General features: G+C 62.2%; 115 protein-coding genes, 1 tRNA gene and 1 riboswitch. Of the genes, 48 read left to right on the top strand and 68 right to left on the bottom strand.

What is annotated here, in order from left to right; genetic code table 11:
• Window positions 1-73: 73 nt before the first annotated feature.
• The gene (locus E8E68_RS09955; RefSeq protein WP_004577004.1) at window positions 74-367 is read left to right on the top strand and encodes a hypothetical protein; all 294 of its coding nucleotides are present in this window, start codon (window positions 74-76) and stop codon (window positions 365-367) included.
• A 151-nt stretch (window positions 368-518) separates the two neighbouring features.
• On the opposite strand, the gene E8E68_RS09950 is transcribed toward E8E68_RS09955, so the two are convergent.
• The gene (locus tag E8E68_RS09950; protein ID WP_280340930.1) at window positions 519-5,420 is read right to left on the bottom strand and encodes an alpha-2-macroglobulin; all 4,902 of its coding nucleotides are present in this window, start codon (window positions 5,418-5,420) and stop codon (window positions 519-521) included.
• Between the two features lie 151 nt (window positions 5,421-5,571).
• Between E8E68_RS09950 and E8E68_RS09945 the strand changes: the two genes are divergently transcribed.
• From E8E68_RS09945 to E8E68_RS09935, 3 genes are all read left to right on the top strand, one after another.
• Complete coding sequence (locus tag E8E68_RS09945; RefSeq protein ID WP_266032007.1) at window positions 5,572-6,927, top strand: MATE family efflux transporter; 1,356 nt, start codon at window positions 5,572-5,574, stop codon at window positions 6,925-6,927.
• A gap of 96 nt (window positions 6,928-7,023) precedes the next feature.
• Window positions 7,024-7,410 carry a polymorphic toxin type 44 domain-containing protein gene (locus tag E8E68_RS09940; RefSeq protein ID WP_172402827.1) on the top strand — a complete coding sequence of 129 codons (387 nt, stop codon included), beginning with the start codon at window positions 7,024-7,026 and terminating at the stop codon, window positions 7,408-7,410.
• Window positions 7,388-7,819 (top strand): hypothetical protein, encoded by a 432-nt coding sequence (locus E8E68_RS09935; RefSeq protein WP_266032009.1) that lies wholly within the window; start codon window positions 7,388-7,390, stop codon window positions 7,817-7,819. Before E8E68_RS09940 ends, E8E68_RS09935 begins: the two co-directional genes overlap by 23 nt.
• A gap of 35 nt (window positions 7,820-7,854) precedes the next feature.
• Here E8E68_RS09935 and speA read toward each other — a convergent pair whose 3' ends face one another.
• The 4 genes from speA to E8E68_RS09915 form a co-directional block, all read right to left on the bottom strand.
• Window positions 7,855-9,768 carry an arginine decarboxylase gene (gene speA / locus E8E68_RS09930; RefSeq protein ID WP_110748506.1) on the bottom strand — a complete coding sequence of 638 codons (1,914 nt, stop codon included), beginning with the start codon at window positions 9,766-9,768 and terminating at the stop codon, window positions 7,855-7,857.
• Between the two features lie 151 nt (window positions 9,769-9,919).
• On the bottom strand, window positions 9,920-10,291 hold the full coding sequence (locus E8E68_RS09925) for a translation initiation factor Sui1 (protein ID WP_103445820.1): 372 nt from the start codon (window positions 10,289-10,291) through the stop codon (window positions 9,920-9,922).
• Window positions 10,292-10,487: 196 nt separating this feature from the next.
• Window positions 10,488-11,024: an NUDIX hydrolase gene (locus E8E68_RS09920; RefSeq protein ID WP_110748510.1), complete on the bottom strand. Its 537-nt coding sequence runs from the start codon at window positions 11,022-11,024 to the stop codon at window positions 10,488-10,490.
• Between the two features lie 2 nt (window positions 11,025-11,026).
• Window positions 11,027-12,094 (bottom strand): DUF2333 family protein, encoded by a 1,068-nt coding sequence (locus E8E68_RS09915; protein ID WP_110748513.1) that lies wholly within the window; start codon window positions 12,092-12,094, stop codon window positions 11,027-11,029.
• 248 nt (window positions 12,095-12,342) lie between these two features.
• Here E8E68_RS09915 and E8E68_RS09910 point away from each other — a divergent pair, with 248 nt between their 5' ends.
• The 6 genes from E8E68_RS09910 (at window position 12,343) to accC (ending at window position 20,383) form a co-directional block, all read left to right on the top strand.
• Window positions 12,343-13,698 carry a diguanylate cyclase gene (locus tag E8E68_RS09910; protein WP_266032011.1) on the top strand — a complete coding sequence of 452 codons (1,356 nt, stop codon included), beginning with the start codon at window positions 12,343-12,345 and terminating at the stop codon, window positions 13,696-13,698.
• Window positions 13,699-13,882: 184 nt separating this feature from the next.
• Complete coding sequence (locus E8E68_RS09905; protein ID WP_280340912.1) at window positions 13,883-15,844, top strand: methyl-accepting chemotaxis protein; 1,962 nt, start codon at window positions 13,883-13,885, stop codon at window positions 15,842-15,844.
• A gap of 196 nt (window positions 15,845-16,040) precedes the next feature.
• Window positions 16,041-17,813, top strand: a complete 1,773-nt coding sequence (locus E8E68_RS09900) for a protein-disulfide reductase DsbD (protein WP_266032013.1) — start codon at window positions 16,041-16,043, stop codon at window positions 17,811-17,813.
• 179 nt (window positions 17,814-17,992) lie between these two features.
• Window positions 17,993-18,448, top strand: a complete 456-nt coding sequence (gene aroQ, locus E8E68_RS09895) for a type II 3-dehydroquinate dehydratase (protein WP_003255330.1) — start codon at window positions 17,993-17,995, stop codon at window positions 18,446-18,448.
• Window positions 18,449-18,548: 100 nt separating this feature from the next.
• Window positions 18,549-19,010 carry an acetyl-CoA carboxylase biotin carboxyl carrier protein gene (gene accB / locus E8E68_RS09890; RefSeq protein ID WP_110745197.1) on the top strand — a complete coding sequence of 154 codons (462 nt, stop codon included), beginning with the start codon at window positions 18,549-18,551 and terminating at the stop codon, window positions 19,008-19,010.
• 17 nt (window positions 19,011-19,027) lie between these two features.
• Window positions 19,028-20,383, top strand: coding sequence for an acetyl-CoA carboxylase biotin carboxylase subunit (gene accC / locus E8E68_RS09885; RefSeq protein WP_110745198.1), 1,356 nt, complete (start codon window positions 19,028-19,030; stop codon window positions 20,381-20,383).
• Between the two features lie 193 nt (window positions 20,384-20,576).
• Here the strand turns inward: accC and E8E68_RS09880 are convergent, their stop codons facing one another.
• The gene (locus tag E8E68_RS09880) at window positions 20,577-22,430 is read right to left on the bottom strand and encodes a sigma-54-dependent Fis family transcriptional regulator (protein ID WP_280340907.1); all 1,854 of its coding nucleotides are present in this window, start codon (window positions 22,428-22,430) and stop codon (window positions 20,577-20,579) included.
• A gap of 283 nt (window positions 22,431-22,713) precedes the next feature.
• On the opposite strand from E8E68_RS09880, the gene E8E68_RS09875 reads away from it, so the two are divergent.
• From E8E68_RS09875 to E8E68_RS09845, 7 genes are all read left to right on the top strand, one after another.
• Window positions 22,714-23,769 carry an NAD(+)/NADH kinase gene (locus tag E8E68_RS09875; protein ID WP_280340904.1) on the top strand — a complete coding sequence of 352 codons (1,056 nt, stop codon included), beginning with the start codon at window positions 22,714-22,716 and terminating at the stop codon, window positions 23,767-23,769.
• A gap of 22 nt (window positions 23,770-23,791) precedes the next feature.
• Entirely contained in the window at window positions 23,792-24,769 is a 978-nt protein-coding gene (locus E8E68_RS09870) for a thiamine pyrophosphate-dependent dehydrogenase E1 component subunit alpha (protein WP_266032016.1), read from the top strand.
• Between the two features lie 33 nt (window positions 24,770-24,802).
• A complete protein-coding gene (locus E8E68_RS09865; protein ID WP_266032017.1) occupies window positions 24,803-25,825 on the top strand; it encodes an alpha-ketoacid dehydrogenase subunit beta in 1,023 nt (340 codons plus the stop codon).
• A complete protein-coding gene (locus E8E68_RS09860; protein ID WP_280340899.1) occupies window positions 25,822-26,928 on the top strand; it encodes an acetoin dehydrogenase dihydrolipoyllysine-residue acetyltransferase subunit in 1,107 nt (368 codons plus the stop codon). The genes E8E68_RS09865 and E8E68_RS09860 overlap by 4 nt, the downstream gene beginning before the upstream one ends.
• Before the next feature lie 52 nt (window positions 26,929-26,980).
• The gene (locus E8E68_RS09855) at window positions 26,981-28,045 is read left to right on the top strand and encodes a 2,3-butanediol dehydrogenase (RefSeq protein ID WP_266032064.1); all 1,065 of its coding nucleotides are present in this window, start codon (window positions 26,981-26,983) and stop codon (window positions 28,043-28,045) included.
• 212 nt (window positions 28,046-28,257) lie between these two features.
• The gene (locus E8E68_RS09850; protein WP_110745264.1) at window positions 28,258-29,991 is read left to right on the top strand and encodes a C13 family peptidase; all 1,734 of its coding nucleotides are present in this window, start codon (window positions 28,258-28,260) and stop codon (window positions 29,989-29,991) included.
• A gap of 27 nt (window positions 29,992-30,018) precedes the next feature.
• Window positions 30,019-30,663 (top strand): oxidoreductase, encoded by a 645-nt coding sequence (locus E8E68_RS09845; RefSeq protein ID WP_110745204.1) that lies wholly within the window; start codon window positions 30,019-30,021, stop codon window positions 30,661-30,663.
• 45 nt (window positions 30,664-30,708) lie between these two features.
• Here E8E68_RS09845 and E8E68_RS09840 read toward each other — a convergent pair whose 3' ends face one another.
• From E8E68_RS09840 to E8E68_RS09825, 4 genes are all read right to left on the bottom strand, one after another.
• On the bottom strand, window positions 30,709-30,996 hold the full coding sequence (locus tag E8E68_RS09840) for a YceK/YidQ family lipoprotein (RefSeq protein WP_266032019.1): 288 nt from the start codon (window positions 30,994-30,996) through the stop codon (window positions 30,709-30,711).
• Window positions 30,993-31,622 (bottom strand): flavin prenyltransferase UbiX, encoded by a 630-nt coding sequence (ubiX, locus tag E8E68_RS09835; RefSeq protein ID WP_110745206.1) that lies wholly within the window; start codon window positions 31,620-31,622, stop codon window positions 30,993-30,995. Before ubiX ends, E8E68_RS09840 begins: the two co-directional genes overlap by 4 nt.
• Window positions 31,619-32,968 (bottom strand): UDP-N-acetylmuramate:L-alanyl-gamma-D-glutamyl-meso-diaminopimelate ligase, encoded by a 1,350-nt coding sequence (gene mpl, locus E8E68_RS09830; RefSeq protein WP_266032020.1) that lies wholly within the window; start codon window positions 32,966-32,968, stop codon window positions 31,619-31,621. Before mpl ends, ubiX begins: the two co-directional genes overlap by 4 nt.
• Before the next feature lie 66 nt (window positions 32,969-33,034).
• A complete protein-coding gene (locus E8E68_RS09825; protein WP_280340894.1) occupies window positions 33,035-34,966 on the bottom strand; it encodes a sigma-54-dependent Fis family transcriptional regulator in 1,932 nt (643 codons plus the stop codon).
• Window positions 34,967-35,220: 254 nt separating this feature from the next.
• Here E8E68_RS09825 and E8E68_RS09820 point away from each other — a divergent pair, with 254 nt between their 5' ends.
• From E8E68_RS09820 to E8E68_RS09760, 13 genes are all read left to right on the top strand, one after another.
• Complete coding sequence (locus tag E8E68_RS09820; protein ID WP_110745209.1) at window positions 35,221-36,741, top strand: aldehyde dehydrogenase family protein; 1,521 nt, start codon at window positions 35,221-35,223, stop codon at window positions 36,739-36,741.
• Window positions 36,742-36,967: 226 nt separating this feature from the next.
• Entirely contained in the window at window positions 36,968-38,416 is a 1,449-nt protein-coding gene (eat, locus tag E8E68_RS09815) for an ethanolamine permease (protein WP_110745210.1), read from the top strand.
• Window positions 38,417-38,462: 46 nt separating this feature from the next.
• On the top strand, window positions 38,463-39,857 hold the full coding sequence (locus E8E68_RS09810; protein WP_110745211.1) for an ethanolamine ammonia-lyase subunit EutB: 1,395 nt from the start codon (window positions 38,463-38,465) through the stop codon (window positions 39,855-39,857).
• A gap of 8 nt (window positions 39,858-39,865) precedes the next feature.
• Window positions 39,866-40,684: an ethanolamine ammonia-lyase subunit EutC gene (eutC, locus tag E8E68_RS09805; protein ID WP_266032022.1), complete on the top strand. Its 819-nt coding sequence runs from the start codon at window positions 39,866-39,868 to the stop codon at window positions 40,682-40,684.
• A gap of 109 nt (window positions 40,685-40,793) precedes the next feature.
• Window positions 40,794-41,252 (top strand): GNAT family N-acetyltransferase, encoded by a 459-nt coding sequence (locus E8E68_RS09800; protein WP_110745213.1) that lies wholly within the window; start codon window positions 40,794-40,796, stop codon window positions 41,250-41,252.
• Window positions 41,253-41,509: 257 nt separating this feature from the next.
• Window positions 41,510-42,157: a DedA family protein gene (locus E8E68_RS09795; RefSeq protein ID WP_110745214.1), complete on the top strand. Its 648-nt coding sequence runs from the start codon at window positions 41,510-41,512 to the stop codon at window positions 42,155-42,157.
• Between the two features lie 9 nt (window positions 42,158-42,166).
• Window positions 42,167-42,982: a M90 family metallopeptidase gene (locus tag E8E68_RS09790; protein WP_266032023.1), complete on the top strand. Its 816-nt coding sequence runs from the start codon at window positions 42,167-42,169 to the stop codon at window positions 42,980-42,982.
• A gap of 93 nt (window positions 42,983-43,075) precedes the next feature.
• The gene (gene ppa, locus E8E68_RS09785; RefSeq protein WP_003255365.1) at window positions 43,076-43,603 is read left to right on the top strand and encodes an inorganic diphosphatase; all 528 of its coding nucleotides are present in this window, start codon (window positions 43,076-43,078) and stop codon (window positions 43,601-43,603) included.
• 239 nt (window positions 43,604-43,842) lie between these two features.
• Window positions 43,843-44,544: a helix-turn-helix transcriptional regulator gene (locus E8E68_RS09780; protein ID WP_266032024.1), complete on the top strand. Its 702-nt coding sequence runs from the start codon at window positions 43,843-43,845 to the stop codon at window positions 44,542-44,544.
• A gap of 403 nt (window positions 44,545-44,947) precedes the next feature.
• Window positions 44,948-46,669 (top strand): copper resistance system multicopper oxidase, encoded by a 1,722-nt coding sequence (locus E8E68_RS09775; protein ID WP_266032025.1) that lies wholly within the window; start codon window positions 44,948-44,950, stop codon window positions 46,667-46,669.
• 14 nt (window positions 46,670-46,683) lie between these two features.
• On the top strand, window positions 46,684-47,001 hold the full coding sequence (locus tag E8E68_RS09770; RefSeq protein ID WP_110745218.1) for a hypothetical protein: 318 nt from the start codon (window positions 46,684-46,686) through the stop codon (window positions 46,999-47,001).
• Window positions 46,991-47,932 (top strand): copper resistance protein B, encoded by a 942-nt coding sequence (locus E8E68_RS09765; protein WP_280340885.1) that lies wholly within the window; start codon window positions 46,991-46,993, stop codon window positions 47,930-47,932. Before E8E68_RS09770 ends, E8E68_RS09765 begins: the two co-directional genes overlap by 11 nt.
• A gap of 9 nt (window positions 47,933-47,941) precedes the next feature.
• Window positions 47,942-48,595, top strand: a complete 654-nt coding sequence (locus E8E68_RS09760) for a cytochrome c (RefSeq protein ID WP_266032027.1) — start codon at window positions 47,942-47,944, stop codon at window positions 48,593-48,595.
• Between the two features lie 112 nt (window positions 48,596-48,707).
• Here the strand turns inward: E8E68_RS09760 and E8E68_RS09755 are convergent, their stop codons facing one another.
• A complete protein-coding gene (locus tag E8E68_RS09755) occupies window positions 48,708-50,885 on the bottom strand; it encodes a TonB-dependent siderophore receptor (RefSeq protein WP_280340881.1) in 2,178 nt (725 codons plus the stop codon).
• Window positions 50,886-51,066: 181 nt separating this feature from the next.
• Here E8E68_RS09755 and E8E68_RS09750 point away from each other — a divergent pair, with 181 nt between their 5' ends.
• From E8E68_RS09750 to E8E68_RS09740, 3 genes are all read left to right on the top strand, one after another.
• Window positions 51,067-51,759 carry a response regulator transcription factor gene (locus tag E8E68_RS09750; protein WP_266032029.1) on the top strand — a complete coding sequence of 231 codons (693 nt, stop codon included), beginning with the start codon at window positions 51,067-51,069 and terminating at the stop codon, window positions 51,757-51,759.
• Window positions 51,759-53,087: a sensor histidine kinase gene (locus tag E8E68_RS09745; protein ID WP_280340878.1), complete on the top strand. Its 1,329-nt coding sequence runs from the start codon at window positions 51,759-51,761 to the stop codon at window positions 53,085-53,087. The genes E8E68_RS09750 and E8E68_RS09745 overlap by 1 nt, the downstream gene beginning before the upstream one ends.
• A gap of 100 nt (window positions 53,088-53,187) precedes the next feature.
• Complete coding sequence (locus E8E68_RS09740) at window positions 53,188-54,081, top strand: alpha/beta hydrolase (RefSeq protein WP_280340876.1); 894 nt, start codon at window positions 53,188-53,190, stop codon at window positions 54,079-54,081.
• 21 nt (window positions 54,082-54,102) lie between these two features.
• Here the strand turns inward: E8E68_RS09740 and E8E68_RS09735 are convergent, their stop codons facing one another.
• Window positions 54,103-55,083: a zeta toxin family protein gene (locus tag E8E68_RS09735; protein WP_266032032.1), complete on the bottom strand. Its 981-nt coding sequence runs from the start codon at window positions 55,081-55,083 to the stop codon at window positions 54,103-54,105.
• Window positions 55,084-55,233: 150 nt separating this feature from the next.
• Window positions 55,234-55,375, top strand: a riboswitch (FMN riboswitch).
• 80 nt (window positions 55,376-55,455) lie between these two features.
• On the opposite strand from E8E68_RS09735, the gene ribB reads away from it, so the two are divergent.
• From ribB to dxs, 4 genes are all read left to right on the top strand, one after another.
• A complete protein-coding gene (ribB, locus tag E8E68_RS09730; RefSeq protein WP_266032033.1) occupies window positions 55,456-56,106 on the top strand; it encodes a 3,4-dihydroxy-2-butanone-4-phosphate synthase in 651 nt (216 codons plus the stop codon).
• A 263-nt stretch (window positions 56,107-56,369) separates the two neighbouring features.
• Window positions 56,370-56,612 carry an exodeoxyribonuclease VII small subunit gene (locus tag E8E68_RS09725; protein WP_003255380.1) on the top strand — a complete coding sequence of 81 codons (243 nt, stop codon included), beginning with the start codon at window positions 56,370-56,372 and terminating at the stop codon, window positions 56,610-56,612.
• Entirely contained in the window at window positions 56,609-57,496 is an 888-nt protein-coding gene (gene ispA / locus E8E68_RS09720; RefSeq protein ID WP_110745227.1) for a (2E,6E)-farnesyl diphosphate synthase, read from the top strand. Before E8E68_RS09725 ends, ispA begins: the two co-directional genes overlap by 4 nt.
• Window positions 57,497-57,672: 176 nt before the next feature.
• Complete coding sequence (dxs, locus tag E8E68_RS09715; protein ID WP_266032034.1) at window positions 57,673-59,568, top strand: 1-deoxy-D-xylulose-5-phosphate synthase; 1,896 nt, start codon at window positions 57,673-57,675, stop codon at window positions 59,566-59,568.
• 279 nt (window positions 59,569-59,847) lie between these two features.
• Here dxs and E8E68_RS09710 read toward each other — a convergent pair whose 3' ends face one another.
• The 12 genes from E8E68_RS09710 to nrdR form a co-directional block, all read right to left on the bottom strand.
• Window positions 59,848-60,660: a cobalamin-binding protein gene (locus E8E68_RS09710; protein ID WP_280340872.1), complete on the bottom strand. Its 813-nt coding sequence runs from the start codon at window positions 60,658-60,660 to the stop codon at window positions 59,848-59,850.
• Complete coding sequence (locus E8E68_RS09705; protein ID WP_110741770.1) at window positions 60,660-61,079, bottom strand: MFS transporter; 420 nt, start codon at window positions 61,077-61,079, stop codon at window positions 60,660-60,662. The genes E8E68_RS09710 and E8E68_RS09705 overlap by 1 nt, the downstream gene beginning before the upstream one ends.
• Window positions 61,076-61,693: a GTP cyclohydrolase II gene (gene ribA / locus E8E68_RS09700; RefSeq protein WP_003260612.1), complete on the bottom strand. Its 618-nt coding sequence runs from the start codon at window positions 61,691-61,693 to the stop codon at window positions 61,076-61,078. Before ribA ends, E8E68_RS09705 begins: the two co-directional genes overlap by 4 nt.
• 223 nt (window positions 61,694-61,916) lie before the next feature.
• Window positions 61,917-62,660 carry a transporter substrate-binding domain-containing protein gene (locus E8E68_RS09695; protein WP_266032035.1) on the bottom strand — a complete coding sequence of 248 codons (744 nt, stop codon included), beginning with the start codon at window positions 62,658-62,660 and terminating at the stop codon, window positions 61,917-61,919.
• Between the two features lie 16 nt (window positions 62,661-62,676).
• Entirely contained in the window at window positions 62,677-63,180 is a 504-nt protein-coding gene (locus tag E8E68_RS09690; RefSeq protein WP_010951803.1) for a phosphatidylglycerophosphatase A, read from the bottom strand.
• The gene (gene thiL, locus E8E68_RS09685; RefSeq protein WP_266032036.1) at window positions 63,177-64,145 is read right to left on the bottom strand and encodes a thiamine-phosphate kinase; all 969 of its coding nucleotides are present in this window, start codon (window positions 64,143-64,145) and stop codon (window positions 63,177-63,179) included. The genes E8E68_RS09690 and thiL overlap by 4 nt, the downstream gene beginning before the upstream one ends.
• 18 nt (window positions 64,146-64,163) lie before the next feature.
• Window positions 64,164-64,664 carry a transcription antitermination factor NusB gene (nusB, locus tag E8E68_RS09680; protein WP_266032037.1) on the bottom strand — a complete coding sequence of 167 codons (501 nt, stop codon included), beginning with the start codon at window positions 64,662-64,664 and terminating at the stop codon, window positions 64,164-64,166.
• The gene (gene ribE, locus E8E68_RS09675) at window positions 64,661-65,137 is read right to left on the bottom strand and encodes a 6,7-dimethyl-8-ribityllumazine synthase (protein ID WP_003255395.1); all 477 of its coding nucleotides are present in this window, start codon (window positions 65,135-65,137) and stop codon (window positions 64,661-64,663) included. The genes nusB and ribE overlap by 4 nt, the downstream gene beginning before the upstream one ends.
• 91 nt (window positions 65,138-65,228) lie before the next feature.
• Entirely contained in the window at window positions 65,229-66,320 is a 1,092-nt protein-coding gene (gene ribBA, locus E8E68_RS09670) for a bifunctional 3,4-dihydroxy-2-butanone-4-phosphate synthase/GTP cyclohydrolase II (RefSeq protein WP_016484697.1), read from the bottom strand.
• An 18-nt stretch (window positions 66,321-66,338) separates the two neighbouring features.
• A complete protein-coding gene (locus tag E8E68_RS09665; protein ID WP_110745234.1) occupies window positions 66,339-67,004 on the bottom strand; it encodes a riboflavin synthase in 666 nt (221 codons plus the stop codon).
• A gap of 42 nt (window positions 67,005-67,046) precedes the next feature.
• Window positions 67,047-68,177, bottom strand: a complete 1,131-nt coding sequence (gene ribD, locus E8E68_RS09660; RefSeq protein WP_280340864.1) for a bifunctional diaminohydroxyphosphoribosylaminopyrimidine deaminase/5-amino-6-(5-phosphoribosylamino)uracil reductase RibD — start codon at window positions 68,175-68,177, stop codon at window positions 67,047-67,049.
• Window positions 68,178-68,179: 2 nt separating this feature from the next.
• Window positions 68,180-68,644: a transcriptional regulator NrdR gene (gene nrdR, locus E8E68_RS09655; RefSeq protein WP_003255402.1), complete on the bottom strand. Its 465-nt coding sequence runs from the start codon at window positions 68,642-68,644 to the stop codon at window positions 68,180-68,182.
• Window positions 68,645-68,750: 106 nt separating this feature from the next.
• Between nrdR and E8E68_RS09650 the strand changes: the two genes are divergently transcribed.
• Genes E8E68_RS09650 through trxA form a run of 3 tightly spaced genes read left to right on the top strand, consistent with a single transcriptional unit; the run spans window position 68,751 to window position 70,767 of the window.
• Entirely contained in the window at window positions 68,751-69,203 is a 453-nt protein-coding gene (locus E8E68_RS09650) for a YbaY family lipoprotein (protein ID WP_266032039.1), read from the top strand.
• Window positions 69,204-69,863, top strand: a complete 660-nt coding sequence (locus tag E8E68_RS09645) for a 50S ribosomal protein L11 methyltransferase (protein WP_266032040.1) — start codon at window positions 69,204-69,206, stop codon at window positions 69,861-69,863.
• 31 nt (window positions 69,864-69,894) lie between these two features.
• Window positions 69,895-70,767, top strand: coding sequence for a thioredoxin (gene trxA / locus E8E68_RS09640; RefSeq protein WP_266032041.1), 873 nt, complete (start codon window positions 69,895-69,897; stop codon window positions 70,765-70,767).
• 95 nt (window positions 70,768-70,862) lie between these two features.
• Here trxA and E8E68_RS09635 read toward each other — a convergent pair whose 3' ends face one another.
• The gene (locus tag E8E68_RS09635; protein WP_280340862.1) at window positions 70,863-71,207 is read right to left on the bottom strand and encodes a hypothetical protein; all 345 of its coding nucleotides are present in this window, start codon (window positions 71,205-71,207) and stop codon (window positions 70,863-70,865) included.
• A gap of 128 nt (window positions 71,208-71,335) precedes the next feature.
• Here E8E68_RS09635 and E8E68_RS09630 point away from each other — a divergent pair, with 128 nt between their 5' ends.
• The 5 genes from E8E68_RS09630 to E8E68_RS09610 all read left to right on the top strand — a co-directional run bounded on the left by E8E68_RS09630 (window position 71,336) and on the right by E8E68_RS09610 (window position 75,326).
• The gene (locus E8E68_RS09630; RefSeq protein ID WP_266032043.1) at window positions 71,336-71,917 is read left to right on the top strand and encodes a DUF2796 domain-containing protein; all 582 of its coding nucleotides are present in this window, start codon (window positions 71,336-71,338) and stop codon (window positions 71,915-71,917) included.
• A 1-nt stretch (window position 71,918) separates the two neighbouring features.
• Window positions 71,919-72,629 (top strand): ABC transporter ATP-binding protein, encoded by a 711-nt coding sequence (locus tag E8E68_RS09625; protein ID WP_280340860.1) that lies wholly within the window; start codon window positions 71,919-71,921, stop codon window positions 72,627-72,629.
• Window positions 72,629-73,894: an ABC transporter permease gene (locus E8E68_RS09620; protein ID WP_280340858.1), complete on the top strand. Its 1,266-nt coding sequence runs from the start codon at window positions 72,629-72,631 to the stop codon at window positions 73,892-73,894. The genes E8E68_RS09625 and E8E68_RS09620 overlap by 1 nt, the downstream gene beginning before the upstream one ends.
• 126 nt (window positions 73,895-74,020) lie before the next feature.
• Complete coding sequence (locus E8E68_RS09615; RefSeq protein WP_266032046.1) at window positions 74,021-74,533, top strand: DUF3299 domain-containing protein; 513 nt, start codon at window positions 74,021-74,023, stop codon at window positions 74,531-74,533.
• 109 nt (window positions 74,534-74,642) lie between these two features.
• The gene (locus E8E68_RS09610; protein ID WP_016497769.1) at window positions 74,643-75,326 is read left to right on the top strand and encodes an OmpW family outer membrane protein; all 684 of its coding nucleotides are present in this window, start codon (window positions 74,643-74,645) and stop codon (window positions 75,324-75,326) included.
• Between the two features lie 112 nt (window positions 75,327-75,438).
• Here E8E68_RS09610 and E8E68_RS09605 read toward each other — a convergent pair whose 3' ends face one another.
• The 3 genes from E8E68_RS09605 to E8E68_RS09595 all read right to left on the bottom strand — a co-directional run bounded on the left by E8E68_RS09605 (window position 75,439) and on the right by E8E68_RS09595 (window position 78,352).
• Entirely contained in the window at window positions 75,439-76,371 is a 933-nt protein-coding gene (locus tag E8E68_RS09605) for an NAD-dependent epimerase/dehydratase family protein (protein WP_280340856.1), read from the bottom strand.
• Complete coding sequence (locus tag E8E68_RS09600) at window positions 76,364-77,248, bottom strand: sugar nucleotide-binding protein (protein WP_280340854.1); 885 nt, start codon at window positions 77,246-77,248, stop codon at window positions 76,364-76,366. Before E8E68_RS09600 ends, E8E68_RS09605 begins: the two co-directional genes overlap by 8 nt.
• A gap of 294 nt (window positions 77,249-77,542) precedes the next feature.
• Window positions 77,543-78,352 (bottom strand): helix-turn-helix transcriptional regulator, encoded by an 810-nt coding sequence (locus E8E68_RS09595; RefSeq protein ID WP_266032049.1) that lies wholly within the window; start codon window positions 78,350-78,352, stop codon window positions 77,543-77,545.
• A 177-nt stretch (window positions 78,353-78,529) separates the two neighbouring features.
• Here E8E68_RS09595 and E8E68_RS09590 point away from each other — a divergent pair, with 177 nt between their 5' ends.
• Window positions 78,530-79,972 carry a sodium:alanine symporter family protein gene (locus tag E8E68_RS09590; RefSeq protein ID WP_266032050.1) on the top strand — a complete coding sequence of 481 codons (1,443 nt, stop codon included), beginning with the start codon at window positions 78,530-78,532 and terminating at the stop codon, window positions 79,970-79,972.
• 60 nt (window positions 79,973-80,032) lie between these two features.
• On the top strand, window positions 80,033-81,031 hold the full coding sequence (locus E8E68_RS09585; protein WP_280340852.1) for an asparaginase: 999 nt from the start codon (window positions 80,033-80,035) through the stop codon (window positions 81,029-81,031).
• A 33-nt stretch (window positions 81,032-81,064) separates the two neighbouring features.
• On the opposite strand, the gene E8E68_RS09580 is transcribed toward E8E68_RS09585, so the two are convergent.
• From E8E68_RS09580 to E8E68_RS09540, 9 genes are all read right to left on the bottom strand, one after another.
• Window positions 81,065-81,160 (bottom strand) — tRNA-Sec (locus E8E68_RS09580).
• Between the two features lie 6 nt (window positions 81,161-81,166).
• On the bottom strand, window positions 81,167-83,089 hold the full coding sequence (gene selB / locus E8E68_RS09575) for a selenocysteine-specific translation elongation factor (RefSeq protein ID WP_280340849.1): 1,923 nt from the start codon (window positions 83,087-83,089) through the stop codon (window positions 81,167-81,169).
• Complete coding sequence (selA, locus tag E8E68_RS09570; RefSeq protein WP_266032053.1) at window positions 83,086-84,513, bottom strand: L-seryl-tRNA(Sec) selenium transferase; 1,428 nt, start codon at window positions 84,511-84,513, stop codon at window positions 83,086-83,088. Before selA ends, selB begins: the two co-directional genes overlap by 4 nt.
• 157 nt (window positions 84,514-84,670) lie before the next feature.
• Window positions 84,671-85,591: a formate dehydrogenase accessory protein FdhE gene (fdhE, locus tag E8E68_RS09565; RefSeq protein ID WP_266032054.1), complete on the bottom strand. Its 921-nt coding sequence runs from the start codon at window positions 85,589-85,591 to the stop codon at window positions 84,671-84,673.
• A gap of 4 nt (window positions 85,592-85,595) precedes the next feature.
• Complete coding sequence (locus tag E8E68_RS09560; protein ID WP_280340848.1) at window positions 85,596-86,252, bottom strand: formate dehydrogenase subunit gamma; 657 nt, start codon at window positions 86,250-86,252, stop codon at window positions 85,596-85,598.
• On the bottom strand, window positions 86,249-87,199 hold the full coding sequence (gene fdxH / locus E8E68_RS09555; protein ID WP_266032055.1) for a formate dehydrogenase subunit beta: 951 nt from the start codon (window positions 87,197-87,199) through the stop codon (window positions 86,249-86,251). The genes E8E68_RS09560 and fdxH overlap by 4 nt, the downstream gene beginning before the upstream one ends.
• Window positions 87,199-90,267, bottom strand: a complete 3,069-nt coding sequence (gene fdnG / locus E8E68_RS09550) for a formate dehydrogenase-N subunit alpha (RefSeq protein ID WP_266032056.1) — start codon at window positions 90,265-90,267, stop codon at window positions 87,199-87,201. The genes fdxH and fdnG overlap by 1 nt, the downstream gene beginning before the upstream one ends.
• Before the next feature lie 367 nt (window positions 90,268-90,634).
• Window positions 90,635-91,183 carry a single-stranded DNA-binding protein gene (locus tag E8E68_RS09545; RefSeq protein WP_110745256.1) on the bottom strand — a complete coding sequence of 183 codons (549 nt, stop codon included), beginning with the start codon at window positions 91,181-91,183 and terminating at the stop codon, window positions 90,635-90,637.
• 9 nt (window positions 91,184-91,192) lie between these two features.
• Complete coding sequence (locus E8E68_RS09540; RefSeq protein ID WP_280340844.1) at window positions 91,193-92,587, bottom strand: MFS transporter; 1,395 nt, start codon at window positions 92,585-92,587, stop codon at window positions 91,193-91,195.
• A 129-nt stretch (window positions 92,588-92,716) separates the two neighbouring features.
• Here E8E68_RS09540 and uvrA point away from each other — a divergent pair, with 129 nt between their 5' ends.
• Window positions 92,717-95,551, top strand: coding sequence for an excinuclease ABC subunit UvrA (gene uvrA, locus E8E68_RS09535; RefSeq protein WP_266032059.1), 2,835 nt, complete (start codon window positions 92,717-92,719; stop codon window positions 95,549-95,551).
• Window positions 95,552-95,624: 73 nt separating this feature from the next.
• On the opposite strand, the gene bfr is transcribed toward uvrA, so the two are convergent.
• The 31 genes from bfr to tuf form a co-directional block, all read right to left on the bottom strand.
• The gene (gene bfr / locus E8E68_RS09530; protein WP_003255449.1) at window positions 95,625-96,089 is read right to left on the bottom strand and encodes a bacterioferritin; all 465 of its coding nucleotides are present in this window, start codon (window positions 96,087-96,089) and stop codon (window positions 95,625-95,627) included.
• 163 nt (window positions 96,090-96,252) lie between these two features.
• Window positions 96,253-97,692 carry a catalase gene (locus tag E8E68_RS09525; protein ID WP_266032060.1) on the bottom strand — a complete coding sequence of 480 codons (1,440 nt, stop codon included), beginning with the start codon at window positions 97,690-97,692 and terminating at the stop codon, window positions 96,253-96,255.
• 172 nt (window positions 97,693-97,864) lie between these two features.
• Window positions 97,865-98,251, bottom strand: coding sequence for a 50S ribosomal protein L17 (gene rplQ, locus E8E68_RS09520; protein ID WP_003255451.1), 387 nt, complete (start codon window positions 98,249-98,251; stop codon window positions 97,865-97,867).
• Window positions 98,252-98,293: 42 nt separating this feature from the next.
• Window positions 98,294-99,295 (bottom strand): DNA-directed RNA polymerase subunit alpha, encoded by a 1,002-nt coding sequence (rpoA, locus tag E8E68_RS09515; protein ID WP_003255452.1) that lies wholly within the window; start codon window positions 99,293-99,295, stop codon window positions 98,294-98,296.
• Between the two features lie 22 nt (window positions 99,296-99,317).
• Window positions 99,318-99,938 (bottom strand): 30S ribosomal protein S4, encoded by a 621-nt coding sequence (gene rpsD / locus E8E68_RS09510; RefSeq protein ID WP_009681977.1) that lies wholly within the window; start codon window positions 99,936-99,938, stop codon window positions 99,318-99,320.
• Between the two features lie 15 nt (window positions 99,939-99,953).
• Window positions 99,954-100,343: a 30S ribosomal protein S11 gene (rpsK, locus tag E8E68_RS09505; protein ID WP_003255454.1), complete on the bottom strand. Its 390-nt coding sequence runs from the start codon at window positions 100,341-100,343 to the stop codon at window positions 99,954-99,956.
• Window positions 100,344-100,361: 18 nt separating this feature from the next.
• Entirely contained in the window at window positions 100,362-100,718 is a 357-nt protein-coding gene (gene rpsM, locus E8E68_RS09500; RefSeq protein WP_003255457.1) for a 30S ribosomal protein S13, read from the bottom strand.
• Window positions 100,719-100,849: 131 nt separating this feature from the next.
• The gene (gene rpmJ, locus E8E68_RS09495; RefSeq protein ID WP_002555468.1) at window positions 100,850-100,966 is read right to left on the bottom strand and encodes a 50S ribosomal protein L36; all 117 of its coding nucleotides are present in this window, start codon (window positions 100,964-100,966) and stop codon (window positions 100,850-100,852) included.
• 28 nt (window positions 100,967-100,994) lie between these two features.
• Complete coding sequence (gene secY, locus E8E68_RS09490; protein WP_003257108.1) at window positions 100,995-102,326, bottom strand: preprotein translocase subunit SecY; 1,332 nt, start codon at window positions 102,324-102,326, stop codon at window positions 100,995-100,997.
• Window positions 102,327-102,761: a 50S ribosomal protein L15 gene (gene rplO, locus E8E68_RS09485; RefSeq protein WP_003255461.1), complete on the bottom strand. Its 435-nt coding sequence runs from the start codon at window positions 102,759-102,761 to the stop codon at window positions 102,327-102,329.
• Between the two features lie 3 nt (window positions 102,762-102,764).
• A complete protein-coding gene (rpmD, locus tag E8E68_RS09480; RefSeq protein WP_003255463.1) occupies window positions 102,765-102,941 on the bottom strand; it encodes a 50S ribosomal protein L30 in 177 nt (58 codons plus the stop codon).
• Between the two features lie 2 nt (window positions 102,942-102,943).
• Window positions 102,944-103,444: a 30S ribosomal protein S5 gene (gene rpsE / locus E8E68_RS09475; protein ID WP_003255465.1), complete on the bottom strand. Its 501-nt coding sequence runs from the start codon at window positions 103,442-103,444 to the stop codon at window positions 102,944-102,946.
• Window positions 103,445-103,447: 3 nt separating this feature from the next.
• The gene (gene rplR / locus E8E68_RS09470) at window positions 103,448-103,798 is read right to left on the bottom strand and encodes a 50S ribosomal protein L18 (protein ID WP_003255467.1); all 351 of its coding nucleotides are present in this window, start codon (window positions 103,796-103,798) and stop codon (window positions 103,448-103,450) included.
• A 10-nt stretch (window positions 103,799-103,808) separates the two neighbouring features.
• Entirely contained in the window at window positions 103,809-104,342 is a 534-nt protein-coding gene (rplF, locus tag E8E68_RS09465; protein ID WP_003255469.1) for a 50S ribosomal protein L6, read from the bottom strand.
• A 12-nt stretch (window positions 104,343-104,354) separates the two neighbouring features.
• Entirely contained in the window at window positions 104,355-104,747 is a 393-nt protein-coding gene (gene rpsH / locus E8E68_RS09460) for a 30S ribosomal protein S8 (RefSeq protein ID WP_019097628.1), read from the bottom strand.
• A gap of 209 nt (window positions 104,748-104,956) precedes the next feature.
• Complete coding sequence (gene rpsN, locus E8E68_RS09455) at window positions 104,957-105,262, bottom strand: 30S ribosomal protein S14 (RefSeq protein WP_009681970.1); 306 nt, start codon at window positions 105,260-105,262, stop codon at window positions 104,957-104,959.
• A 13-nt stretch (window positions 105,263-105,275) separates the two neighbouring features.
• Window positions 105,276-105,815 (bottom strand): 50S ribosomal protein L5, encoded by a 540-nt coding sequence (gene rplE / locus E8E68_RS09450; RefSeq protein WP_003255474.1) that lies wholly within the window; start codon window positions 105,813-105,815, stop codon window positions 105,276-105,278.
• 20 nt (window positions 105,816-105,835) lie between these two features.
• Window positions 105,836-106,150: a 50S ribosomal protein L24 gene (gene rplX, locus E8E68_RS09445; protein ID WP_003255476.1), complete on the bottom strand. Its 315-nt coding sequence runs from the start codon at window positions 106,148-106,150 to the stop codon at window positions 105,836-105,838.
• 11 nt (window positions 106,151-106,161) lie between these two features.
• The gene (gene rplN, locus E8E68_RS09440) at window positions 106,162-106,530 is read right to left on the bottom strand and encodes a 50S ribosomal protein L14 (RefSeq protein ID WP_002555479.1); all 369 of its coding nucleotides are present in this window, start codon (window positions 106,528-106,530) and stop codon (window positions 106,162-106,164) included.
• A 23-nt stretch (window positions 106,531-106,553) separates the two neighbouring features.
• A complete protein-coding gene (gene rpsQ, locus E8E68_RS09435; RefSeq protein ID WP_003255478.1) occupies window positions 106,554-106,820 on the bottom strand; it encodes a 30S ribosomal protein S17 in 267 nt (88 codons plus the stop codon).
• Window positions 106,821-106,822: 2 nt separating this feature from the next.
• Window positions 106,823-107,014 carry a 50S ribosomal protein L29 gene (gene rpmC, locus E8E68_RS09430; protein ID WP_002555481.1) on the bottom strand — a complete coding sequence of 64 codons (192 nt, stop codon included), beginning with the start codon at window positions 107,012-107,014 and terminating at the stop codon, window positions 106,823-106,825.
• A complete protein-coding gene (gene rplP, locus E8E68_RS09425) occupies window positions 107,014-107,427 on the bottom strand; it encodes a 50S ribosomal protein L16 (RefSeq protein WP_003255479.1) in 414 nt (137 codons plus the stop codon). Before rplP ends, rpmC begins: the two co-directional genes overlap by 1 nt.
• 12 nt (window positions 107,428-107,439) lie before the next feature.
• Window positions 107,440-108,126 (bottom strand): 30S ribosomal protein S3, encoded by a 687-nt coding sequence (rpsC, locus tag E8E68_RS09420; protein ID WP_003255481.1) that lies wholly within the window; start codon window positions 108,124-108,126, stop codon window positions 107,440-107,442.
• Between the two features lie 13 nt (window positions 108,127-108,139).
• Complete coding sequence (gene rplV / locus E8E68_RS09415; protein ID WP_003103908.1) at window positions 108,140-108,472, bottom strand: 50S ribosomal protein L22; 333 nt, start codon at window positions 108,470-108,472, stop codon at window positions 108,140-108,142.
• Between the two features lie 11 nt (window positions 108,473-108,483).
• The gene (gene rpsS, locus E8E68_RS09410; protein ID WP_003255482.1) at window positions 108,484-108,759 is read right to left on the bottom strand and encodes a 30S ribosomal protein S19; all 276 of its coding nucleotides are present in this window, start codon (window positions 108,757-108,759) and stop codon (window positions 108,484-108,486) included.
• 16 nt (window positions 108,760-108,775) lie between these two features.
• On the bottom strand, window positions 108,776-109,600 hold the full coding sequence (gene rplB / locus E8E68_RS09405; RefSeq protein ID WP_003255483.1) for a 50S ribosomal protein L2: 825 nt from the start codon (window positions 109,598-109,600) through the stop codon (window positions 108,776-108,778).
• 14 nt (window positions 109,601-109,614) lie between these two features.
• On the bottom strand, window positions 109,615-109,914 hold the full coding sequence (gene rplW, locus E8E68_RS09400; RefSeq protein ID WP_003255484.1) for a 50S ribosomal protein L23: 300 nt from the start codon (window positions 109,912-109,914) through the stop codon (window positions 109,615-109,617).
• Window positions 109,911-110,513, bottom strand: a complete 603-nt coding sequence (gene rplD, locus E8E68_RS09395) for a 50S ribosomal protein L4 (RefSeq protein ID WP_003255485.1) — start codon at window positions 110,511-110,513, stop codon at window positions 109,911-109,913. Before rplD ends, rplW begins: the two co-directional genes overlap by 4 nt.
• Before the next feature lie 12 nt (window positions 110,514-110,525).
• Window positions 110,526-111,161 (bottom strand): 50S ribosomal protein L3, encoded by a 636-nt coding sequence (gene rplC, locus E8E68_RS09390; RefSeq protein ID WP_003255486.1) that lies wholly within the window; start codon window positions 111,159-111,161, stop codon window positions 110,526-110,528.
• Window positions 111,162-111,241: 80 nt separating this feature from the next.
• Window positions 111,242-111,553 carry a 30S ribosomal protein S10 gene (gene rpsJ, locus E8E68_RS09385; protein WP_003186070.1) on the bottom strand — a complete coding sequence of 104 codons (312 nt, stop codon included), beginning with the start codon at window positions 111,551-111,553 and terminating at the stop codon, window positions 111,242-111,244.
• Window positions 111,554-111,694: 141 nt separating this feature from the next.
• The coding region (gene tuf / locus E8E68_RS09380) for an elongation factor Tu (protein WP_125924594.1) at window positions 111,695-112,837 on the bottom strand (1,143 nt) is incomplete at its 5' end.

Raw genomic sequence — 112,837 nt, 5'->3', positions numbered from 1 at the left:
AACCGACCAGGCCAGGTAATGGCCAAAGGCTTTGGGACGACAACCTCGCCGATTTTTTCATCAGGAAGCAACTATGCATGTAGAAGGTTTTTTCGAGTGGCTGGGCCAGGCACTGGGGTCGTTGATCCGCTTCATCGTCGACGCATTGAGCGGGCTGTTCAACCTGCTGGCCAATGCCGGTGGCAACTTCATCGACGGCCTATCGCGCACCTTGGGCATGGACACCTCGCTGCTGAGCATCCTGGCCCTGATCATCGGCCTGATGCTGCTGTACTCGGCAATCCGCGCATTCATGCGCGCCTCGATCATCCTCGGCATCATCTGGCTGGTGCTGGGGCTGTGGGTGATGAGCTGGGTGATCCACTGATCTGCGCGGTCATTGTGGGAGCGGCCTTGCGTCGCGATAGGGCCGCACAGCGGCCCCGACAATTCAAGCGGCGAAGCTGAAACCCTGGGGCTGCTGTGCCGCCCTGTCGCTACGCAAGGCCGATCCCACAGTGTCCGCATAGAGCGGGCCTCTAGCGGGCCTTTACGGTCATCTCCCCTTGCCCATCCCCCACGGCCTGCAGGTTCGGCCGGTACATCGACTCGACCTGCGGCGGCGGCACGCGGTAGGTGCCCGGGGTCACTGCTCGCGCCAGGTACAGCAGGTGGGTGGTGCCATAGCCGTCAAGCTTGAGCGCGGCAACATAACGGTCATCACGGTACTCCTGATGCACCACGCTGGCATTCTGCATCGACTCGCGCCACTCCTTCACCGCACTGCTGGCGTTGCTCAGGCTGGCTGCACTCTGCGCCAGGTTCTGGTTTTCCAGCTCCAGGCCGGCCGGCAGCAAGTCCACCACCAACGCATCCGGCACACGGTCATCGGCCTTGAGCGCAAGGTGTACCAGCACCAGGTCGCCACTGCGCAGGTTGTGCAGGTCCAGCGGCTGACCATTCATGCCCAGGTATTCGCGACGAATCTGCATGCCATTGCCGGCTGCCGCAGGTGCCTGGCGCGGGTAACCGGACAAGGTCAGCTGCTGATAGAGCGTCTCGCTGCCTTGGTTCTGGACGCTCAGCGGTGAAGCCAGCAACGGGCCCTCAAGCTTCATGCCCGCCTCGGCGTTATTGAGCTCGCGCACTTCGCCAGCACTGTCCAGGCGCGCCTGCCACTTGCCTTCTGGCTTGCCCAGCAGGCCACGGCCGGCGAGGAACAGGGCGTTACGCTCCTGGGTCGACAGCCAGCGATTGGCCGCCAGCTCATCCGACAAGGCGAACAAGCGCTGGTCGACTTGGCTGCTGGCCAGGTTGCTTTCCTGCAGCAGCGCCAGGATCAGCGCCTGGTCACGCAGGGCACTGCCATAGTCAGCCATCCAGCCTTTGCCACGGCTGATGCCCAGGCCCGCCTGCAAGGCTTGCTCGGCACGCGGTTTGTCGCCCATCTTGTCCAGCGCCACCGCCAGTTGCACCAATGGCAGGCCGGAGCGGGCATCGGCGCGGCGGTCGAACAGACCACGCAAGGCCCCAAGCGGCGCCTGCTGGCTGCGCGACAGCACCAACGCCGCATAGGCTTGCACGGCAAAGCGGGTGTGATCGGCATTGTCGCTGTAGTCGACTTCGATCAGGTTGCGCTCCTGCAGGTAGCGCAGCAGGCGCTCACTGGCACTCTTCAATGCGTCGGCCGGCACGCCATAACCCTGGTCACGGGCACGCAACAGGAAGTCGGTGACGTAGGCGGTCAGCCAGAACTCTTCTTCACTGTCCGAACTCCACAGGCCAAAGCTGCCGTTGTAGCGTTGCATGCCCAGCAGGTGTTCGATACCCATTTCGATCTTGCGCTTGCGCACATCCGCCGGCTCGCCCTTGATGCCCAGGCGCTTGAGGCTGTCGGCATCGGCATACAACGACGGATAAAGGCCACTGGTGGTTTGCTCCAGGCAACCGTAAGGGTAAGCCTCCAACGCACGGATCTGCTCGGCCAGGTTCAACGGTGGCCGGCTCGACAACGCCAGGCTGGCTTCCAGGCCAGCAGGTTCGAAGGCTGCCAGGTCTGCGTCGGGCAGTGTCCATGGCTGGTCCTTCAAGGCCACGCGGTAGTGCTTGAGCATGGCCGGGTAGGCCGGGCGCACGCCCAGCGTCCACTCGCGCTCGAACGCAGGGGTCGGCTCGTCGGGCAACACCAGGCCGCTGACACGCACGTGCACCTTGCCCTGCCCCAGTCCCCCCTGGGCCTGCACCGGAATCATCAGCGTCGAGCGCTGGCCTTCAGCCAGGGCAACGTTCTGCACAGCGCCGGCAGCCAGGCTCAATTGCCCTTCGGTGGTGACTTCAACGTTCAGTTGCTGGGCGCGGCCCGACAGGTTGGCCAGGTCCAGTGCCAGGCTGGTGCGGTCGCCACCGGCCAGGAAGCGCGGCGCCGAGAGCTCGGCAATCAGCGGCGCGGCGACCACCGTCTTGCCTTCGGCCATGCCGAAGTGCTCCTCGGTCCAGGCCTGGGCCATCAACCGCAGCTCGCCGTTGAAGTCAGGGATGTCGACCGTGGCCTGGCCTTCCCCCTTGTCATCCAGGGTAACCGGCAAGCTCTGCTGGGCGACGATGGTCACCGTGGTGTTGGGCCGTTTGCCCCCCTTGGCCATCGCTGCGTCACCGCCGAACGCCAGGCTGGCCAGGCGGCCCTGCCCTGCTTCGATCAGCTGGCCGTAGATGTCCAGCTGGTCAGCACCGTAAGCCTTGCGCCCGAACAGGCTGGTGAACGGATCGGGGGTTTTGAAATCGGTGATGTTGAGGATGCCCACGTCCACCGCCGAGAACAGCACATGCACCTGTTTGGGCACGCTGCCATCGGCATTGGCGGCTTTCACCTTCACGGTCAAAGGCTGTTTGGGGCGCATTTTATCGGGTGCTTGCAGGCTCACGGCCAGCTTGCGGTCGCTGCGATCCAGCGGCAGGTGCAGTACCCCTACCGACCGCTTGGGCGTGGCATTGGCCTTGCGTTCACCGGGGCGGATCACCAGTGCGCTGATGTACAGGTCGTGGCGAGCCCAGGCCTTGTCCAGCTGCACATCGAAGCTCTTACCCTCGGCAGGCACGTCGATCTCCTGCCACCACAGCGGGCCCTCGCTGGACTCGATCATCAGGTAGCCGCTGCCAGCGGCCGGCGGGGTGACGGTCACCTTGGCCGTGGCGCCGTCGGCGTAGGATGGCTTGTCCAGCGCCAGCTTGACCTGGTCCGGGCGCACCGCACCACCTTCGGCATTGTCCTGGGCGCGGTAGCCGGCCCAGAAGCGCTGGCTGGACACCAGGCCGGTCTGCGGGTCTTCCACCTCGACGCGGTAAGGGCCCCACTCGACCTGGAAGCTCAGCTTGGCCGTGGACCCGGCCTTGACGCTGACGGTTTCCTCGCTTTGGGTCAGGAACTTCTCGTTGTAGGCGTAGCTCCAGCCATCGCTCTGCGAGTAGTTCCAGTAGTAGTCACGGCGCTCGCGCACCAGCCGTACCTTGAGGTCGTTGGCCGCCAGCTTGTTGCCGTCACGGTCGGCCACCAGGAACTCGAATTCCACCGGCCCGTCACTGTCGGTTTCCTCGCCATCGAACAGGCCACGCAGGCCAGGCAGGCGCTCGGCGGGCCAGATCGGCTGCTCCAGCCGGCGGGTGATCGGCCGGCCGCCGGACTCCTGCAAGCTGGCCTGCACGGTCAGTTGCAACGGCGAACGGACCTCGGCCCAACGGCTTTCGATATCGACCACTGCCTTGCCGGCCTGGTCGAGGGTGACTTCGTCCAGTTCCAGGTCCTGATTCAGTTCGGTTTCGGTAACCGAGCCAAACTGGTAGCCCGGCAACGCCGCTACGGCCTCACGCAGCGGGCGCACATAAGCCTGGCCACTCAGGCGGTTGCCCGCAGCCGGGGCACCGTACAAGTACCGGCCATTGACCTGGATACGGGCATTCTCATCCGGCGACAGGGGCTTGCTACTGCCCTTGAGTTCCAGCGCCAGGCGCTCTGGAAGGAAGTCTTCGACGAGGAACTCATAGACCTGCTTGCGCCCGCCGCCAAGGTCGAGCAAGAGCTGCCAGCGACCCGTCGGGGCTTCTGTGGCCAGCTGCAACTGGTACTGGAACAGGCCATTGGCGTCGGCTTCCCAGACGAACTTGCGGCTGACCTGCTCATCTGGGCGGCGCACTTCCACGTTCACTGGCTGGGCCTTGACGGGCTTGCCGTCCTGGTCGCGCAGCAGGCCGTTGAGCAGCACTGTCTCACCCGGGCGATACAGGTCGCGCGGGCCAAAGATGAAGAACTGAAGCGGGTTGGCCTGCGGCCCGGTGATGTCGAATTCGGCCAGGTCCAGTGCCGCGGTGTTCAGGCGCAGCAGGGTGGTGTGCACGCCCTGGGTGGCGATCAGGGTGTCGGCCTTGGGCGTGATCGGCAGTTGGGCGTGGCCCTTGCCATCGGTAGTGGCCTGGGCCAGCAGCTTGCCTTTGTCGTCATGGATTTCCAGGTTGACGCCGTTCATGGCCTTGCCGCCTTCCAGCGCCTGGGCGAACACGTCGAGCCGGTCGCGGTAGCGGTGCGCGGAAACACCAATGTCGCTGAGGGTGAACAGGGTTGCCGGCTGCGAGTAGTCGTAGGTGCCCGAGGCACGCATCACGGCCAGGTACACGCCAGGCTCCTGCAGCGGCTTGATGCCAGCGATCGGCAGCAGCACGGTCTCGCGGGTGTTGCGCGCCGGGTTGAGGTCAAAGCGGCCGCTATAGACCAGCTCGGCCATGTCCAGGGTTTCCTTGGACTGGTAGTAGTACAGGCTGCTGTTACGTCCCCAGCTGGCCAGGAAGCTCGAGAGCATGTCCGGCTTGACCCGGAAGAATTCGACATCGACTTTGTCGACATTCAGGGCGATCACCGGCAGGCCTTCGGCCAGGCGCGTGGGCAGCAGCGAGCCGCGGCTGGCAAAGCCGATGGTCGGCTGCATGTCGCGGGTTTCCAGGCGGGTGACCGATTCGCTGTCCAGTTGCTTGCCGTTGACCGCGAGCAGGCCCTTGTCGACGGTCAGCACCAGCTTGCGCTGGGGCTCCAGGTGGCGCAGGCGCAGCTCCATCTGGTTATCAGAGAGTTCCCAGGCGCCGTCCAGCTTGCCTTTGACCGTATCGACCAAGTGGACCTTGCTGGCCAAGTCCTGCTTGGCATCCAGCGGTGCGGAGAAACTGATCGACAGCGTTGCGGCGCCGTCCAGTTGCACTTCGGATACATCCAGCACTGTGAGCTCGCGCCCTTCGTAGCGCTTGGCGAGCACCGCCGGGTCTTCGCGTTTGGCAGCCGGGGTCTCGGCCGGTACAGTGGCCGCAGGCTTCTCGGCAGGCGCCGGTTTGTCCGGCGTTGAAGAGTCACAGGCACTGAGCAAAGCCAGCGCGCAGGCCAGCAACAATCCTTTGTTGAACATGGAGTAGGAACTCTTTGGCAGCGGGTACTTGAGGGCAGCAACTATAGCTGGCTGCGCGCATGTTCGCGCGATTTGGTTGCCTGGCCGTTACACTGTGGCCCATTGAGAAAAGCTGGGGGCGCTGCGCAGCCCCAGATCCCAAGGACGCCCAATGACCTCTTTGACCACCGACTGGCGCCATCGCCCCACCCACCACAAAGTCTGGGCGCTGGCCGCGCCGATGATCCTGTCCAACATCTCTGTGCCGTTGGTAGCGCTGGTCGACAGCACGGTCATCGGCCACCTCCCCCACGCCCACCAGTTGGGTGCCGTGGCGGTGGGCGCGACGCTATTCACTTTCATGGTCGGCCTGATGGGCTTCCTGCGCATGGGCTCCACCGGCTTCGCAGCCCAGGCCGCTGGCCGTGGGGACGGTGCGGCGTTGCGCCAGGTGCTGGTGCAGGGGCTGCTGCTGGCAGTCGGCTTTGCCTTGCTGATCGGCCTGCTGGCGATTCCCTTCAGCCAACTGGCGCTGCACGCGATGCAGCCAAGTGCCGCGCTGCAGCAATCCACCGAAGACTTTTTCCATACCCGCCTGCTAGGCCTGCCTGCCGCATTGGCCAGCTACGCGCTGGTCGGGTGGTTCCTCGGCACACAAAACGCCAGGGCACCGCTGGCGATTCTGCTGACCACAAACCTGCTGAACATCATCTTGAACCTGTGGTTTGTCCTCGGCCTGGACTGGGGCGTGCTCGGGTCGGCCCGGGCGTCGGTAATTGCCGAATGGAGTGCCGCCCTGCTCGGGCTGGCCCTGACCCGGCCGGCCCTGCGCGCTTACCCCGGGCAGATCGTGTGGCCGGTGCTCAAGCGTTGGCAGGCTTGGCGACCGTTGCTGTCAGTCAACCGCGATATTTTCCTGCGCAGCCTGGCGCTGCAGCTGGTGTTCTTGCTGATTACGGTGCAAGGCGCACGCCTGGGCGAAGCGACCGTGGCGGCCAACGCCCTGTTGCTCAATGGCCTGCTGCTGACGGCCTATGCGCTGGATGGGCTGGCACATGCGGTGGAGGCCTTGTGCGGCCATGCCATTGGTGCCCAAGACCGCGACACCTTGCGCCGCTCGCTGGTGGTTGCTTGTGGCTGGTCACTGATCACCAGCGTGGGGTTTGCCGGGGCGTTTCTCTTGGGTGGGCATCTGTTTATCGACGTGCAGACCAACATAGACAGTGTGCGGGCAGCGGCTTATCCGTACTTGCCGTACCTGGCGTTGCTGCCGTTGATTGCGGTGTGGAGTTACTTGCTGGACGGGCTGTTCATCGGCGCGACCCGGGCGCGGGAGATGCGCAATGCGATGCTGGTTTCGGTGTTGATCGCGCTGCCGGTGGCGGTGGCCATGAGTGGGTTTGGCAACCATGGGCTGTGGTTGGCGTTTCTTGGGTTCATGGGGTTGCGGGCGGTGACATTGGGGTGGGTTGGATGGAAACTAAAACTGGAGGGCAAGTGGGCCAGAGGCCCCGGAAACACAAGATGAAAGATATGCTCGATTGACTGCTTCCAAGCCTCTGGCCGATAAAGGCAGATCCCATGGAGGGGGCTCACACCAACGGCCTATGAGCAAGGAGCCATCATGTACCCTCCACCCGCGCCATCAGGTGTCTCAGTACTTAGCAACATGCACGCTGCAAGCAAAGAGCGTAACTACTTTAAAAATGGCGGCAGTGCTTTTCTAGTGTCGTGGTTCTATTCGAAGGTTCGTAATCGAGGCGAGTGGGACTACAAGCAACAGGGAAGGCAATATGAGGCTTTAGGTAATTTTAATTATGGTGCAACTGGAACTGCTGCTGGCCTTTCGGAGGAATTCCTGTTGAGGGGGGCGGGATGGGCACAAAGCCGCGCGGGGACCAGTAATTCAGCATTTGGATCATGGTGGGGCAGCTCCCCTTATGGCGACGACCCCGAGGATCAGGAATGGATAAAGAAAGGGATCGAATATGCCAAGTCATACGGGTATTAGATGGCTGATTGCTTGCCTGCTTCTGCTTATCCTCGGTCAAACCCTATGGATCTTCTCCAGAGATGCAAGGCCTGTGTTGACCAAGATTGTTTCTGAAACTCCAATTGGTAAGCAGAGTGCCATTTATGAGGTGCTCAGCGATGCTGGTGGGGCGACAGTGCCGCTGACCTACTTGTACTTTGTGGCTGAAAAACAACAGCACGATGATCTGGTCTTGAAGGGCCTTGAAAGGCTGACGCCTTTCCTGGTCACTCGACAATCGGGCGCCGTGCTGCACGTGGAGGGTTTGAAAATAACAGCGCGGACTGAGGAGCAGGTCTACAGCTATTCGAGTACCACTCTTCTCGAAGAGGGTGGCGCAGTATTGCCCATTACAATCGAACTCACCGCGACGGCTCACCGAGAGTGATAGTCAAAGGGGCCGCGCAACGGCCCCTTGGCATTTCAGGAGGAAAGGTAAGAAGACCGGGTCAAGCCCAGGCGCAAGGCATCCAGATACTGGGTTCGCTCACGCGCAGTGATCTTGGCGCTGGCGACCTTGTCGCGGTAATGCGTCATCAACTCCTCCGGCGACAGGTGCACGTAGCGCAGCATGTCTTCGATGGTGTCGTGGGTCTCGATACCGGCGTGGTACACGCTGCCGTCGGCGTTCTGGTAGATGTTCACCGAGTCGGTGTCACCAAACAGGTTGTGCATGTCGCCGAGGATCTCCTGGTAGGCGCCGACCAGGAACACACCCAGCAGGTAGTCCTCACCTTCCTTCACCGCATGCACCGGCATGCTGGTCTCGATGCTCTGCTCGTCGACATACTGGTTGATCTTGCCGTCCGAATCGCAGGTCAAGTCCTGCAGGACCGCACGACGCATCGGCTCTTCGTCCAGGCGGTGCAGCGGGATGATCGGCAGCACCTGGCCGATGGCCCAGGTGTCCGGCAGGCTCTGGAATACCGAGAAGTTGCAGATGTACTTGTCGGCCAGCTTGTCGTTCAGCTCGTCCAGCACCTGGCGGTGCGAACGCTGGCGGGCTTTCAGCGAGTTGTGCAGGCGGCGGCAGACGGCAAAGTAGCACTGCTCGGCCAAGGCTTTCTCGCCCAGGCTGATCTTGCCATCGGCATACTGCGCAGCCACGTCACCCATGTAGTGGGTGGCACGCCAGTAGGTCTCGGTGACCATCTCGATATCGGTCGGGCCAAGCAGGTCGACCAGCCACTGTACGGTTTCGGGCAAGGCTTCCTTGTTTTCGATGGTCGGCACGTCGTCGTTGTGCTTCTCGACGTCGGTCACCTGGATCACCAGCATGGCGTGGTGCGCAGTCAGCGAACGGCCACTCTCCGAGAAGATGTGCGGGTGCGGCAGGCCCTGCGCGTCGCAGAACTCCTTGAGCATGCCCACCACCACACCGGCGTAGTCATCCATGTCGTAGTTGATCGAGCTGGCATTGCGCGAATGGGTACCGTCGTAATCCACGCCCAGGCCGCCACCGACGTCGATGTGGTCCACCGGCAGGCCCAGCGCACGCAGCTCGCCGTAGTAACGGATGGCTTCCTTGAAGCCGTGCTGGTAGTCGGCCAGGTTGGCAATCTGCGAGCCCATGTGGAAGTGCAGCAGGCGGATACCCTGATCCAGGCCCGCATCGCGGAAGCGCTGTACCACCGAAAGCAGCTGCGCAGCCGACAAACCGAACTTGGACTTCTCGCCACCGGTGTCGGCCCACTTGCTCGACGCCAGCGACGATAGGCGCACACGCAGGCCAACCTGCGGTTTCACCTTGAGCTCGGCAGCTTCCTCAATCACCAGAGCCACTTCCGACTCTTTCTCGATGACGATGAATACGTTGTGGCCGAGCTTCTGGCCCATCAGCGCCAGGCGGATGAACTCGCGGTCCTTGTAGCCGTTGCAGACGATGGTGCCGCCTTTCGGGGCCAATGCCAGCACCGCCAGCAACTCAGGCTTGGAGCCGGCTTCCAGGCCAATCGACACGTTTTGCGTGGCGATGATGTTCTCCACCACCGCTTCTTGCTGGTTGACCTTGATCGGGTACAGCGCGGTGTACTGGCTCTGGTACTCCAGGCGCGCGATGTTGGCGTCGAAGGCACCGGTCAGCTGGCGTACACGGTCCTGCAGAATGTCAGGGAAGCGCACCAGCAAGGGCAGCGACAAGCCGCTCTGGCGCAACTCGTCGACTTGTTCGTACAGGTCGATCGGTGCGCTGTCAGGGCCGTTGGGGCGCACTTCGACGCGCCCGGCTTCATTGATGGCGAAATAACCAGCGCCCCAATGGCGGATGCCATAAACACTGCGGCTGTCGGCCACGGTCCATTGGCTACCATCGTCTTTGCGTGTGCGTCGTACGGACATTCAAGTCCCCTATAGATAAGTCGAAGACACTGCCCCACAAGGAGGCGGGCGCAGTGTAAAAGCCAAAAATGACGATTCGTCCGTGCCAGGAATAGACCCCGACCACGGCAACGAGTTTAGAAAGCACTGGGCAAAAAAGCGCGCGGGCGAATCAGCCGCCAGACTTTTTCGCCTTGAAGCCCTGCTTGATCAGCTCGGCGATCAGCAGCTCGACATGGTCGCCCTGGATTTCGATGACCCCATCCTTGAGCGCACCGCCGGTACCACAGCGGCGCTTGAGGGTGGTGGCCAGCTCCTTGAGCTGGTCGAGCGCAAGCGGCACACCCGTGACAGTCGTCACGGTCTTGCCGCCGCGGCCTTTGCTTTCACGGCGCACACGGGCAATGCCATCGCCTTCGGGGATGACCTGCTGCTTGCAGGTGCAGGCATCCACCGGCTGGCCACAGTCGGGGCAATGCCGACCGGCGTCGGTGGAGTAAACGAGACCGCCAAGGGCGGCGAAGGAAGAAGCTTTCTTGGCCACTTTTGTTCCTCGGTGCAGAGGACAAAAACTGGTCGTGCCTTGGGGATGAGGCCGACCGCGAAGCCCCACTCTGGCAGGGGCGGCGCTACTGCTGCAAGACTTGCGGCAGCCCGAAAAGGGCGCGCAGTGTAACGATAAATGCGGCAATTGCTAAGTACAGGATTGCGGCATTTTGCGAATGTTTTGCGACTATGGGTTATCCCAGGCTTGCCTTGTAGCGCTGCAACGCCGCCAAAGAGTCCGGGCAATAGGGTTTTGTCAGGCTTTCGCTCTCAGCCAGCTCCAGGCTGACAAACCGCGCCTCGCTGACCTCTTCCGGCTGCAACCGCAAAGGCGCATCCGAAACCGCCGAATACACCGCACACCACAAGCGGTTATCCGGCTGATCAAAGTAGAACCGTTCATGAAAGCGCAGCTCTACGCCTTCAATCCCCAGCTCCTCAGCCAGCTCACGCGCCGCCGACTCGGTGTACGCCTCACCGGCCGAGACCATGCCGCCCGCCGCCACATCCCAGTACCCTGGGTACAACGCCTTGCTCAAGGTACGTCGGTGCACACACAGCTCGCCGGCACTGTTGAACAGCAGGATGAACGTGCAGCGGCCAATCAGGCCGCGCTCACGCAACTCGGCACGGGGCAAGGCGCCCAGTACCTGATCGGCTTCGTCTACCCAGGTGACCAGTTCACGGTCGGAAGCCGCCCGGTGGGCGGCCTCGTTCGGGCTGATCGCCATCATCAACCCTGCGAAAGCAGCTGGCGCAGGTCGATCACTGCCGCGTTGGCCCGGGAAATGTAGTTGGCCATGACCAACGAGTGGTTGGCCCACATGCCGAAGCCGCTGCCGTTCAGCACCATCGGGCTCCACAGTGGCTCTTGCGAGGCTTCCAGCTCACGGATGATCTGGCGCACGCTGACCGTGGCGTTTTTCTTCGCCAACACGTCGGCAAAGTCCACCTCGATGGCACGCAGCAGATGCGACAGCGCCCAGGCCTGGCCACGGGCTTCGTAGAACACGTTGTCGATCTGCAACCACGGCGTTTCCACCACCTCCTCGTCCACCTGCGGCGCCTGGCCGGCAACCACCGACTCGGTCTTCAGCGTGGTGTTGAGCTTGACCCGGCCAACGCTGGCCGAAAGGCGCTGCGACAGCGAACCCAGGCGGGTGGCGACGTCACCCAGCCAGTTGTTCAGGTTGTCGGCACGGGTGTAGAAGATCGCGCCCTTGTCGCCGGCCGCCAGACGGGTCTGGTAGCGGGTCAGCGACTTGATGCCCTCTTCGAACTCCGACTCGCTCGATGGCAGGATCCAGCTCTTGTTGTCGAAGTTGAAGCGCGGCTCGGCCTTGGCCAGGTCGGCGTCTTCGGTAGACTGCGACTGCGAACGGGCGAAGTCCTTGCGCAAGGCGCGGGACAGGTCACGCACCTGCACCAGCACCCCATATTCCCAGCTCGGCATGTTGTCCATCCACAAGCCTGGCGGGAAGCGGTCGTTGGAGATGTAGCCACCCGGCTTGTTCAACAGGGTACCGGCCACGGTCTTGAGGGTTTCGATGGTGGTATAGCCGACCACCATCTGCTGGCCGCCGTGCTCGGCGGCGGCCTGGGCATTCTGCTGGACCGGGAACAGCGCAGGCTCCTGGCTCCAGTACCAGCCAAGGCCGATGCACACCAGCAAGTACAACCCGATCAGGGTCCCCAGGGCACGGCTCCAAAGGCCGCCAAGGTAGCTACGGGCGGCAGCGCCGCGGCCGTCGACACGCTCGCGGGGCTCGGCTTTGGCCTCGCGGTTTTTCCAGTCCAGCATGGCTTTGTCCTTAATCAGTCACGACGGTTCAGAGGCTTGGACCACAGGCCTGCGCCAGGGTGCCACGGCAAGCCCGTGTGGCTGCACTATAAAGCAGACACTGCCTTACGCATAAGCGACCAATCAGTCAGCAACTGAATATTCGTTCAGAACGCTTTGTTGATGCAGGGCACTCATGCAATGGAAAAGAGCTGCTAGCATAGAGCCATCATTGCCCCTGCATATCCCAACCTACAAGTAGCCAGGACATGAGCCAAGCTGTCGAGCCAAGCACGCATTGCCCCGACCCGCATCTGTCGCGTAGCGGCCTGCGCAAGGACGACCCACTGGATCAGGTCCTGCTACCCGTGCGCAAGCCGGTGTACATCCTGCTGCAGGACCACGAGCGTGCCCAGCGCCTGGCACAGCAACTGGAATTCTTTGGCTTGGTGGTACAGGCACTGCCCAGTGCGGCAGCGTTCTACGCCTCGATCAGCGAGTACCCGCCCTCGGCCATCATCATGGATGTCGACTTCACCGGCGCCGGCCAGGGCTTGCTGGTGGCTGCCAGGGTGCAGCAGGGCCTGGCGCAACCCATCCCGCTGCTTTTTTTCAGCCATCACGAAGCCGACACCCCGACCCGCCTGGCCGCCGTACGTGCCGGTGGCCAGGACTTCCTCACCGGCAGTCTGGAGGCTTCCAGCCTGCTGGAAAAGGTCGAACTGCTGACCAATGCCGCCCAGCATGACCCGCTGCGCGTGCTGATCATCGACGACTCGCGCACCCAGGCGCTGTACACCGAACGGGTGCTGGCCAGTGCCGGCATGCTCACCCGCAGCCTGACCGACCCGATCCGTACCATGGCCGAGCTGGCGGACTTCCAGCCCGACCTGATCATTCTCGACCTGTACATGCCAGCCTGCACCGGCCCCGAGCTGGCCAAGGTGATCCGCCACAGTGACCGCTATGTGAGCGTGCCCATCATCTACCTGTCTGCCGAAGACGACCTGGACAAGCAGCTGGACGCCATGAGCGAAGGCGGCGATGACTTCCTGACCAAACCGTTTCGCTCCCGCCACCTGATCACCACCGTGCGCAACCGCGCCGCCCGCGCCCGCCACCTGAAAGCGCGCATGGTGCGCGACAGCCTGACCGGGCTGTACAACCACACCCACATCCTGCAGCTGCTGGAAGACTGCAGTTTCCGCGCCCGCCGCGAGCAGCAGCCGCTGAGCTTTGCCATGCTCGACATCGACCATTTCAAGAAGATCAACGACCGCCACGGCCACCCCATGGGCGACCGGGTGATCAAAAGCCTTGCGCTGTTTCTCAAGCAGCGTTTGCGCAAGACCGACTTCATTGGCCGTTATGGTGGCGAGGAATTTGCCATTGTCATGCCCAATACCACGCTGGAGGCGGCACACAAGGTCCTGGACGAGATTCGCCGGCGCTTTGCCGAAATTCTGTACCCGGCGCAGCCACGGGATTTGCAATGCACCTTCAGTGCGGGGGTTGTGCAACTGGACGAGGGGCTGGATGTGCTGACCATGGCCAGTGCTGCGGATGAGGCGCTGTACCGGGCCAAGCATGCAGGGCGTAATTGCGTAGTTCGGGTAGAGCCCTGAGATTCGCACTCACTGTGCCGGCCTCTTCGCAGGCGGGGCCGTGAAGAGGCCAGTGCAGATCACACCAATACAGGCACTGTGCCACTTTTTTCTGCCGCCCGCCCTTAGGCGTCATCACCCGGTCACAAAATCGCAATAACTTCAGGCGCCTACCCCCCACTCCCCCCGCAGGAAGTTCGCGGCTATGCGCCTGAAGTGGCTGACCAATTTCAACACCCTGTTGCTGGTGACCGTATGCCTAGCCCTGGGCGCTACCTTGTGGTGGTCGCAGCGGGCCCTGGAGCGCCCCTACCAGATGATGGAACGCTACCTGGGTCTGTCCCAACAGTTCCAGAACCAAGCGGCGGGCAATATCCAGGCGTATCTGGGCAGCGGCGATGCCTTGCGCCATGCCGCCGCCATGGAGGCCAACCAGCGGCTGCAGGCGGCACTGGCCGACTGGCCTGCTGAACTGGCCGACAAGCTGCGCCCCAGCTTGGACAACCTGCACGCCTTCACCGCCAATGAACTGCTGGCCGCCGGTAAACTGGCCGGCGACCCGCAAGCCTTGCTGCTGCAGGCTGAACGGGAACTGGGCGCCAACTTCGAACAACTGGCTGGCTATGCCCGCGACAGCGGCAGCGCCGACGCCAACCGATACTTGCTGCCCTTGCTCGACGCCAGCGTACACCTGGGCCGGTTGTCGCTGGCTCGTGACAAGCTGGTGAGCAGCGGCCGCCCGGAGCTTGCCGACGAGGTAGACCGCGAATTGCAACTGATCCGTACCCAGGCCCAGGTGATCGACGCCCTGCCCTTGCTCGGCGTAACCCGCACTGCTGAATCCGGCGCCGACGACTTCGCCGCCATGATGGGCCTGGAAACCCAAGCCAGCGCCCAGCAGGAAGACATTGCCGTGGGCCTCAAACGTGAATTGCAAAGCCTGCTTGGCCGCTACCCCGCCGAACTGCAACGCACGCGCGAACAGATCGAGCGCCGCGTCGCCCTGGCCACCAGCACCGGCCAGCGCCTGGAGGCAGTGCAGCAGGCCATCGCTGGGTTAGAGCCCGAGGTGCGTGGCCAGCACGCGAAAATCGCTGCTGAGGTGCGCATCATACAGGGCCTGATGATTGGCCTGATCCTGCTCATCGCCTTGTTGATCGACACCTTGCAGCGGCGCCTGGCGCGCACCCTGACCGGCCTGGCCCCAGCCCTCTCGCGCTGGGCCGAGGGCGACTTCGCCCAGCCCATCGCCTTGGGCAAGACCAACCGGGAGTTGCACGATATCCAGGAATCACTCAACCGCCTGCGCCAGTACCTGGTGGAACTGGTCGGCACCATCCGCCACAACGCCGAGCAGGTGGCCGGCAGCAGCCACGCCTTGGCCGGCATGAGCGCCGCCCTGCACGACGGTGCCGAGCGTCAGGCCGGCGATACCGGGCAGATTCGCGATGCTTTGGGTGAGCTGGAGGCGACCATCCAGCAAGTAGCCGGCGATGCCAGCGCCGCCGCCGATGCCAGCCGCGATGCCGGGCGCGCGGTGGAGCAGGGCCAGGCGGTGATCGGCCAGAGCCTCTCCGGTTTGCGTGAGCTGGTCGATGAAGTGCAGGGTAACGCGCGCATGATCGAACAACTGGCAGAGGAGTCGGCAACCATCGGCGGCGTGCTGACGGTGATCCGCTCCATTGCCGAACAGACCAACCTGCTGGCGCTCAACGCTGCGATCGAGGCGGCCCGGGCGGGCGAAATGGGCCGCGGCTTTGCCGTGGTGGCTGATGAGGTGCGTTCGCTGGCGCAGCGCACCACGGGGGCTACCGGCGAGATTCAGGCATTGATAGACCGTTTGCAGCAAGCAGCCAGGGGCTCGGTGACCGGCATGCGCGCGCAGCTTGAGCATGCCGAAGCCACAGCCAGCCGGGCGCAGGCGGCGGATGGGGCGCTGGATGAGATTGTCTGTGCCATCCGCACCATCTCTGACACCGCCGTGCGAATTGCCGATGTCACGGCGCAGCAAAGCGGTGCGGTGAGTGAAATTCGTGACCACAGCGAGCGGATTCATGCGCTGGGTGAGGACAACCTGCAGCGCATTGGCGAAGGGCGTGAGCAAGGCGAGCAGTTGCTGAGCCTGGGCGGTGAGCTGAACCGGGCAGTGCGGGCGTTCAGGGTCTGAGCCGGCGGGTGTTCGCCATGACAGGTGTAGCAGTTGGATGGGGTTCGACGGGATATGTGCTGCGCCTGGGAGATCGAGCGCCACGCGGGCGGCGCTCGATCTCCCAGGCGCCAAACATCTCATGACAAGCCCTAAAGACCCCAACCCACACCAACTCCGCTATCATGCGCAGCACGTTCCACCTCGCGAGTCCGCCATGCGCCGCCTGTTTTTTCTGCTGTTCCTGCTGCTGGCCAGCCCGGCCTTCGCCACGGGCCTGCTCGACAACCGCCCCAGCGCCACCCTTGGCGCCGCTTCGCTGGCCAACAACGCCGACTTCCTGCCGGTACACGAGGCCTTCAAGCTCAACTTGGTCCAGGCCGATGCGCAAACCATCAAGCTGCGCTTCGTTGCCACCGATGGCTACTACCTCTACCGCCATCGCTTCCAGTTCCACACGGAACCGGCCGACATCACCCTGGGCACGCCGAACATCCCCAAGGGTGAGGCCAAGCACGATGAATTCTTCGGCGATGTCGAGGTGTACCACGGCGTGCTCGATATCGAATTGCCACGCAAAGACCCACGCGCCTTCACCCTGCTGGTGGGCTACCAAGGGTGCGCCGACAAGGGCTTGTGCTACCCGCCGGAAACCGCACGCCTGAGTATCGATGGCGAAGGCGTTGCAAACGCGCCAGCCACCCGCGAACACGGCTGGAACTGGAAGTCGCTGCTGCTGTTCTTCCTCGCCGGGGTCGGCCTGACCTTCACCCCTTGCGTCCTGCCAATGTTGCCGATCCTTTCCGGGGTCGTGCTGCGCGGCCAGGTCGGTGGCCTGCGCGGGCTGGCGCTGTCGCTGGCCTATGTGTTGCCGATGGCCGCCAGCTTCGCGGCCCTCGGCGCGCTGATGGGCCTGTTCGGCGCCGGCCTGAACCTGCAGGCGCGCCTGCAATCGGCCTGGGTGCTGGTGCCCTTCGCGTTATTCTTCGTGGTGTTCGCCCTGGCCATGTTCGGTCTGTTTGAACTGAAACTGCCGCAGGCCCTGAGCAACCGCCTGAACAACGTCGCCAACCACACTCGGGGCGGTTCGCTGCTGGGTGCAGCGGTACTTGGCGTGCTCTCCAGCCTGTTGGTTTCGCCATGCGTGTCCGCGCCCCTGGCCGGTGCCCTGCTGTATATCAGCGCCAGCGGCGATGCCCTGGGTGGCGCGCTCAAGCTGTTCGCCCTAGGTTTGGGCATGGGTGCGCCGCTGCTGCTGGTGGCCACCGGCGGCGCGGCCTGGCTGCCCAAAAGCGGCCCATGGATGAACACGGTGAAAAACGCCATTGGCGTACTGCTGCTGGGGCTGGCTATCGGCTTGCTCAGCCGTGTACTGCCAGGCCCTGTGACCTTGCTGCTGGTCGGTTTCCTCGCCGCGGGCGTGGCACTGTTCCTCGGCGCGCTGGAATTCGTCGTCAAGACGGCAGCCCAGCGCCTGGCGCAACTGCTCGGTCTGGCCTTGCTGGTGTACGCGCTGGCTTGCTGGTATGGCGCCCTCACTGGCCAGGGCGATCCACTGCGCCCACTGCCGGGTGCGTCACTGGCCGCCAGCGACAGCCTCCCGACAGCAAAAGCCGATGCCTGGCAGACCATCACCACACCTGATGCTCTGGACGCAGCCCTGGCCCAGGCCAAGGCCACCGGCCAGCCAGTGCTGCTGGACTGGTACGCCGACTGGTGCATCAGCTGCAAGGTGATCGAGCATGAGGTGCTCAATGCACCGCAGGTGCAAACACAGCTGTCCGGCTTCAAACTGCTGCGTTTCGACATCACCGAAAGTAATGCCGAGCAACGCAAGCTGCTCGACCGCTACCAGCTGTTTGGCCCACCTGCTTTGCTGTTCTTTGCTGCGAACGGCAGCGAAATTACCGCTGATCGGGTGATTGGCGAGATAAATGCCGGTGAATTTGCGCAGATTCTGACGCGCGTGCGCGGCAAAGTCGGTCTATAACTTCCCGCGAGCCGGGAAAAATCCTGAAATGAGTGACCAGATTTAATTATTTGGTCACATACTTCGCGCGAATCTCGGTCATCGTGCTGGCTATTGCCGGGAACTGGACACTTGCCGTCGCTTTACGGCACACTCGCCGCGCTGTGTCGAATTGCCCTACAAATCCAAGGAATCCGCAGATGGCAACGCTACTGGTGCTCCACGGCCCCAACCTCAACCTGCTCGGTACTCGCGAGCCTGGCCATTACGGCGCCGTGACCCTGGCCCAGATCAACCAGGACCTGGAGCAACGTGCCCGCGCCGCAGGCCATCATCTGCAATACCTGCAGAGCAATGCCGAATACGAACTGATCGACCGCATTCACGCGGCACGCAATGAGGGTGTGGACTTCATCCTGATCAATCCGGCTGCTTTCACCCACACAAGTGTCGCATTACGTGACGCATTGCTTGCGGTGAGCATCCCATTCATCGAAGTGCACCTGTCCAACGTGCACAAACGCGAACCGTTCCGCCACCACTCCTACTTTTCCGATGTTGCCGTAGGGGTGATCTGCGGTCTGGGCGCCAGCGGTTATCGCTTGGCCCTGGAGTCCGCGCTGGAACAACTGGCTGCCAACGCACAGCCCAAATGATGAAAACCCTGGCCTGAATGGGCCGGGGTTCGAGAGAAACGTTTCAGATACGTTTTTTTGTATTTCGCCCCCTGACCGAACCTTTGGGAGTTGATGATTAATGGATATCCGTAAAGTCAAGAAACTGATCGAGCTGCTGGAAGAGTCTGGCATCGACGAACTGGAGATCAAGGAAGGCGAAGAGTCGGTCCGTATCAGCCGTCACAGCAAGACCCCAGCTGCCCAGCAGTTCTACGCACCGGCGCCTATGGCTGCCGCCCCGGCCGCTGCGCCGGTTGCCGCTGCTGCGCCAGCCGCCGAAGCCGCTGCTGCCGCCCCGGCCCTGAAAGGCACCGTGATCCGTTCGCCAATGGTAGGTACCTTCTACCGCAAGCCTTCGCCGACCTCGCCTAACTTCGCTGAAGTTGGCCAGTCCGTGAAGAAAGGCGACACCCTGTGCATCGTCGAAGCCATGAAGATGATGAACCACATCGAAGCCGATGTTGGCGGTGTCATCGACGCCATCCTGGTAGAAGACGGCCAGCCGGTTGAGTTCGACCAGCCGCTGTTCACCATCGTTTGAATCGCGGAGAGCCAACGATGTCTGGGAAGCTCGAAAAAGTCCTGATCGCCAACCGCGGGGAAATTGCCCTGCGGATCCTGCGTGCCTGCAAAGAGCTGGGCATCAAGACCGTCGCCGTGCACTCCACTGCCGACCGTGAACTGATGCACCTGGGCCTGGCAGACGAATCGGTCTGCATCGGCCCTGCATCGTCGAAGGATTCCTACCTGCACATCCCGGCGATCATCGCTGCCGCCGAAGTGACTGGCGCCACCGCGATTCACCCGGGTTACGGCTTCTTGGCTGAAAACGCCGATTTCGCCGAGCAGGTGGAAAAGTCCGGCTTCGCCTTCATCGGCCCGAAAGCCGACACCATTCGCCTGATGGGCGACAAGGTTTCGGCCAAGGATGCGATGATCAAGTCGGGCGTACCGACCGTGCCGGGCTCCGATGGCCCGCTGCCGGAAGACGAAGAAGTCGCCCTGGCGATTGCCCGTGACGTCGGCTACCCGGTGATCATCAAGGCCGCCGGTGGCGGTGGTGGTCGCGGCATGCGCGTGGTGCACAAGGAAGAGGACCTGATCTCCTCGGCCAAGCTCACCCGTACCGAAGCCGGTGCTGCCTTCGGCAACCCGATGGTTTACCTGGAGAAGTTCCTGACCAACCCACGTCACGTGGAAGTGCAGGTACTGTCCGACGGCCAGGGTAACGCCATTCACCTGGGCGACCGTGACTGCTCGCTGCAGCGTCGTCACCAGAAGGTCCTGGAAGAAGCACCTGCCCCGGGCATCGATGAAAAAGCTCGCCAGGAAGTGTTCAAGCGCTGCGTCGATGCGTGCATCGAGATCGGCTACCGTGGTGCTGGTACTTTCGAGTTCCTGTACGAAAACGGTCGCTTCTACTTCATCGAGATGAACACCCGTGTGCAGGTTGAGCACCCGGTGTCGGAGATGGTCACTGGTATCGACATCGTCAAGGAGATGCTGAGCATCGCCGCTGGCAACAAGCTGTCGTTCCGCCAGGAAGACGTTGTGATCCGTGGTCACTCGCTGGAGTGCCGGATCAACGCCGAAGACCCGAAGAAGTTCATCCCGAGCCCAGGCAAGGTCAAGCACTTCCACGCCCCGGGTGGCAACGGCGTTCGCGTCGATTCGCACCTGTACAGCGGTTACTCGGTTCCGCCGAACTACGACTCGCTGATCGGCAAGCTGATCACCTACGGCAAGGACCGCGACGAAGCCATGGCGCGGATGCGCAATGCCCTGGACGAGATCGTCGTCGACGGCATCAAGACCAACATCCCGCTGCACCGCGACCTGGTGCGTGATGAAGGTTTCTGCAAAGGCGGCGTCAACATTCACTACCTTGAGCACAAACTGGCCAACCAGGACTGATCGTGTAGTGTGATGTACCAGAACCCCGGCCTTGTGCCGGGGTTTTTTATCGCCTGCCTGAATCTGGGGCCGCGTTGCGGCCCTATCGCGACACAAGGCCGCTCCCACAGGTTGCGCGCATGCCTCAGGACTGACGCCGTCCTTGTGGGAGCGGCCTTGCGTCGCGAAAGGGGCGCAGCGCGCCCCCAGGGCTCTACCCCTTCATCCGCGGCATGTCGATGCGATGCTCATGCACTCGCCGATAAAGCGTCGCCCGCGAAATGCCCAATGCCCGCGCCGCATCGGCCGGTTTCCAGCGATGGCGGATCAGCGCGTCCAGCAACAGCTGCCGGGCCGGGCACGACACCCCGCTTTCCGCAGAGCCGACCGCGTCACCGCGCACTTCCTGCGGCAGATCCTGCAGCCGCACCTGCCCGCCCTCGCTCACCGCACAGGCATACCGCAATACCTGCCGTAGCTGGCGCAAATTACCCGGCCAACGATAAACCAGCAGCGCCTGCAGCGCGTCATCCGCCATCACCACCTCCACCCCGCAGGCCGCGGCCTCCTCGGCCAGCAACTGGTGAATCAGGCCCAGTCGGTCATCGCGCTCACGCAAGGGCGGGAGCTCGAAACGGGCATTGGCCAGGCGGAAGTACAAGTCTTCACGAAATCGCCCGTCCGCCACCATCGCCGCCAGATCGCGATGGGTCGCACAGATCACCTGAATATCCACCCGCTCCCGCCGCGCCGCGCCCAGCGGCGCCACCTCACCCTCCGCCAGCACCCGCAACAGGCGGGTCTGCAGGTTCAGCGGCATGTCACCGATTTCGTCGAGGAACAACGTGCCGCCATCGGCCTGCTGCAACAGCCCTTGCATGCCTTTGCTGGAGGCCCCGGTGAAGGCCCCGGCCACATAGCCGAACAGCTCGCTCTCGATCAGGCTTTCCGGAATGGCCGCGCAGTTCAGGGTAACGAACGGGCCATCACAGCGCTGGCTTTGCTGGTGCAGCTGGCGGGCGAATACCTCCTTGCCGGACCCGGTCTCACCCAGCACCAGCACCGCCAGGTTGCAGTCCTTGACCCGGGTGGCCAACCGCAGGTGCTGCTCGATACGGGTGTCCTGGGCCTGACGCACAGGCAGCGTACGCTGGCGTTGCTGCGGTGCGCTGACCCGGCCATACAAACCGCCCAGGCCAGGCAGGCGCTGGGCGGACGACGCGCTCACCCGGCGTAGCTGGTCGATGTCGAACAGTTCGCCAATGTGCTCGGGCAAACGCCCCAGACGCTCTACCAGCCGCTCCCGCGCCAGGCTGTTGATCGCTTGCAGGCGGCCATCGGCATCCCAGGCCAGTAGGTAATCAGGCTGACTTTCCACGTAGCCGGGCGTGCCGTGGGCGCGCATCACCCAATGGCCTTGGGCACTGTGCATGAAGAAGGCGTTTTCGATTTCGCGGGCGGTCTGCTCGACCAACTGGCGGATCAGGTGCTGGCTGCGGCGGTCGTCCGGTGACTGCAAGGCCGAGACATCCACCACCCCAAGCAACTCGCCCTGCGGGTCGAACACCGGCGCCGCCGTGCAGGTCAGGCCGATGAAGGCAGCGCGGAAGTGGTCGCGCTTGTGCACCGTGACCGGCGCCTTGCTGGTCAGCACCGCTGCCACGCCGCAGGTGCCCTCCTCGCCCTCCGACCAGCAGGTGCCGAGGTACAGCCCGGCCTTGCGACAATCGTTGCGGATGGCCGACTCGACCCGGTAATCGATGGTGCGCCCCTGGGCATCGGTCAGCAGCACGCAGTAGTCAGCGCCGCGCACACGTTCGTGCAGGCGTGCCACGGCATCGCTGGCAATGCGAAGGAACAATTCAGCGCGTTCGCGGCATTCGTTGAGCAGGCTTTGGGACAGGATGCGCGGCCCCTGCTGGGAGCCAGGATCGAGGCGGTACAGCTCCATGGAACGGCGCCATGAATCGAGGATCAGCGGCGGCACCGGCGCCTGTGGCAGGCGGTCGGCATTTTTCAGCACCCTGCTGACGCAGTCGACATGGGCTCGGGAGTTCGCGGCAAGCATTCGGGCCCTCCGGTTCTCGTTGCTGTTTTTATCGTTGTGCGGCCATTAAGCGCTTCCCGGCATGCCCCGACAAGCACTGTGTGATTACCGGCCGGCTTGAGACGCTGCGTCTCAGCGTCTCGCCAACCCAGGCCCCGCGCTGGCACCCGGCGTCTCGCCAGCAGCGCAATGAGCACCTGCCTGAGCGCAGCAAAACTGCTCTGGCGCGGCCCTTTCAGCTGCGCCACGAAAAGCTGGCACCGCGCTTGCTCCTGCCCTTGCAAACAAAAATACGAGGTGCGCCATGCCGCTACCCGCCCCGACCGTCGGGATCATTGCCAACCCCGCCTCCGGCCGCGACCTGCGCCGTCTGACAGCCAGCGCCGGGCTGTATTCAAGCACCGACAAGGCCTCGGCGATCCAGCGCCTGCTGGCTGCCTTCGGCGCCACCGGCATCGGCCAGGTGCTGCTGCCCAGCGACATGACCGGCATCGCCGCCGCCGTGCTCAAAGCCAGCCAGGGCCCAGGCGCCCGTGACCAGCACTGGCCGGCCATCGAAATACTCGACCTGCCGCTGACCCAGACCGTAGCCGACACCCGCCTGGCCACCCGACGCATGGTCGAACGCGGCGTGGCGCTGATCGCCGTGCTCGGCGGCGATGGCACCCACAAGGCGGTCGCCGCCGAAGCGGGTGACGTACCGCTGCTCACCCTGTCCACTGGCACCAACAATGCCTTCCCCGAACTGCGCGAGGCCACCAGCGCGGGCCTGGCCGGTGGCCTGCTCGCCAGCGGCCAGGTACCGGCCAGCCTCGGCTTGCGTCGCAACAAGCGCCTGCTGGTGAAAGTGCCGGAGCAACAGCTGGCCGAATGGGCCCTGGTGGAAGTGGCAGTATCACCGCAGCGCTTCATCGGCGCCCGCGCGCTCAGCCGCAGTGAAGACCTTGCTGAAGTATTCGCCTGTTTTGCCGAGCCCCATGCCATTGGCCTGTCAGCCCTCTGCGGCCTGTGGTGCCCGGTATCACGCCAGGACCCGCACGGCACCTGGATACGCCTGAACCCTGGTGCCGAGCAGGCACTGCTCGCACCGCTGGCTCCCGGCCTTCTGCAAGCCTGCGGCGTGACCGCCAGCGGCAGGCTGACACCCGGCGTTGCCCACCGCCTGAGCCTCTCCAGCGGCACCCTGGCCCTGGACGGCGAGCGCGAAATCGAATTTGCCGATCACGACACCCCCACCATCACGCTCGACCCTCAAGGCCCGCTCAGCGTGGACGTCGAGGCTGTACTGGCACACGCCGCCCGTCATCACCTGCTGGCAGTACCCCGCGGCCACCGGCTGCACCCTGCAAACCCGTGTTGAGACAACCCTGGAGAACAACAAGATGTCCAATCAGCTCAGTACTGAACAATTGCTGCATGCCTATGAAGTAATGCGCACCATCCGCGCCTTCGAAGAACGCCTGCATGTGGAGTTCGCCACCGGTGAAATCCCCGGTTTCGTCCACCTGTATGCCGGCGAAGAAGCCTCGGCCGCCGGGGTCATGGCCCACCTGCGCGACAGCGACTGCATCGCCTCGACCCACCGCGGCCATGGCCACTGCATCGCCAAGGGTGTGGACGTGTACGGCATGATGGCCGAGATCTACGGCAAGAAGACCGGCGTGTGCGGTGGCAAGGGCGGCTCGATGCACATTGCCGACCTGGAAAAAGGCATGCTCGGCGCCAACGGCATTGTCGGGGCCGGCGCACCGCTGGTGGCCGGAGCAGCGCTGGCGGCCAAGCTCAAGGGCCGTGACGATGTGTCGGTAGCCTTCTTCGGCGATGGCGCCTCCAACGAAGGCGCGGTGTTCGAGGCCATGAACATGGCGTCGATCATGAACCTGCCGTGCATTTTCGTCGCCGAGAACAACGGCTACGCCGAGGCCACCGCCTCGAACTGGTCGGTGGCCTGCGACCACATTGCCGACCGCGCAGCCGGCTTCGGCATGCCTGGGGTGACCATCGATGGCTTCGACTTCTTTGCCGTGTACGAGGCAGCTGGCGCGGCCATCGAGCGTGCCCGCTCGGGGCAAGGGCCGTCGCTGGTCGAGGTCAAGCTCAGCCGCTACTACGGCCACTTCGAAGGCGATGCGCAAACCTACCGCGCCCCCGATGAGGTGAAGAACCTGCGCGAGTCGCGCGACTGCCTGATGCAGTTCCGCAACAAGACCACCCGTGCCGGCCTGCTCACGGCCGAGCAACTGGACGCCATCGACGCCCGCGTCGAGGACCTGATCGAAGACGCCGTGCGCCGCGCCAAGTCCGATCCCAAGCCACAGCCCGCCGACCTGCTCACCGACGTTTACGTCGCCTACCCCTGAGCCGCGGATTACAAGAACAACAGGAGAACCACCATGGCAAGAAAGATCAGCTACCAGCAGGCCATCAACGAAGCCCTGGCCCAGGAAATGCGCCGCGACGACAGTGTGTTCATCATTGGCGAAGACGTTGCCGGCGGAGCCGGTGCCCCTGGCGAGGATGACGCCTGGGGTGGCGTGCTGGGCGTGACCAAAGGCCTGTATCACCAATTCCCAGGCCGCGTGCTCGACGCGCCGCTGTCGGAAATCGGCTACGTCGGCGCGGCCGTCGGTGCGGCCACACAGGGCCTGCGCCCGGTGTGCGAACTGATGTTCGTCGACTTCGCCGGCTGCTGCCTGGACCAGATCCTCAACCAGGCCGCCAAGTTTCGCTACATGTTCGGCGGCAAGGCAGTCACCCCGCTGGTGATGCGCACCATGTATGGCGCCGGCCTGCGCGCGGCGGCCCAGCATTCGCAAATGCTCACCTCGCTGTGGACGCATATCCCCGGGCTGAAGGTGGTCTGCCCGTCCTCGCCGTACGATGCCAAGGGCTTGCTGATTCAGGCGATCCGCGACAACGACCCGGTGATCTTCTGCGAGCACAAACTGCTGTACAGCATGCAGGGCGAAGTGCCGGAAGAGGTGTACACCGTACCGTTCGGCGAAGCGAACTTCCTGCGCGATGGCGACGACGTGACCCTGGTCACCTACGGGCGCATGGTGCACGTGGCGCTGGAGGCCGCCAACAACCTCGCCCGGCAGGGCATCGACTGTGAAGTGCTGGACCTGCGCACCACCAGCCCGCTGGACGAAGACAGCATCCTGGAAAGCGTGGAAAAGACCGGCCGCCTGGTGGTGATCGACGAAGCCAACCCTCGCTGTTCCATGGCCACCGACATCAGCGCACTGGTGGCGCAAAAGGCCTTCGGCGCGCTGAAAGGCCCGATCGAAATGGTCACCGCGCCGCACACCCCGGTGCCGTTCTCCGACGCCCTGGAAGACCTCTACATCCCAGACGCGGCGAAGGTCGAGGCCGCAGTGCGCAAGGTGATCGAAGCCGCAAGGAGTGCCGCATGAGCCAGATCCATACCCTGACCATGCCCAAGTGGGGCCTGTCGATGACCGAGGGCCGGGTAGACACCTGGCTCAAGCAGGAGGGTGACGAAATCAGCAAGGGTGACGAGGTGCTGGACGTCGAAACCGACAAGATCAGCAGCAGCGTCGAAGCGCCGTTCAGTGGCGTGCTGCGTCGCCGGGTGGCCAAGCCGGATGAAACCCTGCCCGTCGGCGCACTGCTGGCGGTGGTGGTCGAAGGCGAAGCAGAAGAGGCCGAGATCGATGCCGTGGTACAGCGCTTCCAGGCCGAGTTCGTCGCCGAAGGCGGCGCCGACCAGAGCCAGGGGCCGGCCCCTCAGAAGGCGGAAGTCGGCGGGCGCCTGCTGCGCTGGTTCGAGCTGGGTGAAGGCGGCACACCGCTGGTGCTGGTGCACGGGTTTGGCGGTGACCTCAACAACTGGCTGTTCAACCACCCGGCACTGGCTGCCGAGCGGCGGGTCATCGCCCTCGACCTGCCGGGCCACGGCGAGTCGGCCAAGGCCCTGCAGCGGGGCGACCTGGATGAGTTGAGCGAAACCGTGCTCGCCCTGCTCGACCACCTGGACATCGCCAAGGCCCACCTGGCCGGCCATTCCATGGGCGGTGCCGTAAGCCTCAACGTGGCGCGCCTGGCCCCGCAGCGGGTGGTCAGCCTGAGCCTGGTGGCCAGCGCCGGTCTGGGCGAAGCGATCAACGGGCAGTACTTGCAAGGTTTCGTCACCGCGGCCAACCGCAATGCACTCAAACCGCAGATGGTGCAATTGTTTGCCGACCCGGCGCTGGTCACCCGGCAAATGCTGGAGGACATGCTCAAGTTCAAGCGCCTGGAAGGTGTGGACCAGGCCCTGCAGCAGCTGGCAGGGGCGCTCGCCGACGGCGACCGGCAGCGCCACGACTTGCGCGGGGTCCTTGGCAATCACCCGGCACTGGTGGTGTGGGGTGGCAAGGATGCGATCATCCCGGCCAGCCACGCCGAGGGCCTGGAAGCCGAAGTACAGGTGCTGCCAGAGGCCGGCCACATGGTGCAGATGGAGGCGGCCGAACAGGTCAACCAGCAACTGCTCGCATTCCTGCGCAAGCACTAAGCCCTTTTCGTGAGCCTGGAGAACAACAATGAATGACCTGAGCCACACCCACATGCGCGCGGCCGTCTGGCATGGCCGCAACGATATTCGTGTCGAACAGGTACCTTTGCCGGCCGACCCTGCGCCGGGCTGGGTGCAGATCAAGGTGGACTGGTGCGGCATCTGCGGCTCCGACCTGCACGAATATGTTGCCGGCCCGGTGTTCATCCCGGTAGAGGCCCCGCACCCGCTGACCGGCATTCAGGGCCAGTGCATCCTCGGCCACGAATTCTGCGGCCACATCGCCAAGCTTGGCGAAGGCGTGGAAGGCTATGCCGTAGGCGACCCGGTGGCGGCAGACGCGTGCCAGCATTGTGGTACCTGCTATTACTGCACCCATGGCCTGTACAACATCTGCGAACGCCTGGCGTTCACCGGCCTGATGAACAACGGTGCCTTCGCCGAGCTGGTCAACGTGCCCGCCAAACTGCTCTACCGGCTGCCGCAGGGCTTCCCTGCCGAAGCCGGGGCACTGATCGAACCGCTGGCGGTGGGTATGCACGCGGTGAAAAAGGCCGGCAGCCTGCTTGGGCAAACCGTTGTAGTGGTGGGGGCCGGCACCATCGGCCTTTGCACTATCATGTGTGCCAAAGCCGCGGGCGCAGCGCAGGTTATCGCCCTGGAAATGTCCTCAGCACGCAAAGCCAAGGCCAAAGAGGTTGGCGCCAACGTGGTGCTGGACCCCAGCCAGTGCGATGCCCTGGCGGAAATCCGCGCACTGACTGCAGGGCTGGGCGCCGATGTGAGTTTTGAGTGCATCGGCAACAAACATACGGCCAAGCTGGCCATCGACACCATCCGCAAAGCAGGCAAGTGCGTGCTGGTGGGTATTTTCGAAGAGCCCAGCGAGTTCAACTTCTTCGAGCTGGTGTCCACCGAGAAACAGGTGCTGGGGGCGTTGGCGTACAACGGCGAGTTTGCTGACGTGATTGCCTTCATTGCTGATGGTCGGCTGGATATTCGCCCGCTGGTAACCGGCCGGATCGGATTGGAGCAGATTGTCGAGCTGGGCTTCGAGGAACTGGTGAACAACAAAGAGGAGAACGTGAAGATCATCGTTTCACCTGGTGTGCGCTGATTGCACCTTGAAGGTAACGTGGCACCTGTGGGAGCGGGCGGGCCCGCGAAGAAGCAACACGGTCGAGGGCACCGGCTTCGCCGGTGTTCGCGGCTGAAGCCGCTCCTACAGGGCACGCGCAAGGTTCCAAGGCTGTGCGCCGACACAGGGGCTCGCTGTCTCAGGATCCCATTCTGCGTCATACTCGGCAGACCTATTACCCGGTCCTCGCCATGCGTCCACTGCTCCCCATTACCTTGGTCCTGCTGCTCGCCGCCTGTGGCGATGGCGAATCGCTGCTACCGCCAGACGCGCGCCTGCCTGACGGTGGCCGTTACCGGGGGCAGGTGGTCGATGGCCTGCTGCAGGGTGAGGGCCGGATCGACTACCCCAACGGCAGCTGGTACGCCGGCAGCTTCAAGGACGGCCAGTGGCATGGCCAAGGCGAATGGCATGGCCAGAACGGCGAGGTCTACCGCGGCCAATTCGCCGAGGGGCTGTTTCAGGGCCTGGGCGACCTGACCACCCCGGGCAGCCACTACAGCGGCACCTTCCGCCACGGGCGACGCGACGGCGAAGGCACCCTCAAGCAAGCCGACCAGACCTACCGTGGCCAGTTCAAGGACGACCTGTACGAAGGCGCAGGTCAACTGGAGCTGGCCGACGGCAGTCGCTACCAAGGCCTGTTCGCCAAGGGCAAGCCCAACGGTGCCGGGGTGCGCAGCGATGCCAGCGGCAACCAGTTCAGCGGCCACTTCGTCAACGGCCAGCTACAAGGCGCCGGCACCTACGACAGCGTTGATGGCGAGCAGTACATCGGCGAGTTCAAGGACAACCGCCTGGAGGGCCGTGGCCGCTACGAAAACGCCGATGGCGATGTGTGGATCGGTGAATTCAAGGATGGCTCGCTGATCGGCGAAGGTGAACTGCTGGGCAGCGATGGTAGCCATTACAAAGGTGACTTCGTCGACTGGCGCTTTTCAGGCGAGGGTAGCCTGCAACTGGCCGACGGCAGCAAGTACATCGGCGGTTTCTTCAACGATGCCTACCACGGCCGTGGGCGGTTGATTCTGCCAAGCGGCAAGGTAGAAAGCGGCGTGTGGGCCAACGGCGTGCGCGTGCGCGACCACAACGGCAAGCTGCTGCCCGACCCGCTGGACCTGGCCCTGCTCAACCAGGGCCGGCTGCTGGACGAGGCACTGACCCGGGTGCCGCGCTCGGTGCCAGCGATCCAGCTGTACAGCCTGGTGGTCGCTGGCGATGGCCAGCAGAGCGTGTTCCTGCGTGAAGCCGACTACGTCAGCAACATGCTGAAAGTGCGCTTCGGCGCCCGCGGCCAGGTGACCCTGATCAACCACCGTGACCACATGGCTACCCGCCCCATGGCCACCCGCGAGAACCTTACCCGCGCCGCCCAGACCCTGGCCGAGCGCAGCGGCCCTGAAGACCTGGTGTTCATCTATCTGACCAGCCACGGCAGCCAGGACCACCAACTGGTGCTCGACCAGCCGCGCCTGCAACTGGCCGACCTGTCCGCCGATGAACTGGCCACCGCACTGGCGCCGCTGAAGAACCGCGACAAAGTCATTGTCATCTCCGCCTGCTATTCAGGGGGCTATATCGCCCCGCTCAAGGATGACCGTACGCTGATCATGACAGCCGCGCGGGCCGACCGGGTGTCCTTCGGGTGTTCGGAAGAAGCCGATTTCACCTACTTTGGCGATGCCTTGTTTGCCGAAGCCCTTAACCAGACCGACGACCTGAAACAGGCGTTTGAACTGGCGCGTTCCAGCGTTGCCGAAAGAGAACAAAGGGAAGGCTTCGAGGCCTCGGAGCCGCAGCTGTGGGCGCCGCCAGCCGTGCTTGAGCATTGGCAACACCTGCGCCGGCAACAGGCCGAAGAAGCATTGCGTAACGCCTCACAGGCCACTGTGGGAGGTCAGGCAAAAACGCCGACCAGCCACTAGACTTGTGTGTAACAAGGGAGAGACATCATGTATTTGACGCCTCAGCATGTCCTGCTTGCCGGTGCCACCGGCCTCACCGGTGAACACCTGCTCGACCGCCTGCTCAACGAGCCCACCATCAGCCGTGTGCTGGCCCCCACCCGCCGGCCACTGGCCGAACACCCGCACCTGGAAAACCCGGTAGGCGACCCGGCGGTGTTCTTGCCACAGTTGGCCGGCCGGGTCGACATTGCCTACTGCTGCCTGGGCACCACGCTGAAACAGGCCGGTTCCGAATCAGCTTTCCGCGCCGTGGATCTGGACATGGTGGTCGCCTTCAGCAAGCGTGCCCGGGAAATGGGCGCACGGCATCTGCTGGTGGTCAGTGCCGTGGGCGCCGACCCCAAGTCGTCAATTTTCTATAACCGGGTCAAGGGCGAGATGGAAGAAGCGCTCAAGGCTCAGGATTGGCCACAGTTGACCATCGTGCGGCCGTCGTTCCTGCTGGGCGAGCGGATTGAACCGCGGCTCAGTGAACAGCTGGTTTCGCCGTTTTCCAGGTTGATACCCGGGAAATACCGGGGAATCGAGGCTTGTACCTTGGCCCGTGCCCTGTGGCGGCTGGCGCTGGAGGAAGAAGACGGGGTGCGGATTGTAGAGTCGGATGAGTTGCGCAGGCTGGGCAAGATTTAGGCTTCGCTGGTGATGGCCTTTCGGGGGCACGACCGCGAAAGGCCATCACAGGCCGCCGCTAGCCTGGAACCCTATGCCGGCCGCTGTCAGCAAAGACAACGGCAGCAGCAGGGTATCAAGCAACATGCTCCCCGGCAGATCGAGGCGCGGATATGCCGGAGCGTCAGCCCCGTAATGATCCCGCGGGCAACACCCGCCATTGATCACGTACAAATCCAGCCGGGTACCGGCATACACCACCGGTGCGCCAGGCTTGTTGGCATCCAGCGTGCGCACCGTGGCGCAGCCCCCCAGCATCACCAGCGCCAGCAATCCCGCCAGTGCTCGCCTCAATCATCCACCCCGAAGTGATGTTCGCCCCAACGGGGCAACATGTCTTGGGGAATGTTCAGCAGGTTGAGAATGCGCGCCACGACAAAGTCGACCAGGTCGTCGATGGTTTGTGGCTGGTGATAGAAGCCCGGTGCTGCCGGCAGGATCACCGCGCCCATCTGCGAAAGCTTGAGCATGTTCTCGAGATGAATAGTGGAGAACGGCGCTTCGCGCGGTACCAGGATCAGCTGGCGACGTTCCTTGAGCGTAACGTCCGCCGCACGCTCGATCAGGTTGTTGCAGGCACCCGTGGCAATGGCCGACAGGCTACCGGTGGAACAGGGCACCACCACCATCGCTGCCGGGGCGCCCGAGCCTGAGGCTACCGGCGACATCCAGTCTTCCTTGCCATATACACGGATCTGCCCGTCGGCGGCGCCGGTGTATTCGGTAAGAAAGGCCTGCATCGCCTGGGGCTTGGCCGGCAGCACCACGTCGGTCTCGGTGGCCATCACCAGTTGCGCGGCCTTGGAGATCAGAAAGTGCACCTCACGGTCCTCGCGCACCAGGCAATCGAGCAGGCGCAGGCCATACTGGGCGCCCGAGGCGCCCGTCATGGCCAGGGTGATGCGTTCCGGCCCGCTCACTTCAGCGCCTCGGCCAGCTTGCCATGCAGGCCGCCGAAGCCGCCATTGCTCATGATCACCACATGCGTCCCTGGCCGGGCCTGGCCCTTGATCCGCTCGATGATCGCCTCGAGGCTGTCGGCCACGACGCTCGGCACCTTGCATTGCGCGGCGGTGGCGGCGAGGTCCCAGCCCAGGTTGGCCGGTGCGTACCAGATCACCTGGTCAGCGTCGTTGACGCTTTCCGGCAAACCGTCACGGTGAGCGCCGAGCTTCATCGAATTGGAGCGTGGTTCGATCACTGCAATCACCGGCGCCTCGCCAACGCGCTTGCGCAGGCCGTCGAGGGTGGTGGCGATGGCGGTCGGGTGGTGGGCGAAGTCATCGTAAATGGTCACCCCTTGCACTTCGGCGACCTTCTCCATGCGCCGCTTGACGCTCTTGAAGGCGCTGAGGCCAGCAATGCCCATGGCCGGCACCACGCCCACATGGCGCGCTGCTGCCAGGGTTGCCAAGGCGTTGGCGACGTTGTGCTGGCCAGTCAGGGCCCAGTCCACCACGCCTTGCACTTCGCCATCGAACAGCACTTCGAAACGTGAGCCATCGGCACTGAGCAGGCGGGCTTGCCACTGGCCGCCCTCACCGGTGGTCTGCACCGGGGTCCAGCAGCCCATGCCGATCACCCGCTCGAGCGCCTGCTCGGTGGTTGGATGGATGACCAGGCCCTCGCTGGGGATAGTCCGCACCAAGTGGTGGAACTGCCGCTCGATCGATGCCAGATCTGGGAAGATGTCTGCGTGATCGAATTCAAGGTTATTGAGGATCGCAGTGCGCGGGTGGTAGTGCACGAACTTCGAGCGCTTGTCGAAGAAGGCACTGTCGTACTCGTCGGCCTCGACCACGAAGAACGGCGTATCACCCAGGCGGGCCGACACCGAGAAGTTCTGCGGTACGCCGCCAATCAAGAAACCCGGGCTCATACCGGCGTGCTCCAGCACCCAGGCCAGCATGCTGCTGGTGGTGGTCTTGCCGTGGGTACCGGCAACGGCAAGCACCCAGCGGCCTTGCAGCACGTGGTCGGCCAGCCACTGCGGGCCGGAAACATAAGGCAGGCCTTTGTTCAGCACGTATTCAACCGCAGGGTTGCCGCGTGACATGGCGTTACCGATCACCACCAGGTCGGGTGCCGGCTCCAACTGGGCCGGGTCGTAGCCTTGGGTCAGCTCGATGCCCTGGGCTTCGAGCTGGGTGCTCATCGGTGGATAGACGTTGGCATCGGAGCCGGTGACGCGGTGGCCAAGTTCCTTGGCCAGCACCGCCAGCGACCCCATGAAAGTGCCGCAAATACCGAGAATGTGAATATGCATGGTCAACCTCGCAAAACATCGAGGCAGGGTAGCCCAGGGCGCGACAAATCGCACCCGCTGTTTCGCTTAGTCGGCCTTGGTGATGCCGTGTTTGCGCAGTTTTCGATACAAGGTATTGCGGCTGATGCCCAAGTGCTCGGCGACACGGGTGAGGTGCCAGTGTTTTGCCTGTAGGGTCACCATAAGCGCTTCCCGTTCCGCGTCTTGCAAAACCTCACTACCCACCAGTTCACCGGCAGTTCCTAGACCAACGCCCGCGCCCACAAGCTTGGCACTGCTGCGCACTGCGGGGGGTAGATCCGAGAAGCCGATTCGGCAGTCGTCGCAAAGCGCCACCAGCGTACGAAGCACATTGCGCATTTGCCGCACGTTGCCCGGCCAAGCAAAGTCGAGCAGTGCCTGCCGCGCCCTGGGTTCGATGTCGATCCGTTGCCCTTGGGCTTCCTGACGCAGCAGGAAGTCCAGTAATTGCGCCTTGTCACTGCGCTCACGCACTGCCGGCAACGCCACTTCCAGGCCATTCAGGCGGTAATACAAATCTTCGCGGAAGCTACCCTGCTCCACCCGCTCCAGCAGGTCGCGGTGCGTAGCACTGACAATGCGCACATCCACCGCCTGCGGTTCGCCACCGATCGGTACTATCTGACGCTCTTCCAGTACACGCAGCAGGCGGGTTTGCAGGGCTAGCGGCATGTCGCCGATTTCGTCCAGCAGCAAGGTGCCGCCGTCGGCCTGCAGCAACTTGCCACGCATGCCTTCCTTGCGCGCGCCGGTAAAGGTGCCGCCGCGGTAACCGAACAGTTCGCTCTCGATCAGACTCTCCGGGATCGAAGCGCAGTTGATGGCAACGAATGGCTTGCTGCGCCGCTCGCTGGCCTGATGCACGGCCTGGGCGAAGGCCTCCTTGCCGCAGCCGGTCTCGCCGCGCAGCAACAAAGGCACATCGCGTTCGAACACCCGCACACTGCGGCGAAAATCGTTTTGCAGCGCCGGGTCGAGCAGGCACACCAGCGGCTCGACCTCCCGCGCGGGCCGAGGCTGGGCAGCGGGTACCGACCATACCGGCGCCCGTGCCTGCCCCCGCAGGCTGGCGAATACCTGGCGGCCGTCCAGTGTCCGCAGCGGCCAGGCAGTGCTGCCACCAGGCGTGGCGCGGCTGAACAGCTCATCGTGGCTGCAGGCAAAGAAGCGTTCCAAAGGTTTGCCCAGCACGCCACCACGCACGGTGCCCAGCAGGTTCAGTGCGCTCTGGTTGGCCGCACAGATCCGCCCGTCGCCGTCGAACGCCAGCAGCCCCTCGCTGAACAGGCCGACCGACTCGGCCTGCAGGTGAAAACGCAGCAGCCACTGCTGTTCGAAATGGCGCAGGAAGTAGCAGCTCTCGATCATCTTCGCCGACAGGTTGACCAAGGCCATGGTGTGAAACTGGCTTTGCCGGGATACGTCAGGGCGCGCAGAGGAGACGTCGAGCACCGCCAGTAGCTCGCCATGCGGGTCGAACACCGGGCTGGCCGAGCAGGTCAGCCCGGTGTGGCGGCCACGGAAGTGTTCGTTCTGGTGAATGGTCAGCGCCTGGCGCTCGACCAGGCAGGTGCCGATACCGTTGGTGCCCTCTCGCGCCTCGCTCCAGTCGGCGCCCAGCCACAGCCCGGCATGCTCGAAGCTGCGCCGCTCGCTGGGCGCGCTGACGCAGTTGAGGATCACCCCGCGGGCGTCGGTCAGCAGTACCGCATGGCCGGCGCCGGAAAGCTGCTGATGCAAGCTGTTCATTTCATGGTCGGCAATCTGCAGCACCTGGCGCAGGCGCTCGCGGCTTTCCAGCAGGCGCCCGTGCTCAAGTACCACCGGGGCCTCGATCACTGCCGGGTCGAGGTGGTAGTCCTCCAGGCAGCGCAGCCAGGAGCGGGCGATGGACGGGTCACTGCCGCCCTCCCCGGCCCCACCATGGGCAACGCTATGCACCTGCCGGGCATGGCGAGTGAAGTGATTGCTCTGCATTGTTGTAATTCTCCGCAGATAGAGCGTCAGCCCAGCATCCTCCACCCGGGTAGGCTTTGCAATGCACATGCCTGTGACGTGTCGCAAACGGCACAAAATGTCACCCCAGCCGTACCGGCGCCGGCACAGCGACCCTTGATCAGCCTGGTAAAAATGACCCAAGTCATTGATTTGGCTGGCACGGCCAGCGCTGGCCCAACCTTTGCTCTACGCTTTTCAACTCCCCAACAAACACAATAGCCAGGAGACACACCATGCGTTACGCACATCCCGGTACCGAAGGCGCGAAGGTTTCCTTCAAGAACCGCTACGGCAACTACATCGGTGGCGAGTTCGTAGCTCCGGTCAAGGGGCAGTACTTCGAAAATACGTCCCCGGTGAATGGCAAACTGATCGCCGAATTTCCCCGCTCCACTGCCGAAGACATCGATAAAGCGCTCGACGCCGCCCACGCAGCTGCCGACGCCTGGGGCCGCACTTCGGTGCAGGATCGCTCCAACGTGCTGCTGAAGATTGCCGACCGCATCGAGCAGAACCTTGAACTGCTGGCCATCACCGAAACCTGGGACAACGGCAAGCCAATCCGCGAAACCCTCAACGCCGACATTCCCCTGGCCGTCGACCACTTCCGCTATTTCGCGGGCTGCATCCGCGCCCAGGAAGGCGGTGCCGCCGAGATCAACGAAGGCACTGTGGCCTATCATATCCACGAGCCGCTGGGCGTCGTCGGGCAGATCATCCCGTGGAACTTCCCCATCCTGATGGCCGCCTGGAAGCTGGCGCCTGCACTGGCCGCCGGTAATTGCGTGGTGCTCAAGCCTGCCGAGCAGACGCCGCTGGGTATCACCGTGCTGCTGGAAGTGATCGGCGACCTGCTGCCACCTGGCGTACTCAACGTGGTGCAAGGTTATGGCCGCGAAGCCGGTGAAGCCCTGGCCACCAGCAAGCGTATCGCCAAGATCGCTTTCACCGGTTCTACCCCGGTTGGCTCGCACATCATGAAATGCGCAGCCGAGAACATCATCCCGTCTACCGTCGAGCTGGGCGGCAAGTCACCGAACGTGTACTTCGAAGACATCATGCAGGCCGAGCCGAGCTTCATCGAAAAAGCGGCCGAAGGCATGGTGCTGGCGTTCTTCAACCAGGGCGAGGTGTGCACCTGCCCGTCGCGTGCTCTGGTGCAGGAGTCGATCTACCCGCAGTTCATGGAAGTGGTGATGAAGAAGGTGCTGCAGATCAAGCGCGGCGACCCGCTGGACACCGACACCATGGTTGGCGCGCAGGCTTCGCAGCAGCAGTTCGAGAAGATTCTTTCGTACCTGCAGATTGCCCAGGACGAAGGGGCAGAGCTGCTGACCGGGGGCAAGGTCGAGAAGCTGGAGGGCTCGCTGGCCACCGGTTACTACATCCAGCCGACGCTCCTCAAGGGCAACAACAAGATGCGCGTGTTCCAGGAAGAAATCTTCGGCCCGGTGGTCAGCGTCACCACCTTCAAGGACGAAGCCGAAGCGCTGGCGATCGCCAACGACACCGAGTTCGGCCTGGGTGCGGGCGTGTGGACCCGCGACATCAACCGTGCCTACCGCATGGGCCGCGGGATCAAGGCTGGCCGTGTGTGGACCAACTGCTACCACCTGTACCCGGCGCACGCCGCGTTCGGCGGTTACAAGAAGTCCGGGGTTGGCCGTGAAACGCACAAGATGATGCTGGATCACTATCAGCAGACCAAGAACCTGCTGGTGAGCTACGACATCAATCCGTTGGGCTTCTTCTAAACCGCGTCGCCTTCTTCGCGGGTAAACCCGCTCCTACAGGTCCTGCGCGGGTCTTGAATCTTGCGCAATCCCTGTAGGAGCGGGTTCACCCGCGAAGAGGCCAGGCCGGCATACCTTAAACCCAGAGCGGCAACCGTGCACCAGCCGCTCTGGCTCGCTTCCTGCAGTACCCATCACCATCGGCCCGGAACCCTTCCGGCCACCAAGAAAAACAACAGGTGAATCTATGCCAAGCGATCATTCCGCCGGCTCCCCGGCAGGCTCCTCCGTCGACTTCGAGAAGGTCGGCTCGGACTATTTTCAGCAACGTGAACTTAAAAAAGGTGCCGCCGGCTGGGTGCTGCTGGTCGGCCTGGGCGTGGCGTACGTCATCTCCGGCGACTACGCCGGCTGGAACTTCGGCCTGGCCCAGGGCGGCTGGGGCGGCATGTTCCTCGCCACCTTGCTGATGGCAACCATGTACCTGTGCATGTGCTTCTCGCTGGCCGAGCTGTCATCGATGATACCGACTGCTGGCGGCGGCTACGGTTTTGCGCGCAGCGCGTTCGGGCCGTGGGGCGGCTTCCTGACCGGCACGGCGATTCTTATCGAATACGCCATCGCGCCTGCCGCCATCGCGGTGTTCATCGGCGCCTACTGCCAATCGCTGTTCGGTATCGGCGGCTGGATGATCTACCTGGCGTTCTACATCGTGTTCATCAGCATCCACATCTTCGGCGTGGGTGAGGCACTGAAGCTGATGTTCATCATCACCGCCATCGCCGCCATTGCACTGGCCGTGTTCCTGATCGGCATGGTGCCCCATTTTGATGCAGCCAACCTGTTCGACATCGCCAAAACGGACGCCGTCGGCGCCAGCAGCTTCCTGCCGTTCGGCTATGTCGGCGTGTGGGCAGCCATCCCCTACGCCATCTGGTTCTTCCTTGCCGTCGAAGGCGTGCCGCTGGCCGCAGAAGAAACCAAGAACCCCAAGCGTGACCTGCCACGCGGCCTGATCGGCGCCATGCTGGTACTGCTGGCCTTCGCCTTGCTGATCCTGGTGGTCGGCCCGGGCGGCGCAGGCTCCGAGGCGCTGAAGGCCTCCGGTAACCCGCTGGTCGAAGCCCTGTCGAAGGCCTACGGCGGCTCCACCTGGATGGGCGGCTTCGTCAACCTGGTCGGTCTGGCCGGGCTGATCGCCAGCTTCTTCTCGATCATCTATGCCTATTCCCGGCAGATCTTCGCCCTGTCCCGTGCTGGCTACCTGCCGCGCAAGCTGTCGGAAACCAACAAGAGCAAGGCCCCAGTAATGGCCTTGGTCATCCCCGGCATCATCGGTTTTGCCCTGTCGCTGACGGGCCAGGGGGACTTGCTCATCCTGGTGGCAGTGTTTGGCGCTACCCTGTCTTACGTGCTGATGATGGCTGCGCACATCACCCTGCGCATCCGCCGGCCAAAGATGGAACGCCCATACCGCACCCCGGGTGGCATCTTCACCTCCGGCCTGGCGCTGGTGCTGGCGTGCATCGCCGTGGTCGCCGGGTTCCTGGTCGACCCGCGAGTAGTCATTGGCGCCGCAGTGATCTATGCGGTATTAATTGCCTACTTTGCTTTCTACAGCCGCCACCACCTGGTTGCGGGCACACCGGAAGAGGAATTCGCCGCGATCCAGAAGGCCGAAGAGGCCCTGCACTGATCGCCGCCACCCGCCGCGGGGCAACCCGCGGCTCTGGAGATTCTGTATGGCAAGTTTCGTACACACGGTCGGCCATCTGGTCTACCGCTTCGACAGCCTCAAGGAAGTGATGGCCAAGGCCAGCCCGGCACGCTCCGGGGACTGCCTGGCAGGCGTCGCGGCCAGCAACGACGGCGAGCGCGTCGCCGCGCAGATGGCTTTGGCCAATATTCCGCTGACGCACTTCCTCAATGAAGCACTGATCCCTTACGAAGCAGATGAAGTTACTCGCCTGATCATCGACACCCACGATACCCAGGCCTTCGCCCCGGTCAGCCACCTGACCGTCGGTGGTCTGCGCGACTGGCTGCTTAGCGAGGAAGCCAACGAAGACAGCCTGCGCGCCCTGGCGCCCGGGTTGACCCCGGAAATGGCCGCTGCCGTGTCGAAGATCATGCGCGTGCAGGACCTGGTGCTGGTGGCGCAAAAAATCCGCGTGGTCACCCGGTTCCGCGGCACCATGGGCCTGCGCGGGCGCCTGTCGACCCGGCTGCAACCCAACCACCCGACAGACGAACCGGCCGGTATCGCCGCCAGCATTCTCGACGGCTTGCTGTACGGCAACGGCGACGCCATGATCGGCATCAACCCGGCCACCGACAGCATCGCTTCGATCTGCGCCCTGCTGGAAATGCTCGACGCCATCATCCAGCGCTACGACATCCCCACCCAGTCCTGCGTACTGACCCACGTCACCACCTCGATCGAAGCGATCAACCGCGGCGTGCCACTGGACCTGGTGTTCCAGTCCATCGCCGGCACCGAGGCGGCCAACGCCGGCTTCGGCATCAACCTGAACGTGTTGCAGGAAGGCTACGAAGCGGGTCTGTCGCTGAAACGCGGCACCCTCGGGCAGAACCTGATGTATTTCGAAACCGGCCAAGGCAGCGCGCTCTCGGCCAACGCCCACCACGGCGTCGACCAGCAGACCTGCGAAACCCGCGCCTATGCCGTGGCCCGTCACTTCAAGCCGTTCCTGGTCAACACCGTGGTCGGTTTCATTGGCCCGGAATACCTCTACAACGGCAAGCAGATCATCCGCGCCGGCCTCGAAGACCATTTCTGCGGCAAGCTGCTGGGCGTGCCGATGGGTTGCGATATCTGCTACACCAACCACGCCGAAGCCGATCAGGACGACATGGACACCCTGCTGACCCTGCTGGGTGTGGCCGGGATCAACTTCATCATGGGCATCCCCGGCTCCGACGACATCATGCTCAACTACCAGACCACCTCGTTCCACGACGCGTTGTATGCGCGCCAGACCTTGGGCCTGAAGCCCGGGCCGGAATTCGAGGCATGGCTGGCCCGCACCGGCATCTTCACCCAGGCCGATGGCCGGGTGCGCTTCGGTGACAACCTGCCGCCGGCTTTCCGCCAGGCGTTGGCACAGCTTGCATAGGGACGACCATGGACCACCGCACGCCTACCCCCGACAACCCTTGGCTGGCCCTGCGCACCCTGACCCCGGCGCGCATTGCCCTGGGCCGCACCGGCACCAGCCTGCCGACCGGCGCGCAGCTGGACTTCCAGTTCGCCCATGCCCAGGCCCGCGATGCCGTGCACCTGGCCTTCGACCACGCCAGCCTGGCTACCCAGCTGAGTGACCGTGGGCGCGAAAGCCTGGTGCTGCACAGCGCCGCCAGCGACCGCCACCAATACCTGCAGCGCCCGGACCTGGGCCGGCGCCTTAATGAAGACTCGATTGCCACGCTGCGCCAGCACGCCCAGGCCAACCCCGGCGGCGTCGACCTGGCCATCGTCGTCGCCGACGGCCTGTCGGCGCTGGCCGTGCACCGCCATACGCTGCCATTCCTGACCCGCTTCGAAGAGCAGGCTGCGGCAGACGGATGGACCAGCGCCCCGGTAGTGCTTGTGCAACAGGGCCGCGTGGCGGTGGCCGACGAGGTTGGCGAATTGCTTGGTGCCCGCATGACAGTGATGCTGATCGGTGAACGCCCGGGGCTCAGCTCGCCCGATAGCCTTGGCCTGTATTTCACTTATGCACCCAAGGTCGGCCTGACCGACGCCTACCGCAACTGCATTTCCAACATCCGCCTGGAGGGCCTGAGTTATGGCATGGCGGCACATCGCCTGCTGTACTTGATGCGCGAAGCCTGCCGGCGCCAGCTTTCCGGAGTGAATCTGAAGGACGAAGCCGAGGTCCATAGCATCGACAGCGAAAATGGCCCTTCCCAGCGAGGCAACTTCCTGCTCGGCGAAGGGTAAAGAACATGTCACGGAGGGCGGATTGCGCTAAAGGCCAGCATTGGGGCAGCATGCTCTTGAACGCTGCAGGCATTCCGCTGTTTCCCCAAATGGACTCTGAGGGCCGCACATGCGCATCATCAAGGCAACCCTGGAACACCTCGACCTGCTCACGCCGTTGTTCGTCAAATACCGTGAGTTCTATGGGCAGCTGCCCTACCCCGACAGCTCGCGCAGCTTTTTGGAAAAGCGCCTGAAGCGGGATGAATCGGTGATCTACCTGGCACTACCCGATGATGACGACGGCAAGCTGCTGGGCTTCTGCCAGCTGTACCCAAGCTACTCCTCGCTGTCACTGAAGCGGGTATGGATCCTCAACGATATCTACGTCGCCGAAGACTCGCGGCGCATGCTGGTGGCCGACCACCTGATGCGCGAGGCGAAGAAAATGGCCAGGGAAACCAATGCCGTGCGCATGCGGGTTTCGACGAGCGCGGACAATCAGGTAGCCCACAAGACTTACGAATCCATCGGGTTTCGTGAAGACACCGAGTTCAAGAGCTACATCCTGCCCATTAGCCAGGATTGACCTGCTCGACGCTCCCTCTGGCATGCACCACACCTGCAACAGCAGCCTTGTGCTGCTCCTGCAGGGCTGTGGTGAGCCTGTGAGCGCAGGTTTAGCCGCGAACAGGCTGAACCAGGAAACACCCCCTGTCGTAACCCCCCGCTACAAACTCCCCGGGCATGTTCTTCACTTAGCCGTATAATGCCCCACCTGTCATGTGTGAAAATTTACCCATCCCCAGGTAACTGAGCCTACGCCCCAGAACACAGGTGCTGTACATGGATTTCAACCCGCTGGACCTTATCCTGCATCTCGATGCTTATCTCGATCTGCTGGTCACCAATTACGGTCCCTGGATCTACGCCATCCTGTTCACCGTGATCTTCTGCGAGACTGGGCTGGTGGTCATGCCGTTCCTGCCAGGCGATTCGCTGTTGTTCATTGCCGGTGCCGTGGCCGCTGGCGGTGGCATGGACCCGGTATTGCTGGCCGGCCTGCTGATGGCTGCGGCCATCATGGGCGACAGCACCAACTACGTAATCGGGCGAACGGCCGGCGAGCGCCTGTTCAACAACCCCAATTCGAAGATCTTCCGCCGCGATTACCTGCAGCGCACCCACGAATTCTATGAACGCCACGGCGGCAAAACCGTGACCCTGGCGCGCTTCCTGCCCATCCTGCGGACCTTCGCACCGTTCGTCGCCGGCATCGCGCACATGCAATACCCGCGCTTCCTCGGTTTCAGCGTCGCCGGTTCGCTGCTGTGGGTCGGTGGCCTGGTCACCCTCGGCTACTTCTTCGGCAACGTGCCGTTCATCAAGCAGCACCTGTCGCTGATGGTGGTGGGCATCATCGTCCTGTCGCTGGTACCCATGATCCTGGGCCTGCTGCGCACCCGCCTGGGCCGCACGGCCAAAGCCCACTGACCGCCCCTCATGTGGTCGTTCAGCGCCTGGCGGCGCAAGCGCACCCTGGCGCGCTACCCGATCACCCCACAGCAATGGCAGGCCGTACGCGAGCGCCTGCCGATGCTGGATGGCATCACCGATGCAGAAGACCACTGGCTGCGCGAAGCCTGCATCCTGTTCCTGCTCGACAAGCACCTTACCTGCCTGCCCGGCGTTGAACCGGACGACGAGCAGCGCCTGTTGCTGGCCGCCCAGGCCCAGCTGCCACTGATGCACCTGGGTGAGCTGAACTGGTACCAGGGTTTCCACGAAATCATCCTCTACCCCGACGACTTCAAGAGCCCGCAACGCCATCGCGATGCCAGCGGCGTGGAGCATGTGTGGGACGGCGAGCACAGCGGCGAGGCCTGGCAACAGGGGCCGATCATCCTGGCCTGGAACGGTGTGCTGGCCAGCGGCGGCTGGGAGGCTTACAACCTGGTCATCCATGAGCTGGCGCACAAGCTCGATATGCTCAACGGCGATGCCAACGGCCTACCACCGCTACACAGCGGCATGCCGGTGGATGAGTGGGCAAGCGCCATGCAGCAGGCGTACGACGACCTCAACCGCCAGCTGGACGCCGACCCCGACGCCGAAACCGCCATCGACCCTTACGCGGCGGAGAACCCGGCAGAGTTCTTTGCAGTCACCAGCGAATACTTCTTCAGTGCCCCCGACCTTCTGCACCAGGCTTATCCATTGGTCTACAGTCAGTTGTCGCTGTTCTACCGGCAAGACCCGCTGGGGCGCCTGTGCCAACTGCAGGCCGAGCACCCCGAATACCGCGAAAGCCACGCCTGACGGGGCCGCACATCAGGCCAGGCGTGGCATGCCCCGGCAGAATGTGCCTATAATCGCCGCCACTTTTTTGGTCAAACACGGGGGCACTGCCCAATGAGCTACAGCAAGATTCCGGCGGGCAAAGACCTGCCGAACGACATCTACGTCGCCATCGAAATCCCGGCCAACCACGCGCCGATCAAATACGAGATCGACAAGGACAGCGACACCCTGTTCGTCGACCGTTTCATGGCTACCCCGATGTTCTACCCTGCCAACTACGGCTTCATCCCGAACACCCTGGCTGACGACGGTGACCCGCTGGACGTGCTGGTGGTTACCCCTTACCCGGTGGCCCCAGGCTCGGTTATCCGCGCCCGTCCGGTTGGCGTGCTGAACATGACTGACGACGGCGGCGGCGACGCCAAGGTCATCGCTGTTCCTCACGACAAGCTGTCGCAGCTGTACGTTGACGTGAAGGAATACACCGACCTGCCAGCCCTGCTGATCCAGCAGATCGAGCACTTCTTTGCCAACTACAAAGATCTCGAGAAGGGCAAGTGGGTCAAGATCGAAGGCTGGGAAGGCGCCGACGCCGCCCGTGCCGCGATCACCAAATCGGTTGCTGCCTACAAGGGCTGATACCGATTGCAGAATGAACCCCGCCTTGGCGGGGTTTTTTTTTGGCCGGCATGCGCTCGTGAGCGCTATCAGGCGTGGCCTGTCGTCGCGCTTCTGCAGGGATGGCAGTAACGCTCAGATATGGGTAATAAATCCTACGTCGCCTTACACCAACACCCTACAAACAGCCTGTTTTCCTACAAATTTCGTCAACACCCGGTTCATACCCTTGCTGGCATCACGCCGCTACACTCGCCGGCATGAACACTTCCGGTGACCGCCTCAAGGCCCTTCTCCATGAATGTGGCCTGACTCCTTCCGACTTCGCCGCCCAGCGCAGCGTCACACCGCAGCACGTCAACAACTGGTTCAAACGCGGCGTGCCCCTGGCCCGCCTGGACGAACTGGCCGACCTGTTCTGCGTGCACCGCCGCTGGCTGCGCTCTGGCGAAGGGCCCAAACACCCCAACCCGATCCTGCGTACCTGTCGGCCCCGGCACACACCCGCCAACCCGCCTACCCCGCTGTCGGTGCATCACGGTCGGCTCGTGAAAGTGCCTTATTACGAACTGGACAATGGCCTGCTCTCGACAGTGGCCGGCAAGCACCTGCGCTTGCCGGCAAAAGCCCTGAAAGTGCTGGGAGTGCGGGCCTGCAACGCGATCTGCATGACGATGCCGGCCAGTAACATGCTGCCGCTGATTCCGCTGGAGGCCATGCTGGTCATCGACCGGGGCATGACCCAGGTGATTGAGGGGGAAACCTATGCCCTGCTGCACAACGGCATGCTCAGGGTGAACAACCTCAGCCTTGGCCAGCACGGTACGCTGTACCTGCACAGTCATGACCGGCGTAACTACGCGGTGGAGCGTTACACCCCTGCACAGCTTCAGGCGCAAAACCTGGAAGTGCTTGGTTGGGTGTTCCACTGGTCGCATTTTCGCCAGCAGCGGCCCGGCTGAACCACCCTGTGCCAATTTTTGCTGGGCATCCTGCGCCAGCCCTTGTATGCTACGCGGCACATTCAGCCCCGGCCGGCGCAAGCCCTGGTCTAGAGGGCTCGGCGATATCCCACACGGGTATCTGCCATCTCTTTCAGGCCCTTGTTGGCCACACAGTTAAGGCGATTGCGGCTTACCATAAATTAGTCGGAAGCGTCCCCGAGAAGCCGGCCACAAGCCGGCTTTTTAATGCCTCGCCCAAAGCCATCCCAAGCCCTCTGCGGCCTGCCTCCCCCCTTCAAGAAGCTGACGAAAAAGTAATGTCGAGCTCAGTTTTCTGACAGCGGCAACGCGCTAGTTTGGTCGTGAGCTGCGAAATCCAGCAGCCGGGATATCCGCAACCCATACGACTGGACGCAACGGCATGCAAAGCAAAACCACACGACGCACCTTCGTCAAAGGCCTGGCCGCCACTGGACTGCTTGGCGGGTTGGGCATGTGGCGCACGCCGGTGTGGGCCTTGACCAGCCCTGGCCAGGCAAACGTGCTGACAGGCACTGACTTCGACCTGTACATCGGTGAACTGCCGGTCAATTTCACCGGCGCAACGCGCACAGCCATGGCAATCAATGGATCATTGCCGGGCCCTACGCTTCGCTGGCGCGAAGGCGATACCGTTACGCTTCGCGTGCGCAACCGTTTGCAGCAGGACACCTCCATCCATTGGCACGGCATCATCCTGCCGGCCAACATGGATGGTGTGCCTGGCCTGAGCTTCCACGGCATCGCCCCGGATGGCCTGTATGAGTACAGATTCACAGTCCATCAGAACGGCACCTACTGGTACCACAGTCACTCAGGTTTCCAGGAACAAGTTGGGGTGTACGGCGCGCTGGTCATCGATGCGAAAGAACCCGAGCCGTTCACCTATGACCGGGATTACGTGGTGATGCTCAGCGACTGGACAGATGAAGACCCTGCTCGGGTTCTGTCCAAGCTCAAAAAGCAGTCTGATTACTACAACTTCCACAAACGAACGGTGGGTGATTTCGTCAACGACGTGAGCGAAAAGGGCTGGTCCGCTGCGGTGGCTGATCGCACGATGTGGGCCGAAATGAACATGAGCCCCACCGATCTGGCAGACGTGAGCGGCTACACCTACACCTACCTCATGAACGGCCAGACGCCGGACGGCAACTGGACGGGGGTTTTCAAGCCTGGCGAGAAAATCCGCCTTCGCTTTATCAACGGCTCGGCCATGACGTATTTCGACGTGCGGATTCCCGGCCTGAAGATGACGGTGGTTGCGGCAGATGGGCAGTATGTGAAGCCGGTTTCGGTCGACGAGTTACGTATCGCTGTTGCTGAAACCTACGATGTAATTGTCGAGCCCGAAAATGAGCAGGCATACACCCTCTTTGCTCAATCCATGGACCGTACCGGTTACGCCAGGGGCACCTTGGCCATCCGCGAGGGCTTGCAAGCGGCTGTTCCAGCTGTTGATCCGCGCCCGCTGATTACCATGAGTGACATGGGTATGGATCACAGCGGCATGACCGGCATGGACCACAGCCAGATGGCCGGCATGGATCACGGCAGCATGGCCGGCATGAGTGGGGCCATGCAGCGCCATCCTGACTCAGAGACCAACAACCCTCTGGTCGACATGCAGACGATGAGCCCAACGCCGAAGCTGAGCGACCCGGGCATCGGGCTGCGGAACAACGGCCGGCGTGTGCTGACGTATGCGGACCTGCGCAGCACGTTCATTGATCCCGACGGCCGAGAGCCTGGCCGCACAATCGAGTTGCACCTCACAGGCCACATGGAAAAGTTCGCCTGGTCGTTCGACGGGGTCAAGTTCTCCGATGCCGAGCCGCTACGCCTCAAATACGGGGAGCGCCTGCGTATCACCTTGGTCAACGACACCATGATGACTCACCCCATCCACCTGCATGGCATGTGGAGCGACCTGGAGGATGAGGACGGCAACTTCATGGTGCGCAAGCACACCATCGACATGCCGCCTGGCTCAAAACGAAGCTACCGCGTGACTGCGGATGCTCTGGGACGCTGGGCCTATCACTGCCACCTGCTGTTCCACATGGAAATGGGCATGTTCCGAGAAGTCCGCGTGGACGAATGAACTGGAGATACGAGATGAACAACCTTACGAAACGAAGTGCGTTTTTCCTCTCTGCTGCGATGGCTGGCCTCTTGGCTGTTTATGCTCCGTCGTCGTGGGCCGCCGACAACCATGAGCAACACACTCACAAGGCCGCCGATGCAGCTAAAGCCAAGGGCGCTCAAGGCATGGATCACGGTTCCATGAAGGGCATGGACCACAGCGCCATGCAGGGCATGGATCACAGTGCCATGAAAGGCATGGACCATGGTTCGATGGAAGGTATGGATCACAGCAAGATGATGGAATCGCATGGCAGCGCCAACGCTAAGGCAGGGAAAGATGGCCAATAGCCCAGCGCGCCCCTCGCTGCTGGCCCTGGGCGTTTCACTCGGCATGCTGGGTGCTGCACCCAGCTTCGCCGCTGGCGATATGGACCATGCAGCGATGGGACACGGCTCCATGCCGGGCATGGACCATAGCCAGATGAATCATGGCAGCATGCAGGGCATGGGTCATGGGAGCATGGATCACTCGAAAATGAACCATGGTGCTGCCAGCCCTGCTACGACCAGCCGAACGCCGATTCCCGAATTGACGGATGCAGACCGGCAGGCGGCATTTCCCCCATTGGGCGGGCATCAGGTACACGACAGCGCACTCAATAGCTTCTTCTTGCTGGACCAGCTTGAGTACCAGGATGCAGACGAAGGTAGCAGCCTGGCCTGGGATGCTACCGGGTGGATCGGCGGCGATATCAACCGCCTGTGGGTTCGTTCCGAAGGCGAACGCACCAACGGCGTGACCGAAGATGCCGAGTTGCAATTGCTCTATGGCCGCTCGATCAGCCCCTGGTGGGATGTGGTTGCCGGGGTGCGTCAGGATTTCAAACCGAAATCCCCGCAGACCTGGGCAGCGTTCGGCATACAGGGCATGGCGCTTTACGGCTTTGAAGCCGAAGCCACCGCGTTCATGGGTGAGAACGGTCAAACGGCCGCGCGCCTGGAAGGTGACTACGATATTCTCCTGACCAACCGCCTGATCCTGCAGCCAACCGCTGAAGCCAATTTCTATGGCAAGAACGACCCCGAGCGAGGCGTGGGCTCCGGCTTGGCGAATACCGAAATCGGGCTGCGGCTACGGTATGAAATCGTTCGTCAGTTCGCACCTTACATAGGCATCACCTGGAACCGCTCCTACGGCAAAACGGCTGATTTCGCCCGTAACGAGGGTGGCGAAGTGGATGAAGCGCGTTTCGTTGCCGGCATCCGCCTATGGTTTTGAGAGCCCGACATGAAAAAAACAATTACAACGCTGGTTGCAGCAGGCGCCGTGGCGAGTGCGGGCGTATTGGGCGTAGCTTACATTGGCCTGGTGAACGTCGGGGCTGATGATCCCCATTTCCCGGCAGTGCATGCCTTTCTCGCCATGGCCCGGGATCGCTCTATCAAGGTACGGGCCAAGGACATCGAGGTACCGAACCTCAAGAATGAGAACCTGATTCGCATGGGCGCGGGCAACTACAACGCCATGTGCGTCGGTTGCCACCTTGCCCCTGGCATCGAGAAGACAGAGCTGAGCCAAGCGCTGTACCCGTCGCCCCCCGACCTGAGCAAGCTCGGCGCCAGTGGTGACCCCGCGGTTGCGTTCTGGACCATCAAGCACGGCATCAAGGCTTCGGGTATGCCGGCTTGGGGCAAGAGCATGGATGATTCGTACATCTGGGGCATGGTGGCTTTTCTGGATCAGCTACCGCAGATGAATGCTCAGCAGTACCGGGCGATGGTCACAAGCAGCGGCGGCCACCAGCATGGGGGCGGTGAAAGTGACATGCACAACCATGAAGGCCAACATGGGCAAGACGACGCCGGCAGTGATCACCACTCTAAGCCGGCGTCGAAGACGCATCTTCACCGTGATGGCAAGGAGCATCGCCATGGTGGCTGATTGTGCTGTTGGTTATCAGCGTTGCATTCACTCGCGAAGCGCCGCGCGGGCGGCACTCGGTCTCATACACGCTGCAAAACCGTGGGCGTAAACCTACACGCCACAACGCCAATCAGAAGTCATACCGCGCCCCAACCATCATGCTACGCGACGGCCCATAGAAGTTGAACGTGGAGGTCGAGCCCACCCGCGACAGGTAGTCCCGGTCGAACAGGTTGTTGACGTTGAAGGTGGCGGTCAGCTTCGAAGTCACCGGGTACGACAGCATCGCATCCACCGTCGCGTAGCCCGGCGCGTCGATACGCACGCCGCCGCTTTCGGAGTAGAAGTTGCTCATCGCGGAAATTCCGCCACCAATCGCCAGGCCGGTCAGCGGGCCTTGGTTGATGGTGTACTTGCTCCACAGCGAAGCCTGGTTGCGCGGCATGATGAAGAACGTGGTTTCGGCGTCACCCTTGACGGTTTCGGTCTCCATCCAGGTGTAACCGGCCAGCAGTTCCCAATTCGGCGTCAGCTTGCCGCTTACTTCCACTTCCGCGCCCTTCACGCGGGTCTTGCCGGATGCCACGGAGTCGGTAGTGGCCACTCCATCAGCATCGTACACGGTGGTAGCGCGGTTCTTGTCGGTCAGGCGGAATACCGAGAAGCGCGTATTCAAGTCGCCGCCAAAGTAGCTGCTCTTGAGGCCGAACTCGTACTGCTCACCTTCACGCGGCTTCAGCACCCGGCCGTTGCTGTCGGTGTCGGACTGCGGCTTGAACACCTGCGAATAGCTGGCGTACAGCGCGTGGTTGTCGGTCAGGTCATAGACCAGGCCGCCATAAGGGGTGAAGTGGCCGTCGACGCGTTTGCTGTCATTGGTGGTGGCGCCGCTGCTAAGGGTGGTGGTGTAGAAGTCACCGCGATACCAGCTGAAGCGGCCACCGGCAATCAGCGCCAGGCGCTCCACCGGGCGGAAGGTCACTTTGGAGTACAGGCCGTATTCCTCTTCCTGCATGCCGGTCTCGGTGCTGTAGTTGGGCGACGGCTTGGCGAACTGCGTCGGCGAGTAAGTATTCACGTTGATCGCGCCGAGATTGGTGGTGCCGTTGAGGTACTCGGTGTCGTAGTTCTTGTAGTCACTCCCGACCACAAACTCGCTTACCTGCCCGAAGGTTTCGAACGGCTGGCTGTAGCTGGCGTCCAGCGAATAGGTGTCTTGAGTGAAATCACGGGCGCTGGCGCGCTCCGAGTTGGCGCCTGTGGTGGCATTGGTTGCAGTGAAGGCGTACAGATAATTGGTGTCGCGGTGCGAGCCACGGGCCGCGACACGGCCGTAACCGCCATTGTCGAAGCGGTGGGTCAGCTCGGCGACCAGGTCGGTGGTCTTGCCGTCGAAGTAGTTCCAGTCGGCGCCCAGGAAACGCGAATGGCTGAAGTCGGGCACCTCGCCGGACAACGTGGCCGGGTAGCCGTTGTGCGGGGTGATGTTCTTCACCTCGTGCATCAGGCCGAACGACAGGGTGGTGGCGTCGTCCAGGTCGATGTCCAGCGCTCCGTAGTAGGTGTTGCTGGTGTTGGCGTTGTAGTCCACTTCGCCATTGGTGTCGTCACGGGATGCGATGAAGCGCCCGCGTACGCGACCGGCCTCGTCCAGCGGTCCGCTCAGGTCGATTTCCTCATGATTGGTGTCCCAGGTGCCGTAGCTGCCTTCGATATGCCCCTGAAACTCGGCGGTCGGGCGCTTGCGCACCATGTTGACGATGCCTCCCAGCTCGCTGGTACTGCTGAACAGCCCGGCCGGCCCGCGCATGATCTCGACGCGGTCGAACGCCGCCAACGACGGGACAGTGCCGAAGATGCTGGCCATGGGCGCCGGCAGGCCGTCGATATTGAACTCGCTGTACTCGTAGCCACGGGCGTAGATCGACGAGCGGCCGCTGTCATTGGTCAGGGTACGCAGGCCAGCGGTGTACTTGGCCAGGTCATCCAGGTGCACGAACTGGCGGTCCTTGACGTAGTCCTGGGTGTACACGGTGATCGACTGCGGGATGTCCTTGAGCGCCGCCGGCGTCTTGGTGCCCACGGTAGCGGCATCGACGCTGTAGCCTCCGGTGTCTTCCGAAGGCAGCATGTCGTAGAGGCGGTTGCCTTCGATAGTCAGTGCCGGCAGGTCCAGCGAGCGGTCTTCGGCTGTCGCCTGGGTCGCTACCGTTTCAGCCAGTGCCGACAGTGAAAAAGGCGCCAGCAACCCCAGCACCAGCCAGCCACGCGCCCGTCGCGGGCACCCCACACCGATGAAACCGTTCATGACACACCTATCCCCAAGTGATAACAATTCGCAAACGAAACAAGTTGCTTTTTGCGAACGATACCGGAGCGAAAACAGGGGTGCAGCATCATTAACCTTCTTAACACAATGGAGCGTTGCCCTCGGGCCACCGGCAATGGGATGATCCGTAACTGATAGAGGTTCTCATTCAAGGCTCACCGTGCCCATCTCACTGCTCCTCGCCGAAGACGACCCACGCCTGCGCCAGGACCTGGAACGTCATTTCCTCAATCGCGGTTTTCAGGTGCATGCCTGCGCCAGCGGCACCCAGGCCCTGAACGCCATACAGCACTCGCGCTTTGAGTTGGTGCTGCTGGACATCATGCTGCCGGGCATCGACGGCCTCAGCCTGCTCGATGAACTGCGCCGCCATCAAGCAGTGCCGGTCATGCTGATGTCGGCGCTGGGCGCCGAGCAAGATCGCATCAGCGGCTTTACCCGTGGTGCGGACGATTACCTGCCCAAACCGTTCAGCCTGGCCGAGCTGAATGCCAGGGTCGACGCATTGCTGCGGCGCGTGGCATTTGATCGAGGTACGGCGGTGCGTGCCGATGTCGGTGAAGTGATGCTGGATCATGACCGCCAAGACGTTATCCACAACGGCAAGGCTGCCGGCCTTACCGCATCCGAATTCCGCTTGCTGGCTACCCTTCGTGCCCATCCTGGCGAAGCCTTGAGCAAGCCATTCCTCTACCAGACTGTGCTGCACCGCGCTTACACCCGCCTGGACCGTGGCCTGGATGTGCATGTGTGCAACTTGCGCCGCAAGCTGGCCGACATCACCGCCCAGCATCTACAGATCCAGGCGGTACGGGGCCAAGGGTACATCCTGGTCGACACGGAACAGCCCTGATGCGTCGCCATCCATTGCTGTGGAAACTGGCCGTGCTGCAGGTCGGCTTCTGCCTGCTGCTGACCTGGCTGATCTGGACCTGGGGCCTTTCAGTGGAACGCAGCACCTACTTCCTGTCCCAGGCCGATCAGGACTACCTTGCGCGTTATGCACAACAGGCCGAACAGGCGTGGGAGCAGAACGGCGCGGTCGGCGCCGAGGCCTGGCGCAAGCAGCTGGAACGGGCTGAGGACACCTGGGTGGCCGTGATCGGCCCACACCTGCAGAGCCTTGGCACCACGCCGCTGAGCGCCGAGGAAGCCAGCCACCTTACATTCATGCGCAAGCTCGACTGGCCGATGAGCCGGCGCCTGCAGGATGAGCTGCCGTATGTCAGCATCGAATTTCCGCAACACCCCGAGCATGGCCGCCTGGTGCTGCAACTGCCCGAACGGCTGCTACCCACAGGCCTAACACCCTGGACCCATGTGGTCACTCACGGCGTTGCCCCCGCGCTGCTGGCCTTGCTGCTGGGCCTTGCGCTATACCGGCATCTTATCGTGCCGCTGAACCGCCTGCGCGACCGCGCCGACGCCCTGCGGGCCGATGACCTGGACAGCCCCGCCCTGCCCCTGCAGGAACGCCGTGATGAACTGGGAGAGCTGGCTCAGGCGTTCGAGCACATGGCCGCGCGCCTGCGTCAGAGCCTTGAGCAACAGCGCCTGCTGTTGCGAACGCTGTCCCACGAACTGCGCACGCCCTTGGCGCGGCTGCGTATCGCCCATGACAGCGACTTGCCACCGCCGCAGCTGCGCGAGCGTCTGGACCGTGAGGTGGCCGACATGCAGAAGTTGCTGGAAAACACCCTCGACCTGGCCTGGATGGACACCGAACAGCCCTGCCTGTCGACCGAGCCGGTGTTGGTGCTTTCCGTTTGGGAAGCCCTGTGTGAGGACGTGTGCTTCGAAAGCGGCTGGGACGGAGTGCGCCTGCCGTGTTCACTGGGCACCGATTGCCTGGTGCAGGCGCATCTGGACAGCCTGGCCCAGGCCTTGGAAAACCTGCTGCGCAATGCCATTCGCCACTCGCCCACCGAAGGCCGGGTCAGCCTTGATGGCTGGCGTGAGGGCACCTACTGGCACCTGCGCCTGAGCGACCAAGGACCCGGCGTCCCTGACCCCGACCTCGAGCGTATTTTCAAGCCTTACCAGCGCCTGGCCGACAGCGGCGCAGGATTCGGCCTGGGCCTGGCTATCGCCCGCCGCGCCATCGAACTGCAAGGCGGGCGGTTGTGGGCCAGCAATGGGCACCCGGGCCTGTGCCTGCACATGACCTTGCCTGCGGCCTGAGACTGTTTAGAAAGTTAATGCGCTTTACGCTCCATCGGGACTGTTTATCATCTGGCCGCTCAAGCCTTGCCCTCCTTGCAAAGCCATGACGAGACGCCCGATGAGCAAGAAGACCCTGACGCTGGCCTTGGCACTTGCCCTTGCGGCCCCTCTGGTCATGGCACAGCCCGAGCATGACCAGAAGATGGACACGGCGGTGCTACAGCGCCAAGACCTGGGCTATCACTTCAGCCAGCTTGATCTGGCCTCGGCCGATGGCCTGCGTCACTACCGGTTGTGGGTTGGCAAGCCGGACCGCCCCGCGCCGGCATCGGGATACCCGGTGCTGTGGATGCTCGATGGGAATGCTGCGCTGGGAGCGCTGGATCAGCAGTTGCTGAACAGGCTCGCCACGGGCCAGGCGCCCATGCTGGTGGCAGTGGGTTACCGGACCGAGCTGCGTATCGACAGGATCGGCCGCACCCTGGACTACACCCCGGCGCTACCGGGGCAGGCGCAACAGCGTGATCCGCTGACCGGCCAACCCAGCGGCGGGGTCGATGCGTTCCTTGAGCTTCTGACCGGGCGCATGCGTACGATGGTGTCGGCTGTGGCGCCGATCGATCCGCAACGACAGACACTGTGGGGGCACTCCTATGGTGGCCTGGCCGTGCTTCACGCACTGTTTACCCGCCCTGGCGAATTCAGCGTTTACGCCGCTGCCAGCCCGTCACTGTGGTGGGGCGATGGCGTGATTGCCCAGGAGGCGCAAGGACTGCCCTCACGCCTGGGCGAGGCGCGCCCGCACCTGTTGCTGATGCGCGGCGGGCAGGAGCCCGCCAGCCCGCATGGTTCGCCGCACGAGAACGACGAATTGCCTGCGCGCCAACTGGCGGAAGATCTGGCTGCGATCAAAGGCCTCGACGTGCGCTTTGAGCGCTTCGAGGGTCTGGGGCATGGGCCCATGCTAGGCGCCTCCCTGCGCAAGGTAATCGAAGGCATGTCTGGCCAGTGACCCGCCCTGCGCACGTCCGACTCAAGGTTGCGCGTACTTGAGCACGTACAGGCACAGCTCGCGGTAGACATCCACAGGCAGCTGCGACATCAGCTTCTGAGCCTGGCCGAGGGTTTTGCAATTGAGTTCGGCCATCGTCCGACGGTGTTTCGAACCCAGCAGGCCGGCATGCACCACCTGTGCATACTGAATATAGGAACAGGGGAAATCGGCCTGGGGACTGCGCTGGACCTTGAAATCGATCTTCAGGTCTGCCCCACGGAAGAATGCTCTGCCCTGGTAGGTCTGTTGGGGCACGAGGAGCCCTTTTTCAGGACAGGTGCTGTGACAGACCGGCTGGCTATTCCTGTCCGTCTCAAGGCCACGTCGATAAAGCACGATTTCGGAACCTGGCACCTCGATACAGGCGTTTTCGAAAGCATCGATGATGGCCCTGCCATTGATCTGCGCCTCCTCGATCTGCGTCAGGCTGACCACACGCTCGAGCTCATGATTGCCAACACTGTTGACCACACGATCCAGGGTCGACCAGTGGCTGAATTCTTTCTGACACGCAATCAGGTGGACCTCACTCTGATAGCCTTTGCGGGCGGCTTCAGGTGGAAAGTCAGCGAAATGAGGGCTGTCGAGCGCGGTCTCCATGATGATGTTGTATCCATTATCCATCGCATACGTGCAAATCATCGCGCCCAGGCGCCAGATGAACGGCTCGGTATGCTCATAGACATAGAGCACGCCTTTGTCTTCCATTGCCCGGTAATGAGGGTGCAGCTCACGAAAATGGGTTTCGTAAAGGCGAACATAATTGTCGTACCGCCCGCTCTTCAACAGCGTGTTTTCCAGCAAGTAGGTCTTACCCGAGCCCTGTGCACCGGCAATGATGAGCATTTTGGGCTTGAGTACGCCGTCGACGTAGTCACGCTTCTTGTCGAACAACGAGTCGACAATCGTTCTGAATGCGACATGAAGATCGGTATCGGTAAAAGGATGGAGAGAGGACATGACGGTTCGTTTCCTTGGTTTGCCAATGTGACCGTCACCAAGGTAGGCGCTGCGGCAGGTGAAAAAGGGGTAAATGCTTACTGCTGCCCGTCTTGTCGAAGACGGTAGAGCAGCGGGTTGCCAGTAGGGTGGCACAGTGCTGTATGCTTGCTTGGTCTTCAGGGCGGGGTGAAAGTCCCCACCGGCGGTAAATCGAAAGATGAGCCCGCGAGCGCCCCGGCCATGCCGGGGGTCAGCAGATCTGGTGCGACTCCAGAGCCGACGGTCATAGTCCGGATGAAAGAAGGCGTCAGGCAGGGGCCATTCGGGCGCCCCTGCGCGCGCATTTTGTTCGCCCCGAGACGTTCATCGATCATTCACGAGGAGCGTTTCATGTCCACCCAGCACCACTCGCAATACCCCAATGTTTCCGCTGCCATCGCCGCCTTCAAGGCCGGTCGCCCTGTGCTGTTGCTCGACGATGACGACCGCGAGGACGAAGCGGACATCATTGCCGCCGCCGAAAACATTTCGCTGCAGACCATGGCCATGATGATTCGCGATTGCAGCGGCATCGTCTGCCTGTGCCTGGACGAGGCCACAGTCGACGAACTGCAGCTGGCGCCCATGGTGCAGAACAACCAAGCCCGCCATGGCACCGGTTTCACCGTCACCATCGAGGCGGCGGAAGGGATCACAACCGGGGTTTCAGCCCAGGATCGTGTTACCACCATTGCCGCGGCACTGCGCTCCAGCGCCGAGCAGCGCCATATCGTCAGCCCTGGGCATGTGTTCCCGCTACGCGCCCGCAATGGCGGCGTACTGGCGCGCCGCGGGCACACCGAAGGCTCGGTGGACCTGGCGCGCCTGGCTGGCCTGCGGCCGGCGGCGGTGCTGTGCGAATTGATGAACCCCGACGGAACCATGGCCCGTGGCGAGCAAGTGGCGGTGTATGCGCGCCAGTACAACTTGCCAGTGCTGACCATCGAAGAGTTGGCCCGGTACCGTGAAGCCATGGTGGAACGGGAAGCTGCCACGGCTTGATAGTTTCCTGCGCCTGACTTGAGGCAGATGGCGGCGCTGAAATCGAGCGCCGCCCACGCGGCGCATCGCGAGCTGCGCTCGCTCCTACATTTGTTTCGGGCCAATTATTCCTGTGGGATTCGCGCGCGGACGCCTTGGCGCATCGCGCGATATCGCCTCGTACATACAAGCGGTCGCTCCAGCGGCCTGCTCCACACAAGTTTGCTCCCCCCGCCCCGCTCTGCTAGTGTCGCGCCGTTCTGAATGCCACCGAGACAGTCGCCATGGCCCGCAAAAAAGCCTCCCTCGATTTCGAGCAATCCCTCGCAGACCTGCAAGCACTGGTCGAGCGCCTGGAGAACGGCGAGTTGTCGCTGGAAGAGTCGCTGGCCGCCTTCGAGCAAGGCATCGCCCTGACCCGTGATTGCCAGGGCGCCCTGGCCCAGGCGGAGCAGAAGGTGCAAATCCTGCTGGAACGCGACGGCGAGTTGGCTGCCCAGCCGTTCGACGCGGAGCCGGAAGCATGATCGGCACCTACCAGGCCAGTTGTCAGGCACGGGTCGACGCTGCCCTTGAGCCGCTGTTCGTTGCCCCGACCAAAGAGCTCGAACGCCTTTACGCCGCCATGCGCTACAGCGTGATGAACGGCGGCAAGCGCGTGCGCCCATTGCTGGCCTACGCGGCCTGCGAAGCCCTGGGTGCCGCTGCCGAACAGGCCAACGGCGCTGCCTGCGCAGTAGAGCTGATCCATGCCTATTCCCTGGTGCATGACGACCTGCCGGCCATGGACGACGACGACCTGCGTCGCGGCCAGCCGACCACCCATAAAGCCTTTGACGAAGCCTGCGCCATCCTGGCAGGCGACGGCTTGCAGAGCCTGGCTTTCAGCGCCCTGCTCGATCCGCGGCTGAGCCCGCAGGCTGACAGTATCCGCCTGGCCATGGTCCAGGCCCTGGCCAAGGCTGCTGGCCCGGCCGGCATGGTCGGCGGCCAGGCTATCGACCTTGGTTCGGTGGGCCTGAAGCTTGACCAGCAGGCACTGGAATTCATGCACCGGCACAAGACCGGCGCGCTGATCGAAGCCAGCGTACGCCTCGGCGCCCTGGCCAGTGCCCGCGCCGACCAGGCACAACTGGACGCCCTGCAGACTTATGCACAGGCGATCGGCCTGGCGTTCCAGGTACAGGACGATATCCTCGACGTGGAAAGCGACACCGCCACCCTGGGCAAGCGCCAAGGGGCAGACATCGCCCGTGACAAACCGACCTACCCGGCCCTGCTGGGCCTGGAAGCGGCCAAAGCCTATGCGATCGAACTGCGCGACCAGGCGCTGGTCGCACTGGAAGGGTTCAGCGAAACCGCCGAGCCGTTGCGGGCCTTGGCGCGCTACATCGTCGAACGCCGCAACTGAGCAGCTACACCATTCCCTGTGGGAGCGGGTTCACCCGCGAATGCGCCAGTAAATTCAATATCGCATTCGCGGGTAAACCCGCTCCCGCAGGGGCCGCGTAACCTGTGGTCGAATGGGCACTTTTCCCACAATGGGTTAAACTGCCGCGTCTTCACACACCTATAACGACTCGCCTGATGCCCACGACGTTTCAAGAGATCCCCCGCGAACGCCCGGTCACGCCGTTGCTCGACCGCGCTGACACGCCTGCCGGCCTGCGCCGGCTGGCCGAAGCCGACCTGGAGACCCTGGCCGACGAGTTGCGCCAGGAATTACTCTACACCGTGGGGCAGACCGGTGGGCACTTTGGTGCCGGCCTGGGCGTGATCGAGCTGACCATCGCCCTGCACTACGTGTTCGACACCCCGGACGACCGGTTGGTGTGGGATGTGGGCCACCAGGCCTACCCACACAAAATCCTCACCGGGCGCCGTAACCGCATGCTCAGCCTGCGCCAGAAGGACGGCATCGCCGCCTTCCCTCGCCGCAGCGAAAGCGAGTACGACACCTTTGGAGTCGGTCACTCCAGCACCTCGATCAGCGCCGCGCTGGGCATGGCCATTGCCGCCCGCCTGCAAAACAGCGCGCGCAAGTCGATCGCGGTGATCGGTGACGGCGCACTCACTGCCGGCATGGCCTTCGAGGCGTTGAACCACGCCCAGGAGGTCAACGCCGACATGCTGGTCATCCTCAACGACAACGACATGTCGATTTCGCGCAATGTCGGCGGCCTGTCCAATTACCTGGCCAAGATCCTCTCCAGCCGCACCTACGCGAGCATGCGCGAAGGCAGCAAAAAAGTGCTGTCGCGGCTGCCAGGCGCCTGGGAAATTGCCCGCCGCACCGAAGAGTACGCCAAGGGCATGCTGGTGCCGGGCACATTGTTCGAAGAACTGGGCTGGAACTACATCGGCCCAATCGATGGCCACGACCTGCCGACCATGATCGCCACCCTGCGCAACATGCGTGACCTCAAGGGCCCGCAGTTCCTGCACGTGGTGACCAAGAAGGGTAAGGGCTTCGCCCCAGCCGAGATCGACCCGATCGGCTACCATGCCATCACCAAGCTGGAGCCGGCCGACAAGCCCGCCGCGCCAAAGAAAGCCAGCGGGCCGAAATACTCCGCCGTGTTCGGCCAGTGGCTGTGCGACATGGCCGCTACCGACAACCGCCTGGTGGGCATTACCCCGGCGATGAAGGAAGGCTCGGACCTGGTCGACTTCAGCGAGCGCTACCCGGAACGCTACTTCGACGTCGCGATCGCCGAGCAGCACGCCGTCACCTTGGCGGCCGGCATGGCTTGCGAGGGTAGCAAGCCGGTAGTAGCGATCTACTCCACCTTCCTGCAGCGTGCCTACGACCAGCTGATCCACGACGTGGCGGTGCAGAACCTCGACGTGCTGTTCGCCATTGACCGCGCCGGCCTGGTGGGCGAAGACGGCCCGACCCATGCGGGCAGCTACGACCTGTCGTACCTGCGCTGCATCCCGGGCATGCTGGTAATGACCCCGAGCGACGAGAACGAGCTGCGCAAGATGCTCAGCACCGGCCACCTGTACAACGGCCCGGCGGCAGTGCGCTACCCGCGCGGCACCGGCCCGAATGCACCGATCAGTGGAGACCTTGAGCCGCTGGAAATCGGCAAGGGTGTGGTCCGCCGCAAAGGCGAGAAAGTCGCCTTGCTGGTGTTCGGCGTGCAATTGGCCGAGGCCATGCAGGTTGCCGAGCAGATCAACGCCACCGTGGTCGACATGCGCTTCGTCAAGCCGCTGGACGAAGCCCTGGTGCTGGAACTGGCTGGAAGCCATGAGTTGCTGGTAACTATCGAAGAGAACGCCATCATGGGTGGCGCGGGGGCTGCGGTGGGTGAGTTCCTTGCCAGCCAGGCAGTGCTCAAGCCGCTTCTGCACCTGGGCCTGCCGGATATCTATGTCGAGCATGCCAAGCCGGCACAGATGCTGGCTGAGTGCGGGCTGGATGCAGCCGGGATCGAGGCCGCAGTGAAAGCCCGCATGGCCAAGCTCGGCCTGTAAGGGCTTCTTCCGCGCCTACCGGGGCTGCACAGTGCTCAAGCGCTGTAGCGCCCCTGTGGGAGCGGGTTGACCCGAGGATGCTTCGTAACTGCCCATGAAAAGTCTGCCTGTGGCGCGATTCTCTGTGCCCCGACATTCCTTCTGGCCGCTGAGCGCGACGACGCCCTCAAGCTCCCAGACGTGCTGATCAGCGCCAGCCGCCAGGTCTAATCTCGCACCGCTACCAGCGCCGCCGATACGGTCTTCCGTGGTACCAAGGCCGCACGTTCCTGCTCAGCATCACCTGAACGCCGGCGCTTTAGCCGCTAGTAACGCGCACAGGCGGGCGGTGGCTTCGATCATCTGCCCGCTGGGTCGCTCCAGGCCTTTGTCAGGCACCACCAGCAAGCGTTCATCGGCGACCGCACGCAGCTGCGGCCAGGCTTTCCAGCTCGCCAGTTGTGCCTGATCGCCGGCAAGGATGACCTGTGGATTGCGCAGCAACACAGACTCCACACTCACCTGTGGCGCCGGTTGGCCGAGGTCGGCGAACACATTGCGCGCCCCGCACACAGCCAGCGCGTCACTGACTACCTGACCGCCTCCCAGGGTGTACAGCGGCCGATCCCAGACTTGGTAGAACACCTGCAAAGGCTCATCCCGTCGATACTGCTGGCGCAGCTGCTGCAACCGCTCACGCAGGGATTGCGCGTACCGCTGCCCCTGCTCGGCGCGCCCGATGCGCCCGGCAATGGCTTCGATCTGCTCGATGAGCTGGTCGATGTCATGGGGTTCGGCGCTGAAGGTGGCAATGCCAAGGCGCTCGAGCTGGTGGCGCTGGGCCAAGGGCACACTGCCCGGCCACAGCAGCAACAAGTCGGGGCGTAAGCTGAGCAGGCGTTCCATGTCCAGCTGCCCCTGGCGCCCCAGCGAAGGCAGGTCGCGCAACCCCGCCGGCCGCTCACCACCGTCAAGCACGCCCACCAACAGGTCATCGGCCTGCAGCTCGAGCATGATTTCCGTCATCGAAGGGGCCAGGCTGACTACGCGCAGCGGTTCACCAGCCAGTACGGAGCAGGCAAACAGCGCCAGCAGGCCAGGGAGCAGGCGCATCAGCCGAGCTGGCGTGGTATGCGATAGAGGTACAGCACCACTACGGTGGACAACGCCAGCAGGATCTGTGGCACCGCCTCAAGGCCGACCAGTACTGATAGTGCGGCGACCCAGGCTGGGAAGCAGGCATACAGCATGGCCAGGCGCCGTACCCGCGCCAACTCGATCCAGGCGGCGGGCTCTTCGCCAGTGCCAAGCACCTTCGAGGTGGCAATGAGTGCGCGCTTGTAGGCACCAAAACGCGGCAGGCTGAGGAACATGGTGGCCGCCCCGGCAATGAACAACGGCATGGCCAGCACCGGGATCAGCGCATCACCGCCACCAAACGCCCAGGCCATGACGGGCAACGGCACCAAGCCCACTGCCAGGTACTGCCACCAGGCCAGCGCCAAGCGCCGCTTGACCTCGGCGCGTGTCACGCCTGAGGCACCTCGCCCTGGTGTTCGTTGCCCAGCATATGGCCCAGCTTGCCGGCCTTGGTCGCCAGGTAATAACGGTTGTGCGGGTTGTGCCCGGTGTGCAGCGGCACACGCTCTGCGACGACAATGTTCATGTCGGTCAGGGCTTTGACCTTGCGCGGGTTGTTAGTCATGAGGCGCAGAGATTTCACGCCGAGGTGCTCGAGCATCGGCAGGCACATGGCGTAGTCGCGCTGGTCGGCAGCAAAGCCCAGGCGCTCGTTGGCTTCGACGGTGTCGGCGCCGCCATCTTGCAACTCGTAGGCGCGGATCTTGTTCAACAGACCAATCCCGCGGCCTTCCTGACGCAGGTACAACAGCACCCCACGGCCTTCGCGGGCGATGGCCTGCAGCGCGGCTTCCAGCTGCGAGCCGCAGTCGCAGCGCTGGCTGAACAGTGCATCGCCGGTCAGACACTCGGAATGCAGGCGCCCCAATACCGGCTGGCCGTCCGCGATATCACCCAGGCTGAGCACCACATGCTCACGGCCAGTGGCTTCGTCGAGAAAGCCATGCATGGTGAAGGTCGCGAAGGGAGTCGGGAGTTTAGAGGCGGCAACAAAGACGACGGGCACGTTGTGCTCCTGGAATAAGTAGGAAATTTCTCGTTGTCCGATTGTATCAGCAGGTTGGGGAATGTGGGCTGGCTGAATACGGTGGGTTAAGATCGAAAAGTTCGATGCTTAGGCTCAGCATCCCGGCCCTATTGCCAGCAAATCAGTAGCCTCCCGTGTTGAGACTTGCGCATCAATTGCGGGGGTTGGCTTGCCGGCGACAGAGGCGCCAGGCGCCCCGGCTTCAGTTTGGCTTGCTATCCGAACTGAACGGATATGGCTGCTTCCAATGCTGGAAAATCGGCTTCAGCTCGCCACTGCGCACCAACTCGGCCATGCGCTTGTCGAACAGGTCGCGCAGGGCCTTGGCCTGGTCGTTACGGGCAAAAGCCAAGTACAGCGGCAGCTCGGCCACATGAGTACGTCGAAACCGCTCGGGATGCGATGACTGGCCGAGCACGTAGTCGACTTCAGTCTGTGCATCAATGTAGAAATCGACCCGGTCATGCTCGAGCATCGGCAGGATGCCTTCACGACGCTGAATCTCTCGGAACTCGTGCACATTCGGCAGATAGCTGCCGTAGTCGTAGCCGCGGACCCAGGCCAAGCGATACTTGCCCACGTCCTGCGCGGTAGGCACAGGTTTGCTGGCCAGCCCCAAGGCATAGATATGGTCCATATCGAAGTGCCAGCGCGGGTACAGGTTGTCTTCGTTCTCGTTTTTGTACGAGCCCACCCAGGCATCAGCCTCGCCGCGCTTCACCAGCCCAACCGCCCGGCTGTACGGCGCACTCTGCGTTACCACCTTGACTCCGGCCGGTTCGAACACCTTGCGCAGCACGTCCCAGGCCACCCCGGTACCGTCGGCGTTGGTGTAGTCGAGCCACTCCTCGCTGACCAGGTGGATCTGCCTGGGCACACCTTCAGCAGCCGTCACCCACGGGGCAATGATCACCAGTATTGCCAGCAGCACAATCCTTATGGCCATTCACGCGCTCCCTGTTTCAGGCAACCGCCCACACCAGAACCTGCATGCCCAGCCAGGCGAACACGCCGGCCAGGATATCGTCGAGCATGATGCCGACGCCCCCGTGCACATGCCGGTCGATCCAGCGGATCGGCCACGGCTTGAGGATGTCGAAGAAGCGGAACATCAGGAACCCCGCCAGCAGCCACTGCCAGCCTTCCGGCACCAGCCAGAGGGTGATCCACATGCCGACGATCTCATCCCAGACAATGCCTTCATGGTCGTGCACGCGCAAGTCATTGGCGACTTTGCCGCATAGCCAGAAGCCGAACAGCATGCTCACGCCGAGCAACAGCCAGTACCCCCAGTCGGGCAGCAGCTGCCATAAAGGGATGAACGGTATGGCTACCAGCGAGCCCCAGGTACCTGGCGCCTTGGGCAAGGTACCGGAACCGAAGCCAAAGGCGATGAAGTGCCAAGGGTTGCGCCAGACCGAAGGCGGAACGAACTCCGCAGGCACCTGGTTGGGGTGATCGGTCACGGTGTCTCCCTAAAGTGTTGATAGCCCCGCTGGACGGGGGTTATGTCCTGGCCCTGTGAGTCGCGCAAGGTCACACCCCGCCCTTCGAGCACACGACCAATGATATGGACCTCGATGAATCCGAGGCCAGCCAGGGGCGCCAGCGCTTCGGGCGGCAAGGTGAATGCCAGTACGTAGTCGTCGCCACCGGTGAGTGCTGCCTGCAACGCCGCTTCGCGGCCGAGGAATGCCTCTAAGGCAGGAGACACTGGCACCTGCGCCAGGTTCACCTCCAGCGCCACGCCGGAGGCCTTGGCAATGTGCCCGCAATCAGCGAGCAGGCCGTCGGAGATGTCCAGCGCCGCAGTGGCCTTGCCACGCAGCAGTTCACCGAGGGTGAGCTGCGGCATCGGTGACCAGTAATGGGCCAGCAGCGGCTCGGCCTGCTCGGGTGGCGCCTGGCGTTCGCCCAGCACCAGCGGCAAGGCACCGGCAGCCTTCCCTAGCGAACCACCAACACACAGCAGGTCGCCAGGCCGTGCACCGCAGCGGCGCAACGCCTGGCCAGCCGGCACGCGACCGAACACGGTCACGGTGATGCTCAGCGGGCCACGGGTGGTATCCCCACCAATCAGGCTCATACGGCAACGGTGGGCCATGCGGCTGAGGCCATCGGCGTAAGCCGCCAGCCAGTCCGCACCCACGTCAGGCAGGGTTAGCGCGAGGGTAAAACCGATGGCAGTCGCGCCCATGGCTGCCAGGTCACTGGCCGCCACGGCCAACGAACGCTGGCCCAGCAGCAGCGGGTCGCAAACAGCAGGAAAGTGCACCCCGGCGACCAGCGTGTCGGTCGACACTGCCAGTTGTTCACCGGGGGGAAGATCCAGCAAGGCGCAATCGTCACCGATCCCCAGGGCCACGCCCTCGCCCCCTTGCGCACAAGGCGCGGCGGCGAAGTAATGGTTGATCAGCTCGAACTCACCCATGGCCTGGCTGCGCCGGGATCAGCGCTTGTTCGCCTTGACTTCTGCTTCACGCAGGGCCGGGGCGAGCTTGTCCAGCACGCCATTGACGAACTTGTGACCGTCGGTGGCACCGAAGACTTTGGCCAGTTCCACGCCCTCGTTGATCACCACGCGATACGGTACGTCGACGCGCTTGATCAGCTCCCAGGTGGAGAGGCGCAATACGGCCAGCTCGACTGGGTCGAGCTCGTCCAGGGCGATGGCCATGCACGGCACCAGCGCCTTGTCGATTTCGCCCTTGATTGCCGGGACCCCATGCAGGATCTCGCGGAAATAGGCACCGTCGACATCGGTGAAATCGTTATCGACCCGGAACTGCGCTTCGATCTCGTTCAGCGAATGCTGGGCCATGTGCCACTGATAAAGGGCCTGGGTCGCGAGCTTGCGGGCTTCGCGGCGCTTTGCACTCTTCGACGGCTTGCCGGCATCCGCAGGTTTTGGATCGCGCGGGTTGAAACGATCGCTTTCGTCGCTAATCACTTGGCCTCCAACTGCGCCAGCAGGCTGACCATTTCCAGAGCGGACAGGGCAGCTTCAGCACCTTTGTTGCCGGCCTTGGTGCCGGAACGCTCGATGGCTTGCTCGATGGAGTCGACGGTCAGTACGCCGAAGGCCACCGGAACACCGAACTCCATGGACACCTGGGCCAGGCCCTTGGTGCACTCGCCTGCCACGTATTCAAAGTGCGGGGTACCACCACGGATCACGGCGCCCAGGGCGATGATCGCGTCGTAGGCGCCTTGCTGGGCGACCTTCTGTGCTACCAGCGGGATTTCGAATGCACCCGGGGCACGAATGATGGTGATGTCGCTTTCGCTGACACCGTGGCGAACCAGGGCGTCGACGGCACCGCTTACCAGGCTTTCGACAACGAAGCTGTTGAAGCGGCCAACCACCAAAGCATAGCGACCTTTGGGGGCGATGAAGGTACCTTCGATGGTCTTCAGGGTCATTCCGATATTCTCATCTTCAAGAGCGAGGCCGCATACAAGCGGCCTCGACAGGGGTCTGGACTCGAGCAGAGGGCGTCATTGCCGCCTCAAGTCACTCGGAGGGCACGTATTCTACAACTTCCAGATCGAATCCGGATATCGCGTTGAACTTCATCGGCGAACTCATCAGGCGCATCTTGCGCACGCCGAGGTCACGCAGGATCTGCGAACCGGCACCAACGGTGCTGTAGGTAGTCGGTGCCTTGGCCGGTGCATCGCCCGCGCTTTCGCGGATGTGGGCCAGCAGCACGTCGCCGTCCAGCGGGTGACCCAGCAGTAGCACCACGCCACTGCCGGCCTCGGCCACTGCGGCCATCGCCGCGCGCAGGCTCCAGCGGCCCGGTTGCTTGACCAGCAGCAGGTCGCGCAGCGGGTCCATGTTGTGCACGCGCACCAGGGTCGGCTCTTCGGCGCAGATTTTGCCCAGGGTCAGGGCCATGTGCACGTCGCCTTCGACCGCGTCGCGGTAGGTCACCAGGTTGAATTCACCCAGTTCGCTTTCTACCGGCTGCTCGGACACACGCTGCACGGTGCGCTCGTGGATCATGCGGTAGTGGATCAGGTCGGCAATGGTGCCGATCTTCAGGCCGTGTTCGGCGGCGAACACTTCCAGCTCGGCACGACGCGACATGGTGCCGTCGTCGTTCATCACTTCGCAGATCACGCCGCTTGGCTCGAAACCGGCCATGCGCGCCAGGTCGCAGGCGGCTTCGGTGTGGCCGGCGCGGGCCAGGGTACCGCCGGGTTGGGCCATCAGCGGGAAGATGTGGCCTGGGCTGACGATGTCTTCGGCCTTGGCATCCTTGGCGGCGGCGGCCTGCACGGTGCGGGCGCGGTCGGCGGCGGAGATGCCGGTGGTAACGCCTTCGGCGGCTTCGATCGACACGGTGAACTTGGTGCCGAAGCCCGAGCCGTTGCGCGGTGCCATCAGCGGCAGCTTCAGGGTTTCGCAACGCTCGCGGGTCATCGGCATGCAGATGAGACCACGGGCGTGCTTGGCCATGAAGTTGATATGCTCGGGCAGGCAGCATTCGGCTGCCATGATGATGTCGCCTTCGTTCTCGCGGTCTTCGTCATCCATGAGAATGACCATTTTACCCTGGCGGATGTCTTCGACCAGTTCTTCGATGCTGTTGAGCGCCACGCGGCACCCCCTTCTCAATCAGGATTTCAAGAAGCCGTTGGCGGCCAGGAAGCTTTCGGTAATGCCACTGCCCTTGCTCGGCTCGGCGGCCTTGTCACCCAGCAGCAAGCGCTCCAGGTAACGGGCCAGCAGGTCGACCTCAAGGTTTACCCGACGCCCTGCGCGGTAGTCGGCCATGATGGTTTCGGACAGGGTGTGCGGGACAATGGTCAGCTCGAACTCGGCGCCATTGACCTCATTGACCGTCAGGCTGGTGCCGTCGACGGTGATCGAACCCTTGTGGGCGATGTACTTGGCCAGTTCCTTCGGTGCACGCACACGGAACTGGATGGCGCGGGCGTTATCGCTGCGCGAGATGATTTCGCCGACGCCATCGACGTGGCCGCTGACCAGGTGCCCGCCCAGGCGGGTGGTGGGGGTCAGGGCCTTTTCCAGGTTGACCTTGCTGCCGCCCTTGAGGTCGATGAAGGCAGTGCGCTTGAGGGTTTCGACGCTGACGTCGGCCCAGAAACCGTCGCCAGGCAGCTCCACGGCAGTCAGGCACACGCCGTTGACAGCGATGCTGTCGCCGAGCTTGACGTCCCCCAGGTCGAGCTTGCCGGTTTCGACGTAGACGCGCACGTCGCCACCCTTGGGGGTCAGGCTGCGGATGGTGCCGATGGATTCGATGATGCCGGTGAACATGGGGTCTTCCTCAAAAACGGATTGCGCGGGGCAAGCCCGGCATTATACGCCGGGTGCCGGCAGGGGGATGGCCGTGACCCGCCAGTCATCGCCCACTGCGCGCATTTCGGTAATTTTCAGCCGCGGGGCCTCGCTCATTTTTTCCAGTGGCCAGTCCAGCAATGGGCGGGCATGGGAGCCAAGGAAGGTGCCGGCGACGAACAGCTGGAACTCATCGACCAGGCCCAGGCGGGCAAAGGCACCGACCAGGCCGGCACCAGCCTCCAGCAGGATTTCGTTTACGCCGCGGGCGGCCAGGGCCTGCAGCAGCGCCGCAAGGTCGACCTGGCCATTGTCGCCCGGCAAGCTGAGCAGTTCGTGGCCGGCAGCGGCATAGCGCGGGTCATCTGCGACAGCGGTCACCACCAGTGCCGGGCCGGCCTGGAAGAACGGCGCAGCCAGCGGCAGGCGCAGGCGGCTGTCGACCAGCACCCGCAGCGGGGCGCGGCTGAGGGCCAAGGCGGTGGTGTCGGCATCCAGGCCCAGCTCGGCGCCCCGCACGGTCATACGCGCGTTGTCGGCCAGCACGCTGGTGGCGCTGGTCAACACCACGCTGGAACGGGCGCGCAGGCGCTGTACCGCCGAGCGGGCGGCCGGGCCGGTGATCCACTGGCTTTCACCACTGGCCATGGCGGTGCGGCCGTCCAGGCTCATGGCCAGCTTGGCGCGGACGAACGGCAGGCCGTGCTCCATGCGCTTGAGGAAGCCCGGGTTGAGGGCGCGGGCCTCGGCCTCGAGCACCCCGCTGGCGACCTCGATTCCGGCTTCGGCCAGGCGCCGCAGGCCCCGCCCCGCCACTTGCGGGTTAGGGTCCTGCATGGCAGCGACTACACGCGCCACGCCGGCCTTCACCAGCGCTTCGGCACACGGCGGCGTGCGGCCATGATGGCTGCACGGCTCCAGGGTGACGTAGGCACAGGCGCCGCGGGCACGCTCGCCGGCCTGGCGCAGGGCATGCACTTCGGCATGCGGCTCGCCGGCGCGTACGTGCCAGCCTTCGCCAACCACTTCGCCATCACGCACGATCACACAGCCCACGCGCGGGTTCGGGTGGGTGGTGTACAGGCCTTTGCGCGCCAGCTCCAGCGCACGGGCCATGTAGTGGGCGTCAAGGATGGCGGCTTGGCTGGGCATGTTCACTCTTTAGCTGGCTCACGGGCCAGGCGGTCGATTTCTTCGCGGAACTCGTCGAGGTCCTGGAAGCGCCGGTACACCGAGGCAAAGCGGATATAGGCCACTTCGTCAAGCTTGCGCAGCTCGGCCATGACCATCTCACCCACCACCAGCGATTTCACTTCGCGCTCACCCGTAGCGCGCAGCCGGCTCTTGATGTGCGCCAGCGCCGCTTCCAGGCGCTCGACGCTGACCGGGCGCTTTTCCAGCGCCCGCTGCATGCCGGCACGCAGCTTTTCTTCGTCGAAGGGCTGGCGCGTGCCGTCCTGCTTGATCAGCCTTGGCAGCACCAATTCGGCGGTTTCGAAGGTGGTGAAGCGCTCGCCACATGCCACGCATTCGCGGCGGCGGCGCACCTGCTCGCCCTCGGCGACGAGGCGAGAGTCGATGACCTTGGTGTCGTTGGCACCGCAAAAGGGACAGTGCATGGTGGCAGGCAACAAAAAAAGGGAGGGCCATGGTAGCGCATTGCACTGGCAAGACAAGCCAAAGGGGTTAACATCCATGGGAAATCTGCCCGTGAAGGACTACCCAATGCACTACCGAGCGCTCGTCGTGCTGTGCTGCGCCGCCCTGCTCACCGCCTGTGGCAGCGACAGGCCGAAGACCGAAAACCTGCCGGCACCCACCCCTGCCCGCTCGCCCAAGCAGGCCGACGTACTGGGCCCACTGCCGGCTTATCAGCGCGAGCTCAGCGGCACCTTGCTGGAAATCCCCGCCGGGGCCGACGTGGAGCTGGCCTTGTTGGTCATCGACGAACGCGATCGCCCGCAACGCCTTCTGGCCAGCAGCAACCTCATCGGTACTGGCCAGGCCCTGCCTTACCAGCTGCGCTTCAACCCCGAAGCCTTCCCGGCTGGTGCCCGGGTCGAACTGCGTGGCCGCGCCAGCAGGTCCGGCCAGCTGATCATGCACCTGCAACCGGTGCGCATTATCCAGGCGCAGAGCCAGGCAACCGGCCCGCTGCGTTTCGAGAAGGCGCCTTAAATGGTACCGCTGGCCCTGCAACAGGCGCTCAGCGGCCTGATCGGCGAAGCGCGCCTGGTCGTCAGCGAACTGCCCGACTGCGACCTGAAGTTGTGGCTGATCGACGACCAGAACATGGACCGCGCCTTCAGCAGCGAAGAAACCCGGCGCATTCTTGAAGACCCGCCTTACTGGAGCTTCTGCTGGGCCAGTGGCCTGGCCATGGCACGCTACCTGGCCGAGCGCCCGGAATGGGTAGCCGGCAAGCGGGTGCTGGACTTCGGCGCCGGCTCGGGTATCGCCGGCATTGCTGCAGCGCGCGCGGGTGCGTTGGAGGTAGTGGCCTGCGACCTTGACCCACTGGCACTCGATGCCTGCCGTGCGAACGCTGAACTGAACGGTGTGGAACTGAGCTACAGCGAGGATTTCTTCGCCGAAGATGACCGTTTCGACCTGATCCTGGTTGCCGATGTGCTGTACGACCGCGCTAACCTGCCGCTGCTGGATGCCTTTCTTGGCCGTGGGCGCCAGGCGCTGGTGGCCGACTCACGGGTACGCGACTTCCGTCACCCGCTGTACCAGCAACTGGGCGTGCTCGAGGCGCTGACCCTGCCAGACCTGGCCGAGCCGCACGAATTCCGCCGGGTCAGCCTGTACCACGCCAGTCGCGAGCCTTTATAGTGGTGCTATTCACGGATTTGCGAGAGTCGCGATGAGTCAGGAAACGCCGTACATCTTCGATGCCACCGATGCCACCTTCCAACAGCTGGTGATCGAAAACTCCTTCCACAAGCCGGTGCTGGTGGACTTCTGGGCCGAGTGGTGCGCGCCGTGCAAGGCACTGATGCCGTTGCTGGCGAAGATCGCCGAGGGTTACCAGGGCGAGCTGCTGCTGGCCAAGATCAACTGCGACATCGAGCAGCAAGTGGTAGCCCAGTTCGGCATACGCAGCCTGCCGACCGTGGTGCTGTTCAAGGATGGCCAGCCGGTCGACGGTTTTGCCGGAGCACAGCCGGAATCAGCGATCCGCGCCATGCTGGAACCGCACGTGCAACTGCCCGCCGCCCCCACTGCTTCGCCACTGGAGCAAGCCAAGTCGCTGTTTGCCGAGAGCCGCTTTGCCGAGGCCGAAGCCCTGCTGCAGGCACTGCTGGGTGAAGACAACAGCAATGCCGAGGCACTGATTCTGTACGCCCGCTGCCTGGCCGAGCGTGGTGAGCTGGGCGAAGCCCAAGTGGTGCTGGATGCGGTCAAGACTGACGAACACAAAGCTGCACTGGCAGGCGCCAAGGCCCAGCTGACCTTCCTGCGCCAGGCTGCCAGCCTGCCAGAAGTGGCCGACCTGAAAAGCCGTCTGGCGCAGAACCCGCAGGATGACGAGGCGGCTTATCAGCTGAGCATCCAGCAGTTGGCACGCCAGCAATATGAGGCGGCGCTGGAAGGGTTGCTGAAGCTGTTCCAGCGTAACCGTGGCTATGAAAACGGGCTGCCACAGAAGGCGTTGCTGCAGGTGTTTGAATTGCTGGGTGGGGATCATCCGCTGGTTGGGGTTTACCGTCGCAAGCTGTCGGCGGCGATGTTCTGACCTGCGCCGGCCCTCTCGCCGGCAAGCCAGCGTCTACAGGGACTCTACAGGCCTTGATAAGCTGGCTTGCGGGCGATAGGGCCGCCCAGAATACCTCACCCCACCCAGTGATAGACCGGCGCATCTACGCCGCTTTCTACCTTCACCTCACTGCTGTGCCGCAAACGCACCAGCAGCCGTTTGCCCGCCGCCGTACTCCCGGCCAGCCCTTCCAGCCGATCGAGCAATTGCGGCCCGCTCATCTGCCCCGCCAGGCGCAACACCTCACGCGCCGCCGCCCATTGCCCATCATCCTGCCGTGGCGCCGCCACTGGCGCCGCCGCAACCCCTTGCGCTAACGCCGGCACCTCGATCTGGCGCCCCAGTTGCGCCCATTCTTCAGGTTCCAGCTCGATGGTCAGGTCCACCGGCCAATTACCAATCTGTCCACGGATTCTCACAATACGTTCCTTGAGCAAGGTCAATGGCCCATGCTACCGCAAGATGAAACCTGCGCCATGCAGGCTGGCGGCGCTTAGAAAAGTTGTTATAACATAACTCAATCATCCAGCCCGCCCCGGAGCCACCCATGCGTCGCCTGCTGCTCGCCCTGCCGTTCGCCCTGCTGCCACTGGGCATTGCCCATGCCCACGATGATCACGACCACGATCACGATCACGCCCATGGCACCCTTGGCGCCCATGAGCATGGCGTGGCCAAGCTGAACGCCGTGCTCGATGGCAATACCCTGGAGCTGGAACTGGACAGCCCGGCCATGAACCTGGTCGGCTTCGAGCATGCCGCCAGCAGCGATGCCGACAAGACCAAGGTCGCCGCCGTGCGCCAGCAACTGGAACAACCCCTGAAGCTGTTCGGCCTCGCGGCGGCCGCAGGCTGCAAGGAAGACCAGCAGGAACTGGAAAGCCCGCTGTTCGGTGACGCCGCCAAAGCGGACGACGACGGTGACGAGCATGAGAAAGGCCACGTGCACAGCGACATCAATGCCCACTACCAGCTGACCTGCGCCACCCCGGAAAAACTGGCCCAGATCGACCTCACCCCGCTGTACAAGACCTTCCCGGCCACGCAGAAAATCAACGTGCAACTGATCGGCCCGAATGGCCAGAAAGGCGTCGAGACCTCGCCCGCCAAGGCTGTGGTCGCCTTCTGAAATGAGCCAGGCGTTGATTGAACTGCAGGACCTGGTGTTCGCCTGGCCCCACCAGGCGCCGCTGCTGGATATTCCGGCATTCCGCCTGGATGCCGGCGAAGCGTTGTTCCTGAAAGGCCCCAGCGGCAGTGGCAAGACCACGCTGCTAGGTTTGCTGGGCGGGGTAACCGTACCCGATCAGGGCAGCATCCATTTGCTCGGCCACGATCTTGGCAGCCTTGGCCAAGGCGCCCGTGACCGCTTCCGGGTCGACCACACCGGCTACATCTTCCAGCAGTTCAACCTGCTGCCGTTCCTGTCAGTGCGTGAGAACGTCGAGCTACCCTGCCGTTTCTCGAGCAGCCGCAAGGCCCGTGCCGAGCAGCGCCATGGCAGTGTCGACCAGGCCGCCAGCACGTTGTTGGCGCACTTGGGGCTGGGCGATCCGGCGCTGCTCGCGCGCCGCGCCGACAGCCTGTCGATCGGCCAGCAGCAGCGGGTTGCCGCTGCCCGCGCACTGATCGGCCAGCCCGAACTTGTGATTGCCGACGAGCCGACCTCGGCGCTGGATGCCGATACCCGCGAAGCGTTCATCCACCTGCTGTTCGCCGAATGCCGCGCCGCCGGTTCCAGCCTGCTGTTCGTCAGCCACGACCAGAGCCTGGCGCCGCTGTTCGACCGCCACCTGTCCCTGGCTGAACTCAACCGTGCTGCCAAGCCCCGGGAGGCCTGATGTACCTGCTCCGCCTTGCCTTGGCCAGCCTGGCCAATCGCCGCTTTACCGCCTGCCTCACCGCCTTCGCCATCGCCCTGTCGGTGTGCCTGCTGCTGGCTGTGGAGCGGGTTCGTACCGAGGCCCGTGCCAGCTTCGCCAGCACCATCAGCGGTACCGACCTGATCGTCGGTGCGCGCTCTGGCTCGGTGAACCTGTTGCTGTATTCGGTGTTCCGCATCGGCAACGCCACCAACAACATCCGCTGGGACAGCTTCCAGCACTATGCACACGACCCACGGGTGAAGTGGGCAATTCCGATCTCGCTGGGCGACTCGCACCGCGGCTACAGAGTGATGGGCACCACCACAGATTACTTCAGCCACTACCAGTACGGCCGCCGCCAGCATCTGGAACTGAGCCAAGGGCGTGAGTTTGCCAACGACCCGTTCGAGGTAGTGCTCGGCGCCGAAGTGGCCGAGGCATTGCACTACAAGCTGGGTGACAAGCTGGTGCTGGCCCACGGTGTGGCCGCAATCAGTCTGGTCAAGCACGACGACAAGCCGTTTACCGTCGTCGGCGTACTCGAGCGCACCGGCACCCCCGTCGACCGCACCCTGCATATCAGCCTGGGCGGCATGGAAGCGATCCATATCGACTGGCACAACGGTGTACCCGCCCGTGGCGCCGGGCGCATCAGCGCCGATCAGGCCCGTACGATGGACCTGCAACCTGCCGCCATTACCGCGTTCATGCTGGGCCTGAATAACAAGATCGCCACCTTCAGCCTGCAGCGGGAGATCAACGAGTATCGCAGTGAGCCATTGCTGGCGATCCTGCCTGGCGTGGCCTTGCAGGAGTTGTGGAGCTTGATGGGCACCGCGGAGCAGGCGCTGTTCGTGGTGTCGCTGTTCGTGGTGCTGACGGGCTTGATCGGGATGCTCACGGCGATTCTCACCAGCCTCAACGAGCGCCGCCGGGAGATGGCGATACTGCGTTCGGTCGGGGCCCGGCCGTGGCATATCGCCGGGCTGCTGGTACTGGAGGCGCTGTCGCTGGCGGCTGTCGGCATTTTCGCCGGGCTGGGTTTGCTCTATGCAGGGATCGCCCTGGCGCAGGGGTATGTGCAGACCAACTATGGTTTGTATCTGCCCCTGGCGCTGCCGAGTGCTCATGAGTGGACCTTACTGGCTATCATCCTCGGGACGGCGTTGCTGATGGGCAGCGTGCCGGCGTGGCGGGCCTATCGGCAGTCGCTGGCCGATGGCCTGTCCATCCACCTCTGAGTGCGCGTAATGATCAGACACCTCACCGCCTGCTTCGCGGGCACGCCCGCTCCCACAGGGAGCCCCGCAGGCTTCGGACCTTGTGCAGTACCTGTGCGAGCGAGCATGGCTGCGAAGAGGCCGGCAATGCACATGCTGCTGGCCCTGCTGTTGCTGGTAGCGATGCCTCTATGGGCCGCCGAACCCAAGGAGCTGGACTGGCCCGCGCTGATCCCTGAAGGTGCACCGGTCATCCCGCCGCAACTCACCCCGCTGCACGACATGTCGCAGCTCAGCAACGCCTTGTCTGCCGAGTCCGCGCCGGCCGCACGCCAACAGGCGCCTGATGCGCCTGTGGTGCAAAGCCTCGACGGCCAGCAAATCAAGCTGCCCGGTTACATCGTGCCGCTGGAAGTCAGCGAAGAAGGCCGCACCACAGAGTTCTTGCTGGTCCCCTACTACGGCGCGTGCATCCACGTGCCACCGCCCCCGTCGAACCAGATCGTGCACATTTTCAGCGAAATGGGTGTGCGCGTTGAAGACCTCTACCAGCCTTACTGGATTGAAGGAAAGATGCAGGTTAGAGCCTCCAGCAGCGAGCTGGCCGATGCCGGCTACCAGATGGAAGCGGAGAAAATATACGTTTATGAGCTGAAATGAGAACCGCTTCGAATTTGTAACGACGCTTCTTTGAGCTGGGTCAAACAATCCGTTTAGACGGCTCCGTACCATTGGACTACTCGATTACTCACGTCCTTTGGGAGCTTCCATGAACAAGTCCTTGCTCGGCGCCTCACTTGTGGCCCTTGCGCTCGCCGCCCCTGCCGCCCATGCCTACCAGGCCGGAGACATGATCCTGCGTGCCGGCGCCATCACCACCGCACCGAACGAAAGCAGTGGCGACCTGAAATTCGACGGTAACAAGGTTTCGGGCACCAAGGCGACTCTGGACAGCGACACCCAGCTGGGCTTGACCTTCGCCTACATGCTCACCGACCACATCGGCCTGGAACTGCTGGCAGCCACCCCGTTCAAGCACACCGTGGGCGTCAAGGGCCTGGGCGGCGGCCTGGACGGCAAGCTGGCCGACATCAAGCAACTGCCGCCGACACTGTCGCTGCAGTACTACCCGATGGAGCCGAACTCCAGGTTCCAGCCATATGCCGGTGTCGGCATCAACTACACCTTGTTCTTCGATGAAGACTTGAGCAGCGCCCGCAAGCAGCAAGGCTTCAGCAACCTGAAGCTGCAGGACTCTGTCGGCATCGCCGGCCAGCTGGGTATGGACTACATGCTCACCGAAAACCTGCTGGTCAACGCTTCGGTCTGGTACGTCGACATCGACACCAAGGCCAGCGTCAACGGCCCGACTGCGCTGGGCTATAGCAAGACCAAGGTCGACGTCGACGTCGACCCATGGGTGTACATGGTCGGCCTTGGCTACAAGTTCTGACCGGCACACTGCAGGGCGGCTTCGGCCGCCCTTGTTTTCTGCGGCCATAGCCAGCAGCCAAAAGCCGCCGCGCTGATCGCCATGCCAAGGGCGCAGAGCGCCCCAATGGGTATCAGCTTTTGCCCAGCAGCCGCGCCAAACCCTCGACCATCGGCGTCGCCTGCGGAAAATCGAACCGCGCCAACAGCCGCTGGTTATCCGCCCGCGAATGGCGGATATCACCCGATCGCGCCGCCGCATAGCTGATCGCTGGCAAGCTCCCCACAACCTTCTCCAGCGCAGCCAGCAACTGGTTCAGTGAGGTCGCCTGGTTCAGCCCGATGTTCACCGCCCCCTCCTCAACCTGCGGCTGCTCCAGTGCCTGCACCATCACCTGCACCAGGTCGCCCACGTAAAGGAAGTCACGGGTCTGCTCGCCGTCACCGAACACTGTAATCGGCAAGCCCTGCACAGTACGCTCGCAGAAGATGCTGATCACCCCGGAATACGGTGAGGAAGGGTCCTGCCGTGGCCCGAAGATATTGAAGAAGCGAAACACCACCGGCTCCAGACCATGCTGGCGACGGTAGAAGTCCAGGTACTGCTCACTGGCCAGCTTGTCCACGGCATAAGGGGTCAACGGCGCCTTGGGCGTGTCTTCGGAAATCGACTCCCCTTCACCATTGTTGCCGTACACCGCTGCGCTGGAGGCAAACAGCACCCGACGCAGGCCATGCACGCGCATGGCTTCGCAAACGTTAAGGGTACCGATGAAATTACTCTGGTGGGTACGCACCGGGTCTTCGACCGAGGCCTGAACCGACGCTACCGCTGCCAGATGCACCACAGCACGGCAGCCAGCCGCCGCCTGAGTGACCAGCCCTGCATCGGCAACATCACCTTCGATCAGTTCCAGCCGTGGGTGGTCGACCTGCAGATTGCTTCGCCGGCCGGTGGAGAAGTCGTCGAGAATGCGTACGGCGTAGCCTTTGTCCAACAACGCATCGCACAGGTGGGAGCCAATGAAGCCGGCACCGCCGGTGATCAGGATGGGGGCGTCAGCCATGGCGGTAGAACCGGTCCAGTAGAGGTGGCAAGCCCGCGCGCCAGGCACGCGGCTTGATGCCGAAGGTATGAAGGATTTTCTTGCAAGCCAGTACCGCGTGCTGTGGCTCTTCGCTGGCATCCGGGCGCGCGGCATGGGCCTGCGGCGTGGGGGCCTGAACGGCCAGCTGGCGGTATTGACCGGCCTCGGCGAGGATCGCCTGGCCCAGCGCCAGCGGCGTGGTCGCCTCATTGCCGGCGTAATGGTAGGTGCCCCACAGCGGCGCATTGCAATCAAGTTGCTTGAGCACCGACAGGATCACTCGGGCAGCATCATCGACCGGCGTCGGGTTGCCACGTCGATCATCGGCCAGCAGCAGCTCCTGTGGTTGCTCGGCACGGGTCAGGAAGCGGCCCAATGCGCCATCAATGCTCTCGTCCAGCAACCAGCCAAAGCGCACCAACACATGCTGCGGGCAGGCCGCACGCACGCTCTGCTCGATGCGCCATAGGGCCTGACCACGCAAACCCAACGGCACGGGCTCGTCCTTTTCGCTATAGGCCGTGGCCCGCGAACCATCGAACACACGGTAGCTGGATGGCTGCACCAAGGTGATCTGATGGTGCTGGCACAGCTCTGCCAGCCGCTCCACCGCCCGCTCCTGTTGGGCCAGGCGCTGCTCGCTGACCGACTCGGCCTGGAACCAGTCGAAGTAATAGGCCAGGTTCACCAGCGCGTCGGGGCGATGGTCATCGAGCAGCTGAGTGAGGCTTGAGGGCGCCCAGCCGTTCTCGGGCGGGCGCGGTGCCAGAAATGCGATGTCCTCCTCGGCCCCAAGACGAATCAGCGCTTGCCCGAGGGCATTGCCACCACCCAACAGCATTAGGCGCATACGCATAGAGTCAGCAGATCCGGAGAGGTTGATGAGAAAAAAGAGTCATTTTGCGGTTTCCTGCCCGGGAAGTCCAACACCGGACCCGTTCGATGCCACAGGGCGCGATTCCGCAGTTTCACCGCTCAATACCGCCGCAGACAGAAATTTCCTACGACATACGAGGAATGAGCTGACTACCACGTCACGGCATAGCGCCATTGAATAGTCGACTCCCCACTTGCCAGCCAGGGAGTTTCACATAAAAAAGACAAGGACCGTTCAATGCTTCATCCTCGACAATGCTTAAGGCGTTTAGCATTACTCGATCTCGAACAGACCATTGCGCAACGGCCCCACGCTCAACCGCTCGCGCACATCGTCATCTATACGAGGATCATCCGGCCGGTACAGTTTCACCTGCCGGTAGGCATTGATGCGATTGATCTCCTCGCCCAGGTACTCCCAGACCACCCGGGTACAGGCCGGGTTGCGCCGGTCGCCGCTGGAGACACCGGCCTTCAGCCCGTTCAGGCGGGTAATACGGCTTTTGAAACTGGGAATGAGGATGGTCTGGCTCATCTCGTTGAAGGTCAGCGACTCATAGTCGATGAGGAACACCCGGTCCTGCAGCTGGAATGCCGCGCCCAGGTAGCGGCAACGTACTTCGGCATGCTGGTCGGTAGCGCTGGAACGCTCCTGACGCTCCTGGCGTTCGAACAGGAAGCGGCCGCGCTCTTCCCACAGGTGCACCAGCGACACCAGGATCGTGCCCGGTACCGACATGCAGTTGGAATACTCGAAGTAGTAACCGCAATAGCGAGACAGGTTACCGGCGTGCTCATGCAGCGGGCGGAACAGCTCGCTGATCGGATCACTGGGCTGCTCGGCCAGCGTCGACACGCGGGCACCGATCAGGCGGGCGAACTGCTCGGCCGGCAGGTTCAGCTCGTAATCTTCGACGCCGAAGAAATCGCCGATGCGCTTGAGGTTGAAAGCCGTCGGACGGCTCTGCCCGCTCAGGTACTTGTTGAACTGTGCCCGGTTGATTGAAAGCTGGCGGCAAACTTCGGAAATAGAGCGGTAGTGGCTGCAGGCCAGTTTCAGATTGGTAGCGAAATGATCGCTCATGTCAGGAATCCAGGTGACGCGAATGACGCCATTGTAGCATCAGGTCGCATCAAGTCAGAGCAATCCGCGAAATTGTAACCTCTCTTGTCATGGCCAACCATGCGCCCAACGAATAGCGGTGCGCCTGCCGTCCGCTGGTCTTTCCACACGAAGAATAAGAATCGAGGTCATTTTCCAATGCTCGAAGTACTCAACGATTTCCTTTCCGGGAAACTCCTCATCGTGCTGATCGTAGGGCTGGGTAGCTATTTCACCATCCGCTCCCGCTTCGTCCAGTTCCGCCATTTCGGCCACATGTTCGCTGTATTCAAGGAATCGCTGCGTGGCCAGGCAGGCCAGCTGAGCTCCTTCCAGGCCCTTATGCTGAGCCTGGCCGGCCGCGTGGGCGCCGGCAACATCGCCGGTGTCGGTATCGCAGTCACCCTGGGTGGCCCAGGTGCGGTGTTCTGGATGTGGGTCACCGCACTGGTAGGCATGTCCAGCAGCTTCTTCGAATGTACCCTGGCCCAGGTGTACAAACGCGCTGATGGCGACGGCCTGTACCGTGGCGGCCCGGCCTACTACATCCAGCACGGCCTGAAGCTGAAAAGCATGGCCATCGTGTTCTCGATCTTGCTGCTGGTCACCTACGGCTTCGCCTTCATCGGCCTGCAGTCGTACACCGTGACCCACTCGCTGCAGAACGCCTTTGACTTTGCCCCAAGCCACACCGGTCTCGTTCTGGCCGTGCTGCTGGCTGTCACCTTCATCGGTGGCATCAAGCGCATCGCTGCAGTGTCGGACCTGCTGGTACCGGTCAAGACCCTGGCCTACATTGGCGTGACCCTGTATGTGATCGGCACCCAGATCGAACACGTGCCGGCCATGCTGGAAACCATCTTCAAGAGCGCCTTCGGCCTCGACCCAGCCTTCGGCGGCCTGCTCGGCAGCGCCATCGTCATGGGTGTGAAGCGTGGTGTGTTCGCCAACGAAGCAGGCCTGGGCAGTGCACCGAACGTCGCCGCCGTGGCGGCCGTGAAGCACCCTGGCGCGCAGGGCGTGGTCCAGGCGTTCAGCGTGTTCCTCGACACCTTCGTGATCTGCACCTGCACCGCACTGCTGATCTTGCTGTCGGGCTTCTACACCCCAGGCTTTGAAGGTGACGGCATTGTCCTGACCCAGAACTCGCTGGCCGCCGTGGTCGGTGACTGGGGCCGTGTGTTCGTCAGCGTGGCGCTGTCGCTGTTCGTGTTCACCTGCATCCTCTACAACTACTACCTGGGCGAAAACAGCCTGCAGTTCCTCAGCCGCAACCGCGTGGTGCTGATGGTGTTCCGTGGCCTGGTACTGGCACTGGTGGTATGGGGATCGATGCAGGACCTGTCGACCGTGTTCGCCTTCGCCGACATCACCATGACCTGCCTGGCGTTTGTAAACCTGGTGGCCCTGGCCCTGCTGTTCAAGGTGGGTCTGCGGGTAATGCGCGACTACGACGACCAGCGCAAGGCCGGCGTCCAGCAGCCAGTGTTCGACTCGACCAAGTTCGCCGACCTGGACCTGGACCGCAATGCCTGGCCTGCCAACCCGCAAGTGGAAACAGCCGCTGACAAAGCCGTTGGCCAAGCTCAGCCGCAGCGCTGATATCCTCCCCTGCCCAAGCCGCCCCGTCCGTGGGCGGCTTTTCTCCGCTCACCGCTACGGATGCTTTCCATGCGTGCAGTCAAGAATCTTCTCGTTCTCTATACCGGTGGCACCATCGGCATGCTCGAAACCCCCGAAGGCCTGGCGCCGGCCGGTGGCTTCGAAGCGCGGATGCGTGAACACTTCGCCCAGATGGCCGATGCGCCCCAGGTGCAATGGACCCTGCAAGAGCTGAACCCGCTGCTCGACAGCGCCAACATGCAACAGCACAACTGGCTGGCGATGCGCGATGCCATCGTCACGGCAGTGGATGTGGCTGGCCATGATGGTGTGCTGGTGCTGCATGGCACCGACAGCATGGCCTACAGTGCAGCGGCATTGTCGTTCCTGCTGCTGGGCCTGCCAGTACCGGTGCTGATTACCGGCTCGATGTTGCCGGCCGGCGCCCCTGGCAGCGATGCCTGGCCCAACCTGTGTGGTGCACTGCGCCAGTTCGAACAAGGCGTGGAAGATGGCGTGCAGCTGTACTTCCATGGGCAGTTGCTGCATGGCTGCCGGGCTTCGAAACTGCGAAGCGAGGCGTTCGATGCGTTCGTTGCACTGCCACGCCATCGCGACAGTGAGCCGGCCAGGGCAATCCCCGCCGAGCTTGGCTACAAGCAGCCGCGCCAGCCGGTCAACCTGGCTGTATTGCCGGTGTTCCCAGGTTTGCAGGCCGGGCACCTGCAAGGTGTGCTGGACAGTGGCGTTCAAGGCTTGCTGCTGGAGTGCTATGGCAGCGGTACCGGGCCGTCGGATGACTTGCCGTTGCTGGAGGTGTTGCGTGCGGCGCGTCAGCGCGGTGTGCTCCTGGCGGCGATCAGCCAATGCCCTGAGGGCTCGGTGGTGTTCGATACCTACGCGGCGGGTAACCGACTGCGCAGCGCTGGGCTGGTCAGCGGTGGTGGCATGACCCGCGAGGCAGCGCTGGGCAAGATGCTCGCGTTGCTGGGGGCTGGGCTGGATGTGGATGCAGCAGAACACTGGTTCGCGCTGGATCTGTGCGGGGAGCGGGCTTAGGGGTCACCCTTCGGCCTTCCTTGCAGGTAAAAATGGCGGAAGGCAGCGGGAGTCGAACCTGCCCGGGAACGGCTGCCGTCCCCAACCGGGTTTGAAGCCCGGCCGCGCCACCGGGCGCGATTGCCTTCCTTGAACTCAGTGCCTGGCCTGCTGCTGGGCCAGGGCGCTGTCGGCGCGGATGTGACGCTGGTCGGCCACCCTGCGGGTCAGGCCGATGCGGTCGAAGTATTCCAGAATCTGCACACTGCGCTTGCGACCGATGCCCAACATATCGCGAAACGCGGCAACCTGCACTATCGGCGTATCCCTGGCCTGCCCCAGCAGCAGCTCTGCCATGCGCTGTAGCGTCGCCTCGGGGTAGAACAAGTCGCGTACCACCTGATGCACCATGCCCAGCCGGGCAAGCTTGCGCAGCAACAGGCGCACATCGGCTTCAGCACAGTTTTCCTCACTGGCCAATGTTCTGACCCAAGGCGGATCGTATTGCCCCGCCAGCAACTTCGGCTGCAAACGCGCCCACATGGCGCTGTCAGCCTCGCTCAACTGTACCTTGTGATCGGGCAAATGCAGCCAAGGCCCGCTGCTGGCAATGAGACTTTCATCAAGCAGCTCATCCAGCAGGCTGACGAATGCTGGCCTTTCCAGAGGCAAGGCAGCAAAGCGACGCAGGCGGTCACGATCCGGTCCTAGTTGATCGGGCTCCTGCTCATGAAAACGCGCCAGCTGCTCCAGCACCTGCTGCTTCAGCGCTTGCCACTGGGCGTTGGCGAACAGCAGTTGGCCCTGTCGCGTGGCCACAACCAACACGTCCTCAGGCAATTGCCAGGTTTCGCGCAAGCGATTGAACTGCCGCTCGAGGCGCTGCGGGTCGAGGCCACCAGGAGCGCTGGCGAGCAGTGCCGGCAGCGCCTGCTCAAGGTCTTCGGCATCGCGCAGCGCCCGTAGCTGGCGCAAACGCTCTTCGCTACGGCGTTGGCGGCTTGGTGCGAATGGGTCGAGTACCCTGCCGCCGCCCAAGGTGCGCTGGGCACGCTGGTCGCGCAGCACCAGGCGGTCACCATGCACTGCCTGCAGCGGGGCGTTGAGCAGTAACTGGGCAAACATACGTTGCCCGGCCGTCAGGGTTTCGCCTTCCAGCAACGCAACCCGGGCTGTCACATCCTGGGTGCCCAGGTGCACATGCACGGCACTGAAGTGTTCGAAGGTTCGGGGCTCGTCCGGCAACAGGTTCAGCTCGATATCCACCCGCACACTGGGTGCATGCAGCCATTCGGATACCAGCCAGTCGCCACGGTGCACCTGCTCTGCAGCCAAGCGTTCGGCGGCGATATTCAGCGCCACCCGTTGGCCGGCTTCAGCCACCAATGCTGCCTGGTTCTGCGCATGCAGGCCGCGCACCCTCACCGCTTTGCCGGCCTTGCCCAACAACAAGGTATCGCCGGCACTCACCCGCCCGGCCAGCGCAGTGCCGGTAACTACCACGCCGGCACCAGTAACGGCGAAGGCGCGGTCGACAGCCAGGCGAAAACTGCCGCGCACGCTGCGTTGCCGCACAGTGCTCTCAGCCTCCAGCAAGGCTTGGCGCAACGCGTCGACGCCTTCCCCGCTGAGGCTCGACAAGGGAAACTGCCGCGCTCCGGCATACGGGCCCGGCGCCAGCAGTTCACTGACTTGCAACTGCACCTCCGCCAGACGCGCCGGCTCGACCCGGTCGCATTTGCTGATTGCCACCAGTGCTTGAGGAATGCCCAACAGCTCGATGATCGCAAGGTGCTCGCGGGTCTGCGGCATGACCCCGTCGTCGGCAGCCACCACCAGCAATACCAGGTCGATGCCATGGGCTCCGGCCAGCATGTTGTGGATAAACCGCTCGTGCCCTGGCACATCGATAAAGCCGGTAAGCGGTGCGCCTTCACTCAGCGCGGCATAGCGGTAGCCAAGATCGATGGTCATGCCGCGGTCGCGCTCCTCCTGGCGCTGGTCACCGGCCTGCCCGGTCAGCGCCTTCAGCAGTGCGGTCTTGCCATGGTCGATGTGGCCAGCGGTACCTACGATCACTGCACCGGCCCCAACTGCAGGGCGGGCAACTGCGCCAGCCACTGGGCTTCGTCATCCAGCTGGCGCAGGTCCAGCCACAGGGCATCGTCGTCGATGCGGCCCAGCACCGGTACCGGCAGGCCACGCAGGGCCCGCTCCAGCACATGCAGGCTGCGCCCGCGCAACTTCTTCGACACCTGCGGGCGCAGGCACAAGGCCGCACTGGGCAGGCGCGCCACCGGCTGGCTGCCACTGCCGATCATGCCCAACGCAGGCTCTACGCTGACGGCCCACTGCTCACCTAGACATGCCTGCATCTCGGGCATCAGGCGCTCGGCCTGGGCCTGGATCTCGGCCTGGCTTCGGGTCAGCAGGCGCAAGCTGGGCAGGCGCTCGGCCAAGCGATCCGGGTTGCGGTACAGCGCCAACACCGCCTCCAGTGCCGCAAGGGTGATCTTGTCGACGCGCAGTGCACGCTTGAGCGGGTTCTTCTTGATCTTGGCGATCAGCGCCTTGCGGCCGACGATGATCCCGGCTTGTGGCCCACCCAGCAGCTTGTCGCCACTGAAGGTGACAATATCGGCGCCATCAGCCAGGGCTTGGCGCACCGTCGGCTCGGCGGGCAGGCCCCAGCGGGTGAGGTCGAGCAGGCTACCGCTGCCGAGGTCTTCGAGCAGCGGCAGGTCGTGCTGGTGGGCGATGCGCGCCAGCTCGGCGGTGGGCACCTGGGTGGTGAAGCCCTGAATGCTGTAGTTGCTGCAATGCACACGCATCAGCAGGCCGGTGCGCGGGCCGATGGCGGCTTCGTAGTCACGGGCATGGGTGCGGTTGGTGGTGCCGATTTCGTGCAGCTTCACACCGGCGCGGGCCATGATGTCAGGGATGCGAAAGGCGCCGCCAATCTCGATCAGCTCGCCGCGGGAGATGATGCCCTCCTTGCGCGCGCCAAGACTGTTTAGCGCCAACAGCACCGCAGCGGCATTGTTGTTGACCACGGTGACGGCTTCGGCGCCGGTCAGCTCACGGATCAGCCCTTCGATCAGGTCGTCGCGGTCGCCGCGCTTGCCGCTGGCCAGGTCGAACTCCAGGTTGAGCGGGTAGCGAGCGGCAGTCTGCATGGCCTCGATGGCCTCCTCCGGCAGCAAGGCACGGCCGAGGTTGGTATGCAGCACGGTGCCGGTGAGGTTGAAGACGCGGCGGACATGGCTGCGTTGCTGGACGACGAGACGTTCACCGCAACGGCCAAGGAGAACTTCCGGGGCCAGCTCGGCACAGTCGAGTTCGCCATTACGCACCGGTTCACGCAGGTCGTCGAGTAGCTTGCGCAGGGTGGCCAGGACTGCTTCGCGGCCATGGCGGTCTATCAGGGGAAGGCAGGCCGGGTGGCGCAGGAGGGTGTCGATGGAGGGCAAGCGTGGGGTGTCGCTGGCGAGGCTGTTGGACATGCGGTACTACCTTGGACTGATCCGTTGTCTGTTCCGGCCCTTTCGCGGGCATGCCACCCCACAGGATCGTCTGCAAGTCTTGAGGCCTGCCGGTCTTTGTGGGAGCGGGTTTACCCGCGAAAAGGCGACTCGGTACTTCAGTGTAGACACTCACCCACTACCCAGGCGCAAGCATCAGGTTGGGTGCCAGGCGGTGGAAGCCCTCCTCGTCCAGGCGCATGTCCAGCGCCAGGCTGGCCAGGTCGTCGGCCAGCGGTTCGGCCAGCGCATCGTTCTCCAGGTAATTCTGCTTCAGGTAGCTCTCGCACCCTGGGCAGCACTCGGCGCGCAGCGGCGCCTTGCCCGGCGCATGGCGGTCATCTTCAAGACTGGTGTAACGCAAATCCTTGCTTGAATCGCAGTACACGCACTTGACCCGCACCACATGCCACTCACAGGCACATAACGAACAGGCCAGGTAACGCAGGCCATTGTGCTTGCCGCGGTTGCGCACCACGCCGGCCATCGCCGGCGAACCACAAGCCGGGCACTGAGCCAGGCTACTTGCTGGCTTGAGCTCGGGTGTGGGCAGCGCCAGCAGCCAGCTGGACCATGCAGCCTGCAGCGCGGCGCCAAGGAACGGCACCAGCGCCGCCGGCACCGCATCGTACTGGCCTGCGAGCAAGGCAACGCCCCACCCCTTGCGCTGATTTTCATCACTGCTGCGCAGCACGTGCAAAGCCTCGCCCAGCGGGCCAGTAGTTTCACCACGCAACTGCTCGAGAAGGGCCTGCAACCAGACCAGCCACGGCCCCTCACGAACCAGGCTGTCAGCCGCCAGCGGCGGCAAACCATGACTTATGCACAGGCGCTGGCGCTCCTCGGCTACAGGTAGGTCGCCAGGAGGGTTATCCACAAGCTGCTGCTGAATCCGGCAAAGCCGCGCGATCAATTGCAGGTAGTCGCCAAGGGCATTGCCGTGTGCCAGTTGCTCCAGGCGCGCAGCGCGCAGATCGAACAGGTTGGCAGGAGGCAGGTGGAGAAACGGCGGCATCACCGCCGACGCTTCAATTTGCCCGGGTTCGAGTATCGTGCTCAAGCGCTCATCCTTCTTTTCGTCCGTGATTGCCCGGCGTCTTGTCGCCGGTCACTTCGCGGTACCACAACTCATGGTGCTTGCGGGCCCAGGCACGGCTGACCCAGCCGTGCAGCATGGCGCCGATCGAGCCTTTGATCCAGATACCGGCGTAGATGTGCACGATGATGCTGAGGATCAGCACGAACGCCGCCAGTGCGTGCAACAACGCCGACAGGCGAATGACTTCGATACCGAACCAATGGCTGAAATACGCGCGCCAGATCACCACGCCACTCACCAGCAGCACCAGCATGCACACCAGCAGCGTCCAGAACAGCAGCTTCTGCCCAGCATTGTATTTGCCGACTGGAGGTACACCCTCCTCCTCATTGCGCATCACCCGGTCCACCCGGCGCAGCCACAGGCGGTCATTGGCGGTGATGAAGTTGGCCCGCCAGAAGCGCAGCACCAGGCCGAAGAAGAACACGAACATCGCCACCCCGATGAAAGGGTGCAGGATGCGTGTCCACGGCCCGCCGCCGAACAGGTTGCTGAGCCAGAACAGCGCCGGGTGGAACAGCGCCAGCCCCGACAGCCCGGCGAGAATGAACAGGATCGCCACCACCCAGTGGTTACTGCGCTCATTGGCGTTGTAGCGCAGGATCGGTTTGTTGTCGTTCATGGCCGCTGCTCCCCTTGCCCACCGGGCTTGGTCGGATCATAGACATGCACCGCTGGGTCTACCTGATGCACGCTTGGGTCTGGCGTGGCCGGGTGCTCATCCTCCTCCACACGCTGTGGCCCGATTCGCACATAGTGGAAGAACCCCGCCAGTACTGCTGCGCCCATCGCCAACAGCGCCAGCGGCTTGGTAATACCTTTCCACAACCCCACCAGCGGGCTGATCACCGGCTGGTCCGGCAGGCCGGCGTACAGCTTCGGCGTGTCGGCATGGTGCAACACGTACATCACATGGGTGCCCCCGACGCCGTCCGGGTCATACAGCCCGGCATTGTCGTAGCCGCGCGACTTGAGGTCGACGATGCGCTCGGCCGCATGCACTTTCATCTCGTCCTTGCTGCCGAACACGATTGCCCCCGTCGGGCAGGTCTTCACGCAGGCGGGCTCCAGGCCCACGGTCACGCGGTCGGAACACAGAGTGCACTTGTACGCTTTGTGGTCCTTCTGCGAGATGCGCGGGATATTGAACGGGCAGCCAGTGATGCAGTAACCACAACCGATGCAGTGGTCCTGATTGAAGTCGACGATGCCATTGGCGTGCTTGATGATCGCCCCCGGGCTTGGGCAGGCTTTCAGGCACCCGGGCTCGGCGCAGTGCATGCAGCCGTCCTTGCGAATCAACCATTCCAGGTTGCCGTCGTCGCGCTCGTGCTCGGTAAAACGCATCAAGGTCCAGGTCTCGGCGGTGAGGTCCTGGGGGTTGTCGTAGGTGCCGTGGTTGTGGCCGACCTCGTCACGCAGTTCGTTCCACTCCGAACACGCCACCTGGCAGGCCTTGCAGCCAATGCACTTGGTGGTGTCGATCAGCTTGGCGACTTCCTCCTGCTGGCGTACCGAGGGCGGTACGGTGGTGGTGGCCGAGCGGGCGATGATGTCTTGGCTGGCCATCAGAGTTTCTCCACTTTGACGAGGAAGGACTTGGACTCTGGCGTCTGCGTATTGCCGTCACCGAGGAATGGCACCAGGGTGTTGGTCAGGTAGCCATGCCGGGTGGCACCGGTGAAGCCCCAGTGCAGCGGGATGCCGATCTGGTGCACGGTTTGGTTGTTGACCTGCAGCGGCCGTATACGTTTGGTCACCACTGCCACGGCATCGATATGCCCACGCTTGCTCGACACCCGCACCCGGTCGCCAGCCTTGATGCCTTTTTCGTTGGCCAGCACCTCGCCAATCTCGACGAACTGCTCAGGCTGAGCGATGGCGTTGAGCCGACAATGCTTGCTCCAGAAGTGGAAGTGCTCGGTCAGCCGGTACGTGGTCGCCGCGTACGGGAACTCGTCGTGCTTGCCAAGGGTTTCCCACACCGAGTCGAAGATACGCCCCGCCGGATTGCTGATCACCTTCTTGTTCTGCGGGTGCAGCGGGTTGATGCCAATCGGCGTTTCGAACGGCTCGTAGTGCTCGGGGAACGGGCCTTCGGCCATCTTGTCGATGGCGAAGAAGCGCGCCACCCCTTCAGGGTTCATGATGAACGGGTTCATCCCCGCCTCGGGTGGCGAGTCGACCTTGAAGTCGGGCACGTCGGTACCGGTCCAGGCTTTGCCGTTCCACCACACCAGGCGCTTCTTCTCCGGGTCCCATGGCTTGCCCTGCGGGTCGCTGGAAGCGCGGTTGTAGAGGATGCGGCGGTTGGCCGGCCATGCCCAGGCCCAGTTCTGCACCTGATGCATGCCGTACGGGTCGCTGTTGTCGCGGCGGGCCATCTGGTTGCCCTGCTCGGTCCAGCAGCCGGCGAAGATCCAGCAGCCAGACGCGGTACTGCCGTCGTCCTTCAGTTGGCCGAAGCCGGATAGCTGCTGGCCGGCCTTGAGCATGGCGCCCGTGGCGTCGGTCAGGTCGGTGACCGCCCAACCGTTCATTTCCTTGGCCAGTTCCTCCGGGGATGGCTCGTCTGGAATCTTGTACGGCCAGCTGATGTTCATGATTGCGTCAGGGTACGCACCGCCCTCGGCCTGGTAGCGTTGACGCAGGCGCAGGAACAACTCGCTCATGATCTGCACATCGGTACGGGTCTCGCCCGGGCCGTCGGCCCCCTTCCAGTGCCACTGCAGCCAGCGGCTGCTGTTGACGAGCGAACCGTCTTCCTCGGCAAAGCAGGTGGTGGGCAGGCGAATTACTTCGGTCTGGATGTTGGCCGTGTCGACATCGTTGAACGGCCCGGCATTGCGCCAGAACTCCGAGGTTTCGGTGGCCAGCGGGTCCATCACCACCAGCCACTTGAGCTTGGCAAGCGCCGCCGTGACGCGGTTCTTGTCCGGCAGCGCAGCGATCGGATTGAAGCCTTGGCACATGTAGCCGTTGACCTTGCCCTGACTCATCATCTCGAACATGCGCAGCACGTCGTATGCCGGCACATCAAGCTTGGGCAGCCAGTCGTAGCCCCAGTTGTTTTCTGCCGTGGCGTTGGCGCCGTACCAGGCTTTCATCAGGCTGACGTGGAACTTGCCGTAGTTCTGCCAGTAAGAAAGCTGCCCCGGGCGCAGTGGCTTGGAAGCACGCTTGTCGATATAGGCGGCGTAGTCCTGCTCGGCATCGCCAGCCAGCGTCAGATAGCCCGGCAGCGAGTTGGACAGCAGGCCGAGGTCGGTCAGGCCTTGGATGTTGGAATGCCCACGCAAGGCGTTCACTCCGCCGCCCGGCATACCGACGTTGCCCAGCAGCAACTGGACCATGGCCGCACTGCGGATGATCTGCGCACCGATCGAGTGCTGTGTCCAACCCAGCGCGTAGAGAATCGTCATGGTCTTGCCCGGTACCGAGCAGGTGGCGATCTCTTCCCAGACCTTCATCATGGCGTCCTGCGGCATGCCACAGGTCATGCTGGCCAGTTCCGGGGTGTAGCGGCTGTAGTGCTGCTTCATCAGCTGGAACACGCAGCGTGGGTGCTGCAGGGTCGGGTCGACCTTGGCAAAGCCGTCCTCACCCAGCTCGTAACCCCAGCCCGACTTGTCGGCATACACGCGCTTGGCCTCGTCGTAGCCGCTGAACAGCCCATCCTCGAAGCCATAGTTTTCTTTGACGATGAACGACACATCTGTGTAATTGCGCACGTATTCGTGCTGGATCTTGTCGTTGCTGATCAGGTAGTTGATCAGCCCGCCCATGAAGGCGATATCGGTGCCAGTACGGATCGGCGCGTAGTAGTCCGCCACCGAAGCGGTACGGGTAAACCGCGGATCGACCACGATCAGCCGCGCCTTGTTATGCGCTTTGGCCTCGGTCACCCACTTGAAGCCGCACGGATGCGCTTCTGCTGCGTTGCCACCCATCACCAGGACCAGATTCGCGTTGGCGATATCGGACCAGTGGTTGGTCATGGCGCCACGGCCGTACGTCGGGGCAAGACTTGCCACCGTCGGGCCATGTCAGACACGAGCCTGGTTATCGAACCCCAGCATGCCTGTTGCGCGGACGACCTTGTGGGTCAGGTAGCCAGCCTCGCTAGAGGCGGCGGAAGCAGCGAGGAAACCGGTGGTGAGCCAGCGGTTCACCGTTTGCCCCTGGGCATTCTTCTCGATGAAGTTGGCGTCGCGGTCCTTCTTCATCAGGTCGGCGACACGGTCGAGCGCTTCGTCCCAGCCGACCCGCACCCACTCCTTGCTGCCCGGCTTGCGTACTTCCGGGTACTGCAGGCGGCTCGGGCTGTGGATAAAGTCCAGCAGGCCGGCGCCTTTCGGGCAAAGGGTACCGCGGTTGACCGGGTGGTCGGCGTCCCCTTCGATATGAATGATGTTCTGTTTGACGTTTTTGCCCGCATCGCCTTGGCTGTACAGGATCAGGCCGCAGCCGACCGAGCAGTAAGGGCAGGTGTTACGGGTCTCTTTGGTATGCGCCAGCTTGAAGTGGCGCACCTGCTCGGCGAATGCCGGCGTTGGGGCCATGCCCAACGCCGCAAGGCTCGAGCCTCCAAGGCCGACGGCGGCGACCTTGAAGAACTGCCGACGGTTCAGGTCCATCGTGCACTCCTGATCAGGTAGTGGACGCACGGAACATGGCCGGCGCCTCTTGGTAGTCACGGTGGCCGCCAATTGAAGGCTGCCAGTAGGTAAGACTAGTCAAGAATCGAGAAGGTGCGATGACATGGGTCAGGGGTGCGAGGGATTGATTGTGTCTGGAGGCGTTGGCGCTGCCGGGTGCCTACCTCAGGTTCTATGGCGCTTGTGAGATCGAGCACCACGCGGGCGGCCCTCGATTTCATAGGCGCTGGATCAGTTATGGCTAGCACCTGGTGGCCCTCACAATCTTTAGGGTTCCACCGGCCATAAAAAAACCCAAGACTAGTGCCTTGGGTTTCTGATTCAGCTAGACGCCTTACCGCTCTGATCAGAACGGAATATCGTCATCGAAGCTGTCGAAGTCAGCCGCCGGCTGAGGTGCTGGCTGCTGCGGCGCCGGGCGCTGCTGCTGCGACTGTTGCGGGCGCTGGGCCTGCTGGCGTGGCGGTGCCTGGTTGTACTGTTGCTGCTGGCCGCCACCATAGTTGCCGCCACCCTGGTTGTACGGGTCGCCGCCCTGCTGCTGCCCCTGCGGACGACCGCCGAGCAGCTGCATGGTGCCGTTGATGTCGACGATGATCTCGGTGGTGTAGCGCTTGATGCCGTCTTTTTCCCACTCGCGGGTCTGCAGCTTGCCTTCGATGTAGCACTGCGAACCTTTGCGCAGGTACTCGCCGGCGATTTCGGCAACCTTGCCGAACAGCGACACACGGTGCCACTCGGTACGCTCGACCTTCTGGCCCGACTGCTTGTCAGTCCACTGCTCGCTGGTGGCCAGGCTCAGGTTGGTCACGGCGTTACCGTTGGGCAGGTAGCGGACTTCGGGATCCTGGCCACAGGTGCCGACCAGAATGACTTTGTTAACCCCACGGGCCATAACGTTCTCCTAGGCTTCGCACGCCGAAGAGGCTGGATTCACCAGTCGCTCGAGGGTCGCGCGGTCCAAAATTTTCGTATCCAGTTTGATATAGATGGCGGCTTCTTCTGCTACCACCACGGCGTCGGTTACACCCGGCACGGCCATCAGGCGCTCGGTCAGGCCAGCTTCCCGGACTGCCTCTGGCGTCAGCGGCATGCGCAGGCTGGTCACATACGGTGGCTCGTTCATGCGCAAGGCAACGATCAGCCAGATGGCACACAGCACCGCGCAACCGAGGAACACCGTGTCCAGCCCACCGTGCTGGAACAACCAGCCACCAAGGATCCCGCCCAGCGCCGCGCCAAGGAACTGGCTGGTGGAATACACCCCCATTGCAGTGCCCTTGCCACCGGCAGGCGACACCTTGCTGACCAGCGAAGGCAGCGACGCCTCCAGCAGGTTGAATGCGGTGAAGAATACCACGGTGCCAATCACCAGTCCGCGCAAACCGTCAGCCCACTCCCAGAAGTATACCTCTGTCAGCAGCAGGACACTGACCGCACCCGCCAACACACGTTTCATCTTGCGCTTTTTTTCGCCGTAGATGATGAACGGGACCATTGCAAAAAATGAGATGAACAGCGCGGCCAGGTATACCCACCAGTGCTCCTCCTTGGGCAGCCCGCCGCGCTCGACGAAGGCCAGCGGCAGCGCGACAAAGCTGGCCATGAGGATGGCATGCAGGATGAAGATGCCCACGTCCAGGCGCAGAAGGTCCGGATGGCGCAGGGTCGGGCCTATGGCCTGGCGTGCCACACCCGACTCGCGGTGCTGCAAAATGCTGTGCGTGTTGGGCACGACAAAAGCGACCAGCAGGATGCCGACCAGAGCAAGCCCGGCAGTGGCCAGGAACAATCCTGACAAACCAAAGGCACTTGTCAGCAATGGCCCAACGACCATGGCCACGGCGAACGACAAACCGATGCTCATGCCGATCATGGCCATGGCCTTGGTCCGGTGCTGCTCACGGGTGAGGTCGGACAGCAGGGCCATGACCGCAGCAGAAATCGCCCCGGCGCCCTGCAGGATACGCCCGGCGATCACGCCCCAGATGGAGTCGGCCTGGGCCGCCAGCACACTGCCCAAGGCAAAGATCACAAGCCCCAGGTAAATGACCGGGCGGCGGCCGATGCGGTCGGAAATCATCCCGAACGGTATCTGCAATACCGCCTGGGTCAGGCCATAGGCACCAATCGCCAGGCCAATCAGCGCAGGCGTGGCACCGGCCAGGTCCATGCCGTAGGTGGCCAGTACCGGCAAGACCATGAACATGCCCAGCATACGAAAGGCAAAGACCAGGGCCAGGCCGCCAGCAGCGCGGGTTTCGCCGCTGCTCATGCGCTCGTTGTGGGTGTCGTGCATGGAGTAACCTCGTGTGAACCGGCGGCGATTCTATCAGTCCGACAGCTTGACGGCATCTACGCGACGCTTTGCCGCGTACTGGCAGGGCGCCGTATACTTCCTTGTTTATGCCCGCCAAGCGAGGCCGTAGTGGACAAGATCCTGATTCGTGGGGCACGCACCCACAACCTGAAGAACATCGACCTGACCCTGCCCCGGGACAAGCTGATCGTGATCACCGGCCTGTCCGGTTCCGGCAAATCGTCCCTGGCGTTCGACACCCTGTACGCCGAAGGCCAGCGCCGCTACGTAGAATCGCTGTCGGCCTATGCCCGGCAGTTCCTGTCGATGATGGAAAAGCCCGACGTCGACACTATCGAAGGCCTGTCGCCGGCCATCTCCATCGAACAGAAGTCGACCTCGCACAACCCGCGCTCCACGGTCGGCACCATCACCGAAATCTACGACTACCTGCGCCTGCTGTACGCCCGGGTAGGCACCCCACGCTGCCCGGACCACGATATCCCACTCGAAGCGCAAACGATCAGCCAGATGGTCGACCTGGTGCTGGAGCGCCCGGAAGGCAGCAAACTGATGCTGTTGGCACCGGTGGTGCGTGAGCGCAAGGGTGAGCACCTGGCGGTGTTCGACGAGCTGCGCGCCCAGGGCTTCGTGCGCGCTCGGGTCAACGGCAAGCTCTACGAGCTTGATGAACTGCCCAAGCTGGACAAGCAGAAAAAGCACAGCATCGATGTGGTGGTGGACCGCTTCAAGGTCCGCGCTGACCTGCAGCAGCGCCTGGCCGAATCGTTCGAGACCGCGCTGAAGCTGGCGGACGGTATCGCCTTGGTGGCGCCGATGGACGATGAAGAAGGCGAAGAAACGATCTTCTCCGCGCGCTTCGCCTGCCCGGTGTGCGGCCATGCAATCAGCGAGCTTGAGCCAAAGCTGTTTTCCTTCAACAACCCGGCTGGCGCATGCCCGACCTGCGATGGCCTGGGAGTGAAGCAGTTCTTCGACACCAAGCGCCTGGTCAACACCGAACTCACCCTGGCCGAAGGTGCGATCCGCGGCTGGGACCGCCGCAACGTGTATTACTTCCAGATGCTCGGCTCGCTGGCTGCGCATTATGGCTTCAGCCTGGATGAGCCGTTCGGCGAGCTGTCGGCCGAGCACCAGAAGGTGATCCTGCAGGGCAGTGGCAAGCAGAGTGTCGATTTCAAATACCTCAACGACCGTGGCGATATCGTCAAGCGATCGCACCCGTTCGAAGGCATCGTGCCAAACCTGGAGCGCCGCTACCGCGAGACCGAATCGGCTACCGTGCGTGAGGAGCTGGCCAAGTTCCTTGGCACGCAACCCTGCCCGGATTGCCGTGGTACCCGTCTGCGCCGTGAAGCACGTCACGTCTGGGTAGGAGAAAAGACCCTTCCTGCCGTGACCAACCTGCCGATCGGTGAAGCCAGCAACTATTTCGGTGAACTGACCCTGACCGGGCGCCGTGGCGAGATCGCGGCGAAGATCCTGAAGGAAATCTGCGAGCGCCTGCAATTCCTGGTCAACGTCGGCCTCGACTACCTGACCCTGGATCGCAGTGCCGATACCTTGTCGGGTGGTGAAGCCCAGCGTATCCGCCTGGCCAGCCAGATAGGCGCGGGCCTGGTGGGCGTGATGTACATCCTCGATGAACCGTCCATCGGTCTTCATCAGCGCGACAACGACCGCCTGCTGGCCACCCTCAATCACCTGCGCGATCTGGGTAACACGGTGATCGTGGTGGAGCACGACGAAGATGCCATCCGGCTGGCTGACTACGTGGTGGATATCGGCCCTGGCGCCGGTGTGCATGGCGGGCAGATCGTTGCCGAGGGCTCGCCCCAGGAGGTTATGGACCACCCGGACTCGCTGACTGGCAAGTACTTGTCCGGGCGCAAGAAGATCGTCGTGCCGGCCAAGCGCACGCCGCGCAACAAGAAGCTGCAGCTCAAGCTCAAAGGCGCACGTGGCAACAACTTGCAGAACGTCGACCTGGAAGTGCCGATCGGCTTGTTGACCTGCGTAACCGGCGTGTCCGGCTCAGGCAAGTCGACCCTGATCAACAACACGCTGTTCCCGTTGGCGGCAACTGCCCTCAATGGCGCAAGCAGCCTGGAAGCAGCGCCGCATGCCAGCATGGACGGCCTGCAACACCTGGACAAGGTGGTGGACATCGACCAGAGCCCGATCGGTCGCACGCCGCGCTCTAACCCGGCGACCTACACCGGTATCTTCACCCCGATCCGTGAGCTGTTCTCCGGGGTACCAGAGTCGCGCTCGCGCGGTTATGGCCCGGGGCGCTTCTCGTTCAACGTCAAGGGTGGCCGCTGCGAAGCCTGCCAGGGCGATGGCCTGATCAAGGTGGAAATGCATTTCCTGCCGGACATCTACGTGCCGTGTGACGTATGCAAGAGCAAGCGGTACAACCGCGAGACCCTTGAGATCAAATACAAGGGCAAGAACATCCACGAAGTGCTGGAAATGACTATCGAGGATGCACGCGAGTTCTTCGATGCGGTGCCGGCGCTGGCGCGCAAGCTGCAAACATTGATGGATGTTGGTCTCTCGTACATCAAGCTGGGGCAATCGGCAACGACGCTCTCCGGCGGTGAAGCGCAACGCGTCAAACTTTCACGCGAATTGTCCAAGCGCGACACCGGCAAGACCCTGTACATTCTTGATGAGCCGACTACGGGCCTGCACTTTGCCGATATCCAGCAATTGCTGGACGTACTGCATCGCCTGCGCGACCACGGCAACACCGTGGTGGTGATCGAGCACAACCTGGATGTGATCAAGACCGCCGACTGGCTGGTGGACCTGGGACCGGAAGGCGGCTCCAAGGGTGGGCAGATCATTGCCTGCGGTACGCCGGAAGAACTGAGCGAGATGAAGCAGTCCTACACCGGTCATTACCTGAAACCGCTGCTGGAGCGGGATCGGGCCTGAGCACTGCGGCCACCATGAAAAAAGCCCCTGGTACCGAGTGTGCCAGGGGCTTTTTCATGGGCTTGTGGATAACTTACATTTGCGATTGCAGGTAGTTTTCCAGGCCAATGGCCTTGATCAGGCCCTGCTGCTTCTCCAGCCAGTAGGTGTGATCTTCTTCGGTATCGGCCAGCTGCGCACGCAGGATGTCACGGCTGACGTAATCCTTGTGCAGCTCGCACAGCTCGATGCCCTTGCACAATGCGCCGCGCACTTTGTACTCAAGCTTGAGGTCAGCCTCGATCATTTCCGGCACGGTGCTGCCGACCTCCAGGTCGTCCGCACGCATGTCTGGGGTACCCTCAAGCATGAGGATGCGACGCATCAGGGCATCAGCGTGCTGCGTCTCTTCTTCCATTTCGTGGTTGATGCGCTCGTAGAGCTTGGAAAGGCCCCAGTCTTCGTACATGCGCGAATGAATGAAGTACTGGTCGCGTGCCGCCAGTTCGCCCTTCAGCAGCGTGACGAGATAGTTGATTACGTCCGGGTGGCCTTGCATCGCCCTGATTCTCCATGTGAAAACATCTATGCCACATAGTGTGAACCAGCTTTTGCCTACGGTCACTGAAAAACGCGCAATCAGAGGCAAAAAAACGGTTAAACAGTAGTGATATTCATTGAAAAACCGCCCAAATGAGGGCGGTTCTACTTCTCACTTCGACTTAGCGAAGATTGATACCCAAAGCCTTGGCAATCCCTTCGCCGTAGCTCGGGTCGGCCTTGAAGAAGTACTGCAACTGGCGCTGGATGACATCCTCGCTGACACCCACCATGGTACCGGCGATGTTGCTGATCAGCAGGGCCTTCTGCTCGTCATTCATCAGGCGGAACAGCGCGCCAGCGTGGCTGTAGTAATCGGTATCCTCGCGGTGGTCATGACGGTCTGCCGCACCATTGAGCGCCAGTGCCGGTTCGGCGTGCCGTGGCGACTGCTTCGGCGCATTGGCGTAGCTGTTAGGCTCGTAGTTGGGCGCGCTGCCATAATGTCCGGCGGCCATGGAGCCGTCGCGTTGATAGCTGTTGACTGGGCAGCGCGGCGCATTCACCGGCAGCTGTTGGTGATTGGTGCCCACACGATAGCGGTGTGCATCGGCATACGCGAATACACGCCCCTGCAGCATCCGGTCCGGCGAAAGCCCCACCCCTGGCACCATATTGCTCGGCCCAAACGCTGCCTGCTCGACCTCAGCGAAGTAGTTGAGCGGGTTACGGTTGAGCTCCAGCACACCCACCTCAATCAGCGGATAGTCCTTCTGCGACCAGGTCTTGGTGACATCGAAGGGGTTCTCGGTGCGATTGGCAGCCTCGGCTTCGCTCATGACCTGGATGCAAACGGTCCAGCGCGGGAATTCGCCACGTTCGATCGCCTCGAACAGGTCACGCTGGGCGTAGTCCGGGTCGGTACCTGCCAGCCGTGCGGCGTCTGCCGGAGCAAGGTTCTTGATGCCTTGCTGAGTCTTGAAGTGCCATTTCACCCAGGTCCGCTCGCCCTTGGCATTAATCAGGCTGTAGGTGTGGCTGCCGAAGCCGTGCATATGGCGATACCCGTCCGGGATGCCGCGGTCAGAGAAGAGGATGGTGACCTGATGCAGCGCCTCGGGCGAATGCGACCAGAAGTCCCACATCATCTGGGCGTTCTTCAAGTTGGACTGCGGATGACGCTTCTGGGTGTGGATAAAGTCGGGGAACTTCAACGGGTCGCGAATGAAGAATACCGGCGTGTTGTTGCCCACGATGTCCCAGTTGCCTTCCTCGGTATAGAACTTAACAGCAAAGCCACGCGGGTCACGCTCGGTATCTGCGGAACCACGTTCACCACCGACCGTGGAGAACCGCAGGAAAGTCTCGGTTTGCTTGCCAATCTTCTCGAACAACTTGGCGCTGGAGTAGGCAGTAATGTCGCGGGTAACGGTAAATGAGCCATAGGCCCCTGAACCTTTGGCGTGAACGCGGCGCTCAGGAATGTTCTCACGGTTGAAATGAGCGAGCTTCTCGATCAGGTGAAAATCGTCGAGCAGCAGCGGGCCTCGTGGGCCGGCGGAGCGGGAATTCTGGTTGTCGGCTACAGGGGCACCGCTAGCGGTGGTGAGAATCTTGCTCATGGGCTCTCCTTATCGGTCTTGAAACGCCGGCTGAACGGCTATGGAGAGAGTATCGATGAGCAAGATTACAGGGACAAATTCATTACATGACTTGTATCAATAGAAATAAACAATATCTACAGACACAAAAAACCGGGCACTAGGCCCGGTTCTTTGTAGCAGACAGAACGTCTTACTCAGCAGCTTCTACAGCACCGCCGACCGGACGATCAACCAGCTCGACGTACGCCATAGGCGCGTTGTCGCCAGCGCGGAAACCGCACTTCAGGATGCGCAGGTAGCCGCCCTGACGGGTGGCGTAACGCTTGCCCAGGTCGTTGAACAGTTTGCCAACAGCGGACTTCGAACGGGTACGATCGAAGGCCAGACGACGGTTAGCAACGCTGTCTTCCTTGGCCAGGGTGATCAGCGGCTCGGCAACGCGGCGCAGTTCCTTGGCTTTCGGCAGGGTGGTTTTGATCAGCTCGTGCTCGATCAGCGACACTGCCATGTTCTGGAACATAGCCTTGCGGTGAGAGCTGGTACGGCTCAGGTGACGTCCACTTTTACGATGACGCATGATTCATTCCTTACCAAACACTACGTTCGGTGATTACGACGATCAGGCGGTCGCCTTGTCGTCTTTCTTAAGACTTGCAGGCGGCCAGTTGTCGAGGCGCATGCCGAGAGACAGACCACGAGAGGCCAGGACGTCCTTGATTTCAGTCAGGGACTTCTTGCCCAGGTTAGGAGTCTTCAACAGCTCTACTTCGGTACGCTGAATCAGGTCGCCGATGTAGTAGATGTTCTCCGCCTTGAGGCAGTTGGCCGAACGTACAGTCAGTTCCAGGTCGTCAACCGGACGCAGCAGGATCGGATCGATCTCGTCTTCCTGCTCGACTACGACAGGCTCGCTGTCACCTTTGAGGTCGACGAACGCGGCCAGCTGCTGTTGCAGGATGGTCGCAGCGCGGCGGATAGCCTCTTCAGGATCCAGGGTGCCGTTGGTTTCCAGATCAATGACCAGTTTGTCCAGGTTGGTACGCTGTTCAACACGGGCGTTTTCGACCACATAGGCGATACGACGCACCGGGCTGAACGAAGCGTCCAACTGCAGACGGCCAATGCTACGGCTTTCGTCTTCGTCGGTTTGACGGGAGTCAGCCGGCTCGTAACCACGACCACGAGCTACAGTGAGCTTCATGTTCAGGGCGCCGTTCGACGCCAGGTTCGCGATTACGTGATCGGGGTTGACGATCTCGACATCGTGATCCAGCTGAATATCGGCAGCGGTAACCACCCCCGAACCCTTTTTCGACAAGGTCAGCGTAACTTCGTCACGACCGTGCAGTTTGATAGCCAGGCCTTTCAGGTTCAACAGGATTTCAATTACGTCTTCCTGAACACCTTCGATCGCGGAGTACTCATGGAGTACGCCATCGATCTCGGCCTCGACTACTGCACAGCCAGGCATGGAGGACAACAGGATGCGGCGCAGCGCGTTGCCCAGGGTATGGCCGAAACCACGCTCGAGAGGCTCGAGCGTGATCTTGGCGCGGGTCGGACTGACTACCTGCACATCAATATGGCGGGGAGTCAGGAACTCATTTACCGAAATCTGCATGGATGCACCTATTTTCTAGCCCTTACTTGGAGTAGAGCTCGACAATCAGGTTCTCGTTGATGTCGGCAGACAGGTCGCTGCGAGCAGGAACGTTCTTGAAAACGCCCGACTTTTTAGCAGCATCCACATCAACCCACTCAACGCGGCCACGCTGGGCGCACAGTTCAAGGGCTTGAACAATGCGCAGCTGGCTCAGCGACTTCTCGCGAACCGCGACCACGTCACCCGGACGAACTTGGTAGGATGGAATGTTTACAGTCTTACCGTTGACGCTGATCGCTTTGTGCGAAACCAGCTGACGGGACTCGGAACGAGTCGAGCCGAAGCCCATACGGTAAACGACGTTATCCAGACGGCACTCGAGCAGTTGCAGCAGGTTCTCACCGGTTGCGCCTTTTTTCGAGGCAGCAGCTTGGTAGTAACCGCGGAACTGACGCTCCAGAACACCGTAGATACGACGGACTTTTTGTTTCTCACGCAGCTGGGTGCCGTAGTCGGACTGACGGCCACGGCGCTGGCCGTGGATACCTGGGGCTGCTTCGATGTTGCACTTCGATTCCAGAGCGCGAACGCCGCTCTTCAGGAACAGATCGGTGCCTTCACGACGAGACAGTTTGCATTTTGGACCAATGTAACGTGCCATTCTTCTGTCTCCTGATTACACGCGACGCTTCTTCGGCGGACGGCACCCGTTGTGCGGGATAGGCGTCACGTCGGTGATGCTGGCGATCTTGTAGCCGCAGCTGTTCAGTGCACGAACGGCGGACTCACGACCTGGACCTGGACCCTTGACGTTGACGTCGAGGTTCTTCAGACCGTATTCCAGCGCAGCTTGACCAGCACGCTCAGCAGCGATCTGGGCTGCGAACGGGGTGGATTTGCGCGAACCACGGAAACCCGAACCACCGGAGGTCGCCCAGGACAAAGCATTGCCCTGACGGTCGGTGATGGTCACGATGGTGTTGTTGAAAGAAGCATGGATGTGGGCGATGCCATCAACCACTGTCTTTTTGACTTTCTTACGAGGACGAGCAGCAGGTTTTGCCATGTCTATATTCCTGGGCGATTACTTGCGGATCGGCTTACGCGGGCCCTTACGGGTGCGTGCGTTGGTCTTGGTGCGCTGACCGCGAACCGGCAGACCTTTACGATGACGCAGGCCGCGGTAGCAACCCAGGTCCATCAAGCGCTTGATCTTCATGTTGATGTCACGACGCAGGTCACCTTCGGTGGTGAACTTCGCGACTTCGCCACGCAGGGTTTCGATTTGCTCGTCGCTCAGATCCTTGATCTTAGCGGCTGGGTTTACACCAGCGTCTGCACAGATCTTCTGTGCAGTTGTGCGACCGACACCATAGATGTAGGTCAGCGAGATAACAGTATGCTTGTTATCTGGAATGTTGACGCCTGCAATACGGGCCATTCAGTGGGACTCCAATTGACAGCTACCTACGCCCCGGAAGCCAAGAAATAGGGCGCGAGATAATATCGCTGTAGAAACGAATAATCAACCCAGCAGCACACTAGCTGCTGGGTTTGAAGCGCAGATCACACTCAGCCTTGGCGCTGTTTGTGACGCGGTTCCGCGCTGCAGATCACTCGTACGACGCCTTCGCGACGGATGATCTTGCAGTTACGGCACAGCTTTTTCACCGATGCACGAACTTTCATTACCGACTCCTCGAACCTTAGGGGCGTATCAGCGCAGCAAACCGCTGCCACCGTAGCCTTTCAGGTTGGCTTTCTTCATCAGGGATTCGTACTGGTGCGAAACGAGGTGCGATTGTACTTGGGACATGAAGTCCATCACAACCACTACCACAATCAGCAACGAGGTCCCGCCAAGGTAGAACGGCACATTTGCTGCCACCACCAGGAACTGGGGCAGAAGGCAGACGGCCATCATGTAAAGAGCACCGAACATGGTCAAACGGGTCAGAACGCCATCAATGTAGCGCGCCGACTGCTCACCAGGACGGATACCCGGAATAAAGGCACCGGACTTCTTCAGGTTTTCCGCTACGTCTTTCGGGTTGAACATCAATGCTGTGTAGAAGAAGCAGAAGAAAATGATCCCTGCACTAAACAGCAGAATGTTCAACGGCTGACCAGGAGCGATCGACTGCGAGATGTCCTGCAGCCAGCCCATACCCTCGGACTGACCGAACCAGGCACCCAGCGAAGCCGGGAACAGCAAAATGCTGCTCGCGAAAATGGCCGGGATAACCCCCGCCATGTTCACCTTCAACGGCAAGTGGCTGGTCTGCGCAGCGAAGACCTTGCGGCCCTGCTGACGCTTGGCGTAGTGAACGGCGATACGACGCTGACCACGCTCAATGAACACCACGAAACCGATAATCGCTACTGCCAGCAAACCGATTGCGACCAGGGCGAAAATGTTGATATCGCCTGTGCGTGCAGACTCGAAAGACTGCCCGATTGCTCTCGGAAGACCGGCAACGATACCTGCGAAGATCAACATCGAGATACCGTTGCCCACACCGCGCTCGGTGATCTGCTCGCCCAGCCACATCATGAACATCGCGCCTGCCACAAAAGTGGAGACGGCAACGACATGGAAGCCCAGGCCTACAGAAAACGCCACGCCCTGGTTGGCCAGGCCAATGGACATGCCAATGGCTTGAACCAGTGCCAGGATAACGGTGCCGTAGCGGGTGTACTGGCTGATCTTGCGACGGCCAGCTTCACCTTCCTTCTTCAACTGCTCCAGTTGCGGGCTAACCGCCGTCATCAGCTGCATGATGATCGATGCCGAAATGTACGGCATGATCCCCAGTGCAAAGATGCTCATGCGCTCGAGCGCGCCACCGGAAAACATGTTGAACAAGCTAAGAATGGTCCCCTCATTCTGCCGAAACAGATCCGCCAGACGGTCCGGATTGATGCCGGGAACCGGGATATGCGCACCTATCCGATAGACGATGATCGCCATGAACAGAAAGCGCAGACGAGCCCAGAGTTCCGACATCCCGCCCTTACCGAGCGAAGAGAGAGCACCTTGCTTAGCCATTTATTCCTCGAATTTGCCGCCAGCTGCTTCGATAGCCGCACGCGCACCCTTGGTGGCTGCGATACCCTTGATGGTGACTGCGCGAGTAACTTCGCCAGACAGCATGATTTTCACACGCTGAATGTGCTGGTTGATCACGTTGGCATCCTTCAGGGATTGCACGGAGATCACGTCGCCTTCCACTTTGGCCAGCTCGGACAGACGCACTTCGGCGCGGTCCATGGCTTTCAGGGAAACGAAGCCGAACTTCGGCAGACGACGGTGCAGCGGCTGTTGACCGCCTTCGAAGCCAGGAGCGATCGAACCGCCCGAACGGGAAGTCTGACCTTTGTGGCCACGGCCGCCAGTCTTACCCAGACCGCTACCGATACCACGACCTGGACGATGCTTCTCGCGACGGGAACCCGGCGCTGGACTCAGATCATTGAGTTTCATCGATTAACCCTCGACCTTCAGCATGTAGTAAGCCTTGTTGATCATCCCGCGGTTCTCGGGAGTATCCTGGACTTCTACAGTGTGACCGATGCGACGCAGACCCAGGCCTTTAACACACAGCTTGTGGTTAGGCAGACGGCCCGAGACGCTCTTGATCAGCGTTACTTTTACGGTTGCCATGATCAGAAGATCTCCTCAACGCTCTTGCCGCGCTTGGCAGCAATGGATTCAGGAGATTGCATGGCTTTCAGACCCTTGAAGGTGGCGTAAACCACGTTCACTGGGTTGGTCGAACCGTAGCACTTGGCCAGAACGTTCTGAACACCAGCAACTTCCAGGACAGCACGCATTGCGCCACCGGCGATGATACCGGTACCTTCCGAGGCAGGCTGCATGTAAACCTTCGAGGCGCCGTGGGCAGCCTTGGTGGCGTACTGCAGGGTGGTGCCCTTCAGGTCAACCTGGATCATGTTGCGGCGAGCAGCTTCCATGGCTTTCTGGATCGCGGCTGGTACTTCGCGCGATTTGCCACGGCCGAAGCCGACACGACCCTTACCATCACCAACCACGGTCAGCGCGGTGAAGGTGAAGATACGGCCGCCTTTTACGGTTTTGGCAACGCGGTTAACTTGAACCAGCTTCTCGATGTAGCCTTCGTCGCGCTTTTGATCGTTATTTGCCATAACTTAGAACTCCAGCCCGCCTTCACGAGCAGCATCAGCCAGCGCTTTGACGCGGCCGTGGTACTTGAAGCCGGAACGGTCAAAGGCAACTTGAGATACACCGGCGGCTTTCGCACGCTCAGCTACCAGCTTGCCAACCTTAGTGGCCGCGTCGATGTTGCCAGTGGCGCCATCACGCAGGTCTTTGTCCAAGGTCGAGGCGCTTGCCAGAACCTTGCTGCCGTCGGCCGAAATGACCTGGGCATAGATGTGCTGCGAGGAGCGGAACACGCACAGGCGCACGACTTCGAGTTCGTGCATCTTGAGACGTGCTTTGCGAGCGCGACGCAGTCGAATAACTTTTTTGTCGGTCATTTACTAGGCCCTACTTCTTCTTGGCTTCTTTACGACGGACTACTTCGTCCGCGTAACGCACACCTTTGCCTTTGTAAGGCTCTGGCGGACGGAAGTCGCGGATTTCAGCGGCCACCTGACCTACCAGCTGCTTGTCGATACCCTTGATCAGGATGTCGGTCTGGCTAGGCGTTTCAGCGGTGATACCGGCTGGCAGTTCGTAGTCCACTGGGTGAGAGAAGCCCAGGGCCAGGTTCAGGACGGTGCCTTTAGCCTGTGCCTTGTAACCAACACCGACCAGCTGGAGCTTACGCTCGAAGCCTTGGCTTACGCCTTGGACCATGTTGTTGACCAGAGCACGGGTAGTACCGGCCATGGCACGAGCTTGCTGGTCACCATTGCGAGCGACGAAACGCAGCTCACCAGACTCTTCGGTAACTTCAACAGACGAGTGAACGTTCAGTTCGAGAGTGCCTTTGGCACCCTTCACCGAAAGCTGCTGGCCGGCGAATTTGACTTCGACACCGGATGGCAGCTTAACGGGGTTCTTAGCGACGCGAGACATGTCTATCTCCCCTTAGAACACTGTGCACAGAACTTCGCCGCCGACACCGGCAGCGCGCGCAGCGCGATCAGTCATCACACCTTTGTTGGTGGAGACGATAGACACGCCCAGGCCGCCACGTACTTTCGGCAGCTCAGTGACGGACTTGTACTGGCGCAGGCCTGGACGGCTGGAGCGCTTCAGTTCTTCGATGACCGGACGGCCTTCGAAGTACTTCAGTTCGATCGACAGGGAAGGCTTGGCCTCACCAGTTACCTGGTAGCCAGCGATGTAACCTTCGTCCTTCAGAACTTTGGCAACCGCGACCTTCAGGGTAGACGAAGGCATGCTTACGACGGACTTTTCAGCCATCTGGGCATTACGGATGCGAGTTAGCATGTCCGCTAACGGGTCCTGCATACTCATGGGCTAGATGCTCCTGATACAAGAATTATTAGCCTTGCGGCTATGACAACCACCCGAACGGATTGGGTAAAAAACCCAGGCTCAGGTGAGCCGGTCATTCTAGACACAAGGCAGAAACGAAACAAGCCCCATATAGGGGCTTGTTTGTTGGCGAGGTCACCGACGGTCGGAAGATTGCTCCCCTTCCGCCGGGAATCTGCCTACTGCGATTACCAGGAGGCCTTGACCAGACCCGGTACGTCGCCGCGCATTGCAGCTTGACGCAGCATGTTACGGCCCAGGCCGAACTTACGGTATACACCGTGAGGACGACCGGTCAGGCGGCAACGGTTGCGCAGGCGCGAGGCGCTAGCGTCACGTGGCTGCTTCTGCAGAGCGACAACGGCAGCGAAACGCTCTTCAGGAGAGGCGTTGACGTTGACGATGGTCGCTTTCAGCTCAGCACGCTTCTTAGCGAACTTGGCTACCGTGAGCTGACGCTTCAGCTCGCGGTTTTTCATGCTCTTCTTGGCCATTTTCCTACTCCAATCAGTTGCGGAACGGGAACTTGAAAGCACGCAGCAGAGCGCGGCCTTCGTCGTCCGAACGAGCAGTGGTGGTCAGGGTGATGTCCAAACCGCGCAGAGCATCGATCTTGTCGTAGTCGATTTCCGGGAAGATGATCTGCTCTTTCACGCCCATGCTGTAGTTGCCACGACCATCGAAGGACTTGGCATTCAGGCCGCGGAAGTCGCGAACCCGAGGCAGGGAGATCGCCAGCAGGCGGTCCAGGAATTCGTACATCTTGTCGCTACGCAGGGTCACCTTGACGCCGATCGGCCAGCCTTCGCGGACTTTGAAGCCAGCGATGGATTTGCGAGCGAAAGTCACGACCGGCTTTTGACCGGTGATCTTTTCCAGGTCGGCAACAGCGTGCTCGATGACTTTCTTGTCGCCGATCGCTTCGCCCAGACCCATGTTCAGGGTGATCTTGGTAACGCGCGGAACTTCCATCACGTTCGACAGCTTAAGTTCTTCCTTAAGCTTAGGAGCGATTTCGTTCCGGTAAATCTCTTTCAGTCGTGCCATGGTCTTCTACCTAGCAGTGTTCAAGCATCAACCGCTTTTTGGGTCGACTTGAAGACACGAATTTTTTTACCGTCTTCTACTTTGAAACCAACGCGGTCAGCCTTGTTGGTTTCGCCGTTGAAGATGGCAACGTTGGAAGCGTGCAGAGGCGCTTCTTTCTCGACGATACCGCCCTGAACGCCCGCCATCGGGTTAGGCTTGGTATGACGCTTGACCAGGTTCACGCCACCGATAACCAGACGGTCATCAGCCAGAACCTTCAGCACCTTACCGCGCTTACCTTTGTCTTTGCCGGCGATCACGATGATCTCGTCGTCACGACGAATCTTTTGCATGTCGGATCTCCTTACAGCACTTCAGGGGCGAGCGAGACGATCTTCATGAACTTCTCAGTACGAAGTTCACGGGTCACTGGCCCGAAAATGCGAGTGCCGATCGGCTCTTGCTTGTTGTTCAGCAGAACAGCAGCGTTGCCGTCGAAACGAATGATGGAACCGTCAGCGCGACGTACACCGTGACGGGTACGAACGACAACAGCAGTCATCACCTGGCCTTTTTTGACCTTACCGCGAGGAATCGCTTCCTTGACGGTTACTTTGATGATGTCACCGATGCCGGCGTAACGGCGGTGCGAACCGCCGAGCACCTTGATGCACATGACGCGACGAGCGCCGCTGTTATCGGCCACATCGAGCATGGATTGAGTCTGAATCATAAAATTTCTCCGACCCCTAGCCCTTAGACTTCAACAGCGCGTTCGAGGACTTCAACCAGTGCCCAGGACTTGGTCTTGGCCAGCGGACGGGTTTCGCGAATGGAAACCTTGTCGCCGATCTTGCACTGGTTGGCTTCGTCGTGCGCGTGCAGCTTAGTCGAACGCTTAACGTATTTACCGTAGATCGGGTGCTTTACGCGACGCTCGATCAGAACGGTGATGGTCTTGTCCATTTTGTCGCTGACGACACGGCCAGTCAGCGTACGGACGGTTTTTTCAGCTTCAGCCATGATCACTTACCTGCCTGCTGGTTGAGCACAGTTTTCACGCGAGCGATGTCACGCTTAACTTGCGAGAGCAGGTGCGACTGCCCCAACTGGCCAGTTGCTTTCTGCATACGCAGATTGAACTGGTCGCGCAGCAAGCCGAGCAGTTGCTCGTTCAGTTGCTGTGCCGATTTTTCACGAAGTTCATTCGCTTTCATCACATCACCGTCCGCTTAACAAAGGAGGTGGCGAGAGGCAGCTTTGCAGCAGCCAGGGCGAAAGCTTCGCGCGCCAGCTCTTCAGAAACACCCTCGATCTCGTACAGGACTTTACCTGGCTGGATCTGGGCAACCCAGTATTCCACGGAGCCCTTACCTTTACCCATACGAACCTCGAGAGGTTTCTTGGAGATCGGCTTATCCGGGAACACACGGATCCAGATCTTGCCGCCACGTTTAACGTGACGGGTCAGCGCACGACGTGCGGACTCGATCTGGCGAGCGGTGAGGCGACCGCGAGCAACAGCTTTCAGGGCGAATTCGCCGAAGCTGACTTTGCTACCGCGCAGTGCCAGACCACGGTTGTGGCCAGTCATCTGCTTGCGGAATTTTGTACGCTTTGGTTGCAACATTTGGCGTACCCCTTACTTAGCAGCTTTTTTACGAGGCGCTGGTGCTTGTGGTTTCAGTTCTTCTTGGCGACCACCAATAACTTCGCCTTTGAAGATCCAAACCTTCACACCGATCACACCGTAAGTGGTGTGAGCTTCGTAGGTGTTGTAGTCGATATCGGCACGCAGGGTGTGCAGAGGCACACGACCTTCGCGATACCACTCGGTACGAGCAATCTCAGCACCGCCGAGACGACCGCTCACCTGGATCTTGATGCCCTTGGCACCAATACGCATGGCGTTCTGTACGGCGCGCTTCATGGCGCGACGGAACATTACGCGGCGTTCCAGCTGCTGAGCTACGCTCTGCGCAACCAGCATAGCGTCGAGTTCCGGCTTGCGGATCTCTTCGATGTTGATGTGCACAGGCACACCCATCTGCTTGGTCAGGTCCTGACGCAGCTTCTCGACATCTTCACCTTTCTTCCCGATAACGATACCTGGACGAGCGGTGTGGATGGTGATGCGTGCAGTTTGAGCCGGACGATGAATATCGATACGGCTTACGGACGCGCTTTTTAGTTTGTCTTGGAGGTACTCACGCGTTTTCAGATCCTTCAACAGGTAATCTGCGTAAGTAGCACCGTCTGCGTACCAGACGGAGGTGTGCTCCTTGACGATTCCCAGGCGAATGCCAGTGGGATGTACTTTCTGACCCATCTGATCGACTCCGTTACTTGTCCGCAACCTTGACAGTGATATGGCAAGACCGCTTGACGATGCGATCAGCACGGCCTTTGGCACGTGGCATGATGCGCTTCAGCGAACGCCCTTCGTTGACGAAGACGGTGGAGACCTTCAGGTCATCAACGTCTGCGCCTTCGTTGTGTTCGGCGTTGGCTACGGCCGACTCGAGGACTTTCTTCATGATTTCAGCGGCTTTTTTGCTGCTGAAGGCCAACAGGTTGAGCGCTTCGCCCACCTTCTTCCCGCGGATCTGGTCGGCGACCAAGCGGGCTTTCTGGGCGGAGATGCGAGCGCCCGACAACTTAGCGGCTACTTCCATTTCCTTACCCCTTAACGCTTGGCTTTCTTGTCAGCCACGTGCCCGCGATAGGTGCGGGTACCGGCGAACTCGCCCAGTTTGTGGCCGACCATGTCTTCGTTCACGAGAACTGGGACATGCTGGCGACCGTTGTGAACCGCGATGGTCAGACCGACCATTTGTGGCAGGATCATCGAGCGACGCGACCAGGTTTTAACTGGCTTGCGATCGTTCTTCTCCACCGCCACTTCGACCTTCTTCAACAGGTGAAGATCGATAAAAGGACCTTTTTTCAGAGAACGTGGCACTGTCGTATCCCTCTAGTTACTTGCGACGACGGACGATCATGTTGTCGGTACGCTTATTACCACGGGTTTTAGCACCCTTGGTTGGGAAGCCCCATGGCGATACCGGATGACGACCACCGGAGGTACGACCTTCACCACCACCGTGTGGGTGGTCAACCGGGTTCATGGCAACACCACGAACGGTTGGGCGAACGCCGCGCCAGCGTTTGGCACCAGCTTTACCCAGCGAACGCAGGCTGTGCTCGGAGTTCGAGACTTCGCCCAGGGTCGCACGGCACTCAGCCAGGACTTTACGCATTTCACCAGAGCGCAGACGCAGGGTCACGTAGACACCTTCGCGAGCGATCAGCTGAGCCGAAGCACCAGCGGAACGAGCGATCTGAGCACCTTTACCCGGCTTCAGTTCGATGCCGTGAATGGTGCTACCTACTGGAATGTTGCGCAGCTGCAGGGAGTTACCGGCCTTGATTGGGGCCAGGGCACCTGCGATCAGCTGGTCGCCAGCGCTCACGCCTTTAGGCGCGATGATGTAGCGACGCTCACCGTCTGCGTAGCACAGCAGGGCGATGTGAGCAGTACGGTTTGGATCGTATTCGATACGCTCGACAGTGGCTGGGATGCCATCTTTGTCGTTGCGACGGAAGTCGACCAGACGGTAATGCTGCTTGTGACCACCACCAACGTGACGAGTGGTAATGCGGCCATTGTTGTTACGACCACCAGACTTCGATTTTTTCTCGATCAGCGGTGCGTGAGGAGCGCCTTTGTGCAGCTCCTTGTTGACCACCTTGACCACGAAACGGCGGCCAGGGGAAGTCGGTTTGCATTTAACGATTGCCATGATGCACCCCTTCCTTACTCAGCACTGCTGCTGAAATCGAGATCTTGGCCTGGCTGAAGGGAGACGATCGCCTTCTTCCAGTCATTACGCTTGCCCAGACCACGTGCGGTACGCTTGGTTTTACCCAGAACGTTAACAGTCGACACGTTTTCAACTTTTACGTTGAACAGGCCTTCGACAGCTTTCTTGATTTCCAGCTTGGTTGCATCAGTAGCAACCTTGAATACGAACTGGCCTTTTTTCTCAGCCAGAACGGTAGCCTTCTCGGAAACGTGCGGGCCAAGGAGGACTTTGAATACGCGTTCCTGGTTCATCCCAGCAGCTCCTCGAATTTCTTCACGGCCGAGACAGTGATCAACACTTTCTCGTATGCGATCAGACTGACCGGGTCGGAACCTTGTACGTCACGTACGTCGACGTGCGGCAGGTTACGAGCAGCCAGGTACAGGTTCTGATCAACAGCGTCGGAAACGATCAATACGTCGCTCAGACCCATGCCGTTCAGCTTGTTCAGCAGATCTTTGGTTTTCGGTGCTTCAACAGCGAAGTCCTGAACCACGACCAGACGGTCGCTACGCACCAGCTCAGCGAGGATGGAGCGCAGAGCTGCGCGATACATCTTCTTGTTGAGCTTTTGCGAGTGATCTTGAGGGCGAGCTGCGAAGGTTACACCACCGCCACGCCAGATCGGACCACGAGTGGTACCAGCACGAGCACGGCCAGTACCCTTCTGACGCCATGGGCGCTTACCGCCACCAGCCACGTCGGAACGGGTCTTCTGCTGCTTGGTACCCTGACGGCCGCCAGCCATGTAGGCCACGACTGCTTGGTGAACCAGCGTCTCGTTGAATTCGCCACCGAAAGTCAGTTCGGAAACTTCGATCGCCTGAGCGTCATTTACATTAAGTTGCATGTCAGTTTCCCCTTAACCGCGAGCCTTGACAGCTGGACGTACAACCACGTCGCCGCCAGTAGCGCCAGGTACGGCACCCTTGATCAGCAGCAGGTTGCGTTCAGCGTCTACGCGAACTACTTCCAGGGACTGAACAGTCACGCGCTCGGCGCCCATGTGACCGGACATTTTCTTGCCCTTGAACACACGACCAGGAGTCTGGCACTGGCCGATGGAACCAGGAACACGGTGCGACACGGAGTTACCGTGGGTGTTGTCCTGACCACGGAAGTTCCAGCGCTTGATGGTACCGGCGAAGCCTTTACCTTTGGACTGACCAGTAACGTCAACCAGCTGGCCTGCAGTGAAGAGTTCAGCTTTGATCAGATCGCCAGCCTGGAAATCGCCTTCTTCAAGACGGAACTCCCAAACACCGCGACCAGCGGCAACGTTGGCCTTGGCGAAGTGGCCTGCCTGAGCGGCAGTCACACGCGAAGCACGACGCTCGCCGACAGTGACTTGCACTGCACGGTAGCCATCGGTTTCTTCAGTTTTGAACTGGGTGACGCGATTCGGCTCGATCTCAATGACCGTGACCGGAATGGAGACACCTTCTTCGGTGAAAATGCGGGTCATACCGCACTTGCGACCGATTACACCAATAGTCATGTTGTAAACCTCATGAGTGTACGGGGCTTTCACCCGCTATGGCCGCCCATTTCAGAGCGTTACACGACTAGACCGAAGTCTTAGCCGAGGCTGATCTGTACTTCCACACCTGCCGCCAGATCAAGCTTCATCAGCGCGTCAACGGTTTTATCCGTTGGCTGGACGATGTCCAGAACACGCTTATGAGTGCGAATCTCGTACTGGTCACGCGCGTCTTTGTTGACGTGCGGGGAAACCAGAACGGTGAAACGCTCTTTGCGGGTAGGCAGTGGAATTGGACCACGCACTTGTGCACCAGTACGTTTCGCGGTTTCCACGATTTCCTGGGTGGATTGGTCGATCAGGCGATGGTCGAAAGCCTTCAACCTGATACGGATTTGCTGATTTTGCATTGGATTTCAGACTCCAGGCTGTTCCCAACGGACGCACTACGCCCGCTAAAAGGAGGCGTGATTCTATAGACGCCCCCATTTAGTGTCAACCCAATAAAAAAAACCCCCGCTGAGCGGGGGTTTTTTCAATCGGTCGAGTGATTACTCGATGATTTTGGCCACAACGCCGGCGCCGACGGTACGACCGCCTTCACGGATAGCGAAGCGCAGACCGTCTTCCATTGCGATGGTCTTGATCAGGGTAACAGTCATCTGAATGTTGTCACCTGGCATTACCATTTCAACGCCTTCCGGCAGTTCGCAGTTACCGGTCACGTCAGTGGTACGGAAGTAGAACTGTGGACGGTAGCCTTTGAAGAACGGAGTGTGACGGCCGCCTTCTTCCTTCGACAGGACGTAGACTTCTGCGGTGAACTTGGTGTGCGGCTTGACCGAACCTGGCTTGACCAGAACCTGGCCACGCTCAACGTCGTCACGCTTGGTACCACGCAGCAGAACGCCGCAGTTCTCGCCAGCACGACCTTCGTCCAGCAGCTTGCGGAACATCTCAACACCGGTGCAGGTGGTGGTGGTAGTGTCACGTAGACCAACGATTTCCAGCGGATCCTGAACGCGGACGATACCACGCTCGATACGACCGGTAACAACGGTACCACGACCCGAAATCGAGAACACGTCTTCGATCGGCATCAGGAACGGCTGGTCGATGGCACGAACTGGCTCAGGAATGTAGCTGTCCAGAGTCTCTACCAGCTTCTTGACAGCGGTAGTGCCCATTTCGTTGTCGTCTTTGCCTTCCAGCGCCATACGAGCCGAACCGATGATGATCGGGGTGTCGTCGCCTGGGAAGTCATAGGTGGACAGCAGGTCGCGAACTTCCATCTCGACCAGTTCCAGCAGCTCAGCGTCGTCTACCAGGTCAGCCTTGTTCAGGAAGACCACGATGTACGGAACGCCTACCTGACGGGACAGCAGGATGTGCTCACGGGTTTGCGGCATCGGACCATCGGCGGCCGAGCAAACCAGGATCGCGCCGTCCATCTGGGCAGCACCGGTGATCATGTTCTTCACGTAGTCAGCGTGACCTGGGCAGTCAACGTGAGCGTAGTGACGAATGGTCGAGTTGTACTCAACGTGAGCGGTGTTGATGGTGATACCGCGCGCTTTTTCTTCCGGAGCCGAGTCGATCTTGTCGAACTCAACGATTGCCGAACCGAAAACTTCGGAGCAAACGCGAGTCAGAGCTGCGGTCAGAGTGGTCTTACCGTGGTCAACGTGGCCGAT

The sequence above is a fragment of the Pseudomonas sp. BN607 genome (assembly GCF_029871175.1).
Taxonomy (GTDB): Bacteria; Pseudomonadota; Gammaproteobacteria; order Pseudomonadales; family Pseudomonadaceae; genus Aquipseudomonas.
The sequence above is the reverse complement of the archived record's forward strand: the minus strand, read 5'-3'. Positions and strand labels throughout refer to the sequence as shown.

Bases quoted from the DNA above. Each gene is read 5' to 3' on its own strand.
- E8E68_RS09955 (WP_004577004.1), top strand. From the start codon at position 74: ATGCATGTAGAAGGTTTTTTCGAGTGGCTGGGCCAGGCACTGGGGTCG.
- E8E68_RS09950 (WP_280340930.1), bottom strand. From the start codon at position 5,420: ATGTTCAACAAAGGATTGTTGCTGGCCTGCGCGCTGGCTTTGCTCAGT.
- E8E68_RS09945 (WP_266032007.1), top strand. From the start codon at position 5,572: ATGACCTCTTTGACCACCGACTGGCGCCATCGCCCCACCCACCACAAA.
- E8E68_RS09940 (WP_172402827.1), top strand. From the start codon at position 7,024: ATGTACCCTCCACCCGCGCCATCAGGTGTCTCAGTACTTAGCAACATG.
- E8E68_RS09935 (WP_266032009.1), top strand. From the start codon at position 7,388: ATGCCAAGTCATACGGGTATTAGATGGCTGATTGCTTGCCTGCTTCTG.
- speA (WP_110748506.1), bottom strand. From the start codon at position 9,768: ATGTCCGTACGACGCACACGCAAAGACGATGGTAGCCAATGGACCGTG.
- E8E68_RS09920 (WP_110748510.1), bottom strand. From the start codon at position 11,024: ATGGCGATCAGCCCGAACGAGGCCGCCCACCGGGCGGCTTCCGACCGT.
- E8E68_RS09915 (WP_110748513.1), bottom strand. From the start codon at position 12,094: ATGCTGGACTGGAAAAACCGCGAGGCCAAAGCCGAGCCCCGCGAGCGT.
- E8E68_RS09910 (WP_266032011.1), top strand. From the start codon at position 12,343: ATGAGCCAAGCTGTCGAGCCAAGCACGCATTGCCCCGACCCGCATCTG.
- E8E68_RS09905 (WP_280340912.1), top strand. From the start codon at position 13,883: ATGCGCCTGAAGTGGCTGACCAATTTCAACACCCTGTTGCTGGTGACC.
- E8E68_RS09900 (WP_266032013.1), top strand. From the start codon at position 16,041: ATGCGCCGCCTGTTTTTTCTGCTGTTCCTGCTGCTGGCCAGCCCGGCC.
- aroQ (WP_003255330.1), top strand. From the start codon at position 17,993: ATGGCAACGCTACTGGTGCTCCACGGCCCCAACCTCAACCTGCTCGGT.
- accB (WP_110745197.1), top strand. From the start codon at position 18,549: ATGGATATCCGTAAAGTCAAGAAACTGATCGAGCTGCTGGAAGAGTCT.
- accC (WP_110745198.1), top strand. From the start codon at position 19,028: ATGTCTGGGAAGCTCGAAAAAGTCCTGATCGCCAACCGCGGGGAAATT.
- E8E68_RS09880 (WP_280340907.1), bottom strand. From the start codon at position 22,430: ATGCTTGCCGCGAACTCCCGAGCCCATGTCGACTGCGTCAGCAGGGTG.
- E8E68_RS09875 (WP_280340904.1), top strand. From the start codon at position 22,714: ATGCCGCTACCCGCCCCGACCGTCGGGATCATTGCCAACCCCGCCTCC.
- E8E68_RS09870 (WP_266032016.1), top strand. From the start codon at position 23,792: ATGTCCAATCAGCTCAGTACTGAACAATTGCTGCATGCCTATGAAGTA.
- E8E68_RS09865 (WP_266032017.1), top strand. From the start codon at position 24,803: ATGGCAAGAAAGATCAGCTACCAGCAGGCCATCAACGAAGCCCTGGCC.
- E8E68_RS09860 (WP_280340899.1), top strand. From the start codon at position 25,822: ATGAGCCAGATCCATACCCTGACCATGCCCAAGTGGGGCCTGTCGATG.
- E8E68_RS09855 (WP_266032064.1), top strand. From the start codon at position 26,981: ATGCGCGCGGCCGTCTGGCATGGCCGCAACGATATTCGTGTCGAACAG.
- E8E68_RS09850 (WP_110745264.1), top strand. From the start codon at position 28,258: ATGCGTCCACTGCTCCCCATTACCTTGGTCCTGCTGCTCGCCGCCTGT.
- E8E68_RS09845 (WP_110745204.1), top strand. From the start codon at position 30,019: ATGTATTTGACGCCTCAGCATGTCCTGCTTGCCGGTGCCACCGGCCTC.
- mpl (WP_266032020.1), bottom strand. From the start codon at position 32,968: ATGCATATTCACATTCTCGGTATTTGCGGCACTTTCATGGGGTCGCTG.
- E8E68_RS09825 (WP_280340894.1), bottom strand. From the start codon at position 34,966: ATGCAGAGCAATCACTTCACTCGCCATGCCCGGCAGGTGCATAGCGTT.
- E8E68_RS09820 (WP_110745209.1), top strand. From the start codon at position 35,221: ATGCGTTACGCACATCCCGGTACCGAAGGCGCGAAGGTTTCCTTCAAG.
- eat (WP_110745210.1), top strand. From the start codon at position 36,968: ATGCCAAGCGATCATTCCGCCGGCTCCCCGGCAGGCTCCTCCGTCGAC.
- E8E68_RS09810 (WP_110745211.1), top strand. From the start codon at position 38,463: ATGGCAAGTTTCGTACACACGGTCGGCCATCTGGTCTACCGCTTCGAC.
- eutC (WP_266032022.1), top strand. From the start codon at position 39,866: ATGGACCACCGCACGCCTACCCCCGACAACCCTTGGCTGGCCCTGCGC.
- E8E68_RS09800 (WP_110745213.1), top strand. From the start codon at position 40,794: ATGCGCATCATCAAGGCAACCCTGGAACACCTCGACCTGCTCACGCCG.
- E8E68_RS09795 (WP_110745214.1), top strand. From the start codon at position 41,510: ATGGATTTCAACCCGCTGGACCTTATCCTGCATCTCGATGCTTATCTC.
- E8E68_RS09790 (WP_266032023.1), top strand. From the start codon at position 42,167: ATGTGGTCGTTCAGCGCCTGGCGGCGCAAGCGCACCCTGGCGCGCTAC.
- ppa (WP_003255365.1), top strand. From the start codon at position 43,076: ATGAGCTACAGCAAGATTCCGGCGGGCAAAGACCTGCCGAACGACATC.
- E8E68_RS09780 (WP_266032024.1), top strand. From the start codon at position 43,843: ATGAACACTTCCGGTGACCGCCTCAAGGCCCTTCTCCATGAATGTGGC.
- E8E68_RS09775 (WP_266032025.1), top strand. From the start codon at position 44,948: ATGCAAAGCAAAACCACACGACGCACCTTCGTCAAAGGCCTGGCCGCC.
- E8E68_RS09770 (WP_110745218.1), top strand. From the start codon at position 46,684: ATGAACAACCTTACGAAACGAAGTGCGTTTTTCCTCTCTGCTGCGATG.
- E8E68_RS09765 (WP_280340885.1), top strand. From the start codon at position 46,991: ATGGCCAATAGCCCAGCGCGCCCCTCGCTGCTGGCCCTGGGCGTTTCA.
- E8E68_RS09760 (WP_266032027.1), top strand. From the start codon at position 47,942: ATGAAAAAAACAATTACAACGCTGGTTGCAGCAGGCGCCGTGGCGAGT.
- E8E68_RS09755 (WP_280340881.1), bottom strand. From the start codon at position 50,885: ATGAACGGTTTCATCGGTGTGGGGTGCCCGCGACGGGCGCGTGGCTGG.
- E8E68_RS09745 (WP_280340878.1), top strand. From the start codon at position 51,759: ATGCGTCGCCATCCATTGCTGTGGAAACTGGCCGTGCTGCAGGTCGGC.
- E8E68_RS09740 (WP_280340876.1), top strand. From the start codon at position 53,188: ATGAGCAAGAAGACCCTGACGCTGGCCTTGGCACTTGCCCTTGCGGCC.
- E8E68_RS09735 (WP_266032032.1), bottom strand. From the start codon at position 55,083: ATGTCCTCTCTCCATCCTTTTACCGATACCGATCTTCATGTCGCATTC.
- ribB (WP_266032033.1), top strand. From the start codon at position 55,456: ATGTCCACCCAGCACCACTCGCAATACCCCAATGTTTCCGCTGCCATC.
- E8E68_RS09725 (WP_003255380.1), top strand. From the start codon at position 56,370: ATGGCCCGCAAAAAAGCCTCCCTCGATTTCGAGCAATCCCTCGCAGAC.
- ispA (WP_110745227.1), top strand. From the start codon at position 56,609: ATGATCGGCACCTACCAGGCCAGTTGTCAGGCACGGGTCGACGCTGCC.
- dxs (WP_266032034.1), top strand. From the start codon at position 57,673: ATGCCCACGACGTTTCAAGAGATCCCCCGCGAACGCCCGGTCACGCCG.
- E8E68_RS09710 (WP_280340872.1), bottom strand. From the start codon at position 60,660: ATGCGCCTGCTCCCTGGCCTGCTGGCGCTGTTTGCCTGCTCCGTACTG.
- E8E68_RS09695 (WP_266032035.1), bottom strand. From the start codon at position 62,660: ATGGCCATAAGGATTGTGCTGCTGGCAATACTGGTGATCATTGCCCCG.
- thiL (WP_266032036.1), bottom strand. From the start codon at position 64,145: ATGGGTGAGTTCGAGCTGATCAACCATTACTTCGCCGCCGCGCCTTGT.
- ribE (WP_003255395.1), bottom strand. From the start codon at position 65,137: ATGACCCTGAAGACCATCGAAGGTACCTTCATCGCCCCCAAAGGTCGC.
- E8E68_RS09665 (WP_110745234.1), bottom strand. From the start codon at position 67,004: ATGTTCACCGGCATCATCGAATCCATCGGCACCATCCGCAGCCTGACC.
- ribD (WP_280340864.1), bottom strand. From the start codon at position 68,177: ATGCCCAGCCAAGCCGCCATCCTTGACGCCCACTACATGGCCCGTGCG.
- nrdR (WP_003255402.1), bottom strand. From the start codon at position 68,644: ATGCACTGTCCCTTTTGCGGTGCCAACGACACCAAGGTCATCGACTCT.
- E8E68_RS09650 (WP_266032039.1), top strand. From the start codon at position 68,751: ATGCACTACCGAGCGCTCGTCGTGCTGTGCTGCGCCGCCCTGCTCACC.
- E8E68_RS09645 (WP_266032040.1), top strand. From the start codon at position 69,204: ATGGTACCGCTGGCCCTGCAACAGGCGCTCAGCGGCCTGATCGGCGAA.
- trxA (WP_266032041.1), top strand. From the start codon at position 69,895: ATGAGTCAGGAAACGCCGTACATCTTCGATGCCACCGATGCCACCTTC.
- E8E68_RS09630 (WP_266032043.1), top strand. From the start codon at position 71,336: ATGCGTCGCCTGCTGCTCGCCCTGCCGTTCGCCCTGCTGCCACTGGGC.
- E8E68_RS09625 (WP_280340860.1), top strand. From the start codon at position 71,919: ATGAGCCAGGCGTTGATTGAACTGCAGGACCTGGTGTTCGCCTGGCCC.
- E8E68_RS09620 (WP_280340858.1), top strand. From the start codon at position 72,629: ATGTACCTGCTCCGCCTTGCCTTGGCCAGCCTGGCCAATCGCCGCTTT.
- E8E68_RS09615 (WP_266032046.1), top strand. From the start codon at position 74,021: ATGCACATGCTGCTGGCCCTGCTGTTGCTGGTAGCGATGCCTCTATGG.
- E8E68_RS09610 (WP_016497769.1), top strand. From the start codon at position 74,643: ATGAACAAGTCCTTGCTCGGCGCCTCACTTGTGGCCCTTGCGCTCGCC.
- E8E68_RS09605 (WP_280340856.1), bottom strand. From the start codon at position 76,371: ATGGCTGACGCCCCCATCCTGATCACCGGCGGTGCCGGCTTCATTGGC.
- E8E68_RS09600 (WP_280340854.1), bottom strand. From the start codon at position 77,248: ATGCGTATGCGCCTAATGCTGTTGGGTGGTGGCAATGCCCTCGGGCAA.
- E8E68_RS09595 (WP_266032049.1), bottom strand. From the start codon at position 78,352: ATGAGCGATCATTTCGCTACCAATCTGAAACTGGCCTGCAGCCACTAC.
- E8E68_RS09590 (WP_266032050.1), top strand. From the start codon at position 78,530: ATGCTCGAAGTACTCAACGATTTCCTTTCCGGGAAACTCCTCATCGTG.
- E8E68_RS09585 (WP_280340852.1), top strand. From the start codon at position 80,033: ATGCTTTCCATGCGTGCAGTCAAGAATCTTCTCGTTCTCTATACCGGT.
- selA (WP_266032053.1), bottom strand. From the start codon at position 84,513: ATGTCCAACAGCCTCGCCAGCGACACCCCACGCTTGCCCTCCATCGAC.
- E8E68_RS09560 (WP_280340848.1), bottom strand. From the start codon at position 86,252: ATGAACGACAACAAACCGATCCTGCGCTACAACGCCAATGAGCGCAGT.
- fdxH (WP_266032055.1), bottom strand. From the start codon at position 87,199: ATGGCCAGCCAAGACATCATCGCCCGCTCGGCCACCACCACCGTACCG.
- E8E68_RS09545 (WP_110745256.1), bottom strand. From the start codon at position 91,183: ATGGCCCGTGGGGTTAACAAAGTCATTCTGGTCGGCACCTGTGGCCAG.
- E8E68_RS09540 (WP_280340844.1), bottom strand. From the start codon at position 92,587: ATGCACGACACCCACAACGAGCGCATGAGCAGCGGCGAAACCCGCGCT.
- bfr (WP_003255449.1), bottom strand. From the start codon at position 96,089: ATGCAAGGCCACCCGGACGTAATCAACTATCTCGTCACGCTGCTGAAG.
- E8E68_RS09525 (WP_266032060.1), bottom strand. From the start codon at position 97,692: ATGAGCAAGATTCTCACCACCGCTAGCGGTGCCCCTGTAGCCGACAAC.
- rplQ (WP_003255451.1), bottom strand. From the start codon at position 98,251: ATGCGTCATCGTAAAAGTGGACGTCACCTGAGCCGTACCAGCTCTCAC.
- rpoA (WP_003255452.1), bottom strand. From the start codon at position 99,295: ATGCAGATTTCGGTAAATGAGTTCCTGACTCCCCGCCATATTGATGTG.
- rpsD (WP_009681977.1), bottom strand. From the start codon at position 99,938: ATGGCACGTTACATTGGTCCAAAATGCAAACTGTCTCGTCGTGAAGGC.
- rpsK (WP_003255454.1), bottom strand. From the start codon at position 100,343: ATGGCAAAACCTGCTGCTCGTCCTCGTAAGAAAGTCAAAAAGACAGTG.
- rpsM (WP_003255457.1), bottom strand. From the start codon at position 100,718: ATGGCCCGTATTGCAGGCGTCAACATTCCAGATAACAAGCATACTGTT.
- rpmJ (WP_002555468.1), bottom strand. From the start codon at position 100,966: ATGAAAGTTCGTGCATCGGTGAAAAAGCTGTGCCGTAACTGCAAGATC.
- secY (WP_003257108.1), bottom strand. From the start codon at position 102,326: ATGGCTAAGCAAGGTGCTCTCTCTTCGCTCGGTAAGGGCGGGATGTCG.
- rplO (WP_003255461.1), bottom strand. From the start codon at position 102,761: ATGAAACTCAATGATCTGAGTCCAGCGCCGGGTTCCCGTCGCGAGAAG.
- rpmD (WP_003255463.1), bottom strand. From the start codon at position 102,941: ATGGCAACCGTAAAAGTAACGCTGATCAAGAGCGTCTCGGGCCGTCTG.
- rpsE (WP_003255465.1), bottom strand. From the start codon at position 103,444: ATGGCAAATAACGATCAAAAGCGCGACGAAGGCTACATCGAGAAGCTG.
- rplR (WP_003255467.1), bottom strand. From the start codon at position 103,798: ATGACCGACAAAAAAGTTATTCGACTGCGTCGCGCTCGCAAAGCACGT.
- rplF (WP_003255469.1), bottom strand. From the start codon at position 104,342: ATGTCTCGCGTCGCTAAGAACCCCGTTAAGCTGCCATCCGGTGTCGAA.
- rpsH (WP_019097628.1), bottom strand. From the start codon at position 104,747: ATGAGTATGCAGGACCCGTTAGCGGACATGCTAACTCGCATCCGTAAT.
- rpsN (WP_009681970.1), bottom strand. From the start codon at position 105,262: ATGGCCAAGAAGAGCATGAAAAACCGCGAGCTGAAGCGTCAGCTCACG.
- rplE (WP_003255474.1), bottom strand. From the start codon at position 105,815: ATGGCACGACTGAAAGAGATTTACCGGAACGAAATCGCTCCTAAGCTT.
- rplX (WP_003255476.1), bottom strand. From the start codon at position 106,150: ATGCAAAAGATTCGTCGTGACGACGAGATCATCGTGATCGCCGGCAAA.
- rplN (WP_002555479.1), bottom strand. From the start codon at position 106,530: ATGATTCAGACTCAATCCATGCTCGATGTGGCCGATAACAGCGGCGCT.
- rpsQ (WP_003255478.1), bottom strand. From the start codon at position 106,820: ATGGCTGAAGCTGAAAAAACCGTCCGTACGCTGACTGGCCGTGTCGTC.
- rpmC (WP_002555481.1), bottom strand. From the start codon at position 107,014: ATGAAAGCGAATGAACTTCGTGAAAAATCGGCACAGCAACTGAACGAG.
- rplP (WP_003255479.1), bottom strand. From the start codon at position 107,427: ATGTTGCAACCAAAGCGTACAAAATTCCGCAAGCAGATGACTGGCCAC.
- rpsC (WP_003255481.1), bottom strand. From the start codon at position 108,126: ATGGGTCAGAAAGTACATCCCACTGGCATTCGCCTGGGAATCGTCAAG.
- rplV (WP_003103908.1), bottom strand. From the start codon at position 108,472: ATGGAAGTAGCCGCTAAGTTGTCGGGCGCTCGCATCTCCGCCCAGAAA.
- rplB (WP_003255483.1), bottom strand. From the start codon at position 109,600: ATGGCAATCGTTAAATGCAAACCGACTTCCCCTGGCCGCCGTTTCGTG.
- rplW (WP_003255484.1), bottom strand. From the start codon at position 109,914: ATGAACCAGGAACGCGTATTCAAAGTCCTCCTTGGCCCGCACGTTTCC.
- rplD (WP_003255485.1), bottom strand. From the start codon at position 110,513: ATGCAACTTAATGTAAATGACGCTCAGGCGATCGAAGTTTCCGAACTG.
- rplC (WP_003255486.1), bottom strand. From the start codon at position 111,161: ATGACTATTGGTGTAATCGGTCGCAAGTGCGGTATGACCCGCATTTTC.
- rpsJ (WP_003186070.1), bottom strand. From the start codon at position 111,553: ATGCAAAATCAGCAAATCCGTATCAGGTTGAAGGCTTTCGACCATCGC.